Annotated in this window: 118 protein-coding genes and 1 tRNA gene (2 of these 119 cut by a window edge); 64 read left to right on the forward strand and 55 right to left on the reverse strand. The window is 34.5% G+C overall.

Annotated elements, in window-relative coordinates; translation table 11 throughout:
* From K0U91_RS14060 to K0U91_RS14080, 5 genes are all read left to right on the forward strand, one after another.
* Window positions 1-576: the 3' end of an LTA synthase family protein gene (locus K0U91_RS14060; RefSeq protein ID WP_220179192.1), read on the forward strand. 915 nt of this gene lie to the left of the window's left edge; only the last 576 of its 1,491 coding nucleotides appear in the window; its start codon lies off the left edge, out of view; its stop codon occupies window positions 574-576.
* Window positions 577-690: 114 nt separating this feature from the next.
* A complete protein-coding gene (locus tag K0U91_RS14065) occupies window positions 691-1,221 on the forward strand; it encodes a DUF1697 domain-containing protein (protein ID WP_220179193.1) in 531 nt (176 codons plus the stop codon).
* 107 nt (window positions 1,222-1,328) lie between these two features.
* Window positions 1,329-2,138 carry a 3-deoxy-8-phosphooctulonate synthase gene (gene kdsA, locus K0U91_RS14070; RefSeq protein WP_219969120.1) on the forward strand — a complete coding sequence of 270 codons (810 nt, stop codon included), beginning with the start codon at window positions 1,329-1,331 and terminating at the stop codon, window positions 2,136-2,138.
* 42 nt (window positions 2,139-2,180) lie between these two features.
* Window positions 2,181-4,403 (forward strand): TonB-dependent receptor plug domain-containing protein, encoded by a 2,223-nt coding sequence (locus tag K0U91_RS14075; protein ID WP_220179194.1) that lies wholly within the window; start codon window positions 2,181-2,183, stop codon window positions 4,401-4,403.
* Between the two features lie 80 nt (window positions 4,404-4,483).
* On the forward strand, window positions 4,484-4,954 hold the full coding sequence (locus K0U91_RS14080) for a DUF3347 domain-containing protein (RefSeq protein WP_219969118.1): 471 nt from the start codon (window positions 4,484-4,486) through the stop codon (window positions 4,952-4,954).
* A gap of 48 nt (window positions 4,955-5,002) precedes the next feature.
* Here the strand turns inward: K0U91_RS14080 and K0U91_RS14085 are convergent, their stop codons facing one another.
* The 4 genes from K0U91_RS14085 to K0U91_RS14100 all read right to left on the reverse strand — a co-directional run bounded on the left by K0U91_RS14085 (window position 5,003) and on the right by K0U91_RS14100 (window position 8,667).
* Entirely contained in the window at window positions 5,003-6,118 is a 1,116-nt protein-coding gene (locus tag K0U91_RS14085) for an FAD-dependent monooxygenase (protein WP_220179195.1), read from the reverse strand.
* 19 nt (window positions 6,119-6,137) lie between these two features.
* Complete coding sequence (locus tag K0U91_RS14090) at window positions 6,138-6,716, reverse strand: hypothetical protein (RefSeq protein ID WP_220179196.1); 579 nt, start codon at window positions 6,714-6,716, stop codon at window positions 6,138-6,140.
* Window positions 6,717-6,796: 80 nt separating this feature from the next.
* Window positions 6,797-7,663, reverse strand: coding sequence for a sigma-70 family RNA polymerase sigma factor (locus K0U91_RS14095; protein ID WP_034757900.1), 867 nt, complete (start codon window positions 7,661-7,663; stop codon window positions 6,797-6,799).
* Window positions 7,664-7,875: 212 nt separating this feature from the next.
* Complete coding sequence (locus K0U91_RS14100) at window positions 7,876-8,667, reverse strand: S1/P1 nuclease (RefSeq protein WP_220179197.1); 792 nt, start codon at window positions 8,665-8,667, stop codon at window positions 7,876-7,878.
* A 271-nt stretch (window positions 8,668-8,938) separates the two neighbouring features.
* Between K0U91_RS14100 and K0U91_RS14105 the strand changes: the two genes are divergently transcribed.
* From K0U91_RS14105 to K0U91_RS14115, 3 genes are read left to right on the forward strand one after another with little or no spacing between them, the layout of a single operon-like run.
* The gene (locus K0U91_RS14105; protein WP_219969114.1) at window positions 8,939-9,880 is read left to right on the forward strand and encodes a type VI secretion system baseplate subunit TssG; all 942 of its coding nucleotides are present in this window, start codon (window positions 8,939-8,941) and stop codon (window positions 9,878-9,880) included.
* 53 nt (window positions 9,881-9,933) lie between these two features.
* On the forward strand, window positions 9,934-10,833 hold the full coding sequence (locus K0U91_RS14110) for a TssN family type VI secretion system protein (protein ID WP_220179198.1): 900 nt from the start codon (window positions 9,934-9,936) through the stop codon (window positions 10,831-10,833).
* Window positions 10,834-10,857: 24 nt separating this feature from the next.
* A complete protein-coding gene (locus tag K0U91_RS14115) occupies window positions 10,858-12,003 on the forward strand; it encodes a hypothetical protein (RefSeq protein ID WP_219969112.1) in 1,146 nt (381 codons plus the stop codon).
* Window positions 12,004-12,068: 65 nt separating this feature from the next.
* Here the strand turns inward: K0U91_RS14115 and K0U91_RS14120 are convergent, their stop codons facing one another.
* Window positions 12,069-12,722: a metal-dependent transcriptional regulator gene (locus K0U91_RS14120; RefSeq protein ID WP_219969111.1), complete on the reverse strand. Its 654-nt coding sequence runs from the start codon at window positions 12,720-12,722 to the stop codon at window positions 12,069-12,071.
* Window positions 12,723-12,806: 84 nt separating this feature from the next.
* Between K0U91_RS14120 and K0U91_RS14125 the strand changes: the two genes are divergently transcribed.
* Complete coding sequence (locus K0U91_RS14125; RefSeq protein ID WP_220179199.1) at window positions 12,807-13,838, forward strand: threonine aldolase family protein; 1,032 nt, start codon at window positions 12,807-12,809, stop codon at window positions 13,836-13,838.
* 52 nt (window positions 13,839-13,890) lie between these two features.
* On the opposite strand, the gene K0U91_RS14130 is transcribed toward K0U91_RS14125, so the two are convergent.
* Window positions 13,891-14,394 carry a hypothetical protein gene (locus K0U91_RS14130; RefSeq protein ID WP_219969109.1) on the reverse strand — a complete coding sequence of 168 codons (504 nt, stop codon included), beginning with the start codon at window positions 14,392-14,394 and terminating at the stop codon, window positions 13,891-13,893.
* A gap of 589 nt (window positions 14,395-14,983) precedes the next feature.
* On the opposite strand from K0U91_RS14130, the gene K0U91_RS14135 reads away from it, so the two are divergent.
* The 7 genes from K0U91_RS14135 to K0U91_RS14165 all read left to right on the forward strand — a co-directional run bounded on the left by K0U91_RS14135 (window position 14,984) and on the right by K0U91_RS14165 (window position 21,599).
* Window positions 14,984-15,823, forward strand: a complete 840-nt coding sequence (locus K0U91_RS14135; RefSeq protein ID WP_220179200.1) for an SDR family NAD(P)-dependent oxidoreductase — start codon at window positions 14,984-14,986, stop codon at window positions 15,821-15,823.
* 48 nt (window positions 15,824-15,871) lie between these two features.
* Window positions 15,872-16,786 (forward strand): helix-turn-helix domain-containing protein, encoded by a 915-nt coding sequence (locus K0U91_RS14140; RefSeq protein ID WP_219969107.1) that lies wholly within the window; start codon window positions 15,872-15,874, stop codon window positions 16,784-16,786.
* Window positions 16,787-16,883: 97 nt separating this feature from the next.
* Window positions 16,884-17,783, forward strand: a complete 900-nt coding sequence (locus K0U91_RS14145) for an SDR family oxidoreductase (protein ID WP_220179201.1) — start codon at window positions 16,884-16,886, stop codon at window positions 17,781-17,783.
* Between the two features lie 48 nt (window positions 17,784-17,831).
* Window positions 17,832-18,737, forward strand: a complete 906-nt coding sequence (locus tag K0U91_RS14150; protein ID WP_408912592.1) for a helix-turn-helix domain-containing protein — start codon at window positions 17,832-17,834, stop codon at window positions 18,735-18,737.
* Between the two features lie 84 nt (window positions 18,738-18,821).
* A complete protein-coding gene (locus tag K0U91_RS14155) occupies window positions 18,822-19,538 on the forward strand; it encodes a DUF2071 domain-containing protein (protein ID WP_220179203.1) in 717 nt (238 codons plus the stop codon).
* 187 nt (window positions 19,539-19,725) lie between these two features.
* Window positions 19,726-20,739: an SDR family NAD(P)-dependent oxidoreductase gene (locus K0U91_RS14160; protein WP_220179204.1), complete on the forward strand. Its 1,014-nt coding sequence runs from the start codon at window positions 19,726-19,728 to the stop codon at window positions 20,737-20,739.
* A 110-nt stretch (window positions 20,740-20,849) separates the two neighbouring features.
* A complete protein-coding gene (locus K0U91_RS14165) occupies window positions 20,850-21,599 on the forward strand; it encodes an NUDIX hydrolase (RefSeq protein WP_220179205.1) in 750 nt (249 codons plus the stop codon).
* Between the two features lie 60 nt (window positions 21,600-21,659).
* Here the strand turns inward: K0U91_RS14165 and K0U91_RS14170 are convergent, their stop codons facing one another.
* Both K0U91_RS14170 and K0U91_RS14175 read right to left on the reverse strand, forming a co-directional pair.
* Window positions 21,660-22,226 (reverse strand): CatA-like O-acetyltransferase, encoded by a 567-nt coding sequence (locus K0U91_RS14170; protein WP_258561840.1) that lies wholly within the window; start codon window positions 22,224-22,226, stop codon window positions 21,660-21,662.
* 38 nt (window positions 22,227-22,264) lie between these two features.
* Window positions 22,265-22,612, reverse strand: a complete 348-nt coding sequence (locus tag K0U91_RS14175) for a winged helix-turn-helix transcriptional regulator (RefSeq protein WP_219969100.1) — start codon at window positions 22,610-22,612, stop codon at window positions 22,265-22,267.
* Window positions 22,613-22,753: 141 nt separating this feature from the next.
* Between K0U91_RS14175 and K0U91_RS14180 the strand changes: the two genes are divergently transcribed.
* The 9 genes from K0U91_RS14180 to pdeM all read left to right on the forward strand — a co-directional run bounded on the left by K0U91_RS14180 (window position 22,754) and on the right by pdeM (window position 31,929).
* Window positions 22,754-23,815 (forward strand): NADH:flavin oxidoreductase, encoded by a 1,062-nt coding sequence (locus K0U91_RS14180; protein ID WP_220179206.1) that lies wholly within the window; start codon window positions 22,754-22,756, stop codon window positions 23,813-23,815.
* A 135-nt stretch (window positions 23,816-23,950) separates the two neighbouring features.
* Entirely contained in the window at window positions 23,951-24,538 is a 588-nt protein-coding gene (locus K0U91_RS14185) for a TetR/AcrR family transcriptional regulator (protein WP_220179207.1), read from the forward strand.
* Between the two features lie 67 nt (window positions 24,539-24,605).
* Window positions 24,606-25,064 (forward strand): hypothetical protein, encoded by a 459-nt coding sequence (locus K0U91_RS14190; RefSeq protein ID WP_220179208.1) that lies wholly within the window; start codon window positions 24,606-24,608, stop codon window positions 25,062-25,064.
* Between the two features lie 2 nt (window positions 25,065-25,066).
* Window positions 25,067-25,369: a DUF3817 domain-containing protein gene (locus tag K0U91_RS14195; RefSeq protein ID WP_219969096.1), complete on the forward strand. Its 303-nt coding sequence runs from the start codon at window positions 25,067-25,069 to the stop codon at window positions 25,367-25,369.
* Window positions 25,366-25,755: a rhodanese-like domain-containing protein gene (locus tag K0U91_RS14200; RefSeq protein ID WP_220179209.1), complete on the forward strand. Its 390-nt coding sequence runs from the start codon at window positions 25,366-25,368 to the stop codon at window positions 25,753-25,755. Before K0U91_RS14195 ends, K0U91_RS14200 begins: the two co-directional genes overlap by 4 nt.
* 60 nt (window positions 25,756-25,815) lie before the next feature.
* The gene (locus tag K0U91_RS14205; RefSeq protein WP_220179210.1) at window positions 25,816-26,841 is read left to right on the forward strand and encodes a ligase-associated DNA damage response exonuclease; all 1,026 of its coding nucleotides are present in this window, start codon (window positions 25,816-25,818) and stop codon (window positions 26,839-26,841) included.
* Window positions 26,842-27,136: 295 nt separating this feature from the next.
* A complete protein-coding gene (locus K0U91_RS14210) occupies window positions 27,137-28,717 on the forward strand; it encodes an ATP-dependent DNA ligase (protein WP_220179211.1) in 1,581 nt (526 codons plus the stop codon).
* A gap of 144 nt (window positions 28,718-28,861) precedes the next feature.
* Window positions 28,862-31,270, forward strand: a complete 2,409-nt coding sequence (locus K0U91_RS14215; RefSeq protein WP_220179537.1) for a ligase-associated DNA damage response DEXH box helicase — start codon at window positions 28,862-28,864, stop codon at window positions 31,268-31,270.
* A 14-nt stretch (window positions 31,271-31,284) separates the two neighbouring features.
* Window positions 31,285-31,929 (forward strand): ligase-associated DNA damage response endonuclease PdeM, encoded by a 645-nt coding sequence (pdeM, locus tag K0U91_RS14220; RefSeq protein WP_220179212.1) that lies wholly within the window; start codon window positions 31,285-31,287, stop codon window positions 31,927-31,929.
* A gap of 4 nt (window positions 31,930-31,933) precedes the next feature.
* Here pdeM and K0U91_RS14225 read toward each other — a convergent pair whose 3' ends face one another.
* The 3 genes from K0U91_RS14225 to K0U91_RS14235 form a co-directional block, all read right to left on the reverse strand.
* Window positions 31,934-32,236, reverse strand: coding sequence for a helix-turn-helix transcriptional regulator (locus K0U91_RS14225; protein ID WP_220179213.1), 303 nt, complete (start codon window positions 32,234-32,236; stop codon window positions 31,934-31,936).
* Between the two features lie 276 nt (window positions 32,237-32,512).
* Window positions 32,513-33,256 (reverse strand): SDR family oxidoreductase, encoded by a 744-nt coding sequence (locus tag K0U91_RS14230; RefSeq protein WP_220179214.1) that lies wholly within the window; start codon window positions 33,254-33,256, stop codon window positions 32,513-32,515.
* A gap of 34 nt (window positions 33,257-33,290) precedes the next feature.
* Complete coding sequence (locus K0U91_RS14235; RefSeq protein WP_219969089.1) at window positions 33,291-33,905, reverse strand: Crp/Fnr family transcriptional regulator; 615 nt, start codon at window positions 33,903-33,905, stop codon at window positions 33,291-33,293.
* Between the two features lie 416 nt (window positions 33,906-34,321).
* Here K0U91_RS14235 and K0U91_RS14240 point away from each other — a divergent pair, with 416 nt between their 5' ends.
* Window positions 34,322-34,828, forward strand: a complete 507-nt coding sequence (locus K0U91_RS14240) for a pyridoxamine 5'-phosphate oxidase family protein (protein WP_219969088.1) — start codon at window positions 34,322-34,324, stop codon at window positions 34,826-34,828.
* A gap of 27 nt (window positions 34,829-34,855) precedes the next feature.
* Window positions 34,856-35,209 (forward strand): hypothetical protein, encoded by a 354-nt coding sequence (locus tag K0U91_RS14245; RefSeq protein ID WP_219969087.1) that lies wholly within the window; start codon window positions 34,856-34,858, stop codon window positions 35,207-35,209.
* 7 nt (window positions 35,210-35,216) lie between these two features.
* On the opposite strand, the gene K0U91_RS14250 is transcribed toward K0U91_RS14245, so the two are convergent.
* The 6 genes from K0U91_RS14250 to K0U91_RS14275 form a co-directional block, all read right to left on the reverse strand.
* Window positions 35,217-35,810, reverse strand: coding sequence for a Crp/Fnr family transcriptional regulator (locus K0U91_RS14250; protein ID WP_220179215.1), 594 nt, complete (start codon window positions 35,808-35,810; stop codon window positions 35,217-35,219).
* Window positions 35,807-36,190: a bacillithiol system redox-active protein YtxJ gene (gene ytxJ / locus K0U91_RS14255; protein ID WP_220179216.1), complete on the reverse strand. Its 384-nt coding sequence runs from the start codon at window positions 36,188-36,190 to the stop codon at window positions 35,807-35,809. The genes K0U91_RS14250 and ytxJ overlap by 4 nt, the downstream gene beginning before the upstream one ends.
* Window positions 36,187-36,648, reverse strand: coding sequence for a DUF1569 domain-containing protein (locus K0U91_RS14260; protein ID WP_258561841.1), 462 nt, complete (start codon window positions 36,646-36,648; stop codon window positions 36,187-36,189). Before K0U91_RS14260 ends, ytxJ begins: the two co-directional genes overlap by 4 nt.
* Window positions 36,642-37,178, reverse strand: a complete 537-nt coding sequence (locus tag K0U91_RS14265) for a YfiT family bacillithiol transferase (protein WP_220179217.1) — start codon at window positions 37,176-37,178, stop codon at window positions 36,642-36,644. Before K0U91_RS14265 ends, K0U91_RS14260 begins: the two co-directional genes overlap by 7 nt.
* Complete coding sequence (locus K0U91_RS14270) at window positions 37,165-37,755, reverse strand: hypothetical protein (protein ID WP_220179218.1); 591 nt, start codon at window positions 37,753-37,755, stop codon at window positions 37,165-37,167. The genes K0U91_RS14265 and K0U91_RS14270 overlap by 14 nt, the downstream gene beginning before the upstream one ends.
* Before the next feature lie 120 nt (window positions 37,756-37,875).
* Window positions 37,876-39,018: a DEAD/DEAH box helicase gene (locus K0U91_RS14275; protein WP_220179219.1), complete on the reverse strand. Its 1,143-nt coding sequence runs from the start codon at window positions 39,016-39,018 to the stop codon at window positions 37,876-37,878.
* Window positions 39,019-39,183: 165 nt separating this feature from the next.
* Here K0U91_RS14275 and pncA point away from each other — a divergent pair, with 165 nt between their 5' ends.
* Together pncA and K0U91_RS14285 are read left to right on the forward strand one after the other, a co-directional pair.
* Entirely contained in the window at window positions 39,184-39,789 is a 606-nt protein-coding gene (gene pncA / locus K0U91_RS14280; RefSeq protein WP_220179220.1) for a bifunctional nicotinamidase/pyrazinamidase, read from the forward strand.
* The gene (locus K0U91_RS14285; RefSeq protein WP_220179221.1) at window positions 39,789-40,472 is read left to right on the forward strand and encodes a hypothetical protein; all 684 of its coding nucleotides are present in this window, start codon (window positions 39,789-39,791) and stop codon (window positions 40,470-40,472) included. Before pncA ends, K0U91_RS14285 begins: the two co-directional genes overlap by 1 nt.
* A 93-nt stretch (window positions 40,473-40,565) precedes the next feature.
* On the opposite strand, the gene K0U91_RS14290 is transcribed toward K0U91_RS14285, so the two are convergent.
* A complete protein-coding gene (locus K0U91_RS14290) occupies window positions 40,566-41,528 on the reverse strand; it encodes a pseudouridine synthase (RefSeq protein ID WP_219969599.1) in 963 nt (320 codons plus the stop codon).
* Window positions 41,529-41,924: 396 nt separating this feature from the next.
* On the opposite strand from K0U91_RS14290, the gene aroB reads away from it, so the two are divergent.
* Together aroB and K0U91_RS14300 are read left to right on the forward strand one after the other, a co-directional pair.
* Window positions 41,925-42,971: a 3-dehydroquinate synthase gene (gene aroB, locus K0U91_RS14295; RefSeq protein ID WP_220179222.1), complete on the forward strand. Its 1,047-nt coding sequence runs from the start codon at window positions 41,925-41,927 to the stop codon at window positions 42,969-42,971.
* 230 nt (window positions 42,972-43,201) lie between these two features.
* Window positions 43,202-43,894: a porin family protein gene (locus K0U91_RS14300; protein ID WP_220179223.1), complete on the forward strand. Its 693-nt coding sequence runs from the start codon at window positions 43,202-43,204 to the stop codon at window positions 43,892-43,894.
* 83 nt (window positions 43,895-43,977) lie between these two features.
* Here the strand turns inward: K0U91_RS14300 and purF are convergent, their stop codons facing one another.
* From purF to K0U91_RS14325, 5 genes are all read right to left on the reverse strand, one after another.
* Complete coding sequence (gene purF / locus K0U91_RS14305) at window positions 43,978-45,477, reverse strand: amidophosphoribosyltransferase (protein ID WP_219969077.1); 1,500 nt, start codon at window positions 45,475-45,477, stop codon at window positions 43,978-43,980.
* A 102-nt stretch (window positions 45,478-45,579) separates the two neighbouring features.
* A complete protein-coding gene (purC, locus tag K0U91_RS14310; protein ID WP_219969076.1) occupies window positions 45,580-46,302 on the reverse strand; it encodes a phosphoribosylaminoimidazolesuccinocarboxamide synthase in 723 nt (240 codons plus the stop codon).
* Window positions 46,303-46,373: 71 nt separating this feature from the next.
* A complete protein-coding gene (locus K0U91_RS14315; RefSeq protein ID WP_220179224.1) occupies window positions 46,374-47,069 on the reverse strand; it encodes a DUF3307 domain-containing protein in 696 nt (231 codons plus the stop codon).
* Between the two features lies 1 nt (window position 47,070).
* Window positions 47,071-47,676 (reverse strand): SatD family protein, encoded by a 606-nt coding sequence (locus K0U91_RS14320; protein WP_220179225.1) that lies wholly within the window; start codon window positions 47,674-47,676, stop codon window positions 47,071-47,073.
* A 106-nt stretch (window positions 47,677-47,782) separates the two neighbouring features.
* The gene (locus tag K0U91_RS14325; RefSeq protein WP_220179226.1) at window positions 47,783-49,645 is read right to left on the reverse strand and encodes an endonuclease; all 1,863 of its coding nucleotides are present in this window, start codon (window positions 49,643-49,645) and stop codon (window positions 47,783-47,785) included.
* 188 nt (window positions 49,646-49,833) lie between these two features.
* Between K0U91_RS14325 and K0U91_RS14330 the strand changes: the two genes are divergently transcribed.
* The 13 genes from K0U91_RS14330 to K0U91_RS14390 all read left to right on the forward strand — a co-directional run bounded on the left by K0U91_RS14330 (window position 49,834) and on the right by K0U91_RS14390 (window position 63,250).
* On the forward strand, window positions 49,834-50,973 hold the full coding sequence (locus tag K0U91_RS14330) for an acyl-CoA dehydrogenase family protein (RefSeq protein WP_220179227.1): 1,140 nt from the start codon (window positions 49,834-49,836) through the stop codon (window positions 50,971-50,973).
* 198 nt (window positions 50,974-51,171) lie between these two features.
* Window positions 51,172-54,102: a reprolysin-like metallopeptidase gene (locus K0U91_RS14335; protein ID WP_220179228.1), complete on the forward strand. Its 2,931-nt coding sequence runs from the start codon at window positions 51,172-51,174 to the stop codon at window positions 54,100-54,102.
* A gap of 172 nt (window positions 54,103-54,274) precedes the next feature.
* Window positions 54,275-54,742 carry a pyrophosphohydrolase domain-containing protein gene (locus K0U91_RS14340; protein ID WP_219969070.1) on the forward strand — a complete coding sequence of 156 codons (468 nt, stop codon included), beginning with the start codon at window positions 54,275-54,277 and terminating at the stop codon, window positions 54,740-54,742.
* 44 nt (window positions 54,743-54,786) lie between these two features.
* Entirely contained in the window at window positions 54,787-55,362 is a 576-nt protein-coding gene (locus K0U91_RS14345) for a TlpA family protein disulfide reductase (RefSeq protein ID WP_220179229.1), read from the forward strand.
* Window positions 55,359-55,964: a DUF4230 domain-containing protein gene (locus K0U91_RS14350; RefSeq protein WP_220179230.1), complete on the forward strand. Its 606-nt coding sequence runs from the start codon at window positions 55,359-55,361 to the stop codon at window positions 55,962-55,964. The genes K0U91_RS14345 and K0U91_RS14350 overlap by 4 nt, the downstream gene beginning before the upstream one ends.
* A 14-nt stretch (window positions 55,965-55,978) precedes the next feature.
* Entirely contained in the window at window positions 55,979-56,161 is a 183-nt protein-coding gene (locus K0U91_RS14355; RefSeq protein ID WP_219969067.1) for a hypothetical protein, read from the forward strand.
* A gap of 164 nt (window positions 56,162-56,325) precedes the next feature.
* Entirely contained in the window at window positions 56,326-58,245 is a 1,920-nt protein-coding gene (gene thrS / locus K0U91_RS14360; protein WP_220179231.1) for a threonine--tRNA ligase, read from the forward strand.
* A gap of 126 nt (window positions 58,246-58,371) precedes the next feature.
* Window positions 58,372-58,872, forward strand: coding sequence for a translation initiation factor IF-3 (gene infC / locus K0U91_RS14365; protein ID WP_219969065.1), 501 nt, complete (start codon window positions 58,372-58,374; stop codon window positions 58,870-58,872).
* Between the two features lie 185 nt (window positions 58,873-59,057).
* Window positions 59,058-59,879 carry an alpha/beta fold hydrolase gene (locus K0U91_RS14370; RefSeq protein WP_220179232.1) on the forward strand — a complete coding sequence of 274 codons (822 nt, stop codon included), beginning with the start codon at window positions 59,058-59,060 and terminating at the stop codon, window positions 59,877-59,879.
* Window positions 59,880-60,035: 156 nt separating this feature from the next.
* Window positions 60,036-60,233 (forward strand): 50S ribosomal protein L35, encoded by a 198-nt coding sequence (gene rpmI, locus K0U91_RS14375; protein WP_034758008.1) that lies wholly within the window; start codon window positions 60,036-60,038, stop codon window positions 60,231-60,233.
* Window positions 60,234-60,351: 118 nt separating this feature from the next.
* Window positions 60,352-60,696 carry a 50S ribosomal protein L20 gene (gene rplT, locus K0U91_RS14380; RefSeq protein ID WP_219969063.1) on the forward strand — a complete coding sequence of 115 codons (345 nt, stop codon included), beginning with the start codon at window positions 60,352-60,354 and terminating at the stop codon, window positions 60,694-60,696.
* A gap of 102 nt (window positions 60,697-60,798) precedes the next feature.
* Window positions 60,799-61,971: a M28 family peptidase gene (locus K0U91_RS14385; RefSeq protein ID WP_220179233.1), complete on the forward strand. Its 1,173-nt coding sequence runs from the start codon at window positions 60,799-60,801 to the stop codon at window positions 61,969-61,971.
* Between the two features lie 97 nt (window positions 61,972-62,068).
* On the forward strand, window positions 62,069-63,250 hold the full coding sequence (locus tag K0U91_RS14390; RefSeq protein WP_220179234.1) for a M28 family peptidase: 1,182 nt from the start codon (window positions 62,069-62,071) through the stop codon (window positions 63,248-63,250).
* A 31-nt stretch (window positions 63,251-63,281) separates the two neighbouring features.
* On the opposite strand, the gene hisIE is transcribed toward K0U91_RS14390, so the two are convergent.
* The 14 genes from hisIE to K0U91_RS14460 all read right to left on the reverse strand — a co-directional run bounded on the left by hisIE (window position 63,282) and on the right by K0U91_RS14460 (window position 75,925).
* The gene (gene hisIE, locus K0U91_RS14395; protein ID WP_220179235.1) at window positions 63,282-63,866 is read right to left on the reverse strand and encodes a bifunctional phosphoribosyl-AMP cyclohydrolase/phosphoribosyl-ATP diphosphatase HisIE; all 585 of its coding nucleotides are present in this window, start codon (window positions 63,864-63,866) and stop codon (window positions 63,282-63,284) included.
* A complete protein-coding gene (hisF, locus tag K0U91_RS14400) occupies window positions 63,863-64,615 on the reverse strand; it encodes an imidazole glycerol phosphate synthase subunit HisF (RefSeq protein WP_220179236.1) in 753 nt (250 codons plus the stop codon). Before hisF ends, hisIE begins: the two co-directional genes overlap by 4 nt.
* Window positions 64,608-65,330, reverse strand: a complete 723-nt coding sequence (hisA, locus tag K0U91_RS14405; RefSeq protein ID WP_219969058.1) for a 1-(5-phosphoribosyl)-5-[(5-phosphoribosylamino)methylideneamino]imidazole-4-carboxamide isomerase — start codon at window positions 65,328-65,330, stop codon at window positions 64,608-64,610. Before hisA ends, hisF begins: the two co-directional genes overlap by 8 nt.
* Before the next feature lie 2 nt (window positions 65,331-65,332).
* Entirely contained in the window at window positions 65,333-65,911 is a 579-nt protein-coding gene (gene hisH, locus K0U91_RS14410) for an imidazole glycerol phosphate synthase subunit HisH (protein ID WP_220179237.1), read from the reverse strand.
* Window positions 65,912-67,006 carry a bifunctional histidinol-phosphatase/imidazoleglycerol-phosphate dehydratase HisB gene (hisB, locus tag K0U91_RS14415; RefSeq protein WP_220179238.1) on the reverse strand — a complete coding sequence of 365 codons (1,095 nt, stop codon included), beginning with the start codon at window positions 67,004-67,006 and terminating at the stop codon, window positions 65,912-65,914.
* Window positions 67,007-67,008: 2 nt separating this feature from the next.
* Window positions 67,009-68,034, reverse strand: a complete 1,026-nt coding sequence (hisC, locus tag K0U91_RS14420; protein WP_220179239.1) for a histidinol-phosphate transaminase — start codon at window positions 68,032-68,034, stop codon at window positions 67,009-67,011.
* Between the two features lies 1 nt (window position 68,035).
* Window positions 68,036-69,313: a histidinol dehydrogenase gene (hisD, locus tag K0U91_RS14425; protein WP_220179240.1), complete on the reverse strand. Its 1,278-nt coding sequence runs from the start codon at window positions 69,311-69,313 to the stop codon at window positions 68,036-68,038.
* 1 nt (window position 69,314) lies between these two features.
* Window positions 69,315-70,172: an ATP phosphoribosyltransferase gene (gene hisG, locus K0U91_RS14430; RefSeq protein ID WP_220179241.1), complete on the reverse strand. Its 858-nt coding sequence runs from the start codon at window positions 70,170-70,172 to the stop codon at window positions 69,315-69,317.
* A gap of 247 nt (window positions 70,173-70,419) precedes the next feature.
* Window positions 70,420-71,517 carry a glycosyltransferase family 4 protein gene (locus K0U91_RS14435; RefSeq protein WP_220179242.1) on the reverse strand — a complete coding sequence of 366 codons (1,098 nt, stop codon included), beginning with the start codon at window positions 71,515-71,517 and terminating at the stop codon, window positions 70,420-70,422.
* A complete protein-coding gene (locus K0U91_RS14440; protein ID WP_220179243.1) occupies window positions 71,514-72,290 on the reverse strand; it encodes a polysaccharide deacetylase family protein in 777 nt (258 codons plus the stop codon). Before K0U91_RS14440 ends, K0U91_RS14435 begins: the two co-directional genes overlap by 4 nt.
* Before the next feature lie 2 nt (window positions 72,291-72,292).
* Window positions 72,293-73,222 carry a glycosyltransferase family 2 protein gene (locus K0U91_RS14445; RefSeq protein ID WP_220179244.1) on the reverse strand — a complete coding sequence of 310 codons (930 nt, stop codon included), beginning with the start codon at window positions 73,220-73,222 and terminating at the stop codon, window positions 72,293-72,295.
* Between the two features lie 6 nt (window positions 73,223-73,228).
* Window positions 73,229-74,395, reverse strand: coding sequence for a glycosyltransferase family 87 protein (locus K0U91_RS14450; protein WP_220179245.1), 1,167 nt, complete (start codon window positions 74,393-74,395; stop codon window positions 73,229-73,231).
* Between the two features lie 26 nt (window positions 74,396-74,421).
* The gene (locus tag K0U91_RS14455; protein ID WP_219969048.1) at window positions 74,422-75,234 is read right to left on the reverse strand and encodes a 2,3,4,5-tetrahydropyridine-2,6-dicarboxylate N-succinyltransferase; all 813 of its coding nucleotides are present in this window, start codon (window positions 75,232-75,234) and stop codon (window positions 74,422-74,424) included.
* Between the two features lie 121 nt (window positions 75,235-75,355).
* Window positions 75,356-75,925, reverse strand: coding sequence for a C40 family peptidase (locus K0U91_RS14460; RefSeq protein WP_220179246.1), 570 nt, complete (start codon window positions 75,923-75,925; stop codon window positions 75,356-75,358).
* A gap of 138 nt (window positions 75,926-76,063) precedes the next feature.
* Here K0U91_RS14460 and K0U91_RS14465 point away from each other — a divergent pair, with 138 nt between their 5' ends.
* Window positions 76,064-76,714 (forward strand): hypothetical protein, encoded by a 651-nt coding sequence (locus K0U91_RS14465; RefSeq protein ID WP_220179247.1) that lies wholly within the window; start codon window positions 76,064-76,066, stop codon window positions 76,712-76,714.
* 57 nt (window positions 76,715-76,771) lie between these two features.
* Here K0U91_RS14465 and K0U91_RS14470 read toward each other — a convergent pair whose 3' ends face one another.
* From K0U91_RS14470 to amaB, 10 genes are all read right to left on the reverse strand, one after another.
* Window positions 76,772-77,143 carry a hypothetical protein gene (locus K0U91_RS14470; protein WP_219969045.1) on the reverse strand — a complete coding sequence of 124 codons (372 nt, stop codon included), beginning with the start codon at window positions 77,141-77,143 and terminating at the stop codon, window positions 76,772-76,774.
* Between the two features lie 37 nt (window positions 77,144-77,180).
* Window positions 77,181-77,254: transfer RNA gene (locus K0U91_RS14475), tRNA-Ala, on the reverse strand.
* A gap of 196 nt (window positions 77,255-77,450) precedes the next feature.
* A complete protein-coding gene (locus K0U91_RS14480; RefSeq protein ID WP_220179248.1) occupies window positions 77,451-78,863 on the reverse strand; it encodes an efflux transporter outer membrane subunit in 1,413 nt (470 codons plus the stop codon).
* A gap of 21 nt (window positions 78,864-78,884) precedes the next feature.
* Window positions 78,885-82,031, reverse strand: a complete 3,147-nt coding sequence (locus K0U91_RS14485) for an efflux RND transporter permease subunit (RefSeq protein WP_220179249.1) — start codon at window positions 82,029-82,031, stop codon at window positions 78,885-78,887.
* Entirely contained in the window at window positions 82,031-83,215 is a 1,185-nt protein-coding gene (locus K0U91_RS14490; RefSeq protein WP_219969042.1) for an efflux RND transporter periplasmic adaptor subunit, read from the reverse strand. Before K0U91_RS14490 ends, K0U91_RS14485 begins: the two co-directional genes overlap by 1 nt.
* Before the next feature lies 1 nt (window position 83,216).
* The gene (locus tag K0U91_RS14495) at window positions 83,217-83,672 is read right to left on the reverse strand and encodes a P-loop NTPase family protein (RefSeq protein ID WP_220179250.1); all 456 of its coding nucleotides are present in this window, start codon (window positions 83,670-83,672) and stop codon (window positions 83,217-83,219) included.
* 122 nt (window positions 83,673-83,794) lie between these two features.
* Complete coding sequence (locus tag K0U91_RS14500; protein ID WP_220179251.1) at window positions 83,795-84,313, reverse strand: GNAT family N-acetyltransferase; 519 nt, start codon at window positions 84,311-84,313, stop codon at window positions 83,795-83,797.
* 178 nt (window positions 84,314-84,491) lie between these two features.
* Window positions 84,492-84,719, reverse strand: coding sequence for a DUF2007 domain-containing protein (locus tag K0U91_RS14505; protein ID WP_219969039.1), 228 nt, complete (start codon window positions 84,717-84,719; stop codon window positions 84,492-84,494).
* Window positions 84,720-84,781: 62 nt separating this feature from the next.
* Window positions 84,782-86,107 (reverse strand): L-lysine 6-transaminase, encoded by a 1,326-nt coding sequence (lat, locus tag K0U91_RS14510; protein ID WP_220179252.1) that lies wholly within the window; start codon window positions 86,105-86,107, stop codon window positions 84,782-84,784.
* 64 nt (window positions 86,108-86,171) lie between these two features.
* Window positions 86,172-87,722, reverse strand: coding sequence for an L-piperidine-6-carboxylate dehydrogenase (amaB, locus tag K0U91_RS14515; protein ID WP_220179253.1), 1,551 nt, complete (start codon window positions 87,720-87,722; stop codon window positions 86,172-86,174).
* 134 nt (window positions 87,723-87,856) lie between these two features.
* Here amaB and K0U91_RS14520 point away from each other — a divergent pair, with 134 nt between their 5' ends.
* Window positions 87,857-88,051 carry a hypothetical protein gene (locus K0U91_RS14520; RefSeq protein ID WP_219969036.1) on the forward strand — a complete coding sequence of 65 codons (195 nt, stop codon included), beginning with the start codon at window positions 87,857-87,859 and terminating at the stop codon, window positions 88,049-88,051.
* Between the two features lie 46 nt (window positions 88,052-88,097).
* Here K0U91_RS14520 and K0U91_RS14525 read toward each other — a convergent pair whose 3' ends face one another.
* The 3 genes from K0U91_RS14525 to ccsA form a co-directional block, all read right to left on the reverse strand.
* Window positions 88,098-88,292, reverse strand: a complete 195-nt coding sequence (locus K0U91_RS14525; protein WP_219969035.1) for an Arc family DNA binding domain-containing protein — start codon at window positions 88,290-88,292, stop codon at window positions 88,098-88,100.
* A gap of 193 nt (window positions 88,293-88,485) precedes the next feature.
* Complete coding sequence (locus K0U91_RS14530; RefSeq protein ID WP_219969034.1) at window positions 88,486-89,364, reverse strand: SPFH domain-containing protein; 879 nt, start codon at window positions 89,362-89,364, stop codon at window positions 88,486-88,488.
* Between the two features lie 198 nt (window positions 89,365-89,562).
* Complete coding sequence (ccsA, locus tag K0U91_RS14535; RefSeq protein WP_220179254.1) at window positions 89,563-92,898, reverse strand: cytochrome c biogenesis protein; 3,336 nt, start codon at window positions 92,896-92,898, stop codon at window positions 89,563-89,565.
* Between the two features lie 235 nt (window positions 92,899-93,133).
* Between ccsA and K0U91_RS14540 the strand changes: the two genes are divergently transcribed.
* The 7 genes from K0U91_RS14540 to K0U91_RS14570 all read left to right on the forward strand — a co-directional run bounded on the left by K0U91_RS14540 (window position 93,134) and on the right by K0U91_RS14570 (window position 100,418).
* Window positions 93,134-95,641 carry an FtsK/SpoIIIE family DNA translocase gene (locus K0U91_RS14540; protein WP_220179255.1) on the forward strand — a complete coding sequence of 836 codons (2,508 nt, stop codon included), beginning with the start codon at window positions 93,134-93,136 and terminating at the stop codon, window positions 95,639-95,641.
* An 11-nt stretch (window positions 95,642-95,652) separates the two neighbouring features.
* Complete coding sequence (locus K0U91_RS14545) at window positions 95,653-96,129, forward strand: hypothetical protein (RefSeq protein WP_220179256.1); 477 nt, start codon at window positions 95,653-95,655, stop codon at window positions 96,127-96,129.
* 98 nt (window positions 96,130-96,227) lie between these two features.
* Window positions 96,228-96,875: a LolA family protein gene (locus K0U91_RS14550; protein WP_220179257.1), complete on the forward strand. Its 648-nt coding sequence runs from the start codon at window positions 96,228-96,230 to the stop codon at window positions 96,873-96,875.
* 66 nt (window positions 96,876-96,941) lie between these two features.
* Window positions 96,942-98,396, forward strand: coding sequence for an LptF/LptG family permease (locus K0U91_RS14555; protein WP_220179258.1), 1,455 nt, complete (start codon window positions 96,942-96,944; stop codon window positions 98,394-98,396).
* 114 nt (window positions 98,397-98,510) lie between these two features.
* Entirely contained in the window at window positions 98,511-99,278 is a 768-nt protein-coding gene (locus tag K0U91_RS14560) for a hypothetical protein (RefSeq protein WP_220179259.1), read from the forward strand.
* Window positions 99,279-99,376: 98 nt separating this feature from the next.
* Window positions 99,377-99,715 carry a hypothetical protein gene (locus K0U91_RS14565; protein WP_220179260.1) on the forward strand — a complete coding sequence of 113 codons (339 nt, stop codon included), beginning with the start codon at window positions 99,377-99,379 and terminating at the stop codon, window positions 99,713-99,715.
* A gap of 61 nt (window positions 99,716-99,776) precedes the next feature.
* Window positions 99,777-100,418 carry a hypothetical protein gene (locus tag K0U91_RS14570; RefSeq protein ID WP_220179261.1) on the forward strand — a complete coding sequence of 214 codons (642 nt, stop codon included), beginning with the start codon at window positions 99,777-99,779 and terminating at the stop codon, window positions 100,416-100,418.
* A gap of 59 nt (window positions 100,419-100,477) precedes the next feature.
* Here K0U91_RS14570 and frr read toward each other — a convergent pair whose 3' ends face one another.
* Together frr and pyrH are read right to left on the reverse strand one after the other, a co-directional pair.
* On the reverse strand, window positions 100,478-101,032 hold the full coding sequence (gene frr, locus K0U91_RS14575) for a ribosome recycling factor (protein WP_219969025.1): 555 nt from the start codon (window positions 101,030-101,032) through the stop codon (window positions 100,478-100,480).
* A 91-nt stretch (window positions 101,033-101,123) separates the two neighbouring features.
* Window positions 101,124-101,831 carry a UMP kinase gene (pyrH, locus tag K0U91_RS14580; protein ID WP_220179262.1) on the reverse strand — a complete coding sequence of 236 codons (708 nt, stop codon included), beginning with the start codon at window positions 101,829-101,831 and terminating at the stop codon, window positions 101,124-101,126.
* Window positions 101,832-101,996: 165 nt separating this feature from the next.
* Between pyrH and porQ the strand changes: the two genes are divergently transcribed.
* From porQ to K0U91_RS14605, 5 genes are all read left to right on the forward strand, one after another.
* Window positions 101,997-102,989: a type IX secretion system protein PorQ gene (gene porQ, locus K0U91_RS14585; protein WP_219969023.1), complete on the forward strand. Its 993-nt coding sequence runs from the start codon at window positions 101,997-101,999 to the stop codon at window positions 102,987-102,989.
* Between the two features lie 80 nt (window positions 102,990-103,069).
* The gene (gene cmk, locus K0U91_RS14590; RefSeq protein ID WP_220179263.1) at window positions 103,070-103,741 is read left to right on the forward strand and encodes a (d)CMP kinase; all 672 of its coding nucleotides are present in this window, start codon (window positions 103,070-103,072) and stop codon (window positions 103,739-103,741) included.
* 89 nt (window positions 103,742-103,830) lie between these two features.
* Window positions 103,831-104,181 carry a YtxH domain-containing protein gene (locus K0U91_RS14595; RefSeq protein WP_219969021.1) on the forward strand — a complete coding sequence of 117 codons (351 nt, stop codon included), beginning with the start codon at window positions 103,831-103,833 and terminating at the stop codon, window positions 104,179-104,181.
* Between the two features lie 76 nt (window positions 104,182-104,257).
* Complete coding sequence (locus K0U91_RS14600) at window positions 104,258-104,566, forward strand: phage holin family protein (protein WP_219969020.1); 309 nt, start codon at window positions 104,258-104,260, stop codon at window positions 104,564-104,566.
* A 3-nt stretch (window positions 104,567-104,569) separates the two neighbouring features.
* Window positions 104,570-105,067, forward strand: coding sequence for a phosphoribosyl-ATP pyrophosphatase (locus K0U91_RS14605; protein ID WP_219969019.1), 498 nt, complete (start codon window positions 104,570-104,572; stop codon window positions 105,065-105,067).
* A gap of 66 nt (window positions 105,068-105,133) precedes the next feature.
* Here K0U91_RS14605 and K0U91_RS14610 read toward each other — a convergent pair whose 3' ends face one another.
* Window positions 105,134-105,868, reverse strand: a complete 735-nt coding sequence (locus tag K0U91_RS14610) for a TrmH family RNA methyltransferase (RefSeq protein WP_220179264.1) — start codon at window positions 105,866-105,868, stop codon at window positions 105,134-105,136.
* Between K0U91_RS14610 and tamL the strand changes: the two genes are divergently transcribed.
* The gene (gene tamL / locus K0U91_RS14615) at window positions 105,854-108,451 is read left to right on the forward strand and encodes a translocation and assembly module lipoprotein TamL (RefSeq protein WP_220179265.1); all 2,598 of its coding nucleotides are present in this window, start codon (window positions 105,854-105,856) and stop codon (window positions 108,449-108,451) included. The two genes, K0U91_RS14610 and tamL, sit on opposite strands and share 15 nt — an antisense overlap.
* Here tamL and K0U91_RS14620 read toward each other — a convergent pair.
* Both K0U91_RS14620 and K0U91_RS14625 read right to left on the reverse strand, forming a co-directional pair.
* Complete coding sequence (locus K0U91_RS14620) at window positions 108,448-109,065, reverse strand: SanA/YdcF family protein (protein WP_219969016.1); 618 nt, start codon at window positions 109,063-109,065, stop codon at window positions 108,448-108,450. The two genes, tamL and K0U91_RS14620, sit on opposite strands and share 4 nt — an antisense overlap.
* Window positions 109,062-110,186 carry a flavin reductase family protein gene (locus K0U91_RS14625; protein WP_219969015.1) on the reverse strand — a complete coding sequence of 375 codons (1,125 nt, stop codon included), beginning with the start codon at window positions 110,184-110,186 and terminating at the stop codon, window positions 109,062-109,064. Before K0U91_RS14625 ends, K0U91_RS14620 begins: the two co-directional genes overlap by 4 nt.
* Window positions 110,187-110,307: 121 nt before the next feature.
* Between K0U91_RS14625 and K0U91_RS14630 the strand changes: the two genes are divergently transcribed.
* The 5 genes from K0U91_RS14630 to K0U91_RS14650 all read left to right on the forward strand — a co-directional run.
* Window positions 110,308-110,865 (forward strand): TlpA family protein disulfide reductase, encoded by a 558-nt coding sequence (locus K0U91_RS14630; RefSeq protein ID WP_219969014.1) that lies wholly within the window; start codon window positions 110,308-110,310, stop codon window positions 110,863-110,865.
* Between the two features lie 15 nt (window positions 110,866-110,880).
* Complete coding sequence (locus K0U91_RS14635; RefSeq protein ID WP_220179266.1) at window positions 110,881-111,852, forward strand: FecCD family ABC transporter permease; 972 nt, start codon at window positions 110,881-110,883, stop codon at window positions 111,850-111,852.
* Window positions 111,853-112,310: 458 nt separating this feature from the next.
* A complete protein-coding gene (locus tag K0U91_RS14640) occupies window positions 112,311-113,234 on the forward strand; it encodes an ABC transporter ATP-binding protein (protein WP_220179267.1) in 924 nt (307 codons plus the stop codon).
* Between the two features lie 164 nt (window positions 113,235-113,398).
* Window positions 113,399-113,848 carry a MarR family winged helix-turn-helix transcriptional regulator gene (locus K0U91_RS14645; protein ID WP_219969598.1) on the forward strand — a complete coding sequence of 150 codons (450 nt, stop codon included), beginning with the start codon at window positions 113,399-113,401 and terminating at the stop codon, window positions 113,846-113,848.
* A gap of 43 nt (window positions 113,849-113,891) precedes the next feature.
* Window positions 113,892-115,343 carry the 5' portion of a 3-hydroxyacyl-CoA dehydrogenase/enoyl-CoA hydratase family protein gene (locus K0U91_RS14650; RefSeq protein ID WP_220179268.1) on the forward strand. Its footprint extends 942 nt past the window's final position, so 1,452 of the gene's 2,394 nt are visible here — the first part of the coding sequence; its start codon is at window positions 113,892-113,894; its stop codon lies beyond the right edge, outside the window.

Raw genomic sequence — 115,343 nt, forward strand, 5'->3', positions numbered from 1 at the left:
AGCCTTTTTGACTGGTATTACTGGGTTCCGCAGATTTTACTGTTTGTGCCCGTTTTGATATTTGTAATTGAACAGAAGGTAAAGAGAAACTGGTGGCTTTCTGCGTTGGTCATTTTCTACATTTTGCCAATGCTGCTGTTCCAGACCGTACACTCGATTGCGACAGGAAACGGCGAGTGGAATTACAGGAGATCCATCGGGCTGTTTCTGGATGTGTACGAAAAAGATAAAACCCAATGGATTTTGCTGGAACCTGCAGGATATATTCCTTATTTTTCAGGATTAAGGACTATCGATGAAGTGGGTTTGGTAGATCAGCAGATTCAGGAGGAAATCAAAAAAGATAAACCTCATTACTGGCTGAATACGGTAAAAAAAAGAAAGCCTAAATACATGCTTTCTTATAATAATTTGTTTGAAGGAAAAGATGGTGATTATTACAAAACACACTATAAATTGTTAAAAGAATTTCGCATAAAAGATCATCTGAAAAGTGATAACAAAATTTTGGAAAAAATCTATAAGTTGAAACCTTCAGGAACTGATTATAATTTGTATGAAAAGATTAAAGATTAAAGATTAAAGATTAAAGATTAAAGATTAAAGATTAATTTCGCTCTAAAACTCTAAAACTCTAAAACTCTAAAACTCTAAAACTCTAAAACTCTAAAACTCTAAAACTCTAAAAACATGAAATACTGTGCTTTCCTCCGTGGCGTCAACGTAAAAGGAACCAACATGAAAATGGCGGAAGTCTGCGAAATTTTCAAAAATGCCGGTATGCAAGATGTTGTGTCAGTTTTAGCATCAGGGAATATTATTTTCACTTCAAATAAAAATGCCGAGGATTTGAAAATAATCCTTGAGAAAGCAATGTCTGAACATTTTAATTACGAAGCTTTTTTGTTCATAAAATCTCAGGAAGAAATAGAAAACTTTTGGAATTCAAATCCTTTTGATAAAAATGAGAATTTACATGTTTATGCATTCGTCGGTCATAATGAAGTTGAAAAAGTTTTAATGAACGAATTTGAAAATGCTGCAAAAACTGAAAAAGAAGATGGAGAGATTATCAACAATACCTTTTATTGGCAGGTTGCGAAAGGAAATACTTTAGACTCAACATTCGGGAAAATTTTAGGTAAGAAAAGCTTAAAAGATCAGTTTACAAGCAGAAACATCAATACATTTGATAAGATTTTAAAAAAAATTAATTCTTGATAACTTCCAACATATTGTTTTAATTAACCATTAAATCCTAAGAGTTAAATAATTTCCAATTCTAAAAGTTTATAAGTATTTTTACTGAACTTTTTAATTCAGATAAAATGATTCAGTACTTAGATAATATTCAACACAAAGATTCAAAAAACTTTTTCCTAATCGCAGGACCATGCATCATCGAAGGCGAAGATATGGCTTTGAGAATTGCCGAAAAAGTAATTGAAATCACCGATAAATACAATATCCCTTATATTTTTAAAGGAAGCTTTAAAAAAGCCAACAGAAGCAGAGTAGATTCTTTCACAACAATTGGTGAAGAAAAATCTTTGGAAATTCTTAAAAAAGTAGGCGAAACTTTTAACATTCCAACAACGACAGATATTCATGAAAACGACCATGCAGCTTTGGCTGCTCAATATGTTGATGTTCTTCAGATTCCTGCGTTTTTGGTTCGTCAGACAGATCTTTTAATCGCTGCGGCAAAAACAGGAAAATGTGTTTCATTAAAGAAAGGTCAGTTTCTTTCTCCAGAATCGATGAAGTTTGCCGTACAGAAAGTGACCGATTCAGACAATCAGAAAGTAGCAATTATTGAAAGAGGAAATTCTTTCGGATATACAGATTTAATCGTTGATTACAGAGGTATCCCTACCATGAGAGCATATGCACCTGTCATTTTAGATGTCACTCATTCGTTGCAACAGCCTAATCAAAGTTCAGGAGTTACGGGAGGAAGACCGGATTTAATCGAAACGGTTGCCAAAGCAGGAATTGCCGTAGGAGCAGACGGAATTTTTATTGAAACACATCCCACACCCGAAACCGCTTTATCTGATGGCGCCAACATGCTTCGACTGGATTTATTAGAAGATTTGTTACAAAAATTAACAAGAGTGAGAGAATCCATTTTGTAATTGTTAAAAAATCATTAATTTTAGAATTCTAAATAATTTCTTTTGAAAAAACTAGTTTTACCACTGAGCCTCATGGTTCCCATGTTAGTATTCTCCCAAACAAAAAAGAGAGATACAACGAGAACAACAGATATTGAGGAAGTCGTTTTCCAGAAAAAAGTAGTTGGAAGTACGAATGACCTTACCACAGTAAAATTATCTGCTAAAGATGCTCAAAATGTGGCAAGCATTTCTGGAGGTTATGAAACTCTACTTAAAACGCTGCCGTCAGTAAACTCCAATACAGAATTGTCTTCTCAATATATGGTGCGTGGTGGAAACTATGATGAAAACCTTATCTACATTAATGATATTGAGATCTACAGACCTTTTCTGATAAGAAATTCTCAGCAGGAGGGTTTGAGCATCATCAATCCGGATATGATTTCTGTAGTAAATTTTTCAGCCGGAGGTTTTGAGCCCAGATATGGTGATAAAATGTCTTCCGCTTTGAATATCTATTACCGTGAACCTAAAAAGTTTGAACTTTCGGGAGAAGCGAGTTTAATCGGTGGAAGATTAACGACTGGTTTTGCATCAGGTAAAGAAGATGACAATGGAAATAAGAAATTAACGGCTTTGTTTTCAGGAAGGTACAGAAATACAAATCTAGTATTAAATACCCTGAATGAGGACACAGATTTTAACCCAACATATTACGATTTCCAAACGTATCTGAATTATCATCTGAGTAATAAATTCTCAATGTCATTCATAGGGTATTACTCCAAGAATGACTATGATATGGTTCCTAAAGAACGAAGCGTAGATTTCGGATCTTTACAGAGACCTATCAATCTTTCTGTTTTTTATAATGGTAAAGAAAATGATATGTATAAAAATATGATGGGAACATTCACCATGAATTATAAACCGTCAGACAAATGGAGATTTACTTTAGACAGTTTTGCATATCAGAACAGAGAGAGAGAATATTATACGATTGCTTCAAGCTATATATTACAGACTTTTGATCCGATCACGGGAGATCCAATAACATCTTATGACGTAGGCGGACAGATAGAGCACGCCAGAAATGACCTTTTTGTACGAACGTACGGAACACAGTTTAAAACACGTTTTTCACCCAATGTTAATACGGATATTGAAGTAGGTTTTAAATTTGAAAAAGAAAATCTAAGCGACTTAACCAATGAGTATAAATTGGTTGATTCTTCCGGATACAGTACACCGAGACCGTTGGATGATCCTAGGTTTCCTGATGCATCAGAATTAGATTTATTTTACAGCATTGCAGGTAATAATCATATCGAGCCGACAAGATTATCTGCATATGCACAGTATTCTCAGAAGTTTTATTGGGGTTCAAGCAAAGTATTTATCAATGCAGGAGCAAGAGTAGCACACTGGAGTTTTAATGATGAAACTATTTTTTCACCAAGAGCTCAATTTGCAATAAAGCCGGAGTGGGATACCGATATGCTATTCAGAATTGCGGGTGGTATCTATTATCAGTCACCTTTTTATAAAGAAATAAAAGATCTTGACGGAAATTTCAATCCGAATATAAAATCTCAGCGTTCGATTCAGGCAATTCTAGCAAATGATTTCGAATTTGAATTTGACGACCGACCGTTTAAGCTGACTACAGAATTGTATTACAAAAAAATGGATAATTTGATTCCGTATTATATGGATAATGTGAGAATTCGTTATTCAGGGAAAAACAATGCTTCAGGATATGCTTACGGAATAGATACAAGACTTTTTGGAGAATTTGTTCCGGGTATAGATTCTTGGTTGTCTGCAAGTTATGCCAGAGTTTACGAGAATATTGATGGGAGAGGAGATATCCCGAGACCTACAGATCAGAGATTCAGGTTTGCTATGTTTTATCAGGATTACATGCCTAAATTTCCTTCAATGCGTGTGAATTTGACTTTGACTTATGCAATGGGTTTACCGAACGGAGCGCCGGTTTTTACAGATCCTTATCAGTACCAAAAAACTTTGCCTTCTTATAAAAGAGTAGATATCGGACTTTCAAAAGTATTTATTGACAGAAAAGACAATAAAAAGACCTACGGTTTCTGGGGTAATTTTGAAGAGTTGATTCTGGGTGTTCAGGTATTCAATGCTTTTAATATCAATAATACCGTTTCTAATCAATGGATTACTGATGCCAATACCAATCTGATGTATCCGGTTCCGGTACGTTTGACAGGGAGATTTTTTAACGTAAAACTTGAATTTAAAATCAAATAGTAACAAAAACTTCTGAAATTTCTCAGGAGTTTTTTCTTTATAATAATTCAATTAAATTTGTACTCAATTAAAATTTAGAAATGAAAAAATATATTGCTCTTTTATTTTCTGTAATCATGGTAATTACTTTACAATCCCAGTCAAAGCAGAATACACAACTAACAAAATTATATCAAAATTATATTGCCATAAAATCTTCATTATCTTCTGATGATCTAAAAAAAACTTCGATGGCTGCAGGAGAATTCCTGAAAACCGCTAAAACCGTTAATGCCAAAATGATTACAGAAAAAAAACTGATATCATTGAAAGCAGACGCAACAACCATAGCACAGGGTAAAAATATTGAAACTCAGAGAAAAGCATTTTATCAATTATCAGACATTATGATCAGTTTGGCTAAAGAAAATAAACTGTCTGATAAAACCATTTTTGTACAGTATTGTCCGATGGCAAAAGGCAGCTGGATGAGTAATGAGAAGCAGATTGTCAACCCATATTACGGAAAATCAATGCTTGACTGTGGTTCTGTAAAATCTGAAATAAAATAATCGTTTATCGATAAAAAAGTATAAAAAGAAACTCAGTCGGGTTTCTTTTTACATTTCAAGCTGTAAGATTTTCTCAATCATCTTTTGATTGATACTTTCAGGAACAGATCTCATTAAAAAGTTACGGATGGAATTTCCGTTTTCCCAATGTGAAAGTTTACCGATTTTCCAGCTTGTATCAACAATATAATCGACTTTCTTCCGTCTTATTTTTTGAAATTCTTTGAAAACAGAATTAAAATCTTTATTTTTTTCCAGCAATTTCCCAATAACATATGCATCTTCAATCGATTGACAGGCGCCTTGTCCCATATTTGGCGTAGTTGCATGAGCAGCATCACCAATTAAACAAAGGTTTTCAGAAAACCATTTTGGAATAGGAGCGAGGTCAATAATATCATTTAAAATAATATTTTCCGGTTTTGTAGCTTCCAAAATCTGTAGAACTAAAGGATCAAAATCTCTGAGAGTTTCAGTTAAATCAATATTTTCTGTAAAATTTTTATCATTGATCAAAGCGTACCAATATACCCGATTTTCAGAAAGCTTCACAAAACCAAAACGTTTTCCTTTCCCCCAGATTTCTAAAGCATGATGAAAATATTGTTCAGGTAAATCAAAATCAACCAATCCGCGCCAGCATTTTTGTCCAGCATTTCGAATGATTCCGCTTTCCAAAATTTGATTGCGAACTTTAGAATGGATTCCATCTGCTCCGAATACAATTCTGCTTTCAATTTCGCTGCCATTTTCAAATTTCAAATGATAATTTTTTTTCTTATCAATTTTATTTAAATTATAATCAAGTTTAATATTTTCAAAACCTAAATTTTCCGCTAAAATATTCTGTAAATCTGATCTGTAAATAGCAACATTACATGAATTGTATTTCTTTTCCAATGCCAAAACATTGGTTGTTGAAATAGTTTTCAGCTTTTCGTCAGTGATAAAAATTCCATGAATTTTGTTTCCGGCGTTTTCAATTTTTTCTTTTAAATCTAATTTTTCAAAAATCTGCATTGCATTGACGGCCATCATAATTCCGGCTCCGACAGGCTTTATTTCCGGCGCAGATTCGTAAATGGTAAAATATAAATTTTGTTGCTTCAGAATATTTCCTAAAGTCAAACCGCCAATTCCTGCTCCGATGATTGAGATTTTCATAATTAAATTAAAAATTTCGCTATGGTTTCTTTTTCCTATTTTCCTTTTCCGCAATTAATTCATTCATCGTATTTCTTGAATTTTTCCTCCCTTTTAAATATGTACCGTTGATAGAATGATCTTTGTAATAATCAATAAAATATTTTAGTTCATCATTTGTCATTTCAGTTGGTTTTAGAAATCTTTTATTAATATCGATTCCACTTTCTGACTCATGTTTTTGGTTTTCAATATCATTAATTCTGGCAGTAGGAATTTCTTCTTCAACTTCAATTATGTCGTAATCTTTTTCTTTTAAATTTGTTTGATTTATGATCTGCAAATATTCAGATAAAACTCTTTTTTCAATATTTATTTTTCCACCTCCAGAAAGATGTCGGTCATTTTGATTTTTTTTCACTCCTGAAATCCAATATTCATCACCTGATTCAATTTCGTAATAATTTCCACTAATCCCGTTTCCGTTTAAACTTTGAAAAGCTTTTCCATCAAAATATAAAGTTCTTCCTGTTTTAGAAAATGATACTATACCAATCCAAGCAGGGCCGTTGTCACTATAACCCGTCTTCAGTTCAATATATTTTATTTCAGATTTCATTGTTAATTGATTTAATTCAAAAATATAAAAAAAACGGAGCCTGAAAAAATCAAGCTCCGCCAATAATTATTTAACAAAATTTATTTACCTAAATAAGACTTCAAAATCTTACTTCTGGTATTGTGTTTCAGTCTTTTGATCGCTTTTTCTTTGATCTGACGAACTCTTTCTCTTGTAAGATCAAAAGTTTCGCCGATTTCTTCCAAAGTCATTGGATGTTTACCGTTCAGTCCGAAATATAATCTTACCAAATCTGCCTCTCTTGGAGTCAACGTGTTCAATGCTCTTTCAATTTCAATCTGAAGAGATTCAAGCATCAAGTCTTTATCCGGGCTTGGAGATTCTCCTGAACGCAATACATCATACAAGTTAGAATCTTCACCTTCTACCAATGGCGCATCCATCGACAGGTGTCTTCCGGAGTTTTTCATTGATTCTTTGATGTCTTCTTCACTCATGTCCAGAACTTCAGCCAACTCTTCCGGAGAAGGTGGTCTTTCGTTTTCCTGTTCAAGGTGAGCATATGCTTTATTGATTTTGTTGATCGAACCAATTTTGTTCAGCGGTAATCTTACAATTCTCGACTGTTCAGCCAAAGCCTGTAAAATCGACTGACGAATCCACCATACGGCATAAGAGATAAATTTAAAACCTCTTGTTTCGTCATATCTTTTTGCAGCTTTCATCAATCCTAAATTCCCTTCATTAATCAAATCGGGAAGAGAAAGACCTTGATTTTGGTACTGTTTGGAAACTGAAACTACGAAACGAAGGTTGGCCTTAATTAGTTTTTCCAACGCAACTCTGTCGCCTGCGCGGATTTTTTGTGCCAAATCTACCTCTTCGTCTGCGGTAATCAATTCTACTTTACCAATTTCCTGCAAATACTTGTCTAGTGAAGCGGTTTCCCTGTTGGTTACCTGCTTGGTTATTTTTAATTGTCTCATTTATCTTATTCTCAAAAATAGAGTTACTGTATATTATACGTTTGAAACTAACAAAAGGTTACACATGTTTTAATTATTTTTTATTTAATTAAAATCTGGTCGGGAAATAAGTTGTAAATTATCGATCTCGTTTTATGCTTTAGACAAAAAAAAGTGAAACTGAAGCTTCACTTTGATATTATAATTTAAAATTCATTTATTTGCCATCCACCTTAAAACAAATCGTTTAACATTTTTGCCAGTCTCAAACCTCCATAAAGAAGCTGTCTTTCCATAGTATCATTGAATTTGTATTGATAATCATAGCCCAATTTTGAATCATTCGGAGTTTGAGCGTAAATCTTATTCGCAATCTGATGAGAATCATACAACCAGTTTTCTAACGTTCCTGATTGAATTTGTTTCACTTCATCTTTAGACTTGATATCTAAAAGTTTTGCATATTCTGTGTAGCTGTATTTTTGAGAATCAACCAATTTTCCGTCCCAGACTGAGTGTAAATTTGTTTTATCGCCAAAATAAGTGACGTTGATCTTATTTCCGCCCAGATCTTCAGCTCTTCCCGTGTGCATAGGCTGAGAAAGATCTCCCATCATATGAATCAGGAAAATTAAAGCAATTTTTCTGTCTTTTTCAGAAGTTTTTTCGTCTTTAATCTGTGCAGATAATGTTTTGATTTGAGAATATAAACTTGCTCCCGATTGTGCCTTCAAATTCATTTCAAATGCTTTCAGATCTGTCTGAGGATCAACATTTACATAATGCCATGCTGAAGTTTGCTTCCAAACTCCCGTGGTATCAGATTTAATGAAATCTGGCCAGTTTGCCCAGTATGCCAAACGTTCCTGGCCCATCATTTTTCTTATTTCTCTTTTCGCTTTTCCCGAAAGATGATTTTCTGCAATCTCAGCGATGATGCGGTGACCCGTTAATCCCCATGCATAAGAGTACACCGAACATGAGATGAATAACAAAAACAGCATTTTAGAATAAATACTTTTCATTTTTAGTAATAATTTTAAGATGCACAAAGATAAGGTACACATTCTAAAAATTTACTGAAACTTAGACTTATTCTTATCTTATGAATACTATGTTAAATAAATTTAATAACTAATATGTTAAGATAAATTTTCATTTTTACTATTTATGTTTATAAATTCCCAATTTTATTAGTAAATTGGGGTAATGAAATTATTTTAGAATTTGTAAAAATATTTTCAAATTGAGAAATATAATTTTTTGCACTAACAACCACCATCACAGAAAAAGAGTATGTACGACAATAGCATTGTAGATATGCATTATAATAAACTGCAAACAGATTTTAGAGCTGAAGCAGTGGCAGTTAATCTTCTCAAATACCATCGCGCGGTAAGCAATATTTTTATTGAACGGATAGGAATCAATGACAGAGCGTATTTAAAAGATATTAAAAGCATATCCACCGAATATCTTGGTTTTGACGAAGAAGTTCTTAGTATAAAAACCTACAGAGAAGGCATTTACGACTATTTACCGGAAGGCCTTTTTCATCCGCCGTCACTCAATACTTCCAGGAAAAATGTTGAAAATGTAGTGAATGAGATCAGGAAGCAAAAAAGGGTAGAAGATGACGCCAGAAAATTCTTCAGGCCTTTCGAGCTAGAGATTTTTTTCACAGAAATTGGTGCTTTGCTAAAGGAATTTGATTTTGATCTTGCCAGCGAAACCGATTCTCTTTTAAAGGTTTTTTCAGAGCTTTGGCCGGTTGTAAAAATGCTCGATAAAAAGAATGCCTGTATTTTTATTTATATTTTACCGTTTTTTCATCAGATACGAGGCGACAAAAAATGGTTTGAGAGATGTATGACGTCATTTCTGAAAGTTCCTGTAGAAATTACATTTACCCCAAATATTATTGACAGAATTGAGGAGGATGACGACTCGATGCTGTTGGGAAACTCTCGTTTAGGAGTTACCTATATTCCCAGCGGAAAACATATGGATGGCGAAAGAAACTGGGTTGTAAACATAGGGCCGATTCCGTATAATGAAATGAAAAAATATATACCCGGAAATCCTTTTCGAAAGGTACTTCAGGCACTGTACGATTATTGCCTGCCGGTAAGTGTCGACATTAAAGAAAATTTTGTTACCGAAAAGAAAGAATATTCTTTCATGCTGGAAGACGACGAAAGAAATTCTAACAGGCTAGGTTTCTCTACTTTTCTGTAAAATATTTTATTATATTTACATTCATCAAACACAATCACTATTAATTTAATTAAATGGAATTTTCATCAGTAAAAGGTGTTTTTTTAAGATATATTTTAGTGCCTTTGCTGGCTGTTATCATGATGGGCATTTTGGGTGCTATCAGAAGAACTAAGCCGGCAATTAAAATTAAAGTAATCATCATCTACGTTTTGCTATGCAGTTTATGTTTGGCAGTTCCCGGATTTTTCGGTTTTTCAGGAAATTTATTTAATCCATATTGGTATTTGATTTCACAGATCATCTATCTATTATTAGGAATCATTCATGTCAATTTGATGCACAGGTATTTCAAAAAACACATCCCGTCATTTGGTATGAGCCTGCTGTTTGAATCTATATTGTCGATAACATGCGTTCTTTTGGGATCTTATCTGTTTGTTTTACTTTTTACCTGGGTTAGCAATGGCCAAGGCTATCCTGTAATGTCTGCAACGAGTGTGCTGATATTTTTTGTACCAATGGTGTTTTATTACTGCTACGTTCAGTTTATCAGTATCCCTGTTGATATTTATAAGACTTGGAGATATTCTCCGGATCAGAAATTACCTGATTTTGAGGGAGCAGATTTTGACCGTTTAATGGTTTTGAATGTTGAACTGAGCAAGAATCTTGAAGACGCGAACAGATTTAGGATAAAAGCCAAAACATTACCTACAGGCGTAACTTTCGGCGATTGGTTTTACCGTGTGGTAGACGATTATAATCACAAAAATCCAAAGTCAGTCATACACCTTTCAGATGTGCAAAGTGAACCTTACTACTGGATATTTTATATTAAGAAATCTTTTTTCAGTTTCAGAAAATATATCGATTTTGATCAGGATATCAGTACAAACAAAATCTCTGAAAATGAAGTGGTGATCTGCAAAAGGGTCATTCAGCACGAAGAAGAAGGAAGAAGATCATCATAATCACAAATTTTAAAAAGTATTACTATGATACAGCCAATCAAACATTTTGCAATCAATTGGGTCGATGGGATGAAAGTGTCTCAGAGACACCTGAATGATCAGGATAATTTTTTAATTGATACCATAAGAGATGCCAATTCTCTGGCAATCACAACATACAATTACGGTCTGCTGCCTATTCCGAATGAGTTTACAGACAAAACCATTTTTGATGTTCACAATACGGCCACCAATGATGTGCAGTTGGTCATTAAACATTGCAGCGCAGTTACTCTTGCGGGATATAGAATTGAATTGAAAGATAGGAGAGTAAGTGTAAAATCATTAGCCAAATCAATGAATTTGGATGAAGATCAGATTGATGGAGAATATTACATTATCATATCGGTAAACCCTTTTGATAAAGTTCCGTTTGGAGATATCGATCCCGAAGAAATTCCGCCACGTCATCCGAGCGCCCACCCAAATTACCATATCGAATTGCTGCAGGTTTCTTCACTGAACAGCAGTTATTCCGGAGGAAATTATCTGGTTGTAGGGAAGGTAGATTTTAAAGGAAATATCACTCAGGTCAATTCAACTTTCATTCCGCCCTGTACATCTGTGCAGAGTCATCCGGCTTTGATCGATTATTACAATGGATACGCTAAATCAATCGGAAATTTACAGCAATATGCCTTTAAAATTATTCAGAAAGCTTCTCATAAAAATCAGAATACAGCTTTGGCATTGAACGTAAAATCATTGTGTACTGTATTGGTCAATACATTTGGTGATATGTATTTTCAGTTCAGAAATGTAATTCCTTATCAAGCTCCTGTTTTTCTGATCGAGACTTTCGCTAAGCTGGCTCTACGAATGTACAATGCTACTCAGATTCTTGTCCCCGCAGAGCTTGAGGAAATGTTAAACTACAGCTTAGAATGGAGCGAAATTGCTCCTCACACTTTACTAAACCAATTGTCAACCGTTGCAGAAACAAATTACGATCATCACAATTGTGGCGAGCCTCTTCTCTATATTCAGCAAATGCTAAAAAGTTTAGAAATTATTTTCTCTAAACTGAGCGAGCTGGATTATATCGGTCAAAGAAAAGAGAACATTATTGTCAACGAACAGGAAGTTTCTTCCAATACCAATCCGAAAAGAGGCTGGAGCGTTTTAGATTAATCATCTTCTACTTAAAATAAAAAAATCCCAAACATTTACAGTTTAGGATTTTTTTATGCTTTAAATTATTTTTTAACTAATATTTTTTCTGTTGCTTTCTTGCTTAAAACTTCCTGTTTTCCTTCAACTTCAACCGTTACCGATCTGTCGAAATCTTCAATCTTAATGATCTTAATTTTAGTATTCAAAAGAAGTTTTCTCTCGGTGAGATAATTCAGAAAAGCATCATCGGATAAAGTTACAGAGGCAAAAACTACATTTTCACCTACTTTGCAGGCGCTCAGTTTCTGAAGATCCTGGGAAATAATATTTCCGTCTTTATCGGGAATTGGCTCACCGTGCGGATCAAATTCCGGATGATCCAAAATTTCATCCATTTTATCAAAAAATATTTTAGAATGTACATGTTCTAGCTGCTCGGCAATCTCGTGTACATTTTCCCAGCCAAAATTCATTTTTTTCACCAGAAACATTTCAGTCAATCTATGTTTTCTCACGACCAAAGCTGCTTCACGTCTGCCTTTTTCAGTGACTTTCAGGGGTTTGTAAGTTTCATACACCACCCATTTTTTTTCTGAAAATTTCTTCATCATATTATTAACGCTCGGCATTTTCACATTAAGAAATTTGCTGAGTTCGTTAATCGTCACTTTTCCTTCATTGTCAACTAAATGAAACAAAGCCTTCAGATAATTTTCTTCGGTTAATGTTGTTTTCAAAATGTTAGATGATTTTCATTACAAATCTAACAAAATATTATTTAAAATTAAAGTTTGTTGTTTTAAGTTTTTTAATTTTGTACTATGAAATTTTCTTTTAAAAACGACTATTCTGAGGGTTGTCATCCCAAAATTCTTGAAGCACTTTTACGGTATAATCTCGACCAGCAAGCGGGATATGGAGAAGATGAATATTCTCTAAAAGCAAAAAAAATAATCAAAGAAAAGCTTAACAATAAAGACGCTTCGATTTATTTTGTATCGGGAGGAACTCAGGCAAATCTCATTGTAATTTCTTCTGTTCTGAAGCCGTATCAGTGTGTTATTTCTGCATCTACAGGCCACATTTTAAATAATGAAACAGGTGCTATTGAGGCAACCGGACATAAAATTTTAAATGTAGAAACTGAAGATGGTAAATTAAAACCTTCCGATATTCAGCCGGTTTTAGATAATCATAACAATATTCCGCATCAGGTAATGCCAAAATTGGTATATATCTCAAATTCTACTGAGCTTGGAACCATATATAGTAAAGAAGAATTGCAAAATCTTTCAGAATTTTGTCGTTTGAATAATTTGTATTTATTTATGGATGGAGCAAGATTAGGACATGCACTGACTTCTGAAATAAATGATCTAAACCTTGAAAATTTAGGAAAACTAACAGATGTGTTTTATCTGGGGGGAACCAAAAACGGAGCATTAATAGGAGAGGCGATTATCATCAATAATCAGCTTTTACAGGAAGATTTCGCATTTAATATAAAGCAGAAAGGTGCCTTACTGGCAAAAGGAAGACTTCTCGGAATTCAGTTTTTAGAACTGATGAAAGATGATTTATATTTTGATCTTGCAAAACACGCCAATCAACAGGCCATGAAAATTAAAAATGTTTTGTTAGAAAGGGGAGTCCAGTTTCTTTCAGAGACTTTTACCAATCAGATTTTTCCAATTTTAAACCATAAACTAATTGATGTTTTATCAGAAAAGTTTCAATTTTATGTATGGAAAGATGTGAATGAAGATTATTCTGCAGTTCGTTTAATTACATCATGGAATACGAGCGATGAAGCTGTGAGTGATTTTATAAAAATTATAGATCATCATTTATAAATAAAAAAATGCAGTTCAATTGAACTGCATTTTTTTTCATATTATTGAAATGTTATTTTAAAGCTTTCAAAACCATTGCACAATCCGTGGTTTTGAGTTTTTGATCTTCTTTGTAAGCAACTTTTGTTTCATCAGCATATTTCATCTGGCCGTTATCATCTTTTTGATTGCCAATTCCTTCCAGTAAATTTCCATCTTTCTGAACGAAAAATATATCTCTTTTACTGGTCGTACCTTCAGAAGCAAATTCATAAGTCAGTTTTAGTGTGTCACCAGATTTAAAGCCGGTAAGCTCGCCCGTAGAACTGTCTTTTTCACTGTTTTTGTACCTCATTTTTCCTGTTACAGTTCCTAAATTATCATCAATACTTACAAAAACACTGTCTTTTCCGGTAACTCCCAAGTAGCAGCTTGATTTTGTTCCCAACGTATCAATTACCTTTTCTGTAGTATCTGTTAAAGAATCTGAATTTGTGACCGGCGTAGTTGTTTCGGTTTTCTTATTACAATTCAACAGAAAAATTGATAACGAACTTAAAAAGATATACTTTTTCATAGCTTTTATTTTATGTTAATTTGATTTCGCTTTGCTAAAATAATGATTGTATTCTGAATGATCTAAATATTTTATAATAAATAGATTGACAATTTATGATCTAAGTATGAAAAGCCGCTAATCTGAAAACAGTAATCGCTGAGAATCGATTATAGATATTTTGATAGGATGTTGATCGTAATTTTATGAAGATTTAGATGTTAGAAGATAAAATACGCCATTTTTAAAAAGTCCTATAATTTATATTATGTTAAATAGGATATTTTTCAGGATTCTGTTTCTGGTATTATAAACATCATTTTATCATTATTGTAATCAGCTCTAGTTATTAATTATTTCTTATAGATCAACTACTTATGGCATTGTTCCACATTTATTGTTTCATGGTTGATCTTTTTTTAAAAAATAATTATTATAAAATTATAATGCCTTTTCTATTCTATAAATATTTTTATAAAATTGGCTTTTCTGCTTATTTTTCAATTTCTCATTGTTTTGGCTACAACAATCATTGATTCAGTCACAATTGCTTTTCTAGCTTTTCACAACTTTGCATTGTAATAATTAAACAATTTAAAACAATCAAAAAATGGACACAAAAAAAGTATGGTTCGTGACAGGTGCTTCAAAAGGTTTAGGCTTAACCTTAGTAAAAAGATTATTAGCTGATGGTCATTCAGTAGCCGCTACGTCAAGAAGCCTTTCTGATCTTCAGAATGCAATCAGTGAGGAAAATTCAATGTTTCTTCCGCTGGAAGTTGATCTGATCAATGAAGACAGTATTGAAGAAGCCGTATCAAAAACCATCCGGAAATTCGGCAAAATAGATGTTACTGTTAACAATGCGGGATACGGACAATTGGGAACTTTGGAAGAAACGACAGATCAGGAAGGCCGTCAGAATTTCGATACCAATGTCTTCGGCTCACTCAATATCATCAGAAAAGTAATGCCCTATCTCAGAAAACAAAATAGCGGATTGATCATCAATATTGCTTCCATTGGTGGATTAACAGGAGATTTTGCCGGCTGGGGAATTTACTGCGCAACAAAATTTGCTGTGGTAGGCTTTACTGAAGCTTTGGCGGCTGAAGTAAAAGAATTTGGTGTGCATGCAACAGTTGTCTATCCAGGATATTTCAGAACATATTTCTTAACCGGTGGCTCACTTCGTACCCCGAAAAATGAAATTGAAGAATATACTCTTGCAAGACAACTTCAAGTTGTACATGAGAAAGAGATTAATGGAAACCAACCCGGAGATCCCGAAAAAGCAGCTTTGGCATTAATAAAACTTTCCGAAATGCAGAATCCACCGGTTCATTTGGTTTTAGGTTCTGATGCATTTCAGATCGCCGGAAATAAATTAAATGCACTTCAGAATGAAATTTCTGATTTTAAAACTTTAAGTAATTCTACAGATTACTAAATTTGTTTAGGCAACAGTCTTTTGCTGTTGCCTATAATTTTTAAAGCTATGAACAACAGAAAATTATATACCATTGATACCATCTCAGAATTTCATAGAATTTCGGGATTACCAAAGCCACAGCACCCCCTGATCAGCCTCGTAGACTACAGTTTAGTTGAATATCAGATTGATGAGCCGGAAATCAGCTGGATTCAGGATTTGTATTTTATGGGTTTCAAAAGAGGAATACAGGGGAAACTTCATTATGGGCAAAGCTTATATGATTTTGACGAAGGACTGATGTGTTTTATTGCTCCAAGACAATTGGTAAAAATGGTCATCAGTAAATATGATACAAAACCTTCAGGTTATCTTTTGGCCTTCCACCCGGATTTTATCTGGAATACACCTCTGGCAAAAACAATCAGCAACTACAAATTTTTTGGATATGATGTAAACGAAGCGCTTTTTCTTTCCGAAAAAGAAGAAGAAACTTTGATTGGTCTTTTTAAAGGAATTGAAAAAGAATATCAGTCGGGAATTGACCAGTTTACTCAAAACATTATTATTTCACAGATTGAAGTTATTCTCAATTATTGTGAAAGGTTTTATCAACGTCAATTTATTACCCGAAAAAAGACAAATCATCAGATTTTAGATAAATTAGAAGGTATTCTCGAAAATTATTTTAATGGTGATATCATTGATAAAGGTTTACCAACCGCCAATTTTATCGCAGAATCGCTTAATATTTCGACCAATTATCTAGGAAGTTTATTAAAATCTCTGACCGGACAAACCACGCAACAGCATATTCACGGAAAACTAATCGAAAAAGCAAAGGAAAAACTAACAACAACTGATCTTTCGGTAAGTGAAATCGCTTATGAGCTCGGATTTGAACATTCGCAGTCATTCAGTAAATTGTTTAAAGCAAAAACGGACATTTCACCTTTGGAATTCAGGAAATCATTTAATTAAATTTAATTCCACAACTTTTCGGCTACAAGAAAAGACTTTTTGGATACAGTCGTCATCAAACGAAACAGCAACTTTGCATTATAAAATATGATTTACAATGAAAGTATTTGTTACAGGCGCTACAGGTTTCGTAGGAACTGCCGTAGTACAGGAATTATTAAATTCAGGACACCAGGTTTTAGGCTTGGCACGTTCAGAAGAATCGGCAAACAAATTAATTGATGCAGGCGCAGAAGCTCATCATGGAGATTTAAATAATTTTGAAAGTCTGAAATCTGGAGCTGCCATCTCTGATGCAGTGATTCACTTAGGATTTGTCCACGATTTCTCACGATTTGAGCAAATGTGTCATCTTGACGGCCAAGTGATTGAAAACATTGGCGATGCATTATTGGGAACAGATAAACCTTTTCTCATCACTTCAGGTACTGCCCTTTTTTCCAAAGATGGAACCACAATAGAAACAGACCGCTCTGTGAATCCGCATCCGAGAATAGCAACAGAAAATGCTGCAGATGCTATTGCCGAAAAAGGCGTGAAAGTTGCGGTAATAAGGTTATCGCCATCTGTTCACGGCAGAAGCGATATTATTGGTTTTGTCCCGACATTGATAAGAATTGCAAGAGAAACAGGTAAATCTGCAGTAATCAATGGCGGGAATAATTTCTGGCCGGCTGTTCACAAATTAGATGCTGCAAAATTATACCGATTGGCTCTGGAAAAACCTTTTGTAAGCGGTACAAGATATCATGCGGTATCAGAGCAGGGCATTCCATTGAAAGAAATTGCAGGATTCATTGCAGAAAAGTTGCAGGTTCCCGTTGTCTCACTTAATTCTGATGAAGCGGCTGAACATTTTGGCTGGTTTGCCCATTTTGCAAAGCTTAACAATTTGACTTCAAGCGAAGAAACCAGAAAGGTATTAAACTGGTTTCCTCACCATCCAACTTTGATGGAAGATCTTCAAAGTGATGTGTATTTCCCTGAAAAACAATAATTTATATTTATTGATTACATTTGATTAAAAATTAAACCGATGTCTGACATGCCAATTAGAATAAAGACCATATCTCAATTCCACTCTTTACGGGGATTGCCAAAGCCAAAACATCCGCTCATCAGTGTAATCAATTTTGGCGATATGACAATCGCACCCGAAAATGGAAAACAGAGTTTATTATTTGATTTTTACATGATATCGGTAAAAAGAGATATGACGCATAAATATACTTACGGTCAGCTCGATTATGATTTTGATGAAGGCGTTATGTTTTGCATGGCGCCTCATCAGATCTTAAGTATCACAAGGGAAGAGGATAGCAAAAATCCGTCCGGCTGGGCCTTGATGATTCATCCGGATTTTCTTTGGAGCACTTCAATGGCCAATGCAATGAAGAAATATGAATTTTTTGAATACTCGGTAAACGAAGCCCTTTTTTTGTCTGAGGACGAGGAGCTGAAAGTTGGGCAGATCATTGAAAACATCAAAGAAGAATACCAGTCAAATATTGATCGGTTCAGCCAGAATATCATTATTTCTCAGCTGGAAACGCTTTTGAATTATTGCGAACGTTTTTACCAGCGTCAATTTATTACCCGCCAAAAAGCCAATCATCAATTCTTGGAACGTTTAGAAATTCTGCTCACGGATTATTTTACTGCAGATCATTTTACTTTTACAGGATTGCCGAGTGTACAGTTTCTTTCTGAAAAACTGAATATGTCGCCAAAATATATGCGCAGTCTGCTGAAAACATTAACAGGACAGACCACTCAGCAGCATATCCACGAAAAAGTAATCGCAATTGCTAAAGAAAAATTATCGACAACGGATCTTTCGATAAGTGAAATCGCTTATGAGCTGGGTTTTGAGCACTCACAATCTTTCAGTAAATTATTTAAAGCAAAAACAGATATTTCGCCTTTAGAATTCAGAAAGTCGTTTAGCTAATGAGATTAGGCAGCGAAATACTTTTATTGGAATCAAAGTAATCGATAGTCTTTAAACGTTTTAAATATATAAACATCATTTAGCATGAAAATTCCAGTCATACACGGATATATTGAACGTCGTATTTTAATTAATTTTACGGCTGATCCGGTAGATATAGAAAAAATACTTCCCTACCCTTTTCGTCCAAAAATTTTTAAAAACAAAGCAATTGTAGGCATTTGTCTGATCAGGCTTAAAGATATTAAACCGAAAGGACTTCCCGATTTTTTAGGAATAAATTCTGAAAACGGAGCGCATAGAATCGCTGTTGAATGGGATGAAAATGGTAAAATTAAATCAGGAGTGTATATTCTTAGACGAGACACTTCTTTACCATTAAATACTTGGGTGGGCGGCAGAATATTCCCCGGTAAGCATTATCTGGCAAAATTTAATATTAATGAGCAGGAAGGAAATTATCATATTGATTTTAAAAGTTCGGATGATACAGAAATTTCAATTGATGCTTACGAAACAGACATTTTTAACAATAAATCTATCTTCGAAACAATAGAAAATGCTTCCTGTTTTTTTGAAAAAGGTGATTTGGGTTATTCGCCAAATAAAGATAAATTCGATGGACTAAGGCTTAATGCTTATCAATGGAAAGTGAAACCTCTTAATGTTTTAGATGTAAAATCAAGCTTTTTTGAAGATGAAAAAATATTTCCTAAAGGCTCTGTACAATTTGATAATGCATTATTAATGAAAAATATAGAACATGAGTGGCTGAGCGAGCCAACCATTGGTGATAATTAAAAATATAAAATATTGAGTCAAGTTCTGTATTAGTGAATGTTAGTTCTATTAAGTTTCCAATTTCGTATAATTTCTTTGAATAAATCTTCGAGCCACATATTCTAAAATAAATTTTCTTTCAGACCCTTTTGGTGTAGAAATAGATAGGTTATTAGCATCAATACCATTCAATCAAAATCATCACTATATGAAATCAGAAAATAGTCTAGAAAAAAGAAGCCTGCGAGGTAAAACCGTTGTGGTAACCGGAGGTAGCAGCGGAGTGGGAAGAGCAACCGTCGAAGCATTTGCTCTGGAAGGATGCAACATCGTCATTGCTGCCCGCGGACAGGAAGCTTTGGATGAAACATTACACCTCTGCAATGAGTTAGAAGTAAAGGCAATTGCCGTTTCTACAGATGTTTCAATTGCAGAAGATGTTGATAATCTTGTTAAAAAAGCCATTCTTGAATTTGGAAGAATTGATATCTGGGTCAACAATGCAGGAGTAATGGCGAGCGGAAAATTTGAAGAGATTCCGATGTCTCTGCATGAACAGGTAATCAAAACCAATCTTTTCGGATACATGCACGGCGCATACAGTGTTTTACCTATTTTTAAAGAACAAAATGAAGGGATTCTCATTAATAATGTATCGATTGGAGGATTTATGCCGGCGCCTTACAGCGCGGTCTACTCTTCTACAAAATTTGGTATCCGAGGAATGATGGAATGCCTGCAGGGAGAAATTTCAGACTTTGCAGACATTCACATTGCAAATCTGTATCCGCAGATTCAGCGCTCTACAGGAAATTCACATTCGGCAAAATATTCGGGACTAGATTTTAAAATTCCGCCATTTGCATCTGATCCCCGTGATACCGCCGCCAAAATAGTGCAGCTCGCTAAGAATCCTCAAAAAGATCTTTTCCCAGATTTTACATCAAGAGCTTTAGTCAATATCTACGGAATGTTTCCCAAAATGATCATCAACGCCGCTTCTGCAGGTATGCGTCTGATGATGAGATTAAAAAACGCACCATCGACTCCAGGTAATGTATTAAATACATCCTCAGAGCCTCATCAGATTTATGGCGAAACCATTCTTCCAATTCCGAGTAAAAAAACAAAAATGGCACTGGTCGCCGGTCTTGGATTAGGCTTGGCATACATGATTTTTAAATCGAGATCATCTGATCATGATAACTCTTCAGAAGATTAATAAAATTTAATTGTATGGAAAAACCCCGGTTAAAAAGCTGGGGTTTCTTTTGTTTTTTAGATTATTTTAATTTTTATACTAAATTTGCAAATTAGGTTTTCACATCATATATGGATTCACAACAGCAATTTTTACAAAAATCTGAGGAGGCTAAAGACATTTTTCTTCCGCATCTTTCTACCGACACTGTCGTTTTTGGTTTCGATAAAAGTGAATTAAAGGTTCTTCTTGTTCAGATGACATACCGTAAACAATGGCTTCTTCCCGGCGGTTATGTGATAAAAGATGAAGATATTGATGAAGCTGCAAAACGGGTTCTAAAGGAACGTGTCGGTATATCCGATGTGTATCTGGAGGAATTTGCAGTATTCGGTAAAAATAAAAGAAGTGAATTTTACTTTGAAGATTTTGATGATACTCTTTGGCACAAACAGCGATTTGTATCAATAGGATATTATGCTTTATACAATCCGGATAATGCCAATCTTGTGGTAGACGCATTCAGTGATAAATGTGAATGGATTTATCTGAGCCAGCTCCCTGAGATCGATTTGGCGATGGATCATTGTGAGATCATCGAAAAAGCACTATTAACCTTAAGAGAAAGAATTTCTTACAAACCTATTGGTTATAATCTCTTACCCGAGAAATTTACGCTTTCAGAACTGCAAAAGCTATATGAAACAATCCTGGGAAAAGAACTAAACAGAGGAAATTTCTACAGAAAAATCAAAAACATTGGTATTTTAAAAAAATTAGACGAGCGCCGCCGCGGTGGAGCCCACAAATCTCCGGACCTTTACACGTTTGATGAAGAAAATTATAAAAAAGCACTGGCAAATGGCTTAAATAACTGGTAAACTACTCATTGAGCAGACCTTGACACCCTTCTAAATATCTGGCAATATGAATTCCATCTGCTAAACATGATGTGCTTCCACAGAAACCGGTAAAAATTTTTTACCGTCTTTTATACTGAATTTTCCAAACGTGATTTTCGGGACAGATTCTGTTTTATCAAGAGAAGTTGGATGTAGAAGCGCAGAAAAAGAATTCCATGGAATCGTGGAATGTCTGATCAGGTCTTTCCCAAGCTCACCATTATTCATTCTGATTCCAGTAGAATGTTGAACCTCGCCGATTTCTTTCTGCAGTTCTTTATTGAATGTTTCAAAGTCTTCCGAAAAATGTATAAAGGCAAAACCAAAAGTCTCATCGATTCTTCCAATAGTTGTTCCGGCATGAATGGTATCATACGAAACGATTTGATTATTTAAAATCCGAAGCTTTAGCTCTGCAACAGCATTGACTGCACACATAGATTTATGAAGATAAGTGGCAAAAAAAGAATGGTTGTCGGCTTTAGAAGAATCATAAGCTTTTGTACAGTCTACTTCGGTTGTGAAACCAAAATACGGATTCGCCATTTTAGAGAAAAATTCAAAATGCTCTTTTCTTTTCCAGCTCTTTAAATCTATAATCTTCATTTATTGATGCTTTAATGGTTTTTGGTTAGTGCATATAATTATAATGTCACATCCAATTTTTTTTCATTGAAATCAAATTCCTTTTCCCATTCTTCAAGCAAATTTAAAATAGGCAGTAACGCCAATCCTTTTTCGGTAAGGTGGTACTCTACTCTTGGCGGCAACTCTTTAAACTCATGCCGGGTCAGCAGATTGTCTTCTTCCATCTCTCTAAGCTGATCTGTAAGCACTTTTCGCGAAATAACCGAAATGCGTGCAGCGATTTCACCAAATCTTAATGTACGGTCTTTTATAACCAATATAATAATAGGTTTCCACTTACTACCCAAAGCTGACATTGCTTTCCCAAGAGCACAGCTGCATTGCTTTATTTTTTCTTGTCTCATTGCTGGTACGTTAAGGGTTATTAGTTACCGCTAAGTTACCAGTTTTTTTATCATATAAAAAATTAATAGAACAAAAATGAACTATTATTAGTTACTTTGTGTAACAATTAAAGATTTATCAATTTAAATTTATTATAAAAAATGAATATAGACACCTTATTTACCCCATTTAGCTATAAAAATCTGCATCTTAATAACAGATTGGTAATGGCACCTATGACAAGAGCGCAATCTGACAATGGAGTTCCTACAAATGAAATTGCCGATTACTACTCAAGAAGAGCAGCTTCAGATGTAGGCTTGATTTTATCTGAAGGAACAGTAATCAATCGTCCGGCATCAAAGAATATACAAAATATACCTGATTTTTATGGAACCGAAGCATTGCGAGGCTGGAAAAACGTCATTGATGCCGTTCATAAATATGGAGGAAAAATGGGACCTCAGATTTGGCATGTTGGTGATACAAGAAGTTCTGAAACCTATCCTGAGATTCCAATGGAAAAGGCTTCCACAATGACCTTGGAAGATATTCGAGATACCATTGCACAATTTGCTGCATCTGCAAAATCTGCCAAAGATCTCGGGTTCGATTGCCTTGAAATTCATGGAGCTCACGGTTATCTTATCGATCAGTTTTTCTGGGAAATGACCAATACGAGAACAGACGAATATGGTGGGAAAACACTGAAAGAAAGAAGCCGTTTTGCAGTTGATGTAATTAAAGCAATGAGAGCAGCAGTCGGAGAAGATTTCACAATTATCATCCGTCTTTCTCAATGGAAGCAACAAGATTACCAAAGCAGATTGGCAACAACATCCTCAGAAATGGAAGACTGGCTTTTACCTATGAAAGAAGCGGGTGTTGATATTTTCCATTGCTCGCAACGTCGCTTTTGGGAACCAGAATTTGAAGGTTCTGATTTAAACTTTGCAGGCTGGGCAAAAAAAATTACCGGTCAGCCAACAATTACTGTGGGTTCTGTGGGTTTAAAAAGTGATTTCATGAGTGCATTTGCGGGTGAAGGAAGTGAGAAAACAGATCTTTCTGAATTGATGCGCAGATTTGAACGTGAGGATTTTGATCTGGTTGCAGTAGGACGTGCATTACTGACAGATCATCAGTGGGTACAAAAAATAAAAGAAGGAAGAACAGAAGAAATTTCAGATTTTTCAGCTGAAAGTCTTGGCGTTTTATATTAAATTTTTAGACAGTTAGTAGAAAGCAGTTTCGTTTGAAACTGCTTTTTAATTTCAGATAATAAAATTTGTTTCAGAACAGTTGTTTTTTAATTTTGATAAAAATTGTTACTTTGCAAACAGACCAGTTGGTATCTTATGAAAAAGTCTCAGGAAACCCGTTTAAACATTCTCAGGAAAGCATTTGATCTGATCTATAAAAACGGATATCAGAAAACAAGTGTTGACGAAATTATTGCCACAACTCAGGTTACAAAAGGTGCCTTTTATTATCATTTTAAAACTAAAGATGAAATGGGCCTTGCGATACTTGAAGAACTCCTGAAGCCTACATTTACGTCAGCTTTTATTGAACCTTTGCAAAATACAGAAAATGCGCTTGAATCTATTTATGATCTGATGAATCATATTCTGATGGAAGATTCTTTGCTTACCATAGAAAATGGCTGTCCGGCCTCCAATTTTGCTCAAGAAATGGCTCCATGGAATATTGATTTTACAAAAGCTCTGAATAAGCTCTCAAAACAATGGGAAAATGCAATGACAAATGCCATTGAAAAAAGTATGAAACAAGGGCTTATCAAAAATGATATCAATGCCAGAGAAGTTGCAATTTTTGTGATGTCTGGTTATTGGGGAATCAGAAATTTAGGAAAATTAACAAATAATAAATCGGTTTATCTTATTTATTTACAAGGGCTTAAAACCTATTTTCAAAGGCTTTAAAAATTTTTATATTAAAAACATACCAATTAGTATGTTTTTGTTTTATCTTTGGTATAAAATTACAACGATGTACCAAACGTTTACATTTCTGCATTCTACATTTCGATGGCTCGTTCTCATCAGTATAATCTACTCCATTATTCTCTCTTTACGTGGGTATTTTTCAGAGAAATTATTTACCAAATCTGATAATTTACTAAGACATTCTACAGCTACAATTTCACATATCCAGCTGATTTTAGGTATAACCTTATATTCTCAGAGTCCCATTGTCAGTTATTTCTGGAAAAATTTTGATGAGGCAAAACAAAGTACTGATTTATTGTTTTTCGGATTAATTCACATTTTTCTAATGCTCATGTCAATAGTTTTAATAACAATGGGTTCGGCAATTACAAAAAGAAAATCTAATGACAAAGACAAATTCAAAACAATGTTGATCTGGTATTCACTTGCCCTACTCATCATTTTTATTGCCATTCCGTGGCCATTTTCACCCTTTGCTAACAGACCTTATTTCAGATAATTATGATCAATTTATTTAAAACAAAAATCGGGCGTTTAAGAATTATTGCTATTTTGGAAGGCATTACATTGCTTACTTTAATTTTTATTGCAGTACCGCTCAAACATTTTATGGGAAATCCCTCAGTGGTAAAAATATTAGGTCCTGTACATGGAGCTTTATTTCTGCTTTTTCTTTTTAATACTTTGAGTGTGGGTATTGAGCAGAAATGGAAATTCAAAAAAACAACGTGGAAAGTTTTGCTCGCCTGTATTATCCCGTTTGGGACATTTTATATTGACAGAAAAATACTAAGCAAACTATGAAAAGTATTATTATGTTTTGTGGAATCATGCTCACTGTTTACATAGCTTACAGGATTTACAAATATCAGACATTAGACAACGGTTTGGATCAGTTAGTAAGAGATGGAGCGGTAATTTTAGATGTAAGAACAGAAAAAGAATTTAAAATGGGACATATTTCTGAGTCAAAGAATTTTTCTTTAGGAACAATTAGAGAAAGATATACAGAACTTGATCCTGGAAAAACCTATATTACTGTTTGCTCTCACGGCTTAAGAAGTGTGAAAGTTGAAACTATTTTAAAGGAAAAAGGCTTTAAAAAAGTGTATAATGGCGGAGCATGGAGCGACTTGAAAAAAAAACTTGATTTAAAATCATCAGAAAACCAAATAAACACTAATAATTAATCTTCAGTCATTTTTATAAATTGGTTAGATTTTTGAATTAGAAAATCAAACCAATTTCTTTTGAAGCTCATCACATTTACAAACAAAGGAATTTACTGTCCTCAGGGGAAATTTTATATTGACCCGTGGAGACCAGTTGATTTTGCAGTCATCACCCACGGTCACGCTGACCACGCCCGGTGGGGAATGAAAAAATACCTGTGTCATCACTTCACAAAACCTATTTTACATCAAAGAATTTCACCGGATATTGAGTGTCAGACTTTACAATACGGCGAAGTTTTGGACATTAATGGCGTGAAACTTTCTATGCATCCCGCAGGACATATTATTGGTTCGGCCCAGATTCGTTTGGAATATAAAGGTTATGTGAGTGTTGTGTCAGGAGACTATAAAGTTCAGGATGACGGTCTGAGTACGCCATTTGAACTTGTAAAATGTAACGAATTTGTAACAGAAAGCACATTTGGACTTCCCATTTACAATTGGCTTGAAGTTCCCGATCTGAATAAAAAGCTTCAAAATTGGGTTTTAAGAAATCAAGAAAACCAAAAAACCTCAGTTTTCATAGGGTATTCTCTCGGCAAAGCGCAGCGAATTATGAAAGCCGTTGAAGGGATGGGAAAAATCCACGTCCACTACTCGATTGGAAAACTCAATAAAGCCTTTGAAGAAGTTGGAATTGTACTTCCCGATTATGAAGTTCCCGATTTCAGGGAAAGTATCAAACATGTCGCTGGTGATATTGTTATTGTTCCGCCGGCGTTGTTAGACAGCAATGTAATCAAGAAAATTCCTGATGCTGCCACAGCAATTTGTTCAGGCTGGATGCAAGTTCGAGGCGCAAGAAGATGGCGAAGTATGGATGCCGGTTTTCCAATGAGCGATCATGCCGATTGGAAAGGTCTTTTGCAAGCCATCAAAGCGACCGAAGCAGAAATCGTTCACGTTACTCACGGACAAACCGAAGTCTTTTCAAAATATTTGAATGAGATCGGAATAAAATCTGATGTTGTTGAAACTTTGTATGGCGATGATGATGATGAAGTAGTTGAAAAGGAAGTTATAGACAAAACAGACAAATAAATACTACTCAACTAAACTTTCGAGGATTTTTTAACCTTGAATACTAGAAAGCTCTGTAGGAGTGAAACGTTTGTAGTAAATAATAATTGTTAAAACTGAGAGCTCCGTAGGAGCGGCACTCAACAGAACTAATTTTAAACGTCGAATTACTCGCAGCCCGGCTTAGGTGGAAATCCTTTTTGCAATACCAAATCTCATCTAAGCTGAATGTGTCTGGCAAAAAGATTGGGAACGGAAGGCGGATTAAGCTACCAGATAAATGCCTCTACGTTTCGGAAACGTTAATTGAAAATTTATGAAAAATTTCGCAGAACTCATCAATGCGTTGGAAAGCACCAATAAAACAAATGCTAAAATCGATGCCATCACCGATTATCTGGAGCGTGCGCCCGATGATGATAAATTATGGTTTATTGCTTTATTCACAGGAAAAAGGCCAAAGCGAAATGTCAATACAAATTTTATGAAAGAATGGGCATTGGAAATTATTCAATTGCCATTTTGGTTATTCCAGGAAAGTTATTCTTCAGTAGGAGACTTGGGTGAAACGATATCGCTGATTCTTCCGCCGCCAACAGAGAAAATTGAAAAATCACTGTCCCAATGGATGAACGAAATCATCAGATTGAAAAATAAAAATGAGGTCGAAAAAAAAGAATTCGTTTTAAATTCCTGGAATGGTTTAGATTATACAGAACGTCTTATTTTTAATAAATTATTGGGTGGAAGCTTCAGAATTGGAGTTTCCTCAAAAACTTTAATCAATTCTTTGATGAAATTTTCCGGACAGGAAGCGAGTACATTAATGCACAGTTTAATGGGAAAATGGCAGCCAGACGAAGTTTCATTCAAAGAACTTATTTCAGCAGAAAACATCAACCCTGATAATTCAAAACCTTACCCTTTTTGCCTCGCTTATCCGCTCGAAAAAGAGTTGGACGATTTGGGGAAACCCGAAGAATGGCTCATCGAATATAAGTGGGACGGAATTCGTGGACAAATCATCAGAAGAAATGATGAAGTTTTTATTTGGTCTCGTGGAGAAGAACTGGTAACCGAACAATTTCCCGAAATTGCCGAGACCGTAAAAGCGATGAAAGGCAACTTTGTGATTGATGGAGAAATACTTGCGGTGAAGGAAGGGAATGTTTTAAATTTTAACGAATTACAAAAGCGCTTGAACCGAAAAACTTTAACTAAAAAAATGCTCGCCGAAATTCCGATTGAAGTTTTTGCGTATGATATTTTGGAACTGGAAGGAACCGATTTAAGGGAAAAACCAATTTCTGCAAGACGAGCAATGTTGGCAGAATTACTATTAAATGAAGCTCCGGAAAACATTAAAATTTCTCAGGCAATTGATTTTGAAGATTGGAACAAATTAGATTTAATACGAGAAAATTCGAGGGAAATCAACAGTGAAGGATTGATGCTGAAACAGAAAATTTCACACTATCATTCCGGACGGAAAAAAGGCGATTGGTGGAAATGGAAAATCAGTCCCTTAACCATTGATGCAGTTCTTATTTATGCTCAAAAAGGTAGCGGTAGAAGAAGCGCATATTATACCGATTATAGTTTTGCCGTGAAAAGTGGTGATAAATTAGTTACCATTGCTAAAGCTTATTCAGGGTTAACTGATAAAGAAATAATGGAGGTCAGCAAGTTTGTCAATAAAAATGCAATCGAAAAATTTGGTCCCGTCCGTACCGTAAAACCCGAATTGGTTTTCGAAATTGCTTTTGAAGGAATAGGTTTTAGTAATCGACACAAGAGCGGGGTAGCTCTGCGTTTTCCAAGAATTTTAAGATGGCGGAAAGACAAAACCGTGAATGATATTGATGATATTGAAGAGATAAAAAAACTAATACAATAACACGTCAACACTTATCAGATTGGTAATCATAATACTAAATGTTTTAAAGTATCAAGATAGGCGGAGTTGAAAATTTCTAATAAAGTACCACAACAATTGAGTAACTACGAAGAAACCGACGGATTCAAAATCATTCAGCAATGGATGGCTGATAAAGGCAATTCCCCATTCAAGTTTCAGATTGACACTTGGAAAAAATTCGGGAATGGTTATAGCGGTATGGTGGTTGCTCCGACCGGTTTTGGGAAAACTTTTTCGGTGTTTTTAGCTTTAATTTCAGATTTTTTAACCTTTCCGGATAAGTATAAGAAGGGTTTGAAAATGGTCTGGATCACACCCCTGCGTTCGCTTTCAAAAGATATTGCCAAAGCAATGCAGGAAGCTATTGATGAGATTGGTCTAGACTGGGCAGTTGGCGTAAGAAATGGCGACACAGACCCAAAAATACGACAGCAACAGGTGAAAAGTATGCCGGAAATTTTAGTTGTCACTCCAGAAAGTTTACATCTACTTTTAGCACAAAAAAATAATCAGCGTTTCTTTAACTCAATGCATTGCGTTGCTGTGGATGAATGGCACGAGCTATTGGGTTCAAAACGTGGTGTCATGTTGGAATTGGCAGTGTCGCAGTTGGTTTATTACGTTCCGAAAATTAAAATATGGGGAATTACAGCAACCATCGGCAACCTTGATGAGGCAATGGATGTTCTCATTCCTTTTGATATTAAAAAAACAAAAATTACTGCTAAAGAACTCAAGAAAATTGATATTATATCAGTCTTTCCTGATGAAGTTGAGTTCTTACCTTGGGCCGGACATCTCGGGCAGAAATTAGCAGATAAGGTGGTTCCGATCATTTTAGAATCAAAATCAACCATTGTCTTTACCAATACCCGAAGCCAGAGTGAAATGTGGTATCAGCTTCTTCTAAATGCCTATCCCGATTTTGCCGGACAAATTGCGATACACCATAGTTCGATTGATGCTCATTTAAGGATTTGGATTGAAGAAAATTTAAGCAATGGTAAATTAAAGGCAGTCGTTTCCACCTCATCTTTGGATCTGGGAATTGACTTTAAACCTGTTGATACTGTGATTCAAATCGGTTCTGCGAAAGGCGTTGCCAGATTTTTGCAACGCGCCGGACGAAGTGGCCACTCCCCTTTTGAAACGTCTAAAATATTCTGTGTCCCAACCCATTCTTTGGAACTCATTGAAGTTGCGGCATTAAAGGAAGCTGTGAAACAAAAAGTCATTGAGCCACGTGAGCCATTGGTTTTATGCTTCGATGTTTTGGTGCAGTTTCTGATGACTTTGGCAGTTGGTGACGGATTTTTTCCAGATGAAATTTACCAAAGGATCAAAAAAGTGTATACATTTCAGGAAATTAGAGATGAAGAATGGAAAGGAATAGTTGATTTTCTCACGATTGGCGGAAGCGCCCTGAAAAATTACGAAGAATATCATAAAGTTGTCGTGATGGAAGACGGCTTGCATAAAGTAACTTCCAGAAAAATCGCAATGCTCCACCGAATGAATATGGGTGCCATCGTCAGCGACGCAATGCTGAAAGTGAAATTTATTTCCGGCGGATATATCGGAATGGTTGAAGAATATTTTATCTCAAGATTGAAGAAGGAGGAAAAATTTATTTTGGCAGGAAGGGTTTTGGAAGTGGCAATGATCAAAGATATGACGGTTTTTGTACGTGCTTCGAAAGGAAAAGCAATGGCGCCGAGTTATTTGGGTGGACGATTGCCTTTGAGTTCAAATTTGGGTCATTTTTTAAGAGAAAAATTATCAGGAGCATTAAATCATAAAGCTTCCGAAAAAGAACTGAAGTTTCTGCATCCACTTTTAGCCAATCAGGAAAAACGGTCACATATTCCGAGAGAAGATGAGTTTTTGGTCGAACTGATTAAAAACCGAGAAGGTTATCATTTATTTATGTATCCTTTTGAAGGCCGTTTGGTACACGAAGTGATGGCTGCGTTGATCGCTTACCGGATTTCCAAATTGGCTCCGATCTCCTTTTCTATGGCGATGAATGATTATGGTTTTGAATTATTCAGTGATAAAGAAATTCCGCTGAACGAAGATAATCTTGAGAAAATATTAACTAGAGAAAACCTGATGGTCGATGTAATCTCGAGCATCAATTCTGCGGAAATGGCTAGAAGGAAATTCAGAGATATTGCTGTAATTTCCGGTATGGTTGTACAGAATTTTCCGGGACAGCAGCGCTCCAATAAAGCCCTACAAAGTTCGGCAGGACTTATTTTTAAAGTCCTGGAAGATTATGATCCCAATCATTTTCTCGTGAGACAGGCTTATACAGAGGTTTTTAATATGCAGTTGCAAGAACAAAGATTGGTTGAAGCATTTAAAAGAATCCAAAAATCTAAAATAATTTTAAAATATTCTAATACTTTTACACCATTAAGTTTCCCGATAAAAGTCGACAGTTTGCGACAAACTTTAACGAGTGAAAATCTGGACGTAAGAATTCAGAAATTAATTAAACAATCCGGTAGAAATATAAAAGACGACTGAATCTTTTACATCATATGAACATAGCAATTAAAAAAATATTCATTCAGGACGAAATTTTCACATTAACGAACCAGCGGGCGTTATATTGGGAAAAAGAAAAAGCTTTAATTTTTTCTGATCTACATATAGGCAAAACGGCACATTTTCGGAAGAACGGAATCGCTTTGGCAAATCATATTATGAAAAATGATTTGGAACGTCTTTCTGTTTTGATCGAATATTTCCAGCCAGAAAAATTTATTATTGTCGGAGATTTGCTGCATGCGGGAAATAATTCTGACGTCGATGAATTCTGCAGCTGGAAAAATCAGTATCCTGATATTAAATTTTGTCTGGTACAAGGAAATCATGATAAGATTTCTAAAACTTTAGAGAAAAAATTATGTCTCGACTTCAGATCGACTTCTTTAGAAATAGATGAGATTTCATTTGTTCACGATTTTGACCGATCTAATCCAAAATTTCAGATTACAGGTCATATTCATCCTGGTTATATCATCAATTCTCCGGTGAAAAGAATAAAACTGCCATGTTTTACACAGACTTCCAAACAACTATTACTACCTGCCTTTAGTGAATTTACAGGTCTGGATACAAAAAACATCCCTAAAAAAGGAATGTATTTTGTTTTTACCGATTCTGATATTTATGAAATTTAAAGTATCAGATTGCATCAAACCACTTATAAATGTCAACTGTTGAAGGAATATTTAATTTTTTCCTGATTCTGTTTTTTCTGTTTTGTATCGCTTTCGGAGTGACAAATGTATAGGTTGCAATCTCTTTGGTCGTCAAGTTCAGCTTCAGATAAATACAGAATATAAGTTCTGAATTTTGCAAATTCTGCTGAATGGTCGACAACTTTTCAAAAAAGGCAGGATACAAATTTTTGAATTTACTTAAAAGACGCGGAGAATTTTCTTTAGCCAATCGTAAGATTTCATCTTCTGCTAAACTTTTCATCATATACTACAATTAATTTTCAATTTATAATATCTTTTTTAAAATTTCAGTACCTTAAATTACCCGCACTTTAAGCGAAGTATATTTCGCAGTTACCTTATAATAAACCATCAAAGATATCAGAATGTGACGTTGTCTTTTTATGATCGAAATCAATATGTCAAATATGAATTTATAAACTATTGCCTTCAACAGCTACATGATGATAATTTCAATCTTATAAAATGATAATTAAATTTGAAAAATGAAAGAAGAATTAAAGTTGATTTGACGTTATGACTATCCATTTACGATAATTCCACCGTTAGGATGCAGAACCTGCCCTGTCATTTGTGCGGCCTGGTCTGATGCCAAAAATAAAAAACTTGTAGCAACTTCTTCTTCTGTAGCGTTTCTTTGCAATGGTGGTTTAGATAAGTCTTCCTCTTCTTCCCCAAAGGTATCTTTCGTAAGCGGCGTCGCTACAGGCCCGGGAGCGACTGCATTAACACGGATTCCCTTTGGCTTAGACTGCAACGCCAGTGATCTTGTGAATGAAACAATGGCACCTTTGGTTGCTGAATAGTCTAAAAGTTCTTCATGACCTTGATATGCGGTCGCAGAAGTTGTATTGATCACAGAACTTCCTTCTTTCAGATAAGAAAAGGCCGTTTTGGTCAATAAAATCATTCCTATAATATTTGAATTGAAGGTTGTACGGATGTTTTCCTCTTCTAAATTTTCAATATTATCGCATGGAAACTGCGTACCTGCATTGTTGATTAAAATATCCAGCTTTCCGAATGCGGCGACTGTTTTTTCAACTGCTTTTTTGCAAAACTGAGAATCATTAACATCGCCTTTCATAATAATAGATTTTTTTCCTAAAGATATGATCTCGTTCTTTACTTTTGAGGCACCTTCTTCATCAGAATGGTAGACGATTGCTATATCCGCACCTTCTCTGGCAAAAAGTAATGCGACGGCTTTTCCTATACCACTGTCTGCTCCTGTGATAAGTACTGACTTATTTTCTAACTGCATGGTTTTCTGGTTTATATATTTACTATTAATTCTATCAAAAGAAAATTTTTCGTTTGTCTATTTTTACAATGTTTGCTGTTTCCATTTTTTTTATTGTTCTTATTACCGTTTCTACGCGAAGACCTGTAAGATTGGCAATTTGCTGCCTAGTCAACTGGATTTGAAATGATAATGGTATATCATCAGAATGAAAACTTTTAAGATACTCTAGAAGTCCTGTAAGTCTTATTACGGGATCATTAGAGGCCAGATTCTGCATCATGATAAACTGATAGTGCATTCTTTGGGACATACATGAATTAATCTGCACCGAAGTTTCGGGATGTTTTTCCAGAAGATTCAAAAAATTCTCCTTTGGCAGCTTGATGATTCGGCAGTCTGTAATTGCTTCAGCATTAATTGGATATCTTTTGTCGATAAACAGCATAGAGTCTCCAAAGCTTTGCCCCGCGCCTAAAATATTATGAATAAATTCTCTCCCCTCACCGTCCTGATTATTTTCTTTTACCTTTCCTTCGACAATTTGGTAATAATACAAAGGGACATCGCCCTGATGAAATATTTTTTCTCCTTCATTATAAGATTTCGTAGTACCGCCGAAAGATTTTAAGAGATCTTCATCCAATTTAGTACAGCTAATAGTTTTCATATCATTCGTAATTAGTTTTTTCTTTATTTACATGGACATATTTTATGCCAAATCCAGAAATTTTATATTGAGTAAAATTAATCTATATTTAATTTAAATCCCAAATTTTAAATAATGAGGTAATGCGATTTCAATCATATCTGCTTATGTTTTATTTTAATATATTTCATTGATGTAAATCTATTTTGATATTATCAAATTTAAACTTTATATATTGTGATTTGAATTGAAAATATGTATTATTTTTAAATACTTTTGGGATATTTAATATATTTTTGAAATATTTAAAAATTTTAAATATTTTTTGAATTTTTGGTTAGATTTTTGAAGTTGAAATTCCAGTCAAAACAATATTCTGACAAAAGAGAAACACCACATTCTCTTTTTTTTAAAATCAACACTAAAATATTAATATTATGTCAACAGAAAATCTTACAAACGCAGAAGCAATCAAGAAAATTAAAGAACTATCAGAAAAAGCCAGAATATGTATGTTTGCAACAGATCTCGAAACATTACCCCTTAATTCGAGACCTATGAGCCTTCAGGAAACTGATGAATCGGGAAATCTTTGGTTTATAAGCAGTGAAGCGAGCAACAAAAATTTCGAAATCAAAGAAGACCGCAGAGTTCAGTTATTTTTTATGAACAACAGCGATTCAGAATATTTATCTGTATATGGTGAAGCTTCAATTTATAAAGATAAATCTACCATAGAAGAAAAATGGTCTGCAATGGCCAATGCTTGGTTTGACGGCAAAGATGATCCGAATGTTTCTATTATCCGTGTACAGCCTAAAGAAAGTTATTACTGGGATACAAAAGCAGGAAAGCTTGTGAGTATGCTAAGTTTCGTTGCTGCTGCAGTTACCGGCAACAAAACCGATAATTCAGACGGAGTTGAAGGAAATGCAACCATCTAGTTTTAAACCACAAAAAACCATGCACCCATGATTTTTGAAGATCAACCGCATGCTGTTCACCATGAGATGAGCAGCATGCCACATGAGAATTTTAAGTTTATTACCAATATCATTAGCTTCACAGGTGATCAGTCTTTCATTCTCACATCCCTGCAGAAAATAAAGAATAGTACGCTATGCGACATCAAAAGAAGTACGATTGATAAATTTATTAAAGAATATGCCCTAAATTTCGGCGGCTTCGTTGAGAACGATATATATTCTCATCAGCATGACAATGATTATCAAATGTGCCCGTCTTACGCGAAAAAATCATTTGAAAAAGTAATGAGAGAGCAGGAATATCTGAATAGATTGGTTAGTATTTTAAATGCAGATTAGTTTTTAACTATTTATCAGTTATAAAATTTTTTCTTGCTAGTTCTTTTCTTACCCTACTTAAACTTTCGGGTGTAATTCCTAGATAGGATGCGACCATCCATTGAGGTACTCTGAGTAATAAATCAGGGTACATTTTTATAAATTTCAAATACCTTTCTTCAGCGGTTTCGCCCAATAATGAGTTGATTCTGTCTTGTAAACTCTTTACGTGTTTCTGCAAAACCAAGTCATTTTTCTCTATACTGTTTGGAAATTCTCCCAGCAGTTTATTAAAAAAATCACGTTGCAGCACAGAAACCTCAGAATCTTCTACCGCTTCTATATAATAATTAGATTTTTCATTAAAATACAGACTGCTTCGGTCACCAATTAACCAATTTTCAGGTGCAAACTGAATGATATGTTCTTTACCATTTTTATCTATAGAAAACATCCTTAAAAGCCCCTTTTCTACGAAAAAGGTATTGCGGCAAACCTCACCGTGCTGTAATAAAAGCTCGCCTTTAGAGACTTTTTTTATTTCATAATATATACTGCATAAGCTTAGTCTTTCTGCGGGAACTTCGAGTACTTTTGCTAGATAAGTGGTTATGTTACTCATAATGTAATCTGGCTTAAACTTATATCCTGATGTGATGCATTATTTACTTCATTACCGTTTTGGATGACAATCAGTTGCGGGCTTTCGTGTCTTATGCCAAAATCTTCAGCGATTTTATTAGAAAGATTTCTGTGTGCCAAAAGGTCTAAAAAATAAAAAGTGGCTACCTTTTCATCAGCTTCTTCAATTTCTTTTTCAAAATTCCTTAAAACGGTTTTGCTAATAAAGCAGCTGGTGGAGTGTTTGAAAATAGCAATTTTTCCGTCATAAGATTTTTTAATGGCATTCTCTAAATCTTTTTCTGATTCTATAAGATTCCAGAAAGATTTTGATTGCTTTTCTTGTTGCTTCTCGCCAAATATTTTATCAAAAAAACTCATACATTAAATTGTTTCAGGTGATGATTGAGGTGTTTGTATTCTAAAAAGCCCCAATCTTTTTCTTCCATTTCCCCAAAAAGTACATGACTGCTTGGTAAGTTGTGATTTTTATAAGCATTATCATATTTAATCAATGTATTGAGCAGATTGATTTTTGCTGTTTCAAAATCACATTCAAAATTAACGATTAGTTTTTGAAAACTCGGCATATTATGCGGAATTCCGTTATTAAAGATCTGAATTTCTTTTTTAGTTAAAACCCCAATTGCCCTGAACATAAAATTAATTTTAGGAAGATGAATTTCTTTCAATGGAACTTGCAGCACGAGATAACAATGAGTCAGCATCTGCGAAGCATTCATCCTGCCCCAATTTCTTTGGGAATTTTCGGAAAGAAGAGAAATCCTGGTCATAATTTCGTTGAAATAAATTCTGTTGTGAAGACTTTTTTTTACCAACCTTTTTCGAGCTTTAAATTTTCAATATGTGCAAAATGATGATTGCAGTGCCATGCGTAAAGTGCTAAATAATATCTGAGGTTATAATCGATCTCTTTTTCAGGATGACGGAAAGTTCTTTCAAACTGCTTATTGGTCAATGTTTTGAGTAAATGATACCATCTCTGGTGAATTCCTTTCAGCATTCTTATTGCAGGTTTTACGGACATGTCTACACTATCCTGAAGCTCGGCCCATCGCGCTTCATCATACGGTTTTATTGTGGGATTATTTTCTGTCAGGGCCAATTTAAATCGGATAAAACTATTGGCATGGCTGTCTGCAAGATGATTAACAAGTTGTCGGACTGTCCAGCCGCCTTCTCTGTAAGGAGTATCTAATTGCTGATCAGAAAAATCTTCAATTAACTTTTTTAATTTTTCGGGAAAGTTTTTGATTACTTTAATGTGGCTGTCCAATTCGATATCGCATTGGGTGTTTTTTTCTTTAAATTCTCCGATTGGGAATTTCTTAGATTCAATGGTATTCATCTTTAATGATGTTAAAAAGGTTCAATATTATAACAGCATTTTCATCTTGTAAATAATACAGCATTTTATTCTGATATTGATCATTTTTTGAGTAAATAATAAAATAATGATAATAATTTTTTATTTCTACATCTTTAAATAATAATTCTTTATCATTGAATATAATTCTGTCAGATAAAAACTTAATATTACATATAGTAAATTCTATTCCATTTCCAATTTTATCTAAATATTTTTTTGAAATATCGTTGAGATAATAATTCCAGAGATGGTCAATTATACTGGAATATAATTCATGCTTCTCGTTTAATTTTCTCCTATAAAACAACTTAAAATTAATCTTAAGTTCTTTGCCTGAATTTGTTTTAATGAAAATTTTATATTCTCTGCCGATATAGAATTCTAAACCCTTAATAAAATGTATGCCATAACGAATTCCAACAATATCATTTTTATTGACGATGGTAAATAAATCATCTTTATGATCTTTGTTTTCAAACTTAATAAAGTTTTCATTTAAAATCAATTGCCTCTTCCTATTATCAAATAAACCACGAATAATAATAAATTCTTTCATAAATAAAACTTGACCTTATACAATTTAAAATATTTGTTTGTATTTCTTTTAAAAATTAGAAACATTCAATTAAAAAATTTACACGTACTTTAAAGTGAGGAAGATAATGTAAATTTATATTTAATAACCATGCAAATCGATACCTTCTGTTCTTTGAAGCGTGATCTTTTTACCCATTTTCTTTTGAATCACCCTGAAATGCTGCAATTCATCATCTGTAAGAATATTAATGGCAGTTCCCTTTTCGCCTGCACGGCCTGTTCTACCGATTCGGTGAATGTAATCTAATGGTGATCTGGGCAATTCGTAATTAATGACACATGGCAAAGATTCGATATGGATTCCACGACCTAACAAATCTGTCGCAACTAAAATTTGTGCACCGTTTACCTTAAATTCTTCCAGATTATTTCTTCGTGCGCCCTGAGATTTCTGACTGTGGATGGCGACAGCTTTTATTTTATTTTTCTTTAGTTTTTCAACCAGATTATCTGCAGATTTTGTTGACGAAACAAAGATCAGAGCTTTTTCTACCTTTTTTTCTTTAATCAAGTAGCGCAAAAAAGGACCTTTGTTTTCGGGAGAAACATGATAAGCCAGTTGCTCGATATGCTCAATATCAACTTCTTCTTTTTTAATTTCAATCAATATAGGATTCATTGAAAGACGTTTCTTCATTTCTGAAACCTTATCATCTAAAGTTGCAGAAAACAAAGTCGTTTGTTTCATCACAGGCATCATCCCGAAAAGCTTATCCATCTCTTCACCAAAACCTAACTGAAACATTTTGTCTGCCTCGTCGATCACCAGGTGCTGAATTCCGGAAATGCTCAATGCATTATGATCAATCAGATCCAGCAAACGACCGGGTGTTGCAATAAGAACTTCTACGCCAAACATCCCTTTCATCTGTGGATTGATAGAGACACCACCATACACTGCCATCGTTCGAATTTCACGCTTCAGATTTTCTGTGAATGCTCTGAAAACTTCATCAATCTGAATTGCTAACTCACGGGTAGGAACCAATATCAAAACCTGAACATTTCTATCTTTTTTTACTTCTGCATTCTGTAGTTTTTCTAAAATAGGCATTACAAAACAAGCGGTTTTTCCGGAACCGGTTTGGGCAATTCCCATCAGATCTTTTCCCTGCAAAATCACAGGTATTGCCTGCTCCTGAATAGGAAACGGTTTCAGATACCCTAGTTTTTTAACGGAATGAATGATATTGTGTGATAATCCTAAAGACTCAAATGACATAAAATACTTATTTCCTGCAAAGATAAGCTATTGACATTTGGTTTTATATCGAAACTAAATAGAGTGATTGTAATTTTTTTGCAAATGCCGTTTTGTCCGATAAATATATTTTGGATAAATATTTGAGTATAATTTGTCAATTGATTAAAAATCGAAAATTTAGATATGAAAAAAGCATTGATAATCGTAGATGTACAAAATGATTTTTGTGAAGGAGGAGCATTAGCCGTACCCGGAGCAAATGAAATAATTCCGTACATTAATCTTCTGATGGAAGAAAATGAATATGACCAGATCGTCCTGACCCAAGACTGGCATCCGGCGAATCATAACAGTTTTGCCAGCAACAACGGGAAAAATGTGGGCGAAAGTATTATTTTAAATGGTGTACCGCAGTTTATGTGGCCTGATCATTGTGTGGAAGGAACTTTCGGGGCAGATTTTCATAAAGATTTAAACAGAGAAAAGGTTACTCATATTGTTCAGAAAGGGAAGAATTCAGAGATTGACAGTTATAGCGGTTTTCAGGATAATAATCACTTTATGAAGACAGGACTGGATGATTTTTTAAAATATCATGATATTCAATTGTTGGAAATTGTAGGTTTAGCTATGGATTACTGCGTAAAATTTACGGCCACAGATGCCGTTGCCAACGGATATGTTACCTGCCTTCATTTTAACGGAACGCGTGCCGTCAATGTAAAACCTGATAACGGAAAAGATGCTATCTTTGAAATGTTACAAAAAGGTGTGACAGTTTTAGGATAATGAAAAGTATTTTTAGAAAAAGTATTGATAAGTTTATTATTAAAGAAGTAGCTTCTATTTTAGAGGTTCATTCTATTAATTATCAGATCATTAGTAATGAAAAAGATTTCAATCCAAGTTTTATAACAGACACTAATAAGATTGAATATCAACTTTTAATCGATAAAGATGATTTCGATGTTGCTAATAAAGCTGTTTCGTCTTATTATGCTCAAGAAACCTCAATTCCGGAAGAGTATTATTTATTAGATTATTCTAATGAGGAGCTGAAAGAAATTCTCTATAAAAAAGATGAATGGAATGAGTTTGATTACGGAGCCGCAAACAAAATACTGAAGGAGCGAGGCGAAAATATTACTGATGAAGAAATCAATACTATTAATCAAAACCGTCTGAATTCCTTAAGATATGAGTATGAAAATCCACAGGAGGTTAAAAATTACATCATTGTAGGTTATATTTTTGCAATTGCCGGTTGCATTTTATCATTGCTATGGGGAATGCTAATATTCGTGAGTTATGCTATTGCAATAGTAGTAATTAAATTAAGAAAACAACTTCCGAGCGGAGAAAGCATCTATTATTTTAATGAAAAGGACAGAAAGCACGGAAAAAGAATTTTAATCTTAAGTTTAATATTTACCACTATTTGGATTTCTATCTTTATAATGAATGAATTGTGAAAACTGCAATATTCAAACAAAAAAACATGATGATACATAAAAAAGACGCAGAATTTATTATCTGCGTCTTTTCTTATTTTACTAAAGTTTTTATTAAAGCATCTTCAAAGTATTCACCTCAAGATCTGTAAGGATTCTCCAGTGTCCACGTTTGATGTTTTTCTTGGTCAATCCTGCAAACATTACTCTGTCCAGTGCTTCAACTTCGTATCCTAATCTTTGGAAAATTCTTCTGATCACACGATTCCAGCCGATATGAATTTCCATTCCGATCTCATTTTTAGGCTTCCCTTCAATGAAGGATATTTGATCTACAGTTGCAATTCCTTCCTCAAGACGAATGCCTTCTACAATCAGTCTCATATCTTCATTGGTTAATTTCTTATCCAAAGTGACATGATAGATTTTTTTAGCATCAAAAGACGGGTGTGTCAATTTTTTTGTCATGTGACCGTCATTCGTCAAAAGAATAACTCCTGTTGTAGAACGGTCTAGTCTTCCGACAGGGAACACACGGTAAGGAGATGCATTCGCAACCAAATCCATTACTGTTTTTCTAGCTTTGTCGTCTTTTGTTGTTGAGATGTAACCTTTAGGCTTATTTAAAAGCACATAGACCGGCTTTTCTGGGGTAATGCCCTGTCCGTCGAAAACTACTTTATCCGTTTTCTCAACCTGATATCCCATTTCGGTAACTACCTGTCCGTTTACTTCTACCAATCCCTGAACAATCAGTTCATCAGCTTCTCTCCTACTGCAAATTCCTGAATTTGCGATGTATTTATTCAGACGAATGGTATCTTTATGAACGTCTTTTTCAACCTTTTTAAATCTTCTTTTCTGTACAAAAGATCTTGCTCTGTCGTCATCTCTGTCGGTTTCGCTTCCAGGTCTTCTTCCGTATTTTAAGCTGCCTCTTTCATATTTACCTCTTTTATCTGAGCTGCTTCTTCCCTCTCCTCCTCTTTTGAAGTTTGTTTGGCCAAAAGGCTTTCTCTCTTCACTTTGGTTGGATACAAAAGGTTCTTTTTCAACTTTTGAGTATTTTTTTTCCATTCTACTTTCGTAGCTGGTATCAGATCTCCTGGAATCAGGTTTTTTAAAAGGTCTTGCGCTGTCTGTATCTGTATCTCTGTCACTTCTGCTGAAGGGCTTTTTCTCAAATTTTGATGGGCCGTTTTCGTTTCTTTCTTTTGGGCCAAAACTTCTTTCGCCAGTTTTAGAAAATGGCTTTTTGAAAGATTTTGAATCTGAAGAATTTCCAGATTTAGGAGCGCGAGGACTGTCTGCATTTCTTGTTGAAGATCTGGGTTTTTTAGGTCTTCCTGAATTATTATTGTCTCTGCTCATTCTAAATATTTTTGCAAAGATAGTGATTTAGTTACGAGTTAGAAATTAAGAATCATAACTTTGTACAATTGTTTGCTTATTAATTTAATTAAAAATTAAAAAATGATCACTTTCCTAGACCGTAATTTTTCTCAGTTAAATGATTTTCTTTCCGAAAAAACTTTCAGCAAAATATTTATTCTAATAGACGAAAATACGCATGAATATTGTCTTCCTGTTCTTTTAGGCAATTTAGAAACAGAAATTAATTTTGAAATTTTGGAAATTGAACCCGGCGAGGAAATGAAAAATATACAGACCGCTAATCACTTATGGGAAATTTTGACCGAAATGCAGGCTGACCGAAAAGCGCTGGTCATCAATCTAGGCGGCGGAGTGATTACAGATATGGGTGGTTTTGTGGCTTCAACCTATAAAAGAGGAATTCAATTTATCAATATACCAACAACATTATTATCAATGTGTGATGCTTCTATAGGCGGAAAAACCGGGATTGATCTGATGCATTATAAAAATATGGTTGGAACATTCAGTATTCCGGAACAAATTTTTGTTTATCCTCAATTTCTGGAAACGCTTCCTTATAAAGAACTGCGAAGTGGTTTTGCTGAAATGCTGAAACATGGATTAATCGCAGACCGATCACATTGGGAAGAACTTATACAGATTCAGAAGCTTGATGCAGACAGTGTTTTAGTGCATATTCAGACCTCGATGGATATTAAACAAAATATCGTTGAGAAAGATTTTCACGAAAAAAATATAAGAAAAACTTTAAATTTCGGACATACAATTGGTCACGCAATTGAAAGCTTATGTTTAGAAAAAGAAAATCCAATTCTTCACGGTGAGGCTGTTGCACTGGGGATGATTTGCGAAACGCATCTTTCTTATTTAGAAGGCTTACTTTCTAAAGGAGATTCGGAAACTGTCATTACGAATATTCAGAAATATTATCCTTTTATAGATTTAAGGGAGTTTACTTATGAAGGTATTCTAAAACTTCTATTAAATGATAAGAAAAACACAGATAATAAGATCAACTTTTCATTGCTTTCTGAGATAGGTTTTTGTGTTTATAATTATGAGTGTGACATTAAAAACATTCAAAAATGTCTTGATTATTATAGATTATTAAGTGGTTTTTGAAACAATTGTCACTAATACTATTCATAGCATAATTGTTTATCGGTGTTTCTAACCTATTGATTGTCAGATTAATAAAAATAATATTCTATTTTAGTGATATCTATCATGTAATGTTTTAACTGTCTAATATATCTTTGGCAAACAATTTGAAAGATACCACTCGTCAAACTCAAAAAAGTTTGTCAGTAAAATTTAAAATTAGAAAAGTAAAATATTAAAAATTTAAAGTTATGAAAAAGTTAATTTTAGGACTAGCGTTAACAGCAGGTTCATTAGCATTCGCTCAGACAACAACGACAACTACTTCTACGTCATCAGCAATTAGATTTGGTATCAAAGCTGGAATGAACGTAGCTTCATTGTCAGATGATGCAGGACTTGAAGATCAGAAATCAAAGATCGGCTTTAATGCAGGTGTTTTTGCGTCGATTCCATTAGCAGAATCTTTCAGCATTCAGCCAGAGATTTTGTATAGCCAATACGGAGCAAAAATAGAAAATACAGACGAATTTACTGTTCTAGGTACCACTACAAGAAATGTAGAGTCTTATTCTACAAATCTTGATTATATTACTGTACCGGTAATGTTCCAATATAATTTTGTGCCAAATTTTTATGTTGAAGCAGGTCCAGAATTCGGATTTTTAATCAGTGCTAAGAACAAAGGAGACAGAAATACAACAGTTACAACTGGATCAAATGTTTCGACAAGTTCATCTAGTTACACTGAGGATATTGACAAGGATAACTTGAATACTTTCAACTTTGGTGTTGGTATCGGTGCTGGTTACTACTTCACAGACAATATCGGTATTACTGCTAGATACGTTGCAGGTGTTACAGATGTTGCTAAAGACAGACCTAGCGGTTCTGATGCTGTAAGAAACAATACTTTCCAAGTTGGTTTAGCTTACAAATTCTAAGAATTTAGCAAATCAATTTCAATTAAAAAGGGTCAGACTTAATAGTAAGTCTGACCCTTTTATTTTAGCTTATTTTATCTCTTTTAATTAAATAATTCTATCTCTTCTCCTTTTGCAACAGGATATTCTTCCGTAAAACATCCAAAACAATGGTCAGAAGATCCTAAGATTGCTTTAAGATTATCTGTGCTTAAAAACTCTAAGGAATCAACTCCCAAATAATCTCTTAATTGTTCTGTTGTCATATTGGCAGAAATCAGGTCATCTTTTGAAGGTGTATCAATACCCAAATAACAAGGTGCAATAATCGGTGGAGAAACACTTCTGAAGTGAATCTCTTTTACACCCGCTTCCTTGAGAATTTTAACCAATCGTTTGGATGTGGTACCACGAACGATTGAATCGTCAATGATCACTACTCTTTTACCTTTAATTTCAGAAATAATCGGATTCAGTTTTAAATTGACTACTCTTTCTCTCATTTCCTGAGTCGGGACGATGAAACTTCTTCCGATGTATCTGTTTTTAATCAAAACCGGACGGAAAGGTATTCCCGAAGCTTTCGAAAAACCGATCGCAGCCGGAACTCCGGAATCCGGAACACCAATCACAATATCAGCTTCTACAGGAGCCTGCTCCCAAATTTTTTCACCAGATTTTTCTCTGATTTCGTAGACATTGATGTTTTGTAATGTAGAATCGGGTCTAGCAAAATAAATATATTCAAACGAACAGATTCTTTGTTTTCCTCTTTCTTCATTCACCATGTAAGAATTCAGTTTTCCGGGCTCGTTTTCGTTGGTATAAATGATTTCTCCAGGTAAAATATCTCTCACATATTGAGCTCCAACTGCATCTAAAGCTACAGATTCTGAAGCAACAACATAGGTTTTTTCATCCACTGCACCTAAAACCAAAGGTCTGATTCCGTTAAAATCTCTGAATGCGAAAAATTTATTTCTCGTCATCCCGACAACAGAATAGGCTCCTTCAATTTTCTCCATGGTCGCTTTGATAGCTCCACGTAATCCTAAATCAAGATTCTTTTGTATTAATCTTAAAATAACTTCAGAATCAGAAGTTGCCCTGAAGACTACACCTTCAGCTTCTAATTCATTTTTTAGCTCCCTCGCATTGGTTAGGTTACCATTGTGAGCGATCGAAAGTATAATCTGGTCATATTCATTTTTAGCGAAAAATGGCTGAAAATTATATTTCTTTTTGTCTCCTGCAGTGGTGTAACGGGTGTGCCCGATTGCAGAATTTCCCATAAAAGCTTCAGGATCCTGGATCTCTTTATAAACATCCAAAACCAACCCTTCATCTTTCATATTGGTAATTTTCCCGTCTTTCAAAACAGAAATACCGCACGCTTCCTGACCTCTGTGCTGTAATGCGAAAAGACCGAACTGTGAAAGAGAAAACGTATCAAGATCATTATCAGAATACATTCCGAAGATGCCGCACTCCTCATTAGGAGCATCCAGCCTTTCTTCTTCCTGGGTTCTGAAAAGATTTCTTCCGTAGGTTTGATTTTCAAACTGTTTTAAATATTCACTTTTATGAATGTCTAAACTTTTCATTTCTATTTTTTCTAATCTAGATTTGTTTTGATAGATGTCTAATTAGATGAAAAATCAAATATTATGTTAAATAAAAACTTAACATCTAATTTTATCTAAATCTTATTTCTGAAGAACAGTTTTAAGCCTGTTATAAATTTCTACATAAGCCTCGGTAACTTCTCCTAAGTCTCTTCTGAATCTGTCTTTATCCAATTTCTTCATCGTGTCTTTGTCCCAAAGTCTGCAAGTATCAGGAGAAATTTCGTCAGCTAAGATTATTTCGCCGTCTGAAGTTTTTCCTAATTCGATTTTGAAATCAACCAAGATGATATTCATTTTGTCGAAAAGGTCTATCAGAATTTCGTTGATGTCTGATGTCAATTCATACATTTCGTCAAGCTCTTCATAAGTAGCTGCGCCTAAGAAAACTGCGTGGTGATCATTAATCAATGGATCTCCCAATTCGTCTTTTTTGTAACAGATATCGAAGATTGTTACCGGAGATTTGATTCCTTCTTCAACGCCTAATCTCTGTGCCATGCTTCCTGCAGAATAGTTTCTTACCACCATTTCCAAAGGAATAATAGAAACTTTTTTTACCAATTGTTCTCTCTCGTCCAATTGCTTAATGAAATGAGTTTTAATCCCTTTTTCATTTAAATATTCAAAGATAAGAGTGGTAATAGCGTTATTCATTTCGCCTTTCAAATCAACAGATCCTCTTTTTTGAGCATTAAATGCTGTAGCATCGTCCTTAAAACGCACTACAACTTCATCAGGATTATCGGTAGCAAATACCTGTTTTGCTTTACCTTCGTACAACATTTCTTTCTTTTGACTCATAATTTTTACTTTTTTTAAAAAGGAATTCGCGAATCTACGATTTCCGTTTCTGCATTAGATTTATATTATTTTTACTTAAATAAAATTCCTGTTAAAACAGCCATTCCAAAGCTCAGCAATGTGCCAATGAGCACATATTCTGTCAGTTTTCGCTGTTTTGCCTGTGCAAGATCGCTGAATCTGAAAACAGATTTTGCTGCGACCATAAATCCTACACCTTCCCAATGATTGACTATGATAAAGGTGAACACCAAAAGACGTTCTAAGATTCCGATATATTTTCCGGCGCTTGATAAAGATTCGGTTTGTATATTACTTTGTTCTTCTGCAACAGGGGTCCAAGACGATAATAGTGTTCTAATAATAATTGATGTCGGAGCAGTTAAAAACAATGCCGCTACTACTATTTTTAAATAATTCTGATCTTTTAAAAATTCAAAATTAAATTCATTACAATAAAAAGCTATGCCTGCAATTACCGCAATGTGCAGAATCTGATCGATGAAAAACCATCTTTTTTTAGTTTTTACATTTTGAAACTGGATCTTAGCAGAATCAATGATAAAATGTGAAATCCCCACCAATGCTGGAATCCACCATAATTCAATATTCCACAGGAAAACGAAACTTAAAACAGTGTGAATCAGAACATGAAAGTACAAATATTTACTCTTCAGTTTTCTATTTTCTTTATCTGAAACCCATGAATTTGGCTGAAGAATAAAATCTCCGAGTAGATGTGCCAATATGAGTAGATTAAAGATCATGCTACAGTTCTGAAATTTTCTTTTTAAAATATTGATTGGTTTCTACGATAAGATCATAGTTGGCTCTTTTCAGCCTTTGACTGATTGATGATTGTGATATGGTGTACTTTTTTGCGAGATCCTCCTGTGTGATATCGTTATTCATGATCATTTCGTGGATGATTTCTGCAGTTGCCATCGTCCAGTTATCAAAATCTTTAGAAGACCATTTAAGCAGAATATTGAGATCTCGGTCTAAAAAATCGTTTGAAGTTTTGATAGAAACGGTATGGCCGTCACTCTTAAGATCATTTAATAATCGACCGGAGTTGACATATGCTGTACCGTTTGATTCAGTGATCTTCCCGGAAGAAAAATTTTCCTCACCAATACCAATGGCAATTCTTACATCTAAATTTTCCTGACTTCTGATTAGAGATTTTATGGCTAGAAAACGCCAGAAAACGTCATCGATATTGCATTTGAACTGAAACTCATCACCTCTATAAATTTCCCATGTCTGTGGGGTACTGCCCCACTTTTCAAGGAGATTTTTTAGTTTGGTAATCCAAACTTCAGTGTCTGCATGTTGCGAATTTATAATATCACCGGTGATGACCGCTATCATTCTGCAAATATAAGCATAAATACTTATATGTAAAAATTATAAGTAGAGACGCTTATAGATATTGATAATTAGTGAATCAGCTTATATCAATCAATGACAATTGACGTTATTTTTTTAAAAACTGAACAGTTTTTTCGTCTAATTTAAGTAAATAGTTACCTGTTGTCAATAACTTAACTGATATATAATTTTTGTTTTTGAAAGGATTTTTTTCTGAGTACATCAATTTTCCGGAGAAATCTAAAATCTGGATTTCTTTCACTTTATCCACATTACCTTTAACGTAAATACTCTCATCTGCAGGATTAGGATAAATTTGAAATTTGTTATTGTTAAAAATAATATCAGATGTAGAAAGCGTTCCGAGATTCATACAATAATCACTTGCGTAAGCATCCCATTCTGAAATGCTGAAAGTTGTCGTCGGTTGATTGACCGTGCTTTTTCTGTATAATGAAACGTTTGCCAATGTAGAAGTATTTGATTGTCCGCTCACTCCTATTCCGTCAACACTTGTAGATTTATATCTTAATTCTATATAATTACTTCCTGAATACGTCATTTGCGGAGCTGCCGTTACAAATTTAGCCTGATTGATCGTGTAGCAGGAAAAATTGGCAGCAGGATTTAAAACAACAAAAACTTCGTTATTCTGAACCGTTCCTTCCAGTTCGTAAGGATCTACAAAATAATAGTTTGTTCCGCTGTAAAACTGAATTGACAATCTGTAATCACTCAAATTAACAGGATGTCCCGTTTTATTGGTAATTTCTAAAGCTTTATTATTTGATGTGCCTTCCAAATATTTAGAAACAAATAAATCTTTAGAATAGATATCGGTTGCCAAAGTTGTTGTAGAAACAATATTGCTGTCAGAAGAAAGTAAATATCCATTATCATATGATTTTACTGTAAACTGATAGGTTGTAGATGGTAGTAAATGATCAATGCTTATAGAAGTTCCCTGGGTAGAAGCTACCACAGTTCCGTTTTGATAAACTTTATATCCGATCACATCTGTACTTGCACTTGGTGACCAGTTTAAGGTTGCAAAATAAGCGCTGTTTTGGGTTACCGTTAAATTAGTCGGAGTTTGTGGAACAATTGCATCTGAAGTCTGTCCCCAGATTGCGTTCACCCATGAGGGATTATCTATAAAAGGATTTCTGTTTTTCTGAATTGCATACACTGCATTATTTCTGTCAATTTCTCTTTGTGAAACAGGATCTTGAGCATGCCACTGAAGAAGCATTGCAATGTAAGCTGGATCAAAAGATCTTTCTTCAGTTCCATCTAAAGGATTCGTATCGGAAGTAGGATTTGTGCTATTGTTAAAATTAAACGTTCCTAATTTCCCTTCATATCTTACTGCAAAATATAGTAGACATCTTGCTACATCACCTTTAAATTCATTGATAGGTTCGTAAACACGGCCCGTGTAGACTGATCCGGGAATTACACTGTTTCCGATTTTTGAGGAATTCGTAAAAGTATAAAATGTAGTGGCTCCTGCAATACCGTAAGGATAATTACTCCTGAGCTGATTGATTCTCGCGTCTGTAGGAACCACATAAAATAGATCGGAGTACATCGGATAATTGCTATAAAATGTACTTTGAGGCATCATGTGCTCTCTGTTCCAGCCCTGTCCTTCTGCTGATGCACTACCGATAATATTGGCTGTAGTATATTCATAAGAATCTGGACCTGTCGGAATTTCAGAATACATATCCAATAAAATGGTAGTGTTTGAAGCACCGTGATCATAATATTTATCCAGATCTGTCTGATTATAGAAATTGGTGAGATCACCATAGTGCCAGTTTATATTTTTAGCTGAAATAATCTCATGTACCTTAGATTTCAAGGCATATCCCGTTAAAGCAGCTGTTCCATCATAATATCCTGCAGGAATTTGAGCAAACGCATAAGACGAAATAAGTAAAAGAGGAAGTAAAAGTTTTTTCATTCTGTAAAAATATGTTCGCTAAATTAATAATTTCCTGTAATTTAAATAATCATTTGCCATTAATATTATGTTAAATTTTCACTTATAAAAAACTGATAAATAAAACATTAGGTAAAATTTTTATACTCAAAAGAATTTTTTTTAGTATTTAAGCAATTTAAGTATCTTTGGGCATTAACTTATCTAATATGAATACAGAAACTATCAACAACATTAAAATGATAGCTGAAACAGCAAAAGAATTTGCTGAGAAAAATATCAGACCCAATATCATGGAGTGGGACGAAAGCCAGACTTTTCCTAAAGAACTATTTCATCAATTAGGAGATATGGGTTTCATGGGAATCGTAATTCCCGAGCAGTATGGTGGTTCTGGTTTGGGATATCATGAGTATGTGACCATTCTTGACGAGATTTCTCAGGTAGATCCTTCTATCGGTCTTTCTGTAGCAGCTCACAACTCATTGTGCACCAATCATATCTATGAATTCGGAAACGAAGAACAAAGAAACAGATGGCTTCCACAATTGGCAACCGGAAAAGTAATCGGAGCATGGGGATTGACAGAGCACAATACAGGATCTGATTCTGGAGGTATGTCTACTACAGCTGTGAAAGACGGTGACGAATGGGTAATCAACGGAGCGAAAAACTTTATTACACATGCAATTTCAGGAGATATTGCTGTCGTAATGACAAGAACAGGGGAAATTGGTGCTAAGAATAATTCTACCGCTTTCGTTCTAGAAAAAGGAATGGCTGGTTTTACTTCTGGTAAAAAAGAAAACAAATTAGGAATGCGTGCTTCAGAAACAGCAGAACTTATTTTTGATAATGTTAGAGTTTCAGATGCAAACCGTTTGGGAGAAGTTGGTGAAGGCTTTAAGCAGGCGATGAAAATATTAGACGGAGGAAGGATTTCTATTGCTGCATTAAGCTTAGGAACTGCAAGAGGAGCTTACAAAGCTGCTCTGAAATATGCTAAAGAAAGACATCAATTTGGAAAATCTATTGCTTCTTTTCAGGCGATCAACTTTATGCTGGCTGATATGGCAACAGAAATTGATGCTGCAGAATTGCTGATTCAAAGAGCTTCTACGTTGAAAAATGCTAAGCAAAAAATGACAAAAGAAGGTGCAATGGCAAAATTATACGCTTCTGAAGCATGTGTAAGAATTGCTAACAATGCCGTGCAAATTTTCGGAGGGTACGGTTACACGAAAGATTTCCCGGCTGAAAAGTACTACAGAGATTCAAAATTATGTACAATCGGAGAAGGTACTTCTGAAATCCAGAGATTGGTGATCGGGAGAGATATTACTCAGTAATTTTTATTGATTATAAATACTAAATAGCACATGCATTTTGCGTGTGCTATTTTGCTTTAAATACAGGATTTATTACCGTATATTTAATGTATCGCATAATGTTTTAAATCAATTCTCTAAAATTTTCTTAAAAATTTTTGTTTTTCGTAAAACTATTTTTATTAGCTTTGGTATTCCACAATCAAAAATGTTATTTATATGAAAAAACAACTATTTGTGATTGGAATGCTTCTTTTATCAGGCATTTCTTTCGCCCAGACTGATCGCCTTTGGTCTGAAGGTAATGCAAAAACCAATTCACCGGTTTTTGAAAACAAAACAAACATTCTTAATCCTAAAATCTATCAGCTTGACATCAATGGTTTAAAATATGCTCTCGCGAAAGCTCCAAAAAGATTGTCAGCAGGAGCAAAATCAGAAATTATCATTTCTTTCCCAAATTCTGAGGGAGAATTAGAAAATTTCAAAATAAGAGAAAATTCAAACTTTGATCCTCAGCTTGCTGCTAAATATCCCGATATCAAATCTTATGTCGGCGAAGGTCTGGAAAATCCTTCTGCTACAGTTTATTTCAGCATGTCTTCTTTAGGATTATCATCTATGGAAATTTATGGAGATAAATCTGCAGTTTTCATTGAGCCTTACACGAAAGATCTTTCTACTTATGTAGTGTATAAAAAATCGGACAAGAAAGACAATTTGAGCAGTTTTGAGTGTACGGTAATTGATGTTGCTCAAAAAGGTATTTCAAATACAATTTTGTCAGCAAGACCTAATGCAGATGATGCTAAATTAAGAACATTCCGTCTCGCACTTTCTTCTACAGGTGAATATACAACGTATTTCGGAGGCACAAAAGCTCTAGCGTTAGCAGCGATGAATAATACGATGACACGTGTAAACGGAGTTTTCGAAAAAGATTTTGCAGCAAGAATGGTTTTGATTGCTAATAATGATGCGGTAATTTATACCAGTGCTTCTTCAGATCCGTATTCTGCAGCTGCACAGATGAACAACTGGAATTCTCAGCTTCAGTCTACCCTTACTTCTGTAATAGGAGAAGCTAATTATGATGTCGGGCATTTATTCGGAGCTTCCGGGGGTGGCGGAAATGCAGGATGCATCGGTTGTGTTTGTGTAAACGGATCTAAAGGCAGCGGCTATACTTCTCCGGCTGACGGAATCCCATCCGGTGATAATTTTGACATCGATTATGTGGCTCATGAATTAGGACATCAATTTGGTGGAAATCACACATTTTCAATGAGCAACGAAGGTACAGGTGTTAATATGGAACCTGGTTCCGGGTCAACAATTATGGGTTATGCAGGAATTACTGCTCAAGATATTCAGCCGCATTCAGATTCTTTCTTTCATGCGATCAGTATTCAGCAGATTACAAATAATATTAAAGCTAAAACCTGTCCTGTTAGTTCATCAACAGGAAATTCAATTCCAACAGCAGATGCAGGTTTAGATTATACAATTCCGAAAAGCACACCATTTATGTTGACTGGAACAGGAACTGATGCAAACGGAGATTCATTAACGTACATCTGGGAACAAGTCGATAATGCTTCATCTTCTCAAACCGGAACGAGTTCTGCAGCAAGTGCAACAAAAGCGACCGGACCAACATTCAGATCTTGGACACCACAAACAACTCCGGTAAGATATTTTCCACGAATGGCATCAGTCTTAACAGGTGCAACAACTACAGCTGGTTCAGAAATTACGGTCGAAGCTCTTTCTTCAGTTGCGAGAACTTTAAATTTCAGATTTACAGTTCGTGATAACAGAGCCGGAGGATCAGGAAACAATTCTGACGATGCTAAAGTTACAGTAAATTCAACCGCGGGACCTTTCATCATCACTTCTCAGGGTACAGCAACTACTTATGCAGGTGGAAGCTCACAAAATATAACCTGGAATGTTGCAGGAACAACAGCAAACGGAGTAAATGCTGCTAATGTAGATATTCTTTGGTCAACAAATTCAGGAGTAACTTGGACAACATTATTAGCAGGAACTCCAAACGACGGTTCTCAGGCTGTAACGATTCCGAATGTTACTACAACAACCGGAAGAATTATGGTAAAAGGAAGCAATCACATATTCTTTGATGTGAATAATGCTAATATTTCTGTAAATGCAGGATCAGGAAGTACAGATACTATCGCTCCGACAGCACCTACACTATCCGCTTCAGGTACCACTTCTACAAGTACAAATCTGTCTTGGTCTGGTGCAACAGATGCGGTCGGTGTAACAGGATATGACGTTTATCAGGGAACTTCGTTATTAGGTTCTACTGCTTCAACAAGTTATACCGTAACAAGTTTAAGCCCGTCAACAACATATGGATTCACTGTAAAAGCGAAAGATGCGGCAGGAAATATTTCTACAGCAAGTAACTCAGTAAGTGTAACAACGCTTGCCGGGACTACAATTACTTATTGTACAGCAACAGCTACTAGTACCGCTGACGAAAGAATAGGAAATGTAAAATTCGGGACGATCAACAACACTTCTACGGGAACATCCGGTTATGAAAACTTCACGTCTGTTGCTACTGATGTAACAAGAGGAAGCATTTACACCATATCAGTAACTCCGGTCTGGACATCTACCAAATATAATGAAGCATACGCAGTGTATATTGATTATAATAAAGATGGTGACTTTACGGACAGCGGAGAATTAGCATGGACTAAAACTGCTTCACAGACGACTCCGGTTACAGGATCAATCACGATTCCTTCAACTGCTGTTCTTGGAAGCACAAGAATGAGAGTAATGATGCAGTACAATTCCATTCCTTCATCATCTTGCGGTTCTTACACTTACGGACAGGTTGAAGACTATACCCTAAATATTATTTCATCAGGCAGAGGAATAGAAGCCGGTAATAATAATTTAATGACTGATATCAAATTGTATCCAAACCCTGTAAGAGATATTTTAAATATTTCAAATATAACGGCAGAAGATTACAAAATCTTTGATATGGGTGGAAAACTGATCATTTCAGGAAAGCTTGAAAAAGGTACAGTGAATGTGAGCAATTTAACAACAGGAGCTTACACAATTCAGATTGGGGAAATTTCAAAAAGATTTATTAAAAATTAATATTAAAAATAAACTTGAAAAGGCTGCCTGAAAATGGCGGTCTTTTTTTTATGACTAATAAATTATTTTTAAAATAAAAAATAGATCACCTATGACACAACGTATAAAAACCTGACGCCTAATTCCTGATTTCTAATTCCTAATTTTTATCTTTGCTTTAAATTTAAAATTCATGGATAAAATTGACAGTCTGAATCAGGTAGCAGAATTCCACACAACTTTTAAGGCCCCCATTTTAGAAACACCGCAAATTCCTTCTGCGGAAAGATGTAACTTAAGAGTAGAACTTTTGCAGGAAGAATTGAACGAGCTGAAGCAGGCAATCGAAGATAAAAATTTAGTAGAAATTGCTGATGCATTGTGTGATTTGCAGTATGTTTTAAGCGGTGCCGTTTTAGAATTCGGATTGGGTGATAAGTTTGTAAAATTATTCGATGAAGTTCAGCGTTCAAATATGTCTAAAGCTTGCGATACTGAAGATCAGGCAAAGGAAACGGTAGAATTTTATAAAGAAAAAGAGGTAGAATCTTTTTACGAAAAGTCTGGCGAAAAATTTAACGTATACAGACAGACAGATCACAAAGTACTAAAGAATAAGTACTACTCTCCTGCTGATTTAAAAAATATTATTGAAAATTAAGATGAAATCGAAGATTCACAAATACCATGAAAAATAATAGAATTATGATTTTTAAAAAAATTATCACCAATATACTTGTTATTTCATCACTAACAATGGCAACACAATCAAACGCTCAAAAAGTTGTAGTCAATCGTGAAGTTGAGACTACAAACGATGGCAAAATGCTTTTGGGACACCAGCTGAAAGACCAGTTTGTAAAAGAACCATATTCAGAATGGTATACAAAAGAATTCACAGAATATGCATTCGACCAAAAAGCAGTAGGTGAATTGAAGAAAAATAAAATCAATTCCTACAATCTGATTGTTTTTATAGGAACCTGGTGTGAAGACAGCCATAGAGATTTTCCTAGGTTAATGAAAATTTTGGAAGAAGTGAATTTTCCTGACAGCAGACTGACAATTATAGCTGTTAACCGTAAAAAAGAATCTCCTACCGGCGATGAATCTAAATACAACATTCAGAAAGTCCCTACCATCATCGTTGAAAAATATGGCAAGGAAATTGGAAGGATTGTTGAGATGCCGACCACAGGATACATCGAAAGAGACCTTGTTGAAATCTTAAAGAAAGATGACAAATCGGTGATCAAAGAAATATTTAAAAAAGAAAATTGAGAAATTTAAAACTTGCTATCCCATTTGTTGCGGGAATTCTTTTGATGGTAATTCTGTTTTTCAGTTTTAGATCTTGCCTAAATATAAGCGAGAAGACCGAAAAATCTGATTATTACATCCTGATCAATCAGATATCGAAAATGAACAAAATGGTTGTTTTAGAACAGGATGTTTCTTCGATGCAGAAAACCAAAATGGCCTATGAATTTTTTGGGAAAGAAATGACGAGCAACAGCATTATTACCTACACCAAAACAAATGCACAGGTTTCTTATGATTTAAATAAGATGAAAATAGAAGTAGATTCTGTCAATAAAAAGCTGATGATTACAGAATTGCCCAATGCTGATGTCAGAATCACTCCTAGTGTAGAAATACAGTCGATGGATGATTCATTTTTAAATAGAATTTCAGAAAAAGATATTAAAAATGTGCAGCAGAAAGCAAAACAGGCTGCTTTAAACTCTATTGATCAAAACAAACTGAGAAATGAGGGTAAAAAGCAATTGATGGAAAATCTTGATCATATTTTCGTTTTGGCAAAGGCTTTGAATTATACTATTGAAGATAAAACCGGAAAACTCGGTATTTTAGAATTTTAAAAATTCAAACAATTATGAACACCAAGAATGATAAAATAGACAGTGAATCTGCAAATTCTGCAGAAACCAGAAAACAAAATGAAGATTTTCGTGATATTCCGGCATCTTCTAAAAAACAAAATCCGCCGGATATTGATAAAGAAGATGTAAAAAAAGCATCAAAAGATAAATCAGGAAAAACAGACAATACTAAGTAAAAGCTTAGTATTTTTTTATTTAAACAATAATAGAATCATAAAATTAAAATTTCCGGTAACTTCAAAATTTAAAATAAATAGCATTTTTTGTGAATTATCATGCTACGATTTCTTAAAGAGGCAAAAAATGCGTATTTTTGCAACTCAAAATTTCTTAGTAAACAATGATAAAAATTACACTTCCGGACAATAGCGTCAGAGAATTTGAAGGAGAAACTACTCCTTTGAATGTGGCAAAATCGATAAGCGAGGGATTGGCTAGAAATACCATTTCCGCAGTTGTAAACGGCAAACAAGTCGAGATAACCACGCCTATCACCACAGACTCAACGGTACAGCTTTTGACCTGGAATGATGACCTTGGAAAAAAAGCCTTCTGGCACTCTTCTGCCCACCTTTTGGCGCAGGCTATCCTTGAATTTTATCCTAATGCTCAGTTAACAATAGGTCCGGCAATCGAAAGCGGATTTTATTATGACGTAGATTTCGGTGACGAAGTCTTGTCAGAAAAAGATTTTGAGAAAATTGAAAAGAAAGTTTTAGAAAACGCCAAAAAAGCATCAACATTCTCTCTATACCCTGTTTCTAAAGAAGAAGCATTAAAAACTTACGCAGATAATCCTTACAAGGTAGAATTGATTTCTAATTTGAATGATGGTGAAATCACTTTTGTAACACACGACAATTTCACAGATCTGTGTCGTGGCGGTCACATTCCAAATACAGGAATAGTAAAAGCAGTGAAGATTCTGAACGCTGCAGGTGCCTACTGGAGAGGAAATGAAAATAATCCGCAGCTAACAAGAGTGTACGGTATTTCTTTCCCAAAACAGAAAGAATTGACTGAATATCTTGAATTACTGGAAGAAGCTAAGAGAAGAGATCATAGAAAATTAGGTAAAGAATTAGGGATTTTTGCTTTCTCTGAAAAAGTAGGCGCCGGTTTACCACTTTGGTTGCCAAAAGGTACTGCTTTGAGAAAAAAATTAGAAAATTTCCTTTCTGATGCTCAAAAAAAAGGAGGTTACGAATTTGTAATGACACCCCATATTGGTGCAAAAGAATTGTATGTAACTTCCGGGCACTGGGATAAATACGGAGCAGACAGCTTCCAGCCGATCAAAACTCCAAACGAGGGAGAAGAGTTTATGCTGAAGCCAATGAACTGTCCGCACCACTGTGAGATCTATAAAACTTCACAATGGAGTTACAGAGATTTACCAAAAAGATATGCAGAATTCGGAACTGTTTACAGATATGAGCAAAGTGGTGAACTTCATGGCTTAACGAGAGTTCGTGGTTTTACGCAGGATGATGCCCACCTTTTCTGTACACCGGATCAGCTGATGGATGAGTTTAAAAAAACAATAGATTTGGTTCTTTATGTTTTTGGCTCTCTCGGATTTGCAGATTTCACCGCTCAGATTTCATTAAGAGATCCTGACAACAAAGAAAAATATATAGGTTCTGATGAAAACTGGGAAAAGGCAGAGAATGCAATTGTTACTGCGGCAAAAGAAAAAGGATTAAATACAGTTACGGAATATGGTGAAGCTGCATTTTACGGTCCTAAGTTAGATTTCATGGTGAAAGATGCTTTGGGAAGAAAATGGCAGTTGGGAACAATTCAGGTAGATTATAATTTACCTGAAAGATTTGACCTTACTTATATCGGAAGCGATAACGAAAAGCACAGACCGATCATGATTCACAGAGCCCCATTCGGTTCTATGGAACGTTTTATTGCCATATTGTTAGAAAATACTGCCGGAGATTTTCCATTATGGCTAAGCCCGGATCAGTTCACGATATTGCCAATCAGTGAAAAATATGTAGATTATGCTAAAAAAGTTTCACAATTTTTAGAAAATCACGATATTAGCGGATTAATTGACGAGCGCAACGAAAAAACGGGTAAAAAAATCCGTGATGCGGAATTAAAAAAGATTCCTTTTATGCTTGTAGTAGGAGAAAATGAGGAAAGAGATGGCACAATTTCTGTACGAAGACGTGGAGAAGGCGACCTTGGAGTAATGAGCATGGATGATTTTGCAGCATACTTCAAAAAAGAAGCAACGGTATAAATTGAAGATTTAATCATTTGATCTCTCAATTCAAAATTAGTTATTAACCAATAAAATTATAAAGCGATAGCACAACGATTTAACAACAGAGGCCCACAGAGACGTCCACCACAGGAGGACTTACACATGATAAACGATAAGATCCGTGTACGGGAACTTCGTTTAGTGGGCGATAACGTAGAGCCGGGAATTTTCCCGATTGACAAAGCGAGACAAATTGCCAAAGAACAGGAATTAGATTTGGTCGTGATTTCAGACAAGGCTGAACCTTTCATTGCGAGAATACTAGACTATAAAAAGTTTTTGTACGAGCAAAAGAAAAAAACAAAAGAACTTAAAGCCAAGCAGATAAAAGTGGTTGTCAAAGAGATTCGTTTCGGACCTCAGACTGATGAGCACGATTATGAGTTTAAAAAGAAGCACGCTGAAAAATTCTTGGAAGAAGGTTCAAAATTGAAAACCTACGTATTTTTCAAAGGACGTTCAATCATCTTCAAAGATCAGGGTGAGATTTTACTTTTAAAACTGGCTCAGGAACTAGAGCATGTAGGAAAAGTAGATCAGCTTCCTAAATTAGAAGGAAAGAGAATGATTATGATGATGAGTTCTAAAAAACCAGCTAAATAATTTACAGATTCCTTTTGGAATTGGACAGCAATATGACCTCAAAGCAATTTGGGGTTTTTTTTATATTTATTTTTAAAATAATTCCTGAATTTACCTTATGTTAAGATTTGTGAAATAGTTAATTTGTAGCTTTGCTTTCAGAAATAAAAATTACATAATTTAATTATTAACATTAAGAACAAACCATGAGTACACTTACATTAAAAGACGGAACAGAAATTTATTACAAAGATTGGGGAAAAGGTCAGCCGGTTTTCTTTCATCACGGATGGCCATTATCAAGTGATGACTGGGATGCGCAAATGATATTCTTTTTACAGCAAGGATATCGCGTGATTGCGCATGACAGAAGAGGTCATGGAAGATCTGCTCAAACTTCAGGAGGTCATGATATGAATACATATGCTTCTGATGTAGATGAAATCGTTACCGCTCTTGATTTACAAAATGTCATCCATGTAGGACATTCTACCGGTGGTGGTGAGGTGATAAGATATGTAGCACAACACGGAAAAGGCAGAGTAGCAAAAGCGGTTTTGATAAGTGCAGTAACACCGATTATGGTGCAGACTGAAAATAATCCAAACGGAGTTCCGATGTCAATTTTTGATGAGATTCGTGAAAATACGGCAACAAAAAGAACTCAATATTTCGTAGATTTTTCTATAGCATTTTACGGATATAACAGAGAAGGTGCTGTAGAATCAGAGGGAATAAGAAGAAACTGGTGGAGACAGGGAATGATGGGCGCGATTAATGCTCATTATGAATGCATCAAAGCGTTTTCTGAAACAGATTTTACCGAAGATCTTAAAAGTGTAGAAATTCCTGTATTGGTTTTACACGGCGAAGATGATCAGATTGTACCTTATGAAATTACCGGTGTTGTTGCCGCCAAACTGGTTAAAAGTGGTAAATTAATCACCTATCCCGGTTTTCCTCACGGAATGCCTACAACAGAAGCTGCTACAATTAATAAGGATCTTTTAGAGTTTTTTAAATCTTAAACTTACGTTATTTTAAATTATAGCTACAGATATTATGTCTGTAGCTTTTTACTGCAATAGTATCAGATTTTTTTTGTAATTTTGCACCCTATTATTTCGGAGCAGTTTCAGAATAATGAAAAAGATATTGATAACAAAACATAAAAAAGCAAGACAATGCCAAAATTAAAAACGAAATCAGGTGCTAAAAAGCGTTTTAAACTTACCGGAACAGGTAAGATTAAAAGAAAAGGTGCTTTCAAAAGCCACATCTTGACAAAAAAGGAAACTAAGCAGAAGAGAAATCTTACGCAAACTTCTTATGTTGCAAAAGTGGACGAAAAAAGCGTTAAACGTCAATTAGCAATTAAGTAGTTTTTATAAATCCTTTATTCGGTTTATAAGAATAACAATTCAACATTTTAACCCTGAAACGGTGCAGATAAGTGTAATGAAACAGATTACCGCCCTTTTCAAAAAAACAATTTAAATTATGCCAAGATCAGTAAATTCCGTAGCTTCAAGAGCTCGAAGAAAAAAAATCATCAAAAAAGCTAAAGGTTTTTTCGGTAGAAGAAAGAACGTTTGGACTGTTGCCAAAAATGCGGTACAAAAAGCAATGCAATATGCTTACCGTGGCAGAAAAGAGAAAAAGAGAAATTTCAGAGCACTTTGGATCATGCGTATCAACGCAGGAGCTAGAGAGCATGGGATGTCTTACTCACAATTTATGGGAGCTCTTAAAAAGAACAACATTGAATTAAACAGAAAAGTACTAGCTGATTTAGCGATGAACTATCCTGAAGCATTCAAAGCAGTTGTAGATCAAGTAAAATAATGTAAAATTTTTTGTTATCAATATAAATCCTGAGTTTTTTGCTCGGGATTTTTTTATTCTCTACATTTGTTAAATTATTTCTAATAAAAATTTACTTTAAAAGTGAAAAAATTATCCGCTCTTCTACTCCTTTCATTAGCAACTTACAATATTCATGCTCAAAGTTTTATCCAGGCTTATCAGAACAGAGCCGAACAGGTGACGCAAACCAATATAACTTCTCTTCTTCAGGAGTTTGCCGGATTGGGAGTAAAGACTACGGGATCTACTGCCAATACCAATACACTCAATTGGCTTAAAGGTAAATATCAGGCTTTTGGCTATAGTACAAGCCAGATTACAGAAGATTCTTTTACATATAATGGTAATACTACTAAAAATCTAATCATCACAAAAACAGGAACTGTATATCCTAATATATATGTAATCATTTGTGGACATTACGATACCGTTGCAGGTGCAGGTGTGAGCGATAACGGAAGTGGTACTGCTATACTTTTAGAAGCTGCAAGAATTTTAAAAGACATTCCTACAGAATATTCAGTAAAATTTATTCATTTCTCGGGCGAAGAACAGGGGTTATTGGGAAGCAGTCATTATGTAAATAATGTTGTTTTTCAAAATAATGTTCGTTCGATAAATCTTAAAGTTGTTTTCAATATCGATCAGGTTGGCGGACAGCTTGGAAACATTAATAACACAATAAAATGCGAAAGCGATCAAAGCGGGCAAACAGCCAATAATGCTCCATCTTTGGCATTTACTCAGCAACTTGCGGTATGTACTACACTTTATTCGCCACTCCAGACTTCTATGTCAAATACTTATGCCTCAGATTACATTCCTTTTGAAAATAAAGGTGATATCATTACAGGTTTTTATGAATATGAACGAAGTTTTAATGAGCATACGGTGAACGATACTTTTGCTAATGTAGATCCTACATATGTTTATAATGTTGGGAAAGCGTCTGTAGGAGCGCTTCAGCATTTTGCAGTAGCATCAACTACAATCCTGGCAACTGATGAAAACCAGGGAAATCAATTAGAATCTGTAAAAATTTATCCTAATCCGGCAAAGAACATTTTAAATATTGATCTACCTGATCATATTAAAAACTTTAATGTGGAAATCACGGATATGAGTGGTAAACTTGTTTTAAAGTCGGAAAATGAAACGAAGATCAATGTCTCAAATTTGCTGAACGGAGTCTATATCTGTTCTTTAAAATCTGAAAATAAAAAAATAATAAATAAAATATTAATCGAAAAATAGTTAAAATTCATAATAAAATTATACAATTTGATAAAAAATTTTGATTCTAAGCCTTGTTCAGAATCATTTTATTTATACATTTGCTGAAATTTATAAAGTGAAAAAAATATTTAGCCTTATTGTATTATCTTTCGGGATCAATTTACTCTGTGCTCAAAGCTTCATTCAGGCGTATCAAAATAGAGCCAACCAGGTTTCTCAAACCAACATTACCACAAATTTACAGGAATTTTCAAATTTCGGAATCAAAACGACAGGTTCTACAAACAATGCCAATGCATTAAACTGGATCAAAAACAAATATCTTTCTTATGGTTATTCGGCAAGTCAGATTGTTGAAGATCCATTTTCCTTTACTTCAGGAAGCAGTACTATTAATTCTAAAAATTTAGTGATTACAAAAATAGGAACCGTTTATCCAAATAAATTTGTGATCATCTGCGGACATTTTGACAGCATCAATGGTCCCGGAGTCAATGATAACGGAAGCGGAACTTCTATTATTTTGGAAGCTGCTAGAATTTTAAAAGATATTCCTACAGAGTATTCAATTAAATTTATTCATTTCTCTGGAGAGGAGCAAGGTTTGAGAGGAAGTAGTCATTATGCGAATAATGTTGCTTATCAAGGCACGAATCGTATATTAGATATTAAACTGGTTTTCAATCTTGATCAGGTAGGAGGTAAAATGGGAAACGTTAACAATACGATTTATTGTGATGAAGATATGGGTGGAAACCCGAATAATACAGCAGCGTCAGTTGCTGCAACACAAGAATTGGTAACTCTTACTACTCTTTATTCACCGCTTTTAACAGACATTGATGAAGCAGAAGATACAGATTATATTCCATTTGAATTAAAAGGTGAAGTGATTACGGGTTATTTCGAGAAGTTAAGAAGCAATTATCCTCATACTGCAAACGATACTTTTGCGAATACAGATCCTGTTTATATTTACAACGTTGGAAAGGCTTCAGTAGGTGCACTTCAACATTTCGCAGTTGCGACAACAACCATTCTGAATACGGATGAAAACCCTTCAAACGAATTAGAACAAACAACAATTTATCCCAATCCTGCAAAAGACTTTCTAAATATTAAACTGCCAGGAAATATAAAAAAATTCTCATTTGAATTAACAGATTTGCTGGGTCATTCTTTTTTAACGACAAAAGATCAAACTAAAATCAATATTTCGGGTATTATGAGAGGAGTCTATTTAGGAAAGATTATCACCGACCATCATACGGTAATAAGAAAAGTAGTGATTGAATAGTATACTTAAAACCTGCATTTTGCAGGTTTTTTTATTGATTACGAGCCGATAGAATCTTTTCAATTTCCTGCATTGAAAAGTTTTTAGCTTTCAATAAAATCAGAAAATGGTAGAGAAGATCTGCGGCTTCATTTTTAAATAAATCTGAATCATTATCTTTAGCTTCAATAATCAGTTCTACAGCTTCTTCTCCTACTTTTTGAGCCACTTTATTAATTCCTTTTTGATAAAGTGAATAAGTGTATGAATCTTCAACTTGGTTATTAATTCTCTGAGCAATTTTCTCTTCTAATTCGTATAAAAAACCTTTTGTTTCTTTAGTTCCAAAACAACTGAAACTTCCTGTATGACAAACGATATTTTCAGGAATTGCTTTAATCAAAACCGTGTCCTGGTCACAGTCTACAACTATATTTTTTACCTTTAAAAAATTTCCGGATTCCTCACCTTTTGTCCATAATCTGTTTTTTGAACGGCTGAAAAAAGTGACAATTCCTTCTTTTTTTGTTTTCTCAAATGCTTCTTCGTTCATATAACCCAGCATCAAAACCTGTAAGGTTCTATCATCCTGAATAATAACAGGAATCAAACCATTTGTTTTACTAAAATTTATCATCGTATCGCTAGTTTTTTTAATTTTAATTCTTCTTTTAATTGATTAATACCAAGTTCTCCAAAGTGGAAAATACTTGCAGCCAAAGCTCCGGTTGCTTTCGTTTGATTGAATACATCTTCAAAATCTATAATTTTACCCGCACCACCTGAAGCTATGACAGGAATATTGATACTCTCTGAAATTAATTTCGTGATTCTCAGATCAAAGCCTTTTTTAGTTCCGTCGCCATCCATTGATGTTAAAAGAATTTCGCCAGCTCTCAATTCTTCTGCTTTTTTTGCCCAATCTAAAGTTTTTAAAGATGTCTGTTCTCTCCCGCCTTGAATAAAGACCCAATCGCAATCATTAATGAATCTTGTATCAATTGCAACCACAATACATTGACTTCCAAATTCTTTCGATAAATCTGAAATAAGTTTTGGATTTTTGACCGCAGAAGAATTGATACTGATCTTATCTGCTCCGGCTTCAAGCAATTTCCTTACATCTTCCACAGTAGAAATTCCTCCACCCACCGTGAATGGAATGCTCAATTCCTTTGCAATATCTTTTACGAGTTCAACAAAAGTTTTCCGCTCTTCAATAGTTGCTGTAATATCTAGAAAAATCAATTCATCTGCACCTTCTGTTTCATATCTCTTAGCCAATTCGATAGGATTTCCAGCATCGACCAAACCTTCAAAATTGACTCCTTTTACAGTTGTTCCATCTTTGATATCCAAACATGGAATGATTCTTTTTTTAAGCATGTTCAATAAAATTTTTGAGTTGATTTAGTGATATTTTATTTTCATAAATAGCTTTCCCGATAATTGTTCCGGAACAGCCAATTTCTTTCATTTTAAAAACATCGTCGATACAGGAGATCCCTCCACTTGCAACAAGTTGTATCTCAGTTTTTGCTAAAATTTCTTGATACAATTCTGTCGAAGCTCCTTCCAACATTCCGTCTTTTGAAATATCTGTACAAATCACATTTCTTATATTTTTTTCCTGATATTGCAGAATAAAATCGATAATATCTCTGTTACTTTCTTCTAGCCAACCCGAAGTTTTTATTTGTCGGTTTTCACAATCTGCACCGAGAATTATTTTTTCAGAACCGTATTTTTTTATAATTTCATAACAAAATTCGGGATTTTGAACGGCAATGCTTCCAATTGTAATTTGGTCTGCTCCTGAATTAAACGCAATCTCAATATCTTTTTCCGTTTTCAACCCCCCTCCAAAATCGATTTGTAATGAAGTTTTAGTTGCAATTCTTTCCAAAACTTTTTGATTGATAATATGCTTAGATTTTGCTCCATCAAGATCGACCAGATGTAGAAATTTTATTCCGAAATCTTCAAATTCTGTAGCAACTTCTACAGGATTTTCATTGTATATTTTTTTTGTGCTGTAGTCACCTTTTGAAAGTCTGACGCATTTTCCGTCGATAATATCTATGGCAGGAATTATTTTCATCATTAAATTTTTAGAAAGTTTTCCAATAATTGATTTCCAAATTTCCCTGATTTTTCAGGATGAAACTGTGTTGCAAAGAAATTATCTTTCTGCAACGTTGCGCTGAATGGCAAAATATAATTGCAAACAGAAGTTGTAAAATCTGATAGCTCACAAAAATAACTGTGTACAAAATAAAAATCATTTTCTTCTGAAATCTCCGAAAATAACTCCGATTTTAAATCTGAAATTGTATTCCAGCCCATGTGTGGGACGATATTTTCTGACGGAAATTTCTTCACATTAATATCAAAAATTCCCATTCCAGTTGAGTTTCCCTCTTCATTGTTTTCACACATCAATTGCATTCCAAGGCAAATTCCGAGAACAGGCTGAGTCAATTTTGGAATTAACTGATCCAAACCTCTTTCTTTCAACAATTTCATCGTTGAAGAAGCTTCGCCAACACCCGGAAAAATCACTTTATCAGCTTTTTGTATCAATTCAAAATCGTCTGTGATTATCGATTTTTCGTCTAATCTTTTTAATGCATTTTGAACCGAATTTACGTTTCCGCCGTTGTATTTTATAATTGCAATCATTTATAAGCTTCCTTTTGTTGATGGTACATTATAGTTTTGATCTGTTTGATTTACAGCCATTTTAATTGCTTTTGCAAAAGCTTTAAAGACAGATTCTATCTTGTGATGTTCATTATTTCCTTTCGATTTTATATTTAAATTTGATTTGGAAGAATCTGTAAATGATTTGAAAAAGTGGAAAAACATTTCTGAAGGAACATCACCAATTTTTTCTCTATTAAATACAACATCCCAAACTAACCACGGTCTTCCGCCAAGATCGATCGCAACCTGAGACAGGCAATCGTCCATTGGTAACAAAAAACCATATCTTTCAATTCCTTTTTTTTTGCCTAAAGCCTGTAAAATCGCTTCTCCCAAAACAATCGCAGTATCTTCAATGGTGTGATGCTCATCAACTTGTAAATCTCCGTTTACTTTAATTTTTAAATCTAAATTTCCGTGTTTTGAGATTTGTTCGAGCATATGATCAAAAAAATAAAGTCCTGTAGAAATTTCAGAATTTCCGCTTCCGTCTAGATTGACTTCAATTTCAATTTCTGTTTCATTGGTTTTTCTGTACACTTTAGCTTTTCTTGGAATCTGCTTTAAAAACTGATAAATTTCGCTCCAGTTTTTCGTAGTCAATTCAGCTTCTTCATTTGCCGTTCCACTGATGAAAATTGTTTTTGTTCCTAAGTTTTTTGCTAATTCAATATCAGTCAATCGATCACCAATTACATAAGAGTTTTCAAGATCATAATTTCCGTGAATGTATTTTCCGAGCATCCCGGTTTTTGGTTTTCTCGTATTTAAGTTTTCATGCTCAAAACTTTTATCAATGAAAACATCTGTAAAAAGTATTCCTTCGCTTTCAAAAGCTTTCATCATTTTTTCCTGTGGTTTTATAAAATCCTCGTAGGGAAAACTTTCTGTTCCTAATCCATCCTGGTTTGTTACCATTACCAATTCATAGTCTAATTCTGTTGCGATTTTTGCCAGATTCTGAAAAACTCCGGGATAAAATTCAAGCTTTTCCAAAGAGTCAACCTGAAAATCTGTTGGCGGTTCGATGATTAATGTTCCGTCTCTATCGATAAATAATACTTTTTTCATTTTTAAATATTTTTTAAAGCATTAATTAATTGAATATTTTCTTCTCTGTTTCCAACATTTATTCTAATGCAGTTCGGAATTTGAGGAAACCTTTTGCTGGTTAAAATTTCGTTTTCCAACAATTTTTGATAAACAGTTTCGACATTTTTAAATTGAATAAGAAAAAAATTGGCATCAGTCGGGAAAACTTTTTCGATAGATTTTATTGTTTTAAATTCCTCCTTTAACCAAGATCTTTCCGCAATGATCTGTTCCAGATTATTCTGAAATTCACTTACATTTTCAAGACTTTTCGAAACTAAATTCAAACTCAAAGAATTGACATTATAAGGAGCTTTTACAGTATAAATTAGTTGAGAAATTTCTTGTGAAGAATAAGCGATTCCGATTCTCGCTCCTGCCATTCCCCAAGCTTTTGAAAACGTTTGTGAGACAATCAGATTGGGAAATTTTTCTATCAATTCAACTGCTGATCTTTCATTCGAAAACTCAATGTAAGCTTCATCTACAACTACAATTCCGTTGAAATTTTCGATGTAAAATTCAATGTCTTTAATTGAATTTCCGGTTGGATTGTTGGGAGAACATATAAAGAAAATTTTAGGCTGATTTTCTGTTGTTATTTTTAAAAAATCTTCTTTTTGAATCTCGAAATTTCCGTCTAACTGGATTTTTAGAACTGAATTCTCATTGATAGCTGCATAAAAACCATACATCGCAAACGAAGGATTCATCATTAAAATCGAATCTTTTTTTGGTTCACAGAAAATTTTGATAATCAAATCGATCAATTCATCACTTCCGTTTCCGACTGAAATTTGCTTTGGTGAAATGCCTTTAAGCTGAGAAATCTGATTTCTGATTTTCTTATGAGTAGAATCCGGATAACGGTTGAATTCACCAAACGGACTTTCGTTAGCATCCATCAAAATAGGATTTGCAAATTCATTCTGATCTCTGAAACTAATATAAGGTTGAAGTTCTGAAATATTTTTTCGAACAAAACGGTTGATATTTATTGCTGTCATTTTACTTTTTTAATCTGATTGAAACTGCGATTTTATGGGCAATTAAACCTTCTGCTTCTGCCATTATTTCTATGGTTTTACCTAAATTTTGTAGTCCGTCTTTTGATAAATTCTGAAAAGTAATTTTCTTTACAAAACTATCTAATGACACTCCGCTGTAATTTTTAGCAAAACCATTCGTTGGTAGCGTGTGATTGGTTCCGCTTGCATAATCTCCTGCACTTTCACAGGAGTAATTTCCGAGAAAAACCGAACCTGCATTTTCGATTAAAGGAACATAATTTTCAAAATTTTCAATGGCTAGAATTAAATGTTCCGGAGCATATAAATTGCTGAATTGCAAAGCTTCTTCGACAGATTTAACTAAAATAAAATGACTGTTATCTAAAGATTTTTGGGCAAATTCATTTCTCGGCAGACTTTTAATCTGCTTTTTAACTTCATCAACTGTCTCATTTAAAATTTTAAGATCAGTCGAAATAACAATCACCTGACTGTCACTTCCGTGTTCTGCCTGTGAAAGAAGATCTGCAGCGCAGAACTCAGGAACTGCATTTTCATCGGCAATGATTAAAACTTCGCTCGGTCCTGCAGGCATATCGATTGCAACACCAAAATTCTGAGCCAGTTCTTTTGCTGCAACAACAAATTGATTTCCGGGACCAAAAATTTTGTAAACGTTGGGAATCGTTTCTGTTCCGAAAGTCATTGCTGCAATGGCCTGAGCTCCGCCAACTTTGAATATTTTAGTGATTCCGCAAAGCTGTGCAGTGTAGAGAATTGCAGGGTTTATTTCTCCATTTTTATCTGGTGGCGTACAAAGAATAATTTCCTTACAACCAGCCAACTGCGCAGGAATTGCAAGCATTAAAACTGTCGAAAACAATGGTGCAGTTCCACCAGGAATATAAATTCCGACTTTTTCAATGGCTCGGTTTTCTCTCCAACAAATCACTCCTTTTGTTGTTTCAATTTTTTGAATTTCAGTATTTTGGGATCTATGAAATTTTGTAATATTTTCTTTTGCCTGTTGAATAGCATTTTTTAATTCTTCTGAGATTAAGTTTGAAAAATTTTCTATATCATTTACTGAAACAGAAAGATTTTCTATTTCAACCGAGTCAAATTTTTTGTTGAAATCAAACAGTGCTTTATCGCCAAATTTTTGTACTTCGCTGAAAATTCCTGAGACAATGTCGGAAATTTCTTCTTTTTTAAAAACCGGACGTTTTGTCAGTGCGTTCCACTTATTTTTATTGGGAAATTGATATATATTCATCTTAAATAACCATTTTATCGATTGGAATTATCAAAATATCCTGTGCTCCGTTTTCTCTCAGTTCGTCAATGACATCCCAAAAACGTTCTTCATCAATCACAGAGTGAATGCTGCTCCAACCTTCTTCGGCCAACGGAATTACGGTCGGACTTTTCAGTACTGGAAGCACGTTTGAAATATCAGCAATTTTTTCATTGGGAACATTCATCAGAATATATTTTGAGTTTTTAGCCTTTAATACAGCTTTAATTCTAAATAAGATCTTTTCAAGAATAATTTCTTTTTCAGAACTAAGTTGAGAAGTTTTAGCTAAAACGGCTTCAGATTTCAAAATGGTAAGAGTTTCTCGTAAACCATTTTTGAATAAAGTGCTTCCCGAACTTACAATATCGCAGATTCCGTCTGCCAAACCAATGTTGGGAGCAATTTCTACCGAACCGGAAATGACGTGAATATCAGCTTCGATATTATTTTCATTCAGAAATTTTTTAAGCGTGTTTGGATAAGATGTGGCAATTTTTTTCCCCTGAAAATACTGAAGACTATTGGTTTCGATATTTTTCGTAACAGCAAGAGAAACGCGGCATTTGGAAAATCCTAATTGATGAACAATCGAAATGTTTTTGTTTTTTTCTGCCAGAAGATTTTCGCCGATGATGGCAATATCAACTACCCCATCTTCCAGATATTGAGGAATATCTGAATTTCTTAGATACATAATTTCCATCGGAAAGTTTTCTACTGAAACTTTTAGTTGGTCTTTTCCATTGTTTACATTAATTCCGCAATCTTTAAGAAGCTGGAGCGATTCTTCATAAAGACGGCCGCTTTTTTGGATTGCAATTTTTAATTTACTCATTTTCAAATTTCTTGTGTCTGAGTAAATGGAAAGTATTTATTGAGATTTCTGAGGAAAATTCAGGAAACAAAAAAACCGTCTATAGACTCAGACGGTTTAAATTATCATTATATTTTTTTAACACAAATATCAATCAATTCCGTCTTAGCAGAGATGATGATAATGATGTACTGTTAAAAAATTGGGTTTCATTGTTGAATATTTATGGTACAAATGTAGAACTAATTTTTAACTGACCAAGAATTTTTCAAAGAATTTTTTGATAAAGATTCACTAATGCGTTTGCAATGGGTTCGTCATTAAATTTTTGAACGAACTCGAAACCCTTGTCCGAACGGCGTTTTCTTTCTGATTCATTTGCCCAGAGAAATTTTATTTTAGACTGAATATCTAAGTAATTTTTGGGATCAATGTAAACCGAATCTTTTCCGCCAGCTTCGGGAAGACAACTTGTGTTGCTGGTAATCGTTACCGTTTTTGAAAATAATGCTTCAATAATTGGAATTCCAAAACCTTCAAAAAAACTCGGATAAACAAAAATATCTGCTAATTTATAAATCACAGCTAACTCATCCATTGTAACTCCTTCCAGAAAATGAATCTGTTTTTCTAACTTATTTTTTTTGATGTACTGATTTATTTTAGCGAAATATTTTGTTTTTCTTCCGACAACAACTAAAGGAATTTCAGTTTTGTCAATTGCTTTTACAATATTTAAAAGATTTTTTCTTTCTTCGATGGTTCCTACATTTAAGATAAATCTTTCAGGAAGATTGAATTTTTCTTTCGTTTTCTGAATAAATTCTTCAGACTGATTTTCTTTAAAAGCCTGATGGCAACCTTGATAAATAACCTCGATTTTATCTTCCGGAACTTTTAAATATTCAATAATATCACTTTTCGTCTGCTCCGAAATCGCAATGATTTTATCAGCTATTTCTGCTGATTTTTTAAACTTCCAAAAGTGAATTTTTCTGTCAAAAAAAGAATAATATTGAGGAAATCTCATGAAAATAAGATCATGAATGGTGACCACTTTTTTGATCGGAGTTTTGTCCCATTTTAAGGGCAATTCTCCGGAAAGTCCGTGAAAAATATCTGCGTTTTGCTTTTGGGCATCTTTTCCCATCTTCAGCTGTCGCGAGAAGTTTCCTTTTGATGTTTCAATAAAATGAACATTTGAATTTTCTACAATAGAATTTCCTCTTTCAGATTTGTTTTTATTTAACAGAAGATATTGATTTTCAGGGAAATATTTTGAAAGTATTCTTACCAGATCTCTGGAATAATTTCCTAAACCCGAAGTGTTGTGAAAGAAACGTTTTGCGTCGTAAGCTATCTTCATGATTCTATCTGCTTTTGAAATTCCTGAAAAGTTCCGAATTTATAATTCTTATTTTTTAACCAGCCAACGAAATTATCAAACCTTTCAACCATTTCACTTCCAGACTTTTTAACGGTAAATCCTGGAAGTTTGAACTTCGGATTTTTAATTTCAGCAAATTCCCACGGATGAAAATAAATGTTGAGATAATTGTCTTTCCGCAAAGTATCAGAAGCTAATTTTTTATAAAAACTTAATGGGAAATTATGAAAACTCAGCCAAAACAAAGGTATTCTAAAATTGGGCGAAACCGAAGCCGGAATTTGTGTGACACTTTCTTCTTTAAAATAAGTTCTTGAAACTTTTAAATTATTATATCTTCCGGGAAGAAATGTTGGATTTATCGAAGAATTATACAAATATCCGGCTTTTTCTACCTCTTTTTTATCAACAGACATCATTCTTGGCATTCTTAATCCTGTAACATTTGTTGAAAATAATTCCTGCAATTTTTCTCTCGATTCTTTTAAATGTTTAACTTTAAACTCGGAATGAAACCATGTATGAGAGGCCAGTTCGTGACCCTCATTCAATAATCTTTCGATTAATAATTTGCTGTTTTCCGCAAAAACTACTGTTGAGAAAAAAGTAGCTTTTGCGTTGTGTTTTTTAAGAATGTTCAGAATTCTTTCTAAGCCGATCTGAGAAATTGAAATCTGTTCTTCAAAGGAAATTTCTCCCTGATATTCAAATGGCATATCAAATTCTTCGATGTCAAAACTTAACAATACCATTTTTAAAAGTTTTTGTTTTTAATTATATAATTCGGTCTTGCTTTAACTTGCCTGAAAATTTTACCTAAATAAATTCCAATAATTCCTAAAATAATTAATTGCAGACCACCAAAGAAAACGATGGTCATAATCAATGATGCCCAACCTGAAATTTCCGTTTTCGTAACAAAAGAATGGATGACATAGGCAGCATAACCAATCACCGAAAAACCTGAGAATAAGAATCCTAAATATGCTGCGATATACAAAGGCTTCACACTAAATGCAGTAATTCCTGTAAAAGCAAAAGTGATCATTTTCTTTAAATTATAGCTGCTTTCTCCCGAAACTCTTTCAGATGCTGTGAATTCTAATGCAATTTGCTTAAAGCCCATCCAGCTTGTTAATCCGCGTAAAAAAAGATCATCTTCATTGAATTTCCTCATGACTTCAACAACATTTGCATCCATCAATCTGAAATCTGAACCGCCACCTTTTGTAAGATTTACATCAGATAAACCGGATAGAATTTTATAGAAAAAATCTGAAGTTTTCCTTTTAAATAAAGAAATTTCTTTAGGATATTTTCTTATCGTCAAAATTACATCATATCCTTCTTCCCACTTTTGAATCATTTTGGGAATCAGTTCGGGAGGATGCTGAAGATCACCATCCATTGAAATTACTGCATTTCCTAAAGCACTGTCCATTCCTGCTTTTACGGCAGGTTGATGTCCGAAATTTCTTGAAAATTCTATAAATTTGACTTCGCTGAATTTAGTGGATAAATCTTCAAGTGCTTTTTGAGTCTGATCTCTGCTTCCGTCATTTACGAAAATGATTTCAAAATCATAATTTTCTAATTTTGAAAAAACTTCTTTGATTTTCTGATGAATGAGCGCAACATTTCCTTCTTCGTTATAGGCAGGAATTACAATAGATATTTTTTTCATTTTACATTATTGTAGGCTATAATCTTTTTCAAAATCTCTTGTCATCAGTTCATAAATTATTCTGAACCAAACGACAATGCAAGGTACCGCTTTTAAGGAATATTTTACGATATAATTGACTTTGATAGATTTCGGAAATAAATCTGAAGGTGAAAAACTTGTCAGAATAATTACAAAAACAAGCATCGCAATAACCAATGGTGATCTTTCTTTCTGTAAAAAAAACCAAATCATCACTCCTGCAACTGCAATAATGTAAGTAGGAGATTCTGAACCTGAGCTAAATAATACCAAAAATAATAAAGTAGATGCCAATATCATTAACTGAAAAGCATAATTTTTATACTGCTTGATTCTGATGTATGGCAATGCAAATAAAGGCAAACCAAATGCTAAAAAAGCAAGATTGGAAATGGATGCATCACCCAAAATTCTTCTTATAAAACCCATCAGAGAAATATCCTGATAACTGTTTAAGCTCTGATTTTGTCCGTTTTTTTCTGCTAATGAGACAGACCAATCCTTATAACTCTGAATCACAAATTCCGGACTCGAATAAATCATTGGAAATACAAAGAACAATAATGCAATCACAATTCCGGCAATGATAAATTTAGTTTTATTTTTAATAAAGAAGAATTGCGATAGACCTACAACTCCGTAGATTTTTACAAAAACTCCAACCATGAGTGCGGTTGCAGATTTTACTTCTTTCTTTTCATAAATGTAAGTTGCTGATAACATTAGCAATCCCACCAAAGCAATGTTAAACTGCAAACTCAAAGCTGCCGTAATAAATTCCTGTAAGCATAATAAGGCAAATAAAGCCTTTTTAGCATCAGAAAAAGGAAGTTTGTGAATGGCATAAATAAAGATGAAAGTATTGGCAACATTCCAAAGCGAAATTCCGAGCCAATCGGGCATTAAAGCAAAGGGAGCAATCAACGCGCTAAAGAAAATCCCATAATGATTAGAATCCTGAAAATGCTCAGGATATTGCAGATATAGATTTTTCTCAAGAAGCGTATTGAAATACGTGTACTTAAAAATAAGGTAATTATTGATTGCATTACCTCTAAAGTATTTCGAAATAGCCGTAACGATTGCTATAATAAGATAAACCCCAAATATATACTTGGGGTTTAAAATAAACTTTAAAAATTTTTCTTTCAAGGTTTTTAGTTTTAGGTTAAATATGATTAAACCGCAACATTATTCTCTCTCAAAGCGTCATTCAATGATGTCTTTTTGTCTGTAGATTCTTTTCGCTGGCCAATAATCAAAGCGCATGGAACGTGATATTCTCCGGCAGGATATTTCTTGGTATAGCTTCCGGGGATTACTACAGAACGTGCAGGAACTCGCCCTTTAATTTCAATTGGTTCAGGACCTGTAACGTCAATTATTTTAGTAGAAGCCGTCAATACAACATTTGCTCCCAAAACCGCTTCTCTTTCGACATGAACTCCTTCTACAACGATACATCTTGAACCAATAAAACAGTCATCTTCAATAATAACTGGTGCAGCCTGAAGCGGTTCTAAAACACCCCCAATACCAACACCCCCACTCAAATGGACATTTTTACCGATTTGTGCACAACTTCCAACAGTTGCCCATGTATCAACCATCGTTCCCGAATCAACGTAAGCTCCAATGTTCACATATGAAGGCATCAAAATAACACCAGAAGCGATGAAAGAACCCTCTCTGGCAACTGCATGAGGTACAACTCTTACACCTTTTTCAGCATAATTTCTCTTCAAAGGCATTTTATCGTGAAACTCAAACGGACCTACTTCAATAGTTTCCATTGTCTGGATAGGGAAATACATGACTACAGCCTTCTTTACCCATTCATTGACCTGCCATCCGTTTTCTGTAGGTTCAGCAACACGAAGTTTTCCTGAGTCTAAAAGAGAAATAACTTCTCTGATAGCCGTTTTGCTGTCTTCGTTTTGTAATAAATCTCTATGATCCCAGATATTTTCAATAGTTTGTTGTAGCGACATGCTTATAGTTTAAATCAGTTAATAATTATGCCGTCAAAGATACAAAAAGTTGTGCAAAGCTTTTAAGCTTGTATCTGAATGGAGCTTATTTTGGTGACATTTTTTTTAATTTCCCCATAAGTTATAAAACTCTTTGGGTGTGAAGATAAGCTTTGTTCCAATATTTTTCGTTGAGAGAAGAAATAATCACGCCTTTGGATGTTGATGAGTGAATGAATTTAATTTCGCCGTTACTTTCGATTGAATAGACGATTCCAACATGAGAAACCTTATTACCGCCTGCTGTTGCAAAAAAAAGCAGATCACCAGGTTTTGCTTCTTTCACATCAATATTTTTACCTGCATTGGCTTGGTCAGCTGATCTTCTGGGTAGTTTTAAACCATTTTCATTGAAGACTTTAGCCGTTAAACCCGAACAGTCAAAACCATCTGAAGAATTACCTGCAAATTTATAGGGCGCACCCAAATATCTTTCGGCATCTTTTAGAATGCTTTTCATTGAACCCGAAAGTCGTCCATCAAAGTCAGACTCAAGATTTCTTAAATTTTCAGATTTTGAGGTAGTTTTTGCTGAATTCTTTGATTTTGAAATGTTCTTTGTACTTCCACACGAAATTATTACGGTACAAAGAATCATTAATATGGATAGGCCTTTTATAACCGATTTTGTTTTTGCAGATTTAATATACATTACCCCTAATTTTAAATTCAAACAAATATAAAAAATAATTTTGATTATATAGTAACTATACTACAACTATACTATAATTATATATTAAATATATAATTTTGAAATTAAATTGCTATATTTGGAATTCAATTTAAATTTATGGCAACATATGATAGCTTTCTCAAGCTTAACGGTTCTATAGGTGATCTGGTTTTTTATAATCTGAATGGGAAAAATGTTGTTCGGAAGAAAAGCGGTTTTAATAAAAATGCATTTAAGAAAAGTCCATCCTATGAAAAAGTTCGTCAAAATAGTTCAGAATTTGGTCATTGTTCGAAAACTGGAAAAATTATACGGCAATGTTTGGAAGAATATATCACAAAAACTAATGATCCCCTACTCTATCAAAAGTTTGCAAAGCTGATGACTGAAATTAAGGATTTAGATATCATATCAGAAAAAGGGAAAAGAACCGTAAAAAATGGAATTGCAACAGAGTTGGGGTTGCAGATGCTGAGAAATTTCAAATTCGGAAGTATTCAAACTCACGAAAATTCTGCGACAATATCTTCAAGTTTATGGGATTACAGTTTGGTTTTAAATAAAAACATCCATGTTGATGAAATTATTATCGAGACCCTGCACATTGATTTTGAAGAATATCAATCAGAACATTCCAGAAAAATAATTCCCGTCGAAAAACAGCTAAATGAATATTTTTTTGAAAAATTTTTTTCTGATGATGAGGCACAACTTCACTTTATTGTATTAAAAAAGGACGATCAAATCTTACAGATGGGTTTTGTTTAGAAGGTATAAAAAAACCTGTAAACAAAGTTTACAGGTTTCAAATTTATAATTCAAAAATTATTTATTCTTTTCTCCGGTCCACGCACCGCTTCTTGTTGGTGTAGGAACTGCATTTGTCCAGTTTCCGTTTCCTTTCTTATCAATGGTTAAAGTTCCTGTAAACTGACCGTCCGCAGGCAATCCCAAATCAGCAGTCAATTGTCCGGAAGCATCTAAATGACCTGAAATATTGTAGTTCTCATTATTAACTTCAGAATGCATTGTTCCTGTTACGTCACCATCATCGGCCACTACAAAATTCCACAATCCTTTATCTGTACCACTGTAGGTTCCCGACCACGTACCTATATAATCGTAGATCGTTTCATCATCAGAAGAACACCCAATTAAAAGAAAAGTCGTCAATAAAAGTAAAAAAAATTTCTTCATAGCTTTTTATATGAGATTTGATAAAGTTTATTTCTTGTGGAGAATACGGGGATCGAACCCGTCACCTTTAGACTGCCAGTCTAACGCTCTAGCCAGATGAGCTAATTCCCCTTGATCCCTGTGCTTTTCACACGAAGCGGTACAAAAGTAAGTAATTAAACCATATTTGCAAATAATTTGTTAAATTTTATTTAAAGAGAATATTAAAAATATGCAGAATTTTCATTTATTCATCAATATAATCCTACAAAACACAAAAAACGTATGCTGAAGAGCATACGTTTAAAAAATATTTATCTTAATTCAATTATTTCCAGCCGCCTCCCAGAGCTCTGTACAGATCTACTGCAGCTTTCATTTTACTGTATTTAGCATTAGAAATATTAAGTTCTGCATTTAACGAATTGACGTTAGCATTCAAAACTTCCAAATAATTGGCCATTCCGTAATTGACCAATTCCTGAGAATATTCTACTGAGTTTTTATAAGCGTTTAGTTCTTTTGTTTTTAAATCAATAAAAGAGTCCTGTACAGAAAAAACACGGATCGCATCAGATACTTCTTTCCCGGCTGTAAGAACGGTTTTTCTAAAATTTAAATAAGCCGTTTCTTTATTTGCAAGACTCACTTCATAATTGGTTTTGATCTGCCTTCTGTTTAAAACTGGTTGAGCCAGCCCACCAATTAAACTTCCAAAAAGTGAGTTGACACTAAACAAATGGTCAATATCTACAGACTGTATTCCACCGCTTCCTGTCAGTCTCAAAGTCGGATAAAACTGTGCTTTTGCAGAATTTGTTAATTCAAAAGCATTCATCAGATTATATTCAGCCTGCATCACATCGGGACGATTAGCCAATAGATTGGCGGGATAACCCAATGCAAAGCTTTCGGGAAGCTTTTGACTGTCTAAAGTTGTTCTTTCAATCGCCTGAGAAGGCTCGCCCATTAAAAGGCTCATTGTGTTTTCTAACTGCTGAATCTGTGTATCAATATCAATTAACAGAGACTGTGCATTATAAACCAAGGCCTCACTCTGTTGAACTGCAACTTCTGTTAATATTCCGGCTGTTTTTAGAGCTTTTGTCGTTTCAAGATTATTTTCGCGGATTTTTATAGTTTCCTGAATGATTTTTTTCTGATCATCTAAAGTCAACAGCTGATAATAACTTGAGGCTACTGAAGCTACCAGATCACTTTTTACAGCCTGATGTGCAGCTACGTTTCCTAAATAGGTTGCTAGCTGAGCTTTTTCCTGAGCTTTTAATTTACCCCACAAATCTGCTTCCCAAGCTAATGACGCTGTAATATCGAATTGGTTGATATACCGTCTTGAACCAAATAACTGTCCGGTTTGCGTATTTATAGACTGGGTCTGGAATGCATATCCCGGACCGACAGAAACCGTTGGTTGATACGCAGCTTTACTTTGCTTCAGATAAGCTTCTGCCGCATTGATATTCTGTATAGCAATTCTTATATCTAAATTGTTTTCTAAAGCTTTTAAAATATGTTTTTGAAGAACAGGATCGATAAAAATTTCTTTCCACGAAACATTTGCAATGCTTGTACTGTCCTGAGGTAGCATATCTGTCCTGAAAAGTTTTTCATCTACAACAGCTGCCGGTCTTTCATACTCCTTTCTTACATGACAGGAAATAATTGCCAGAGCGGTAAACACTGAAAAAGCAATTCCTTTTATTATTGATAAATTTTTCATTATTTAAATCTTAAAGATTTCTTATTCAGCTAAATTGATGTCTTTTGGCTTAATTGGTTTTATTTTTTCCTGCAAAGTCTGGAAAACAACATACAAAACAGGAATTACAAATACTCCTAAAATAGTACCTATTAATAACCCTATTGAAGCACCTGTTGCAATTGATCTGTTACCCACTGCACCGATTCCGCTTGCTAAAACGAGTGGTAGTAAACCAAAGATAAAAGCTAATGACGTCATCAAAATTGGCCTCAGTCTGGCTTTAGCCGCATTGATGGCAGATTCTACGATGGTTTCGCCATGATGTCTTCTCTGAACTGCAAATTCAATAATCAAAATTGCATTTTTCGCCAACAAACCAACCAACATAATCAATGCAATCTGGAAGTAAATATTGTTTTCAAGTCCCATTATTTTCTGTCCGAAATAAGCACCCATTACCCCAAGGGGAAGTGAAATAACCACAACTAAAGGCAAAATATAACTTTCATATTGCGCAGAAAGAATAAAATATACAAATACCAAACTCAAAGCAAAAATCAGTAAAGTCTGAGATCCTGAGCTTAATTCTTCTCTTGTAAGACCAGTAAATTCAACATTATAATTTTGATCCAGAGTTTCTTTGGCAACTGCCTGCACTGCAGTAATTGCGTCACCTGTACTGAAACCTGCTTTATTTGCTCCTGTAATTTTCACGGAAGTAAATAAGTTATAACGACCGACAGACTGAGGACCGTATGTTTTTGTCAATGTGACAAACTGTGAAATAGGCGACATTTCTCCTGAACTTGTTTTAATATAATACTGATTAAGATTTTCTGCATTTGCCCTGTCTTCCGGAAGCGCCTGAATCATTACCCTGAACTGTTTTCCGTATTTGGTAAAGTCAGCACCATATACACCGCCGATATATCCCTGCATTGTTGCCAAAATATCGTTGACTGAAACTCCCTTCTGCTTTGCTAAAGGAACATTAATTGACATCATATACTGCGGATATTTTGTGTTGAATGAGGTCTGCGCAAATTCAATCTCGGGTCTTTGCATTAAGTTTCCGATAAATTCGTTGGTTTTTGCATCCAGTTGAGCAAAATCACCACCTGATTTATCTAAAAGTACCATCTCAAAACCCGCACTGTTACCAAATCCGGGCACACTTGGCGGCTGGAAGAATACAACTTTCGCATCAGGAACTTTTCCTGCCAAACCAAATAATCTCTTAGAGATTTCTTCAGATGATAAACCATCACCCTTTCTGTCGTCAAAAGGTTTAAGCTTAATGAAAGCAAGACCGTTATTGCTTCCGTTTCCTGATAATAAACCTCTACCGGTAGAAATTGTAACATTTTGAATTCCCGGAATTTTCATAGCATCTTTCTGTAGAGTTTTCAGAACATTATAAGTTCTTTCCATAGATGCTCCCGGGGGAAGCTGTACGTCGGTAAAGATAATTCCTCGGTCTTCGGTAGGTACAAAACCTTTTTTCATGCTGCCATTTGCCCAGTAAATAATTCCTCCGGTTATGATTAGAATAACCAAAGTCACCCACTTGTGCTTGATAAGAAAATTAAATCCTCTTCCGTAACGGTCTGTAGCCGTTTTAAAGCCTATATTAAATTTATAAAAGAATTTTTGAATAATATTTTTACTTTTATAATCTTGGTGATGCTCATCATGAGGTTTTAAGAATAATGAACACAAAACAGGGCTCAATGTCAATGCATTTACTGCTGAAATGATGATCGCAATAATCAAGGTAATCCCAAACTGCTGATAAAATACACCGGTAGGACCTGTAATAAAAGTAACCGGAATAAATACCGCTGCCATTACCAAAGTAATCGAAATGATCGCTCCCGTGATTTCATCCATTGCTTCAACCGTTGCTTTTTTTGCATTCGAAATACCGTTTTCCATTTTAGCATGTACAGCCTCTACGACGACAATTGCATCATCCACCACAATACCAATTGCTAATACTAAAGCAAAAAGCGTTAATAGGTTTAATGAATATCCAAATAAATTTAAGAAGAAGAATGTTCCTACAATCGATACCGGAACGGCAATCGCCGGAATTAAAGTTGACCTGAAATCCTGCAGAAAAATATATACTACAATAAAAACTAAGATAAATGCTTCGATCAAAGTATGAATTACTTTTTCGATACTGGCATCCAGGAACTCATTGGTATCAAAGTTAAAAGTGTATTTTACTCCTTCAGGATATGATCCTTCATTATCTTTAAGTTGTTTCTTGATGTTCTCAATAATTTCCTGTGCATTGGATCCCGGAGTTTGGAAAACCCCCATACTAATGGACGGATTGTCCCCGTTTTCACCAACTCCCGAGTAAGAAAGACCTCCTAATTCAACTTTTGCAACATCTTTTAACATCAAATTCTGACCATCAGGAAGAGATTTGATGATAATATCATCATACTGTTCCTTTTCACTGAATTTTCCTACATACTTGATGATGTATTCAAAAGAACTTCCGCTGTTTTGTCCTAGAGAACCTGCCGCAGCTTCTCTGCTCTGGTCATTGATAGCTGTAGTAACTTCGCTGGGTGTGATTCCGTAAGCTGCCAGTTTTGCAGGATCAAGCCATATTCTCATCGAATAATTTTTTCCTCCAAAAACATTGGCTTCACCTACTCCATTGATTCTTTGAAGATTCGGTATGACGTTGATATTCAAAAAGTTCTGAAGATAAACGTCGTCAATATTTTTGTTTTCAGAATAAAAAGAAAGGTACATTAAAGCACTTGTCTGTTGTTTTTGAGTAACAACTCCCGCTCTCGTTACTTCGCTGGGAAGTAATGGGGAAGCTCTTGCTACACGGTTTTGAACGTTTACAGCTGCAATATCTGCATTAATACCCTGTTTAAAAAATACCTGAATCTGAGCCGATCCGTCATTTCCGGCTGATGAAGTAATATAATCCATACCTTCAACACCGTTGATCTGTTCTTCCAAGGGAACAACTACGCTCTTCATCACCGTTTCGGCATTAGCTCCTGTATAATTTGCCCTCACACTTACCGTTGCAGGTGCGATGTCGGGATATTGGGTAACCGGAAGTGATATAAGCCCCAAAACTCCGAGAATAACGATCAATATCGAGATTACGGTTGATAAAACCGGTCTGTTAATAAAGTTTTTTATCATTAGAATTTCGGTTTTACTGATTGTACAAGACTATCCATGCTGATCTTTTTTTGTTTGACCGCAGTTCCCGGCTTTATAGTACCTGTTCCTGCTGCAATAATGAGATCACCTTTTTTCAGTCCTGATTTTATTAAAGCTAAATTGTCTATTCTTTCAATCACTTCCACAACTGTGTTTCTTGCGGTATCTTTTTCAACTTTGTAGACGTAAACAATACCTTGTTGTTCGTAAGTTGCACTTTCCGGAACGACCAAAACATTATCGAAGCTTTTCGGAAATCTGATGCTTCCGCTATTCCCGTTGCTCAGCATTTTTTGAGGATTTGTAAAACCTACTCTAAACTGAATAGTACCTGTAGTGGCATCTATTGAACCCGTAATGGCTTCAATTCTGCCTTTTTCTGGATAAATACTTCCGTTTGCTAGCTGTAATTCAACCATTGGAAGGTTTTTGATTTTTTCAGGAACAGATGATCCTACAGATTTTTCAAGGAAATCAAAATATTCTTTTTCATTCATAGAAAAATAAGCGAATACTTCTGAAGTATCTGAAATGGTCGTTAATGGAGACTGATCGGTTGGCCCAACCAAACTCCCCACTTTTAAAGGTAATTTGCCAATCACTCCCGAAATCGGTGCACGGATGATAGAATAATCAACGTTTGCAGCTGCTCCTTTATAATTGGCACTTGCCTGCTGTCTTGCTGCGATTGCCTGCTGCACCTGCGCCTGCGCCTGAGAAAGATTAGCTTGTGCCGTCTGTAATTGTATGTTGCTGATAATATTTTTTGCAACCAGTGGTTTTAGCTTGTTGACTTCTACTTGTGCTGCGTTCACCGCTGCCTGCGCTGCTGCAATATTTGATTGCGCTGCACCTACGCCTGCTTTTGCCGCGGCGGCGGTTTCATTTAAAGTATTGGTCTCTAAGCGGAATAATGGCTGACCTTTTGTGACATATTGCCCCTCATCTACCAAGACCTGGGTAATATAACCTGAGATCTTTGCCCGTACATCATTATTTACTCTTCCTTCTATACTTGCTGGGAAAATATCGTAACCAGTTACGTTTTTATTTTCAACCGACACCACCGGAAAAGTTTTGGGGCCATCCTGTTTCGGAGCTTCTTTTTTGCAGGCAATAAGAGAAAATGCTGCCACAGAAAATAGTATAAGCTTGTTTGTCATTTTACAGTTTATTAAGAGATTCTTTTATATTTGAAATGCTTTTGTTTAGAAGAGATTTGTAGACTTCCATCTTCTGATCATACTCTTTATCTTCTACCTTTCTGAATTGATTGAGATCGTCTAGTAATTTTAATTCATCCTGCATTTTCTGAACAATTTTTTCAAATCTGATTTTTTTATAATCATCATTAGCGAAAAAATAGCGCTTTCTTTCATCCATCTTATTGACATCAATAATCAGCTGCGAATTGAGCAATAAAGCAATATTGGTAGAGACAGAACTTTTACTTACCGAAAAAACCTCAACAAATTCATCAAATGTGATTCCAATCTTCTCAAAATCGAAAATAAGGTAGGAATAGATTTTAGAAGCCAATGGAGGAAGATTAAACAATGTACTGTAAAACTTTACAGCGTCCTGAAAAATCTTCTTATCAATTGCTATACTTTTATTCATAGCACAATAATTTGAACAAAAGTAAAAATTAGTTCGGAACTAAACGAACAAACTCAATAGAGTTTATGAATATATAGTTTCTTAGAGAATCAATCAAAATTGATTTAACCTTTTGATATTTATCAAATCAGTACTTTTTCAAATGCCTTGCGAATGCCTCCTGCAAGAAAAACTTCACCACAATACGTGTAGCCTTTTGCTTCTAAAATTTTCAGCATTGCAATATTATCAAAGTTGGTATCTACTTTTACACTTAAAACATTTTCCATCTTTACAAAATCTTCAATATAATCAAAGAGCTTTTTTACAAGGCCTTGTCCAGCAAATTCTTCAGATATAGCAACTCTGTGAATCACAACAAACTCACCATCAGTAAGCCAGGCTCCATCTATTGAACTGTAAGCCGGCTCATCGTTGAAAATAAGCGCAACATATACTGCTATTTTACCATCAACAGTCAAAACATATCCAAAGTTTTTTTCAATGTCACTTTTTACAGTTTGCTCATTCGGGTAGCCGTTTTGCCATTGTTGGCTACCGTCTATTCTCCTTCGTTCGATAGACTGCTGAATAATTTCCCATATGACGTCTTTGTCTGGTGTTTCAGCTTTTCTGAATTCAATGTTGTTATTTTGAGTCATTGAGTTTTACTTTTAAAAGATTCGGATTTTATTGATTTTCTAAAAATTTTATCAGTCGTTATTTATTATTTAATAATCTGTAATCTGATTTTTAATTTTTGATAAAAAAAACCGAAAACTAATTTGAATTAATTTTCGGTTCCGAAGTAGTAAAATTTAAAATTATGAAATTGATTTATTAATTCTTATTTTGCTGAAGATAAGCATCAATTACCTCGAATGCTTTTTTTTCATCCTGCAAATCTACCATTACTTTTAATGATGTTGCCGTTGGCGTAGTAGTAAAAGTAAGATAACTGTTTTCTACGGCATTGGTAATTTGAGCCTCTTCCAATTTTGACTTGATCAACTGAATTTCTGCAGGCTTATCACTTTCAAAAACTGATACTCTCGTGTTGCGTTCCATATAATATACATTTTGAGTATCTAAATATAGGATGTTTTTTTTATAATTCCAAGCCCAAAGTTTTAAATTTTATTAATATTGCTTTCAATCTTATCTAGCGCAATCTGAATTTCTTCTTTAGTAACGTTCAAATGCGGTCTGAAACGTATGGACTGGTCGCCACATGCCAAAATGATTAATCCTTCATCATATAAAATTTCTCTCAACTCATTTCTTTGCTCGTGCGTTGGAAGGTCTATTGCACACATTAATCCTCTACCACGTGCATTAGAAACCTTTTCAGGATATTTCTGAGCAAGATTTTGTAAGCCTTCTAATAAATATTCACCTACAATTCTTGCATTTTCCACTAAATTTTCTTTTTCAATCACTTCCATTACCAGCTGAAAACGAAGCATATCGATAAAGTTACCTCCAAAAGTAGAATTGATTCTTGAGCTTTCTCTGAAAACATTATCGGGTACTTCATCAAACTTTTCTCTGTTGGCCAAAACTCCGCAAACCTGTGTTTTTTTACCAAATGCAATAATGTCTGGTCTCACACTGAAATGTTCAAATGACCACATTTTTCCTGTGATTCCGATTCCTGTCTGTACTTCGTCAAAAATTAACAAGATTTCGTGCTCATCACACAGCTTTCTTAATTCTACAAAAAACTCATCTCTGAAATGATTGTCACCACCCTCAGCCTGAATAGGCTCTATAATGATGCATGCAACTTTATCAGGATGAGACAGAATCGCTTCGCCGATGTTTAATAATGCTAATCTTTCATTGTTGATTGTAACTTCAAGATTTTCTTCAGTAATTGGGAAAGTCAGTTTCGGATTGAGAATTCTCGGCCATTCAAACATCGGAAAATACTGATATTTTCTTGGGTCTGAAGTGTTTGTCAAACTTAAAGTATAACCGCTACGTCCATGAAATGCCTGTCTGAAGTGAATACATATTCCCGCTTCGATATCAAGACCTTTCTCGAAATTCTTTTTTGTTTTCCAATCGAAGCAGGCTTTCATGGCATTTTCAACACCTAAAGCCCCACCTTCAATAAAGAATGCATATTGTAGCTCTTGTGGTATTACTACTCTTTCGAATACCTCTAAAAAATCGGCATATTCTTTAGAATACACATCAGCTAAAGTCGGTTTGTTAATCGCCATTTTACCCAGCCAACTTGATTTTTCTAACAAATAAGGATGATTGTAACCTATCGAAGCTGAGCCGAACATTGAAAACATATCCAGAAAATTTTTACCTGTAATCGAATCATGAATCCAAGATCCGTGAGAATTTTCAATATCCATTACAAAATCAAAACCGTCTGCTAAAACGTGCTTTCCAACGGTTTGTTTTACTTTATTTATTTTTGTTTCTATTGTGTGTTCCATATCTTAAGTGAGTTATTGGTAATAAGCAATGAGTGATTAAATATCAAACGTTACTTAGAATTGTTTATAAATCAAATTTAATTCCCTGAGCTAAAGGAAGACTTGCTGTATAATTAATGGTGTTGGTTTGTCTTCTCATATAATATTTCCAGACATCTGAACCAGATTCTCGACCTCCGCCAGTTTCTTTTTCTCCTCCGAATGCTCCCCCGATCTCAGCACCCGAAGTTCCGATATTGACGTTGGCAATTCCACAATCTGATCCCGCCTGAGAAAGGAATAATTCTGCCTCTCTCAAATTCTGTGTCATGATTGCTGAAGACAACCCCTGAGGAACATCATTTTGAATTGCAATTGCTTCCTCCAGTGTTTTGTATTTAATTAAATATAATATCGGTGCAAATGTCTCATGCTGCACGATTTCGAAAGAATTTTCAACTTCTGCGATACAAGGTTTGACGTAACATCCTGATTCGTAATCTTTTCCTTCTAAAACTCCGCCTTCTACCACAAATTTACCACCCTCTTGGATACAGTTTTCAATCGCCATTTCGTACTGATTGACAGCTTGAACGTCGATCAATGGTCCTACATGCATATTTTCATCTAAAGGATTTCCAATTTTCAGCTGTCCGTAAGCTTTTACCAGACGATTTTTTACTTCATCATAAACATCTTCGTGAATGATCAGTCTTCTTGTCGAAGTACATCTTTGTCCTGCAGTTCCTACCGCTCCGAAAACCGCTCCGATGATTGACATATCCAGATCTGCGTCCTTAGAAATAATAATGGCATTATTACCTCCCAATTCAAGAATTGATTTACCGAATCTTTCGGCAACTTTAGAGGAAACCATTCTTCCTACTTTTGTTGAACCTGTAAATGAGATCAATGAAACGCGTTTGTCCTCCACTAATAATTGTCCAATTTCATGATCTGCTACCAAAACGCTTGAAATACCTTCAGGAAGATTGTTTTCTTTTAAAACTTCCATCATGATATTCTGGCAGGCTATTGCACAGAAAGGAGTTTTTTCTGACGGTTTCCAGATCGTTACGTTTCCACAAATCCACGCTAAAGCTGTATTCCACGCCCAAACAGCAACGGGAAAGTTGAAAGCGGTGATCACGCCCACAATTCCCAGCGGATGATATTGCTCGTACATTCTGTGACCCGGTCTTTCAGAATGCATGGTGTAACCGTGAAGCTGTCTTGAAAGGCCTACTGCAAAGTCGCAGATATCAATCATTTCCTGAACTTCACCCAGACCTTCCTGCAATGATTTACCCATTTCATACGAAACAAGTTTCCCTAAATCATCCTTATATTCTCTTAATTTCTGGCCCAGCTGTCTTACATATTCGCCTCTTTTGGGAGCAGGAATCATTCTGAATTCCTTAAATGCAGCCTGTGCAGATTCTATTACTTTATCATAATCTTTTTCAGATGAAGTTTTTATTTTCCCTATTAATCTTCCGTCTGATGGCGAATAACTTTCAATAGTTTTCCCGGAAGCAAAAAATTTACCTCCAGTAGAAGTTCCTTTATTTTCTGCTTTTAATCCGAGGTTTTTTAAAGATTTTTCAATTCCGAAATCTTTGATTTTTTTTGACATAAATGTTACTTTTCGTTTTGTCTAAAGATAAAAATATTTCCGAGACTGATGAAATTTTTGTGATTTAATCCTATTTTTATTTGGAATCAATCTAAACATCTATATCTTTGTAATACAAATTTTTATTTCAGAAAATGGAAATCAATAAATCTGTAAAACAACCCGAAGAGGAAAAAAAATCGAGGTGGAAAAAGATGCTGAAAAAATTCGGGATCGGCGGTATTATATTTTTTACAGTGAAAGGTATAATCACTTCAACACTTATTTATTTTTTAGGTAAAAATTTCTGGACTATTATCAGAGATTATTTTTCAGGTATTTTTCAATAAAAAAGAGCGAAAAATTCTCCGCTCTTTTCAAAATCAATCTAATTATTTATTCTTTTTTCTTCCTTCCGGAGTTAACTAAGCTTTGATTAAGTAGGTATTCTATTTGTCCGTTTACACTTCTGAATTCATCATTTGCCCATTTTTCAAGTAATTTATAAGTAGACTCATCGATCCTTATGACAAAAGATTTTTTGCCTTTTGGCGGAGTTTCTGAAGAGTTTTTTGGGTTCTGAGATTTCATTTTTCTGTTTTATTTTTCTCGCAGATTTTCATGTATTATTAAAATTTAATTTAACGCAAAATTCGCAAAGATTTTTTTACTACAACTGCTTTTAAGTTCGCAAAGGCGTTTCACTTAGCTAAAAACGTGAAGATTTAACACTCACATTATTTAAATGAACTTTCTTATCTTGATCTTTGCTTTATCCTCAACCCTAATTATACAATGTTCCTGCGTTCAGAATAGGTTGCGCTGCTTTTTCGCCGCAGAGAACAACCATGAGATTGCTAACCATTGCAGCTTTTCTTTCGTCATCTAATTCAACAATATTTTCTTCTGATAATTTTTTTAATGCTAAATCTACCATTCCTACTGCACCTTCTACGATCTTCGTTCTCGCAGCAACAATTGCGGTCGCCTGTTGTCTCTGAAGCATTGCTCCTGCAATTTCTGAAGCGTAAGCCAAATGTGAAATTCTTGCCTCCTGAATGATGATTCCGGCTTTTGAAAGTCGGTCGGTCAGTTCCTGCTCTAGAATAGAATTGATCTTTTCTCCCCCTTCTCTCAAAGTAATCGGTGCATGATCGTCTTCCAGATTATCATAAGGAAAACTCATTGCCAAATGACGAACTGCCGCTTCACTCTGCATTTTAACAAAATCAGAATATCTTTCAACATCAAATGCTGCTTTGTAAGTATCTCCTACTTTCCAGACCATTACTACTGCAATTTCTATTGGATTTCCCATCTTGTCATTCACTTTTAAAGTTTGTCCCTGAAGATTTTCAGAACGTAAAGACATCTTCTGTGATGAGTATAGAGGATTGATAAAAAACAATCCGTTATCTTTTACTGATCCTACATATTTTCCAAAGAAATTTAAAACTCGTGAATGATTGGGCTGAATGATCATCAAACCTTTCATAAAGAAGAATGTAAGAAAAAAACATATTATAGAAATAATAAGGAATGTGATGTTATTTTCTATTCTGTCATTGACACCCATAAAAAAAAGGTAGGCAGAAGCGCCAAATAATATGAGACAAATAACAAGGGCAAGATAACCTGACATCGGTTTTAAAGTTTTTTCCATGATTTTTTATTTTTAAGTGATATTAATTTGATATCATAAAATTAATTATAAATTCTGAATTTTTGAGTATAAATTTTTAATTTTTACTTTTTTCAACAATGAAATTTTATCAGATTTATTTCCTTACGCTTTACGTTCGTACATCAAAAAAACTCCCGAAAATCAATTTTCGGAAGTTTGAGATATATAAAATACTATTTATTTTTTCTTTAAAGCAACAAATTTAATGTAAGAAACTATTGACAATAACAGCATCGTTGCCAGTCCAATATACACCCAAGCCGGAACAGGAACCGGGTCACCCGCTGCGTAAGAATGCAAGCCGCTTAAGTAATAATTGACTCCAAAATAGGTCATCACCATTGAACAAAATGCAAACATCGTCGCCACGTGAAACGCCCATCTGCTTCTCAATCCTGGAACCAATCTCATGTGTAATACAAAAGCGTAAACCATAATTGAAATGAATGCCCATGTTTCTTTTGGATCCCAGCTCCAGTATCTTCCCCAAGATTCATTTGCCCAGATTCCACCCAAAAAATTTCCTACGGTAAGAGCAAAAAGTCCTATTGTTAAAGACATTTCAGAAACGATTGCCAATTCTTTCAATGTTGTATCGTTATGAATTTTAAAAGCAGTCTTATTTGAAATAATATAAAACACCAGTGAAATTACTGCGATAATCATCGATAGTCCAAAGAAACCATAACTCGAGGTAATAATTGCTACGTGTACAATCAACCAATAAGACTTCAAGACAGGAACCAATGGCGTAATCTGAGGATCAAGGGCTGAACCTCCATGTGCAAACCCCATCATGATTACAGCTACCATAAATCCTGCTGCCGGAATTAATGCATTCGAAGTGTTTCCTTTACTGACAAGTCTCATAGTAGCCAAAGAAGCTTTTTGTTCCAAATTTGGTTTTCCAAATCCGAAGTAAAACATCAAACCAGCTGAAATTCCGATCCAGGAAATAAAGATGATCGCTTCATAACCGTTACTCCAAGGAGCATGACCTGAAATGAACCATCTTGCAACCAATCCCAGGAAGTGAAAGAAGTAACCCACTGTTCCAATAATTATTATTGCTTTAATGATCTTACTCAATAATTTTCTGGGTTTAAATAATTCCACAAAACCTAAAATCAACAATAAACTTCCAATGATGGTGTAAAAAATTAAAAGCTTAAAATTAAGATTCACTTCATTCATGAAAACTTCAAGATTTACTTTGTTTTCTGAGGGAACCACGCTTTTGCCCCATTTCTGCTGATATGCTGAAAGCTTTGCCAATTCTGCATCTGCTTTGCTCCAGTTGCCTGTTTTCTGTGCCTGAAGTGCTTCTGCAAAATAAGGTCCCATTACTTGCTGAGATTCCATATCCGGCTCCATCTTCTGGTCAAGCCATGAATGCCAAGTGTGATTGGGATCATTTTTTACAGGAACGATTCTCATGAACTGTCCGCTGAAAAATTCGTTAAAAATCTGCACTCTTTCGTTTATTTTGATGACCTGTTTATCATATTCTGACTGGTCTCCAGGTTTTTTACGAAAAGCCGTATTGTAATCTTCATCTAAAATATACGTCAGGTTTCCATTGGCATCTGCAGGGAAAAGATTCATCAAAGAAGTATATCCTTCTTCATCGGCTTTTGTTTTCCGTAAAAGCTCTTTTCCTCCTTTAGCATCGATTTTAATCAAAGGAACCATTGTCCAGCTCGGAGTGTCTGTATTCACGGATAAAAACCATTGGTTAGCCGTCAGATATTTTCCGTCTGTTCCTCTGAAAGCATCTTTTTTATATAATTTTCTTAAAACATCTAAAGCCTGCGTATTGATCGGAACTATTCTACCTTCATAATTCTGAACCAAAAGATATCCGAATTTATCTGCGTGATCCTTACTGATTTTATTTCTTGCAATGATTTCGTCTGGCGAAATCATTTTCATTTTCGTAAGAGGTGCAGCTACTGAATTCTGCTGTATACGTTTTTCCGGCTGACCAGCCTGTGGAGCTATTTCATGGGTATGATCATCGCCCTCTACATGTACATGTTCTCTGCTTCCGTCGGTATTACCATGTGTTTCAATTTTTTGAGCATTGAAACCGAAACTTAAAAATAAAAGTAAAATTGCTGCTGCTCTTTTCTTATTGATATCTTTCAGCATTTTATTTAATTTCCAGAAATGGGTCCCTTTCCAAAAGAACATCACAAACATTCCTCCGAATAAAAATGTATATCCGATATAAGAGATCAAAGTTCCCCAGAAATCATGATTAACGGATAAAACTGTTCCCATTCTGTCCGGTGAGAAACTAGACTGGAAGAAACGGTATCCTTTATAATTCAAGACATTATTCATATAAATTTTATAGGGCGTCTGTTTACCTTCATCAATGATCTTCACATGACTTTCATAAGCACTTGGAGATGAACTTCCGGGATAAGTTTCCATTACAAAATCATCCAGTTTCAGTGCAAAAGGCGTGTTGTAAATTTTAGGGCCGAAACCTACCATAATATTCAGACCATCCATTGTCACCTGTTTATAAGCATTTGGATTTCCTCTTTCTACGGATAAATCAACAATCTGTTTTGTTTTTGGACCCTGAAGTTCGATGGTCATTACGTCAGGAACGTTCTGATCTTTTTTTCTGTCACCTTCGAAAGCCATTAGTTTTCCTTTTCTAAGACCTTCAGGCACAACCAACTTCAATTCGTTAATCGTATACAAACTTCTCAAAACCAATGGCTGGAACTGATCTTTTACGGTAGTTCCTGTAGCCTGGGTCGCCATCGTCATAAAATTGGCGTCAACGGGAGTTTTGATTAAGATCTGTCCGTTTTCTTTTCTGAATTCGACCGCACCGTCAATGGCTCTGTTAAACGTTACCAAAGTTCCATTGATCGATTTTGTTTCGCCCGGTTTGATATAAATATTTTGTCTTCCAGTTTCAGCCGTAGAAACCAAATGAAGATATTCTGCACCATTCGGATCGGCAATTAAACTGTCTTTTTTTCTTTGCACATAATCGAGAGTCTTTACTTTAATGTCTTTACCATGGAAATCATACGTTGCATTAAAATTTTTATGCAAAGGTGACATTAAATAAGGAACATCCTGATAATCCAGTACATCTCCTTTATCTTCGATCTGAATTTTGAAGAAATGCTTATCGGTAACAATTTCATTAGAAGTTTCTCCTTCTCTGATCACCATCTGACCTTCAAAGCTTATGTATCTTGTGATGGCTCCACCTATGAAAATAAAAATAAATGAGAGGTGAAAAACCAGCACAGGCCATTTTTCTCTTCTCCAGAGACGATATCTGGCAATATTTCCAAGGAAATTTAAGATCAAAACAACCATAATCAGCTCAAACCATTTTGCTTCATAGATTAATGCTTTTGCTGTGGGCGTTCCATAGTCGTTTTCTAAGAATGTTGCATACGCCATCGAAAATGCGTAAACCAGCAATAGAACTGCCATCGTTCTGGTTGAAATAAGAATATCCTGGATCTTCTTCATGATTTTTTTTAGTTGACATGCAAAAATAAGGATGATAAAACGAAAGGGAGAGAAAAAAAGCTGTTTTTTGTCATCAGAGGGTAATGAAATCGTTATTTTGAATGATTCTTAATAGCTTATGAATCATTTTTGAAATGTAAATTATTGGCAAACGAATACAAAAAACCAGACTTGTTTTGGTGAAAAAAAATAATGACAATATTAAAAAAACACTAAATTTGCCGAGATTGACATTATGGAAAAGAAAACACAAAAACCACAGACCGAATCGCCCGAAAGAGGCAAAATTTTATCGAAGCCGCGCATCTTTTTCGGATTGACGTTTATCGTTTTTTCAGGAGTTCTGGCACTTTCTTTCATTTCATATTTAATGAACTGGAAATCAGACCAAAGCCAAGCCGGAACAATGCTTGATAAAAGCATACAGTCTTCCAATATTTTTGGAAAGCTGGGTGACTGGCTGGGCAATATTTTTATTTTTGAAAGTATTGGTGTTGCCTCATTTATTGTTGCATTTCTCTTTGTGGTTTTGGGGACAATGATCCTGAAGAAAAAAATCTTTAAACCTTGGATGACTTTCGGCCATTCTTTATTCTTTATTTGCTGGCTTCCTATATTTTTTGGTGCCATCACAAAAGGTCAGGGAAGTGCGGGAGTTTTGAGTGGAGTCTACGGATACCAGATTATGGATTCTTTGAATGCAATCATCGGAAGTGTAGGCCTTTGGCTGGTTTTGGCAGTAAGTATTGCTTTGTATTTTATTCTTGAATTTAATATGAGACCCAGCTCGATCAAAGCAAAATTTGACGAAATCAACGAAAATACAATCGGCAGAGTACGATCTATGATGCCGAATTCCAGTGAAAGTTTCGAAGCAGATGAAGAGCTGGAAAACGAAGTTCAGGAATTCCCTTCTAATATTACGGTAACTGATCTTTCTGAAAGTAATAAGACTAACGAAATTTTGAAATCTGTCAATGAAAAACAGACTTCTGTCAATGTAGAAACGATTGTTACGCCGAATCACACTTCTTTTGAGGAGGATAAAAAAGATTTTTCTTCAGTAACTTTAGATTTAAATACAAAACCTGTAATTCCCGCTATAAAACCTGAGCAAGCTTTTGACATTGAGCCTGCAGCAGACGGAATTAAATTTAATGTTGAAGTTGCTCCGGCTGTAGAAATTTTAAATGATTCCGAAAAACAATCAAATGAACTGGTTGAAAAGCACGGCTTATACGATCATCGATTAGATTTGGCTAACTTCCAGATGCCAACTTTAGATCTGTTGAAAGATTACGGAAATGAAGAGATTTCAGTAAACAAAGAGGAATTAGAAGAAAATAAGAATAAAATTGTTGGTTTACTAAAAAACTTTAACGTTGGAATCGCTGAGATAAAAGCGACTATCGGACCAACAGTTACATTATATGAAATTGTACCTGAGGCAGGAATCAGAGTATCTGCAATCAAAAAACTTCAGGATGATATCGCACTCAATCTTTCGGCTTTAGGAATCAGAATCATTGCCCCCATGCCTGGAAAAGGAACGATCGGAATTGAAGTTCCGAGAAAAAACCCTACAATGGTTTCAATGCGTTCGGTGATCGCTTCGCAGAAATTCCAGAATACGGATATGGATCTTCCGGTGGTATTTGGGAAAACAATTTCTAATGAAGTCTTCATGGCCGATTTATCAAAAATGCCACACCTTTTAATGGCGGGTTCTACCGGTCAGGGAAAATCGGTGGGTATTAATGCAATTCTGACTTCCCTACTCTATAAGAAACATCCGAGTGAATTGAAATTTGTAATGGTAGATCCTAAAAAAGTAGAACTTTCATTATACTCAAAAATTGAAAGACATTATCTGGCGAAACTTCCGGATTCTGATGATGCCATTATCACAGACACCCATAAAGTAATCAATACATTAAATTCGCTTTGTGTAGAGATGGATCAGCGATATGATTTGCTTAAAAATGCTTTCTGTAAAAACTTAAAAGAATACAACAAGAAATTCAGCGAGAGAAAGTTAAATCCTGATAACGGACACCGGTATTTACCATACATCGTTTTGGTGGTTGACGAATTTGCAGATTTGATCATGACTGCCGGTAAAGAAGTTGAACTTCCTATCGCAAGACTAGCGCAGCTGGCAAGAGCAGTCGGAATTCACCTGATTGTTGCAACCCAGAGACCTTCCGTCAACGTAATTACGGGAATGATTAAAGCTAATTTTCCTGCAAGAGCCGCTTTCAGAGTAATTTCAAGTGTTGATTCAAGAACGATCTTAGATTCTCCGGGAGCTGATCAGCTGATTGGTAAGGGTGATATGCTTTATTTTAACGGAAATGAAATTTTAAGACTTCAGTGTGCATTTATTGATACACCAGAAGTTGAAAAACTTGCAGAATTCATTGGCGAACAAAAAGGATATGCTTCTGCGTTTATGCTTCCTGAATATGTAAATGAAGAAGCAACAAGCTCGGTAGGATCTTTTGATCCGAATGAAAAAGATCAATTATTTGATGATGCGGCGAGAATTATTGTATCTACACAGCAAGGTTCTACTTCAATGCTTCAGAGACAATTAAAATTAGGATATAACAGAGCCGGAAGAATTATGGATCAGCTTGAGGCAAGCGGTATTGTGGGAGGATTTAATGGAGCTAAAGCAAGAGAAGTTCTGATCAGCGATTTGAATTCTCTAGAGCAGTTTTTAGAAGATTTGAGAAATTAATGTAATTAGTGATGAAAAAATTATTGTATTTTTTATTTTTAGTTTCTCTTATTAGCTGCTCTACTGTACAAAATTATACGAGTAATGAGCTAAACCCAGAATATTACCGTGAAAAAAATCTAACATTTCAAACAGGTGCACAAATCATTAATATGGAAGGTGCATATGTAGGAAATGTCGCACAGCCAGATTTTAAAGAGACTTTTGCTGCAGCTGTTTTAGAAATGGCTGAAGAAACAAAATTAAATTTAAAAACCGGAAGTTATCCTGATTCGAATATAGATGTAAAGGTTTTAGAAGCAAATTGGGACTTTAAATTGTCAAGTGCTGAGCTTATTACCAAAATCAATTTTCACACAAGTTTTGGGAATTATGAAACTGTCGGAAAATTTAAAAATGCAGGTGGCGGTTCTGAGAGAAAAAATTTAAAAAATTCTTTTAAGAATGCGATCTACAACTTTTTGATGGAGTATCAGAAAAGGAAATAATCAATAGTTGGAACAATTTTTGGAAGACCTGCGAAGTTAAAAAGGAATTTAACTTTAGACATTGCAAAGTGTCTAAAGAACAGTAAAAGTAGAAAATCATGAAAAAAATAATTTCAAAAATAATATTTGGAAGTTTTGTAATCGGAAGTATTGCTTTTGTTCAGGCACAAAAAATTGATGCCAAAGCAAAAAAAATACTGGATGATGTGACAGCAAATTATAAATCTAAAAAGAATTCATATTTCAAATTTGCCTTTGGAAGCGGTATTAATGGAACCGTCAACAAAAACGAACCCGGTATTTACTATACAGCCGGAGATAAATACAAATTGAAGATCATGGAAACCGAGCAGATTTTCGATGGCAGCAAGATCTATAATATCAATACAGAAGATAAGGAAGTGACGGTAGCCAAGCCTAATGAAAGCTCTACAATGTTCTCTCCAATCAATTATCTTACATCGTACAGAAAAGATTACAACGTTTCTTATAACGGAAAAAAAACCATAGACGGTGTAAGTGCAGATTTCATTAAATTGACCCCGGTAAAAGCAAACGGATTAAAATACATCTATATTTATATCGATGGTGCAAAAAAGCAGATGCTTAAATTAGAACAGCACGGAAACAACAAAGACATTGCCGTGATCGCCATCAAAGAATACAAAGAAAACCAGCAATTAGACGCAAATATGTTTGTTTTTGATAAGAATAAGTATAAGAATTATCTTGTCACAGAATTATAATTCTAAATATATATAAAATTTAAAGCCACAAGGGAAACTTTGTGGCTTTTTCATTAATTTTGGCGAATGTTTAAAATATTAGACCGATATATCATTAAAACCTTTTTTGGTCCGTTCTTTTTTATATTCAGTGTATTGTTTTTCATTTTCATTGTAAACATTGTCTGGATTCAGCTAGGGCAGTTTATGGGGAAAGGTCTTACAACGTTACAGATCATGAAGCTTCTTTTCTATTTGGGAGTGAACGTTGTAAGTATGGTATTGCCTTTAACGATACTTCTGGCAAGCATCATGTCCTTCGGGGAATTTGGTGAACGATACGAACTTGCCGCCATGAAGGCCGCCGGAATCTCTTTGACCCGAGTAATGATGCCTCTTTTGGGAGTCGTTACCCTAATGGCCATAATACTCTATTTTTTTTCAAACAATATCATTCCAGACTTCCAAAGGAAAGCCAAAAATATGCTTTTCAATATTGCTCAGACCAAACCTGCTTTAAATTTTACACCTGGGCAGTTTATTGATCAGATTCCCGGCTATATGGTAAAATTTGATAAAATTGAAGGTGAAGACGGACGTAAGCTCGAAGGAATATTCATTCATAAAAAAGCGAGTACTTTCGAAAACCAACAGTCTATAGTCGCAGAAAAAGGAAAATTCGTAACGCCTGCAAACAAAAATTATTTACAACTTGTATTATATAATGGCTATGTGTTTGAAGACAGCTATGCCGGAAAAGCTGAAAATGTAAGGTTAAAGCAACCCGATCAGGCAATAAAATTTGACACATTGGTTTCTCATTTCGACATTAGTGAAATTATCAATAAAGCGATTGAACAGGAAAGAATAACTGAAGATTACCGATTTCAGACTTTTAATGAATTGTTTACCACAATCGACAAAACTAGAAAAGACAATACAAAATTGACGGAGAATGTAGGTAATGAAGTGCTGTCGCAAACCAGTTCAGTCGTAAGTTATATGGATAAAAACAAAGCGAAAGCTCCTGTAAAATCACAATATAAGTTTGACACCATAAAAAAAGATAAAAAGCTGGAAATGATCTATAATGCTCACAGCAGACTTGATAATCTTAAATCCACACTTGATTCAAAAGATGAAGAGCTTAAACCAAGCGTAAAATATTTTAATAAAGTTGTTATTTACCAGCAGAGAATTATCTCTTATTCATTTACCTGTATTATATTTTTTATGATCGGCGCAAGTTTAGGATCAATCATTCGAAAAGGAGGCATGGGTGTTCCAGTTATCGTAGCCATCGTAATTTTTATTGTATTCTATGTAATTAATGTAGGTTTCGAAAACGTTGCCTGGTCCGGAAAAATGAGTCCGTATCTTGCGGCATGGCTTCCAAATATCATCTTATTCCCGTTTGGAGTTTTAATGACTTATAAAGCTCTTACAGATTCTCAATTATTTGATTCAGAAAAATATAAAGCGTTCTTTAAACCACTTACAAAACTTTTTGTAAAAGATAAAGAGCATAAACGTTATCAATAAACAAAAATCCGGAAACAAGTTCCCGGGTTTTTTAGGCTTAACTAATAATTGTTATATATTAGGATTACAAAAAAAAATCTCATATTTACGAACTAAATTTTAATTATAAATTCTATGAAAAAATTATTACTTATTGGGCTTTTCGGGCTATTTTCATTAAATGCATATGCTCAGGAAGAAACTACATATAATGGTGAAAAATACGGATACATTGTTGACAAATCCGGCAAAAAAATAGAAGGTGTCGTGCATTTGAACGGAAGTTATTCCAGTCCGTGGCAGAACCAGTCGAAGGTAAAGTTTGCTGCAGTCGCCGATATTGATAAAGTAAAAAACAAGATCAAGTTTAAAACTTATGATGCAGATGATATCAAAGAATATATGCTCTATGATGGTGATACGCCGAGAGTTTTTGAATCGATCAAGTACACCAATAAAAGAGAAGCGCTGAACAGTTCTGATAATGCTACCGGTTTAGGTGCAGGTATAAAAGCATTGAATAATCTTTCGAGAAATTCGCAATTTGCAGAAATTGTAATGGATGGAAAGATTAAGGTATATAAAATGTACGGCTACCCAACCTCTGCTGCAGCCTACAATTCGGAGGAGAATGAGAGATTAAGAACTTCACCAGATTATGTATATTCAAAAAAAGGAGGTAAAGTGGAAGATTTTACTCCTGCAAAAGTAAAAATTGCTATTGCAGACTGTCCATCTACAAAATCTAAAGCAGCTAAAGGCGAATATGGTTCTTTAAAGAAAGAAGAAAAGCAAAGATCAGGTCTTGGAAAATTCATCAGAGATGAGATCAAAAACGCAACGGTTGATAAATTATCAATAGTCAACGAAGTCATTTATGATTATAACGAAAACTGTAAATAACTAATTTCAGCATAAAGAAAAAACAACTGCTTTTGTAGTTGTTTTTTTATGCATAAATTTATTTCTATCTTTAATTTCAGCAATCTAAAATTTTAATTATGAAAAAATTACTTTTTATATTCTTGATCACCATTGGCATTTCTGCTTCGGCTCAACACACTGAAAAAGAAAATTATATCAAAAAAGAAAGCATTGGCGGAAAATTGGATTTTTCGAAAAAAGTAGAAGCAAAATACGGTGATGCACCATCTATTCGTTTTGGTGACCTACTTTATAATAAGAAAGATTTTGCCATTTTACTTTGGGCTGCAAATGTTAGAAATTTTGGTGTACAATCTTTTGAGCATGCAGCGGAAATATGGGAAGAAATTTATAAAAGAAGTCTGACCGAACCTGAAAAAAAAGCTTTAAAGACAGGATTTGAAGCTAAATTTTAATACTCTGATATTTTATCGCACATTTTTTGTTTGAAGAACATTAGATCTTAAAACTGCTATAATGAAGAATCTACTTTTAATCTCTTGTGCATTTGTAGTACTTTCCTGTAAAAAAGAAGATAATAGAACTGATCATTTTAAAAATTCAGACAGTTTATTTTCAAAAACAAGCGGAGATTCTCTACAAATAAAAAATAATTTAAATTCAGTTGAAGAAATTAAAAAAGAATACAATGTGGTCAATTCAAAATTGATCGCGAAAAAACTTGACTCTGTAAGTTTTGATTACGAATGTGAAGAACGATCAGGAAATGTTGTCTACTATTCTGAAAACGGAGTTTTAAAAGTGATGAAACACTTCAATGCAGACAGTCATTTTTCTTCAACGGAAAATTATTTTGTGAATGATGGAAAACCTTACTTTATTTTTCAGCAGCAAACAGTTTGGAGCTTTGACGGCGGTACATCGGAAAAACCCGAAACTAGAGATGACATCACTGAGCAAAGATATTATATTGCTGAAGGTAAACCGATTCAATGTTTGGAGAAAAAATATACTTTAAAATCAAGCTTAAAAAACAATTCCAAATCTGAAAATATTGAGAATAAAGAACTGAAAAACTGCTCGATTGATGAATTGCAGAAAACATTTGATCTGCTCATGAAAAATAAAGATCAAAAAGGCAAAATCAATTGTCTCTAGAAATAAAAAGTGGTTTCGAATTTATCGAAACCACTTTTAGTATAATTTAAAACTGAAAATTACACTTTCATAATTTCAGCTTCTTTCGTCTTAAGATGATCGTCACAAAGTTTCACATGCTTGTCAGTAAGCACCTGGATTTCTTCTTCTACACTTTTTATAGCATCTTCAGAAATACCCTCAAGTTTCTTTAATTCTTTGATCCCGTTTTGTCTTGCGTTTCTCACAACAATTTTAGTATCTTCGGTTTCTCCTTTAGCTTGTTTGGCTAGCTCTCTTCTCCTATCCTCTGTCAAAGGCGGTACATTAAGGATAATATTTTCACCATTATTGGAAGGCGCAAAGCCTAAATTTGAATTGATGATTGCTTTTTCTATAGCTCCAATTGCTGTTCTATCCCAAGGTTGAATAGAAATGGTCATCGCATCGGGCACAGAAACGTTAGCAACCTGATTAAGAGGAGTCGGAGCACCATAATACTCTACCATCACATCCTGCACCATATTTGTAGACGCACGTCCCGCCCTGATTCTTTGAAATGCATGATCCAAGTGCTTTATAGCTGCTTCCATATCATGTTTTACAGATTCTACAATAAGATCTAATTCTTCCATTATATAATAAAAATTTGAAAGGTTACACATTTTTTTAGCAATAAGTAATGAATATTATTTCTTTTTACTTTGCCTTTTATTTTTATTTATTTTAAATATTCACTAAAGTTCCGACAGATTCTCCTTCAACAATCTTCACTAAATTACCATCCTTATTCATATCAAACACAATGATGGGCAATTTGTTTTCATGGCTTAATGTAAATGCCGTCATATCCATTACCTTAAGATTTTTTTCAAAAACTTCGTCGAAAGATAGGGAGTTGTATTTTACTGCATTTTCGTTTTTCTCAGGATCGCTATCGTAGATTCCGTCTACTCTGGTTCCTTTTAATATAACTTCTGCATCAATTTCTATAGCTCTTAGAGTTGCTGCAGTATCTGTGGTAAAATAAGGGTTTCCTGTACCCGCCCCGAAGATCACTACTCTACCCTTTTCAAGATGTCTTACGGCTCTTCTTTTGATGAATGGTTCAGCGACTTTATCCATTTCGATGGCAGATTGCAGTCTGGTTCTGATTCCGGCATCTTCTAGAGCACCTTGTAATGCCATTCCGTTGATAACGGTTGCAAGCATTCCCATATAATCACCCTGTACCCTATCCATACCTTTTGCAGCACCCGCAACACCACGGAAAATATTTCCTCCTCCAATGACGATAGCAATTTCACAGCCAAGGTCTACTACCTTTTTGATTTCCTGAGCGTATTCCATCAGTCTTTCGGTATCAATACCGTACTGTCTGTTCCCCATCAATGCCTCACCACTCAGTTTTAGAAGGATTCTTTTATATTTCATCTTTAAATTTATAATAGTTTTTTAAGGTTTAATTTCCTCGGAAATTAACTTTGCAAATATAATCATTATAAATATTGAAAAAAGAAAATATTTAATACTAAATAATGGAGTAAATATTTTGATAAGTACGAAAAAGGATTATTTTTGCATTAATTAATTACTGATTTGAAGAAAGTTCTAATTTTTTCACTATTTCTTTCGGGAATTGTTTCATTTGCTCAAACTGGAACAAACGTATATCCGTTTCTGAATATTCCTGTTTCTGCAAGACAGGCTTCTTTGGGTGGTGATGCTATCACAGCGAGAGATCATGATGTTTCTTTTGCCATAGCTAATCCTTCTTTGCTAAATAAGGAGTCTGACAAACAGCTTTCTGTAAACGCAACAGCATATCTCGCAGATTCAAAGTACGGAACGATTGCCTACGCAAAAGATCTTGATAATGGTCACATGGTTACTGTGAACGCACGCTATATGAGCTACGGAAATATCCCGAGAACCGATGACAGCGGTTTTGAAATGGGAGAATTCTCAGCTTCAGACGTTGCCGTTGGCGGTGGATATGCTTATCAGTTTGAAGAAGACTGGACGATTGGCGGTGGGTTGAATTTTATTACTTCAAAAATCGACACCTATACTTCTTCTGCATTGGCAGGAACGTTGGGCGTTACTTACCATCCAAAACAAAGTAAAGAAGTAGTTTCTGTCGTATTAAGAAACTTTGGATATCAGCTAAAATCTTTCAATGGTGATAGAGAAAATTTGCCATTCAGAATAGATTTGGGATATACAAAAATCTTAAAAGCCTTTCCTCTTGCAATTACAATTACTGCACACGATTTACAGGAATTCGATATTTCATCTGAGCTCAATGTCAACGGACAGGAAGTGAATATCGGAAGAAAGATTGCCGATCACTTTTCTTTAGGAGCAGAGCTTTTTCCTGAAAAAAGTTTCAATTTTAGATTAGGATATAATGTCAGAAGAGGAAACGAACTAGCTGTTGCCGATCAAAGAAACTTCTCCGGACTTTCTGCAGGCTTCGGACTTAAGGTTTCAAGATTTCGTATTGATTATGCGCATGTGAGATACCATAATTCTTCGAATGTCAACCAAATCGGAATTTCAGTCGATCTTAGCGGTCATCAGGGAGAATAATCTCATACTTTAAACCTAAAAAATTTAAGAATATATTTGATATTTCTTGAATTTTCAGAATTTTTTTTGAAATTTGTAGTATGAAAAAACCAGTGATAGCGATTGACGGATACTCATCAACAGGGAAAAGTTCCATATCAAAAATTATTGCCGAAAAGTTAGGAATTGTACATTTAGATACAGGAGCTCTATATCGTGGTATTACCTGGTTTGCCCTGCAGAATTGTGTAAATGACGATGAAACTATCAATCTTTCTGAGCTTTTTAATTCTTTTCCCCTCATTGAGCTAGAATTTAAAAATGATGGCGGCGAACTGGTATTATTTCTCAATCATATCAATGTTTCAAAAGAAATCCGCTCAAATGAAGTATCAAAAAATGTAAGTTTCATTGCAAAACAAAAAGAAGTTAGAGATTTTCTTATGGAATCTCAGCGCAATCTGGCACAAAAAGGCGGAATTATAATGGATGGCAGAGATATTGGCACTGTCGTTTTACCCAATGCCGATTTTAAATTTTTTCTCACTGCCAGTATTGAAGAAAGAACTAATAGAAGATACCAGGAATTGCTTCATCTCGGAATTGATACTGATGAGCAGCAGGTGAAAGAAAACCTTATTGCCAGGGATAAAATCGACAGTGAGAGGGAAATTGCCCCGTTAAAACAAGCCAACGACGCAATAGTAATTGATAATACGATGCTTACAAAGAAAGAGACTATAGAAAGCATCCTTGCATATGTAAAAAAATAACAATTTTATATACCAAATTTGTCATTTGGTATATAAATTGTAAGATTGGAGGTATAAATATTTATTAACCATAATTAAAAAAACAAAAAATGTCTAAAAAAGAGAATAATACAGCGGGTATTTTAGCGGGACTTCTTGCAGGTGCAGCAGCAGGAGTGATTTTAGGAATGTTGTATGCTCCTGAAGAAGGTAAGGAAACGAGAAAAAAAATTAAAACAAAAGCGAACGATCTGAAAGAAGAAGCTAAAAACAAATACGGTGAAGTTTCTGAAAAAGTAAAAGATCAGTACGGAAATATCTCTACTACCTTTAAAGAAACTGCAAGTAACGTAGCTCATACCGTAAAAGATGGTTACGATAAATATAAAGATCAGATTGTTTCTAAGACTACTGATATCGTAAAAGATGTTGAAACAGGATTGAATGATCTGAAAGGATAAATTCATTTACTAAAAATGATAAAAGGAACTTTGACCATATTAAAGTTCCTTTTTTTGTAACTTTTAAAAAAAAACAATGATAGAAACTATAAAAGAATATGCATCGAAGCGAATTGACCTTCTGAAAATAGAAGCCACAGAAAAATCATCAATATCTGCTGGAGTTGTTGCCTATCTCGTTACTTTATTAGTTGCTTTTGCTTTTTTTATTATCCTTTTTAATTTTGGATTGGCATTTTTTATAGGTAAACTATTGAATAATACTTCTTATGGATTTTTAATTGTAGCAGCATTTTATTTGCTAATAATGATTATAGTTATTACATTTAAAAAACGAATTGTAAACATGGTCGCAAATAAAGTAATCGAATTTTTAAATCACTAATTTATGAGCAGAAATTACGAAAGTCTGGAAGAGTTAAGAAGAAAGAAAAAGCTTTTAAAAAGTGAAATACAGGATTTGGAAGGATTGCTGACTTTCAAAAACACCAAAGAAAGTTTAAGTGCATTCACCAATGGCCTTACAGATCAGTATCTGAAAGAAAAAATAGATGAAGACGGTGAAGAAACAACGGTTCTTAGAAAAGATGTCATTGCAAAGCAGTTAACTTCTGAGGTGAAAGATCTTTTTCTAAACAGAAATGCAGCAATGGGTTTAGCCGGAAGTGCATTTAAAGGTGATGCTTTAGATACAGTTGTCAAACTTGCAGTCACTGCTTTTGTTGCCAACTATGCAAAGAAAAATATGCGAAGTTCAAACTGGAAAAAGAAAATTCTTGGAGCAGTGTTGATTTATGTAGCACCAATGGCTTTAAAATTCGTCAGAAAAAAATTGGAAGCTTATCAAAAAAGCAAAAGTGTATCCAGTATGGAGCAACTTATTTAAAATTAGTTATTGGAAATTAGATGTAGTTTTTACATGTTGTATTAAACCGATTCTAATTTCTAGTATCTAATCATTTTGGTTAGAATATATCTGTCCTAAAATAATTCCTGCTGCCATAGAAACATTAAGGCTTTCTGTAGATTGCGATTTTCCAAATCTTGGGATTGAGATTTTCTTTTGTAGTAATTTTTCTGTTTCAATCCGCATTCCTTTACCTTCGTTTCCTAGAATCAGATTAAGTTTTTTAGGTTTTTTAAACGAATAAATATTTTCACCTTCCATATCGGTTCCTATATTTGTATTTTTAGTTTCGGACAGAAAATCGACCAAATTACAATACACGATATTTACTCTCATAAAAGACCCCATACTCGCCTGAATCACTTTTGGGTTATAGAAATCTACTGTATCTTCACTGCAAATAATCTGTTCGATCCCAAACCAGTCTGCAAGACGTATCATTGTTCCTAAATTGCCAGGATCCTGAATTCCGTCTAAAACCAATTGAATGCTTTGATCTTCTAGTTTTAAGTCTTGTTTTAGTTCACAAACTGCTACAGAATCTTTGGGATTTTGAAGAAAACTAATTTTTTTTAGTTCATTTTCAGTAATTTGGTGCAAAACAGTATTGTCAAAATCTAAATTTTGAAGATTTGTAGAAAATATTTCTTTAATTTTAAAGTTAGAATTGGGAAGTTCGGAAATGATTTTATTCCCTTCTACCAAAAACAAATTGTATTTTTGCCTGAACTTCTTTTTATCTAAAGACTGTAAAACTTTTATTGTATGAGCTGTAAGCATTTTAAGAATTCTCCTCAAAAATATTATAAAATTCTATCATTTGCAACTGTTATTGGTGTCCTTTACGCTTGCAGTACGACAAAAAAGGTTCCCGATGGTGAATTTCTGCTCACAAAAAACAACTTTAAGTTTGAAGATAAGAAAGAATTTTTTGATGATGAATTAAAGAATTATGTACAGCAAAAGCCCAATAAGAAACAGTTTCTTTTCATACCATTGGGACTTCTGCTTCATAATGCTGCAAACCCAAAATACGATACGCTATTCAGCGAATATCTGACCTATCCAAGCGAGATGAGAAATCAAAAGCTGAGGGATTCCTTATTCGTTAAATATAATATGCAAAGCAGTGTGGGTAAGAGTTTGTTGTGGGACAGGATTTTACACAATTTTGGAACGCCACCAGTAATTTTGGACCAGACAAGAACTGAAAAAAGTGCTCAATCAATTGAGAAAAGGATGACCTACAGAGGATATTGGGATTCTGAAGTAAAATTTAAACATGATCTGGATTCTACAGCAAAAAAAGCGGCAGTTACCTATTTTATTAAACACAATAGCCCTACATACATTAAAGATTATTATTACAACATTCCTGATTTGGGAATTAAAAATATCTATCAGCAACAAATTAATGAAACACTCGTAAAATCGGGCAAAATTCTTGATCAGACCGTGCTTGAAAAAGAAGTTACAAGACTCAATGATTTGATGCGCAACAGCGGATATTATAAGTTTAATAATGGTAATGATGAAGTTGGTTTTATTGCCGATTCTTTAAAAAGTAGAAAACAAATTCCTTTAACGCTTGAAATTCATAAAGATTCTGCAGATTCTCCATACAAAGTGGCTACGATTGGAAATATCGACGTTGCAATTGTAGATGAACCAAGTGATTTCGGTAAAAAAACGGTGAAAGATAGCCTCAGAAGAGTTCGTTTTCATAAAATGAACGATAATTATAAGACCAATGCGCTTTGGAGAGCAATTATTATCGACAATAAATCTGTTTATAATCAGAGAAAACTTGATTTAACTAAACGGAATTTTATTGCCATGAATAATTTCAGCATTTTAAAGGCTAAAGATTCCCTCAGACAAGGTGGAGCAGCAAAACCTAACGACAGCATCATCGATGTCTTATATCTGCTTAAACCGCTCCCAAAATATGAAGTAAAAGTAGGAACAGACATTAACTATTCTCAATTACTAAATTTGGGAATTTCACCTTCGGTTGATTTAACTACACGAAATGTTTTCAAGGGTGCAGAGAACCTTTCAACAAGTGTTTCGGGTACATTTGGTTCAATAAGAAATCCTAAAAATTTAGACAAAAGAATTTTAGCCTATGAAATATCCGCACAGGCAGCACTGAATTTCCCACGTCTGCTTCTGCCATTTGATTATTACAAACTGATCCCCAAAAGATATACTCCTACTTCTTCTATCGTCTTAGGAACGTCAATTCAAAATAATATTGGTTTGGGAAGGGTGAATTTCAATACGGGCTTAAATTATTTTGCAAACGTAAATGATCAGTCATCTCACAGACTGACATTATTTAATACATTATTTAGTTTAACTAAAAATAAAGACAATTATTATGATTTCTTCGTTAATGATGATGCAGTTAGAAGGGCTGTTTTTGATGATTATTTTGTTTACAATCCACAATTACAACAACAGTTTCTATCTGGTGCATTGACGAGAGATCAGGTATCTGAACAGATTATTGCAGATACAAATTATATATCAACACTAGATCCGGAAAGAGGAAACAGAATGGTTGAATTTTTAGGTACATTAGTCAATAAAGACAGGCAGACCCAGGATGTTATCATCTCCTCTTTTGTATATAATTTTATCTATAACGAGATCGGGAAAAAAGATTATCCTAATGCATTTTACTTTAACGGAAAAGTAGAACTGGCCGGAAATATTTTAAGCGTTTTCAATCAGAAGAGAGATGACGGTGGAGGAATTATTAGAAGCCCGGAAAGAACAATTTTTGGGATTCCGTATGCACAATTTGTCAAATTTGATTTTGATGTTAGAAAATATTTTAAATTCAACGGAAATCAATCATTAGTATTGCGTCAGTTTATCGGATTGGGAATTCCCTACGGAAATTCTTCTTCAATGCCTTTTGTGAGATCTTATTTTAATGGTGGTTCAAATGATATTCGTGCATGGGTGGCATTCGGAGGTTTAGGTCCCGGAGGTTCACAGGTTGACGAAAGAGTTCGTACCTATTTAATGGGAAATATCAAACTGACAACCAATTTAGAATACAGGATTCCATTTAATGACATGTATGAAGGTGCGATTTTCACCGATATCGGAAACATCTGGAATACAGATAACAGTGGATTTGGTGACCAATTTAAATTTAACAAATTCATCCGTGAAATGGGTGTTGGCAGTGGTTTCGGGTTGAGAGTAAATGTTGCTTATATTACATTAAGAGTAGATTTAGCCTATAAAATTTACGATCCGAATCAACCTGACGGAGAAAGATGGAGATTTAATCAGTTTCAGCCTTTGAAACCTACACTGAATATAGCATTCGGATATCCTTTCTAATCTGGAGAAATGCCAAGAACAAAATAAACTACAGCGACCACTCGGGCAATAATTTCTCTCGACTGGTTTCTGTAGAAACTTTCGGGCTTGTTGACATCCTGAGCATCAAATCCCAAAGCATTCATATTGTTGTTTCTGGCAAAAAATAAGCCCCGAAGATTGTGAAATCCTTGTGAAACGATAATCACGTTTTTCTTTTTGTAAACATCTTTACAGCGCAGAATGCTTTTGTAGGTATTGAATCCTTTTGGATCTTCAATGATGATATCTTCGGGCACACCTTCCTGATAAATCAGATAGTTTTTCATGGCTGCAGGCTCATTATACCCTTGGCTTTTTTCACCGCTTACAATGATTTTTTTTATCTTTCCGTGATGATAAAGCAGTGCCGTGGCATCCATTCTTTTGGTAAAATACGGATTGGAAACTCCCGATTGCATTCTTGGAGAAGTCCCCAGAACCAAAGCCACTTCCCTTGGAGGAATTTTTGAAATTTTATTGTACGTTCTACCGTTGGTAAGACCAAAAACCCAGATATTCGACAAGCATATCAAAAGAAAAAACAATTCTATTGATGAAATAATAAGTTTAAATATGTTCCGGATGATTCTCAATTGAAATCAAAGTTAAGCTTTATTTTCTTAGTTTTCGCTATCGACATACAGGCCAGAATTTTTCCCTGGGCTTCCTCTTTTTCTGTTAAATATTCATTTTCTAAGAGCTCAACCTCGCCTTCTTCCAAAGTACACTCACAGCTCCCGCAAATTCCGGATTTACAGGAATAAGGTACCGGGAAATTCTGAACCAATAGCTGCTGCAGAATTTTCTCTCTATTATTGGGAAGTTCGGCCTGATATTTTTTACCTAACATTTTAAAATCTATCTGCACATTTTCAATCAGAGGAGATTCTATTTCTACAGGATAAATATCATCATTAAATTCTTCAAAAAGCTCAAAATGAATATTTGCTTTTCGGATCCCGTGATGATAACATGCATTGGCAAGCGTTTTAATCATCTCCCCTTTTCCGCATATCAAAACTTCATCTACCGCATCCCAGATGGTGGCTTCTTCATCGGTATCATCCAAATGCAGAATCTGATTGATAATTAAATTCAGTTTTTTGGCATCCAGCCTTCCATAGAAAAACCGATCAGGTGTTTTTTCCTGTGAATAAAAATAGAATATATGGAGCCTGTTATTATATTGTCGTGCAAGATTATCTAATAACTCACGGTAAATAAGCTCTTCAGAGTTTTTATTTCCAAAAAATAAAAACAATCTTGTTCTTGGTTCGTTATGAAGAATATTTTTGAAATGACTCAATATAGGTGTGATACCGATTCCTCCGGCAAAACCGACGATCGTCCGAAATTCACTCGGTTTTGAAATCAGTGTAAATCTTCCGTTTGGCACACTCACTAGTAGGTCATCACCAACTTGATAATTTTCATATAACTGAGAAGTTGCACCATCGGTGGAGCCCACTTTAATGCCCAAAGATATTTTTTGCTCGTACGGAGCCGAAGTCATTGAATAGTCGTTAATGATTTCTTCGCCGTGGGATTTGAATTTTATACTGACAAACTGACCTGCTTCAAATGTAAAAATTTCCTTTAGATTTTCCGGAATCTCAAGCTCCAGCGAAAAAGTATTTTTGGTCAGGTCTTCCTTTTTAGCTATTTTTAACCAGTGAAACTGCGTGAGTTTTCCTTTATAGATTTGTTGTTCCATACTTCAATTCAAAAATAGAGAAAAAAATATTACAATATTAACCTTAACGCAATTTTCTTGCCTTCAAAACCAATGAGAAATACCAATCGTATATCTTATTTAACAATAGAATATTTACTTTATGAAAAAGTTACTCTTATCTGCATTTTTAGCTGCCACCCTTTTTAGCTGTAAAAAAGAGGCTGAAAAATCGGAAAATACTGCAGTTATAGATTCAATTTCAAATAAAAGTCCGGAATCTGTTCCCGCAGCTGTATCACTAAAGGTATTAAATTCGCAGCAAACAACAGATTTTCTTCAGACTAAAAATGACACTTTATATGTAACCAATTTCTTTGCAACCTGGTGTGGGCCTTGTGTAAGAGAAATTCCACATTTTAAAGATAAGATTTCAGAATTAAAAGACCAGCCTGTAAAAATCACATTTATCAGTTTAGACACTAAAGAAGTCTGGGCTTCTGAAGTTCCCGTTTTTGTAGATAAACTGGGTATCCGTAACAACACCATTCTTTTAGATGGCAGCCAGCTGGATGAAAAGTTTTTTAAAAATAACTTTGAAAAATGGGACGGCGGAGCAATTCCGTTTACCTACATGAGAAAAGGGGACAAAACTGATGAATATTTAGGGATGATGACTCCTGAATTATTAAATTCTAAAATTGATTCTTTTCTTAAATAATTTTTAGAGTTTTTAATGTCAAAAAAATTTAAAATCCTGTGTTTATTATTAATTATCGCAATTGTAATTACGGCGGTCATTAATCTGAACACAGGATTTTTGCATTTAAATCTTACGGATTTTTTGCAAGATTCTGAAAATGGACAAATCGCTGAAATTAGAATCAATAGGGTGTTGGTCATGCTTTTAGCAGGAATTTCCATCCCAACTTCGGGTTTTCTAATGCAGGAATACTTTCAAAATCCTCTTGCCGGTCCGGATATTTTAGGCATCACTTCGGTTGCAAGTTTATCTGTCGCATTTTATATTTTTTTTTCGCACAGCATTTTACTTCCTGAATTTTTAAAAAACAGCTTTTTAAGTTTATCTGCGATTATCGGAAGTTTACTTCTGATGTTGGTTTTACTCTCAATGTCCAATAAATTTCAAGACAAATCATATTTAATCATTTTCGGATTTTTGGTTTCGGCGTTTGCAGGAGCAATCGTTTCTCTTTTGCAGTTTTACGCTGAAAATCAAAGTCTGAAAAACTATATTTTATGGTCTTTTGGAGCTAATAATATGGTTTCTAGAAATCAGATTATCGTACTATCAATTTTAGTCGGGATTGGATTATTTTTTTGTTTTAAAACCATCAAACCTTTAATAGGAAATTCTTTAGGAAGTTCTTATGCACAAAGTTTAGGAGTTAATTTAAATCATTTAAAAATATTGATCATTGTGACTTCTTCACTCTTATCTGCTTCTATCACAGCTTTTTTAGGGCCTATCTTATTTATCGGAATCATCGTACCTCATTTCTGCAGATTGATTTATAACCCTGCAAAACTTTGGCAACAATGGATTTTGAATATGTTTTTAGGTATGCTTATCATGCTGCTCTTTTCAGTTGCTGCTGAAAAAACGCAAATTCCTTTGAATGTAATAAGCTCCATATTTGGAATTCCGGTGATTTTGATGATGCTTTTGAGGCAGAATAAAGCGTAAAAATTAATTATAAATTATTAATTTTAAAATCTCTCGCTGATTTGGCAGATTGCACAGATGATTGAGAGTAATTTTCATTATTAATTTGAAAATAAAACGTTTAATTTGTCATTCAGAAGGAATCTAAATTAAATTTGTGGAGATGTTTCTAGTATGACAAATAATAAAATGAGAATCAGAATATCACAAAAACAATTAATTATTGCAAACATATTTTTGTTTGTAGTAAGTTTTGCAATTCTGGAATATTCAAGAATGTTTAGAATGAGCTTGGATAAACATTGGATTTACTCTTATGGTCATAATTGGTGGTTCATGGTTGCAATGCCTTCAGCATTTTCGGGATCATTAATTTTAGGAATTTACAGCTTATGGAAAGTTAAAAACTATAAATTTTTATATTTTATTTTTAGCCTTGTTCCTCTTATATTATTTATAATACTTATTTCTATTTAAATATGCTCCTACAAATCAACCAAACAAACATCGGCTACGACAAAACTTTAATTTCAAATGTAAATACACATTTGAATTTAGGTGAGGTATGCCTTTTGATTGGTAATAACGGTGTAGGAAAAACAACCTTAATCAAATCAATTCTTCATCAAAATTCTTTATTAAAAGGAGAAATTTTAATAAATAACAAAAATGTAACAAAACTTTCGGTAAAAGAGATCGCTGAAAATGTTGCAGTTGTATTTTCAAAATCGATAATTCCACAGAATTATACTGTTGAAGACCTTATTTCATTAGGAAAATATATATATTATCCTTTTTACTTCGAGCTCAGAGAAAAAGACAAGCAGGAGGTTAAAAAAATTATTGAAGAATTAAATTTAAATGAATATAAAGACACACTTCTCAAAAATCTTTCAGACGGAAATCTTCAAAAAGCATTTATTGGAAGAGCCTTAACGCAGAATTCTCCTATTATCATCTTAGATGAACCGACAACTCATCTGGATGAAAAAAACAAATTAATTATTCTTAAAACCCTGCGAAAACTAGCCAAAGAACAGAATAAGCTGATCCTTTTTTCATCCCATGACTGGAGATTGGCAAAAGAATTTGCTGATAAAATGTGGTATGTAAAAGATACACAATTGTATTCCGGAATTGTAGAAGATGTTTTGATTCAGCATGATGAACTCACGAATGCTGCCTTATTTCAAATCAATGATAAATTTGTAGCTCCACAGATCTCAGCACCGCGAGTTCACAAAGAAATGTTATATTCTCTCCTTCAGAAAAATTTCCAAAAAGATCTCTCTCATCTTAATTTTGATTTTCAAAATAGATTTTGGATGATTTCCTACAATAATTCGGAGCAGCAATGTGAATCTTTTGAAGAAATCGTCAAATTTATCAAGAAACTACATTAAATTTCATTATTCATTAAGTATATCGCATACTATGCATGCATAGTATTATGCTAATCATACAATTTAAGTAATTGATTATCTGATTATTAACAAATTTTAATGTTAATAAATACTATGCATGCATAATATTTACTAAATTTGATAAAACGATTTGCAAAAATATGATGGATAATAATAAAGAAAAAACGGAAAATGTCGACCTTATTTTGAAGCAGACCTGGTTAGCTGTTTCAAAAATGTATACCGAGCTTGCGCAGGAGCATGATTCTACCGCAGTTCAGGCACTTACTTTATTAAAAATTGATCCAAAAGAAGGTACCAGAAGTACCAATCTTGGTCCTAAAATGGCTATCGAGCCAACTTCCCTCACCAGAATTATCAAACTTCTTGAAGACAACGGCTATATCTATAAGGAAAAAACCACCACAGACAAAAGGGAGGTGATTATAAAACTTACAGATAAAGGTTTGAACTCAAGAAACCTCTCAAAAGAAGTAGTTGTTAACTTCAATAAAAAAGTAATGGAGAAAATTGCTCCAGAAAAGCTGGAAACCTTTAAAGAAGTAATGGTTGAAATTATGAAGATCGCTACCGATATCAATAACAGAAAATAAAACTAATAAAATTCAAGACCAATAATAAAATAAATATAATCTAATGAAAAGACGAATCAAACATGTTACTGTTTTAGGTTCAGGAATTATGGGAAGCGGTATTGCTGCGCACTTTGCCAACATCGGAGTGCAGGTGTCTCTGCTCGATATTGTTCCTTTCGAACTCAGCGAAGCAGAACAGAAAAAAGGTTTGACCAAAGATGATAAAGCGGTAAGAAACAGAATCGCTTCTGAAAACTTTGAAAAACTGAAAAAAGCAAGTCCGGCTCTGCTCTATTCTCCAAAATTTGCTGAAAGAATAACAGTCGGAAATTTTGATGATGATTTACTGAAAATAAAAGATACTGATTGGATTATTGAGGTGGTAGTTGAAAAACTAGACATTAAAAAATCAGTTTACGAAAAAATTGAACAGTTCAGAAAACCTGGAACTTTAGTTTCATCTAATACTTCTGGAATCCCGATTAATCTATTGGTTGAAGGAAGAACTGACGACTTCAAAAAATATTTTGCCGGAACGCATTTTTTTAATCCGGTAAGATATCTTCCTCTTCTGGAGGTGATTCCAACACATGATACAGATCCGGAAATTGCAGATTTCTACATGAACTACGGAGCCAAATTTTTAGGTAAAACAACCGTTTTAGCAAAAGATACACCTGCGTTTATTGCCAACAGAATTGGGGTTTTCTCAATGATGGATTTGCTTCACAATGTTCAGAAATTAGGTTTAAATGTTTCTGATGTTGATAAATTAACAGGTCCTATTATTGGTCGTCCAAAATCTGCAACATTCAGAACTGCCGATGTTGTTGGTTTAGATACTTTGGTAATGGTTGCCAACGGTGTTCGTAACAGCGGTGCTGAGGCGAATGATTTCAACAATGTTTTCTCACTTCCTGATTATATTCAGAAAATGGTAGATAACAAATGGTTGGGATCAAAAACCGAACAAGGTTTCTATAAAAAAGTGAAAAGTGCCGATGGAAAATCTGAAATTCACGGATTAAATCTGGATACGTTAGAATACGAAATGCAAGGAAAATCTTCTTTTCCGACTTTAGAATTAACTAAAAATATTGACAAACCGATTGACAGATTTAAAGTTTTAATTGGCGGAAAAGATAAAGCCGGTGAGCTTTACAGAAAATCTTTGGGAGCATTATTCGCTTATGTTTCTCACAAAGTTCCTGAAATTTCTGATGAAGTGTACAAAATTGATGATGCAATGCGTGCAGGCTTCGGATGGGAAAACGGGCCCTTTGAAATTTGGGACGCAGTTGGAGTTCAGAAAGGAATTGAATTGGCTACAGAAGCTGGTTACGAAGTTTCAGACTGGGTGAAAAATGTTGAATCTTTCTATAAAATAAATGAGGATGGACAAAGTATTTTCGTTGATAAAAATTCAGGAGAATACAATAAAATTCCTGGACAGGATGCCTTTATCATTTTAGATAATATCAGAAAAAACAAAACACTTTGGAGTAATTCAGGA

This window comes from Chryseobacterium sp. LJ668 (genome assembly GCF_019613955.1).
Classification (GTDB): Bacteria; Bacteroidota; Bacteroidia; order Flavobacteriales; family Weeksellaceae; genus Chryseobacterium.

What these genes read in the sequence shown, in the direction of transcription:
- K0U91_RS14065 (WP_220179193.1), top strand. Translation starts at nt 691, where the DNA reads ATGAAATACTGTGCTTTCCTCCGTGGCGTCAACGTAAAAGGAACCAAC.
- kdsA (WP_219969120.1), top strand. Translation starts at nt 1,329, where the DNA reads ATGATTCAGTACTTAGATAATATTCAACACAAAGATTCAAAAAACTTT.
- K0U91_RS14080 (WP_219969118.1), top strand. Translation starts at nt 4,484, where the DNA reads ATGAAAAAATATATTGCTCTTTTATTTTCTGTAATCATGGTAATTACT.
- K0U91_RS14085 (WP_220179195.1), bottom strand. Translation starts at nt 6,118, where the DNA reads ATGAAAATCTCAATCATCGGAGCAGGAATTGGCGGTTTGACTTTAGGA.
- K0U91_RS14090 (WP_220179196.1), bottom strand. Translation starts at nt 6,716, where the DNA reads ATGAAATCTGAAATAAAATATATTGAACTGAAGACGGGTTATAGTGAC.
- K0U91_RS14095 (WP_034757900.1), bottom strand. Translation starts at nt 7,663, where the DNA reads ATGAGACAATTAAAAATAACCAAGCAGGTAACCAACAGGGAAACCGCT.
- K0U91_RS14100 (WP_220179197.1), bottom strand. Translation starts at nt 8,667, where the DNA reads ATGAAAAGTATTTATTCTAAAATGCTGTTTTTGTTATTCATCTCATGT.
- K0U91_RS14105 (WP_219969114.1), top strand. Translation starts at nt 8,939, where the DNA reads ATGTACGACAATAGCATTGTAGATATGCATTATAATAAACTGCAAACA.
- K0U91_RS14110 (WP_220179198.1), top strand. Translation starts at nt 9,934, where the DNA reads ATGGAATTTTCATCAGTAAAAGGTGTTTTTTTAAGATATATTTTAGTG.
- K0U91_RS14115 (WP_219969112.1), top strand. Translation starts at nt 10,858, where the DNA reads ATGATACAGCCAATCAAACATTTTGCAATCAATTGGGTCGATGGGATG.
- K0U91_RS14125 (WP_220179199.1), top strand. Translation starts at nt 12,807, where the DNA reads ATGAAATTTTCTTTTAAAAACGACTATTCTGAGGGTTGTCATCCCAAA.
- K0U91_RS14130 (WP_219969109.1), bottom strand. Translation starts at nt 14,394, where the DNA reads ATGAAAAAGTATATCTTTTTAAGTTCGTTATCAATTTTTCTGTTGAAT.
- K0U91_RS14135 (WP_220179200.1), top strand. Translation starts at nt 14,984, where the DNA reads ATGGACACAAAAAAAGTATGGTTCGTGACAGGTGCTTCAAAAGGTTTA.
- K0U91_RS14140 (WP_219969107.1), top strand. Translation starts at nt 15,872, where the DNA reads ATGAACAACAGAAAATTATATACCATTGATACCATCTCAGAATTTCAT.
- K0U91_RS14145 (WP_220179201.1), top strand. Translation starts at nt 16,884, where the DNA reads ATGAAAGTATTTGTTACAGGCGCTACAGGTTTCGTAGGAACTGCCGTA.
- K0U91_RS14150 (WP_408912592.1), top strand. Translation starts at nt 17,832, where the DNA reads ATGCCAATTAGAATAAAGACCATATCTCAATTCCACTCTTTACGGGGA.
- K0U91_RS14155 (WP_220179203.1), top strand. Translation starts at nt 18,822, where the DNA reads ATGAAAATTCCAGTCATACACGGATATATTGAACGTCGTATTTTAATT.
- K0U91_RS14160 (WP_220179204.1), top strand. Translation starts at nt 19,726, where the DNA reads ATGAAATCAGAAAATAGTCTAGAAAAAAGAAGCCTGCGAGGTAAAACC.
- K0U91_RS14165 (WP_220179205.1), top strand. Translation starts at nt 20,850, where the DNA reads ATGGATTCACAACAGCAATTTTTACAAAAATCTGAGGAGGCTAAAGAC.
- K0U91_RS14170 (WP_258561840.1), bottom strand. Translation starts at nt 22,226, where the DNA reads ATGAAGATTATAGATTTAAAGAGCTGGAAAAGAAAAGAGCATTTTGAA.
- K0U91_RS14175 (WP_219969100.1), bottom strand. Translation starts at nt 22,612, where the DNA reads ATGAGACAAGAAAAAATAAAGCAATGCAGCTGTGCTCTTGGGAAAGCA.
- K0U91_RS14180 (WP_220179206.1), top strand. Translation starts at nt 22,754, where the DNA reads ATGAATATAGACACCTTATTTACCCCATTTAGCTATAAAAATCTGCAT.
- K0U91_RS14185 (WP_220179207.1), top strand. Translation starts at nt 23,951, where the DNA reads ATGAAAAAGTCTCAGGAAACCCGTTTAAACATTCTCAGGAAAGCATTT.
- K0U91_RS14190 (WP_220179208.1), top strand. Translation starts at nt 24,606, where the DNA reads ATGTACCAAACGTTTACATTTCTGCATTCTACATTTCGATGGCTCGTT.
- K0U91_RS14195 (WP_219969096.1), top strand. Translation starts at nt 25,067, where the DNA reads ATGATCAATTTATTTAAAACAAAAATCGGGCGTTTAAGAATTATTGCT.
- K0U91_RS14200 (WP_220179209.1), top strand. Translation starts at nt 25,366, where the DNA reads ATGAAAAGTATTATTATGTTTTGTGGAATCATGCTCACTGTTTACATA.
- K0U91_RS14210 (WP_220179211.1), top strand. Translation starts at nt 27,137, where the DNA reads ATGAAAAATTTCGCAGAACTCATCAATGCGTTGGAAAGCACCAATAAA.
- K0U91_RS14215 (WP_220179537.1), top strand. Translation starts at nt 28,862, where the DNA reads ATGGCTGATAAAGGCAATTCCCCATTCAAGTTTCAGATTGACACTTGG.
- pdeM (WP_220179212.1), top strand. Translation starts at nt 31,285, where the DNA reads ATGAACATAGCAATTAAAAAAATATTCATTCAGGACGAAATTTTCACA.
- K0U91_RS14225 (WP_220179213.1), bottom strand. Translation starts at nt 32,236, where the DNA reads ATGATGAAAAGTTTAGCAGAAGATGAAATCTTACGATTGGCTAAAGAA.
- K0U91_RS14230 (WP_220179214.1), bottom strand. Translation starts at nt 33,256, where the DNA reads ATGCAGTTAGAAAATAAGTCAGTACTTATCACAGGAGCAGACAGTGGT.
- K0U91_RS14235 (WP_219969089.1), bottom strand. Translation starts at nt 33,905, where the DNA reads ATGAAAACTATTAGCTGTACTAAATTGGATGAAGATCTCTTAAAATCT.
- K0U91_RS14240 (WP_219969088.1), top strand. Translation starts at nt 34,322, where the DNA reads ATGTCAACAGAAAATCTTACAAACGCAGAAGCAATCAAGAAAATTAAA.
- K0U91_RS14245 (WP_219969087.1), top strand. Translation starts at nt 34,856, where the DNA reads ATGATTTTTGAAGATCAACCGCATGCTGTTCACCATGAGATGAGCAGC.
- K0U91_RS14250 (WP_220179215.1), bottom strand. Translation starts at nt 35,810, where the DNA reads ATGAGTAACATAACCACTTATCTAGCAAAAGTACTCGAAGTTCCCGCA.
- ytxJ (WP_220179216.1), bottom strand. Translation starts at nt 36,190, where the DNA reads ATGAGTTTTTTTGATAAAATATTTGGCGAGAAGCAACAAGAAAAGCAA.
- K0U91_RS14265 (WP_220179217.1), bottom strand. Translation starts at nt 37,178, where the DNA reads ATGAATACCATTGAATCTAAGAAATTCCCAATCGGAGAATTTAAAGAA.
- K0U91_RS14270 (WP_220179218.1), bottom strand. Translation starts at nt 37,755, where the DNA reads ATGAAAGAATTTATTATTATTCGTGGTTTATTTGATAATAGGAAGAGG.
- K0U91_RS14275 (WP_220179219.1), bottom strand. Translation starts at nt 39,018, where the DNA reads ATGTCATTTGAGTCTTTAGGATTATCACACAATATCATTCATTCCGTT.
- pncA (WP_220179220.1), top strand. Translation starts at nt 39,184, where the DNA reads ATGAAAAAAGCATTGATAATCGTAGATGTACAAAATGATTTTTGTGAA.
- K0U91_RS14285 (WP_220179221.1), top strand. Translation starts at nt 39,789, where the DNA reads ATGAAAAGTATTTTTAGAAAAAGTATTGATAAGTTTATTATTAAAGAA.
- K0U91_RS14290 (WP_219969599.1), bottom strand. Translation starts at nt 41,528, where the DNA reads ATGGAAAAAAAATACTCAAAAGTTGAAAAAGAACCTTTTGTATCCAAC.
- aroB (WP_220179222.1), top strand. Translation starts at nt 41,925, where the DNA reads ATGATCACTTTCCTAGACCGTAATTTTTCTCAGTTAAATGATTTTCTT.
- K0U91_RS14300 (WP_220179223.1), top strand. Translation starts at nt 43,202, where the DNA reads ATGAAAAAGTTAATTTTAGGACTAGCGTTAACAGCAGGTTCATTAGCA.
- purF (WP_219969077.1), bottom strand. Translation starts at nt 45,477, where the DNA reads ATGAAAAGTTTAGACATTCATAAAAGTGAATATTTAAAACAGTTTGAA.
- purC (WP_219969076.1), bottom strand. Translation starts at nt 46,302, where the DNA reads ATGAGTCAAAAGAAAGAAATGTTGTACGAAGGTAAAGCAAAACAGGTA.
- K0U91_RS14315 (WP_220179224.1), bottom strand. Translation starts at nt 47,069, where the DNA reads ATGATCTTTAATCTACTCATATTGGCACATCTACTCGGAGATTTTATT.
- K0U91_RS14320 (WP_220179225.1), bottom strand. Translation starts at nt 47,676, where the DNA reads ATGATAGCGGTCATCACCGGTGATATTATAAATTCGCAACATGCAGAC.
- K0U91_RS14325 (WP_220179226.1), bottom strand. Translation starts at nt 49,645, where the DNA reads ATGAAAAAACTTTTACTTCCTCTTTTACTTATTTCGTCTTATGCGTTT.
- K0U91_RS14330 (WP_220179227.1), top strand. Translation starts at nt 49,834, where the DNA reads ATGAATACAGAAACTATCAACAACATTAAAATGATAGCTGAAACAGCA.
- K0U91_RS14335 (WP_220179228.1), top strand. Translation starts at nt 51,172, where the DNA reads ATGAAAAAACAACTATTTGTGATTGGAATGCTTCTTTTATCAGGCATT.
- K0U91_RS14340 (WP_219969070.1), top strand. Translation starts at nt 54,275, where the DNA reads ATGGATAAAATTGACAGTCTGAATCAGGTAGCAGAATTCCACACAACT.
- K0U91_RS14345 (WP_220179229.1), top strand. Translation starts at nt 54,787, where the DNA reads ATGATTTTTAAAAAAATTATCACCAATATACTTGTTATTTCATCACTA.
- K0U91_RS14355 (WP_219969067.1), top strand. Translation starts at nt 55,979, where the DNA reads ATGAACACCAAGAATGATAAAATAGACAGTGAATCTGCAAATTCTGCA.
- thrS (WP_220179231.1), top strand. Translation starts at nt 56,326, where the DNA reads ATGATAAAAATTACACTTCCGGACAATAGCGTCAGAGAATTTGAAGGA.
- infC (WP_219969065.1), top strand. Translation starts at nt 58,372, where the DNA reads ATGATAAACGATAAGATCCGTGTACGGGAACTTCGTTTAGTGGGCGAT.
- K0U91_RS14370 (WP_220179232.1), top strand. Translation starts at nt 59,058, where the DNA reads ATGAGTACACTTACATTAAAAGACGGAACAGAAATTTATTACAAAGAT.
- rpmI (WP_034758008.1), top strand. Translation starts at nt 60,036, where the DNA reads ATGCCAAAATTAAAAACGAAATCAGGTGCTAAAAAGCGTTTTAAACTT.
- rplT (WP_219969063.1), top strand. Translation starts at nt 60,352, where the DNA reads ATGCCAAGATCAGTAAATTCCGTAGCTTCAAGAGCTCGAAGAAAAAAA.
- hisIE (WP_220179235.1), bottom strand. Translation starts at nt 63,866, where the DNA reads ATGATAAATTTTAGTAAAACAAATGGTTTGATTCCTGTTATTATTCAG.
- hisF (WP_220179236.1), bottom strand. Translation starts at nt 64,615, where the DNA reads ATGCTTAAAAAAAGAATCATTCCATGTTTGGATATCAAAGATGGAACA.
- hisA (WP_219969058.1), bottom strand. Translation starts at nt 65,330, where the DNA reads ATGAAAATAATTCCTGCCATAGATATTATCGACGGAAAATGCGTCAGA.
- hisH (WP_220179237.1), bottom strand. Translation starts at nt 65,911, where the DNA reads ATGATTGCAATTATAAAATACAACGGCGGAAACGTAAATTCGGTTCAA.
- hisB (WP_220179238.1), bottom strand. Translation starts at nt 67,006, where the DNA reads ATGAAAAAAGTATTATTTATCGATAGAGACGGAACATTAATCATCGAA.
- hisC (WP_220179239.1), bottom strand. Translation starts at nt 68,034, where the DNA reads ATGACAGCAATAAATATCAACCGTTTTGTTCGAAAAAATATTTCAGAA.
- hisD (WP_220179240.1), bottom strand. Translation starts at nt 69,313, where the DNA reads ATGAATATATATCAATTTCCCAATAAAAATAAGTGGAACGCACTGACA.
- hisG (WP_220179241.1), bottom strand. Translation starts at nt 70,172, where the DNA reads ATGAGTAAATTAAAAATTGCAATCCAAAAAAGCGGCCGTCTTTATGAA.
- K0U91_RS14435 (WP_220179242.1), bottom strand. Translation starts at nt 71,517, where the DNA reads ATGAAGATAGCTTACGACGCAAAACGTTTCTTTCACAACACTTCGGGT.
- K0U91_RS14440 (WP_220179243.1), bottom strand. Translation starts at nt 72,290, where the DNA reads ATGGTATTGTTAAGTTTTGACATCGAAGAATTTGATATGCCATTTGAA.
- K0U91_RS14445 (WP_220179244.1), bottom strand. Translation starts at nt 73,222, where the DNA reads ATGAAAAAAATATCTATTGTAATTCCTGCCTATAACGAAGAAGGAAAT.
- K0U91_RS14455 (WP_219969048.1), bottom strand. Translation starts at nt 75,234, where the DNA reads ATGTCGCTACAACAAACTATTGAAAATATCTGGGATCATAGAGATTTA.
- K0U91_RS14460 (WP_220179246.1), bottom strand. Translation starts at nt 75,925, where the DNA reads ATGTATATTAAATCTGCAAAAACAAAATCGGTTATAAAAGGCCTATCC.
- K0U91_RS14465 (WP_220179247.1), top strand. Translation starts at nt 76,064, where the DNA reads ATGGCAACATATGATAGCTTTCTCAAGCTTAACGGTTCTATAGGTGAT.
- K0U91_RS14470 (WP_219969045.1), bottom strand. Translation starts at nt 77,143, where the DNA reads ATGAAGAAATTTTTTTTACTTTTATTGACGACTTTTCTTTTAATTGGG.
- K0U91_RS14480 (WP_220179248.1), bottom strand. Translation starts at nt 78,863, where the DNA reads ATGAAAAATTTATCAATAATAAAAGGAATTGCTTTTTCAGTGTTTACC.
- K0U91_RS14485 (WP_220179249.1), bottom strand. Translation starts at nt 82,031, where the DNA reads ATGATAAAAAACTTTATTAACAGACCGGTTTTATCAACCGTAATCTCG.
- K0U91_RS14490 (WP_219969042.1), bottom strand. Translation starts at nt 83,215, where the DNA reads ATGACAAACAAGCTTATACTATTTTCTGTGGCAGCATTTTCTCTTATT.
- K0U91_RS14495 (WP_220179250.1), bottom strand. Translation starts at nt 83,672, where the DNA reads ATGAATAAAAGTATAGCAATTGATAAGAAGATTTTTCAGGACGCTGTA.
- K0U91_RS14500 (WP_220179251.1), bottom strand. Translation starts at nt 84,313, where the DNA reads ATGACTCAAAATAACAACATTGAATTCAGAAAAGCTGAAACACCAGAC.
- K0U91_RS14505 (WP_219969039.1), bottom strand. Translation starts at nt 84,719, where the DNA reads ATGGAACGCAACACGAGAGTATCAGTTTTTGAAAGTGATAAGCCTGCA.
- lat (WP_220179252.1), bottom strand. Translation starts at nt 86,107, where the DNA reads ATGGAACACACAATAGAAACAAAAATAAATAAAGTAAAACAAACCGTT.
- amaB (WP_220179253.1), bottom strand. Translation starts at nt 87,722, where the DNA reads ATGTCAAAAAAAATCAAAGATTTCGGAATTGAAAAATCTTTAAAAAAC.
- K0U91_RS14520 (WP_219969036.1), top strand. Translation starts at nt 87,857, where the DNA reads ATGGAAATCAATAAATCTGTAAAACAACCCGAAGAGGAAAAAAAATCG.
- K0U91_RS14525 (WP_219969035.1), bottom strand. Translation starts at nt 88,292, where the DNA reads ATGAAATCTCAGAACCCAAAAAACTCTTCAGAAACTCCGCCAAAAGGC.
- K0U91_RS14530 (WP_219969034.1), bottom strand. Translation starts at nt 89,364, where the DNA reads ATGGAAAAAACTTTAAAACCGATGTCAGGTTATCTTGCCCTTGTTATT.
- ccsA (WP_220179254.1), bottom strand. Translation starts at nt 92,898, where the DNA reads ATGAAGAAGATCCAGGATATTCTTATTTCAACCAGAACGATGGCAGTT.
- K0U91_RS14540 (WP_220179255.1), top strand. Translation starts at nt 93,134, where the DNA reads ATGGAAAAGAAAACACAAAAACCACAGACCGAATCGCCCGAAAGAGGC.
- K0U91_RS14545 (WP_220179256.1), top strand. Translation starts at nt 95,653, where the DNA reads ATGAAAAAATTATTGTATTTTTTATTTTTAGTTTCTCTTATTAGCTGC.
- K0U91_RS14550 (WP_220179257.1), top strand. Translation starts at nt 96,228, where the DNA reads ATGAAAAAAATAATTTCAAAAATAATATTTGGAAGTTTTGTAATCGGA.
- K0U91_RS14555 (WP_220179258.1), top strand. Translation starts at nt 96,942, where the DNA reads ATGTTTAAAATATTAGACCGATATATCATTAAAACCTTTTTTGGTCCG.
- K0U91_RS14560 (WP_220179259.1), top strand. Translation starts at nt 98,511, where the DNA reads ATGAAAAAATTATTACTTATTGGGCTTTTCGGGCTATTTTCATTAAAT.
- K0U91_RS14565 (WP_220179260.1), top strand. Translation starts at nt 99,377, where the DNA reads ATGAAAAAATTACTTTTTATATTCTTGATCACCATTGGCATTTCTGCT.
- K0U91_RS14570 (WP_220179261.1), top strand. Translation starts at nt 99,777, where the DNA reads ATGAAGAATCTACTTTTAATCTCTTGTGCATTTGTAGTACTTTCCTGT.
- frr (WP_219969025.1), bottom strand. Translation starts at nt 101,032, where the DNA reads ATGGAAGAATTAGATCTTATTGTAGAATCTGTAAAACATGATATGGAA.
- pyrH (WP_220179262.1), bottom strand. Translation starts at nt 101,831, where the DNA reads ATGAAATATAAAAGAATCCTTCTAAAACTGAGTGGTGAGGCATTGATG.
- cmk (WP_220179263.1), top strand. Translation starts at nt 103,070, where the DNA reads ATGAAAAAACCAGTGATAGCGATTGACGGATACTCATCAACAGGGAAA.
- K0U91_RS14595 (WP_219969021.1), top strand. Translation starts at nt 103,831, where the DNA reads ATGTCTAAAAAAGAGAATAATACAGCGGGTATTTTAGCGGGACTTCTT.
- K0U91_RS14600 (WP_219969020.1), top strand. Translation starts at nt 104,258, where the DNA reads ATGATAGAAACTATAAAAGAATATGCATCGAAGCGAATTGACCTTCTG.
- K0U91_RS14605 (WP_219969019.1), top strand. Translation starts at nt 104,570, where the DNA reads ATGAGCAGAAATTACGAAAGTCTGGAAGAGTTAAGAAGAAAGAAAAAG.
- tamL (WP_220179265.1), top strand. Translation starts at nt 105,854, where the DNA reads ATGAGCTGTAAGCATTTTAAGAATTCTCCTCAAAAATATTATAAAATT.
- K0U91_RS14610 (WP_220179264.1), bottom strand. Translation starts at nt 105,868, where the DNA reads ATGCTTACAGCTCATACAATAAAAGTTTTACAGTCTTTAGATAAAAAG.
- K0U91_RS14625 (WP_219969015.1), bottom strand. Translation starts at nt 110,186, where the DNA reads ATGGAACAACAAATCTATAAAGGAAAACTCACGCAGTTTCACTGGTTA.
- K0U91_RS14630 (WP_219969014.1), top strand. Translation starts at nt 110,308, where the DNA reads ATGAAAAAGTTACTCTTATCTGCATTTTTAGCTGCCACCCTTTTTAGC.
- K0U91_RS14635 (WP_220179266.1), top strand. Translation starts at nt 110,881, where the DNA reads ATGTCAAAAAAATTTAAAATCCTGTGTTTATTATTAATTATCGCAATT.
- K0U91_RS14640 (WP_220179267.1), top strand. Translation starts at nt 112,311, where the DNA reads ATGCTCCTACAAATCAACCAAACAAACATCGGCTACGACAAAACTTTA.
- K0U91_RS14645 (WP_219969598.1), top strand. Translation starts at nt 113,399, where the DNA reads ATGGATAATAATAAAGAAAAAACGGAAAATGTCGACCTTATTTTGAAG.